Here is a 114,919-nt window from a genome sequence, read left to right as displayed (position 1 = left end):
CTTTTCGTGATACGCAATGCGATGCCTTTCTACCATCTTGATAAAATCGCGCTGCGTATAGCGACTTAAGGCAGAAATACAGAAATGCGGGTTTTGCGACAGAAAATTTTTCGGGCTCGCATGGATATTGGTGAAATTGCAGCGTCCGCCACCGGAGATGCGGATTTTGTCGCCGGGCTTTTTCGCATGATCAATAAGGAGCACCGAACGGCCCCGTTTTGCAGCCTCTATCGCGCACATCATGCCAGCAGCGCCAGCGCCTATCACCAAAACATCGACGCTTTGCAAAAAACAACTCCAATCGAAAGATAAGCGCTGTGATTCATTGAAATCGAAACGCGCCCTAAGCGCGCAACATATTGCCGGAAATCACAAGCGCAAGGCGTGTTTTTGAGTTTTTAAACAATAGAGGTTAGAAAGAAACAGAGTCGGTCGATTTGTGCCGAACGGGGGCATCATTTGAAAATTTTTATGACTTCATATACTGATAATGAAGATGGAGGCTCTCGCTTTCTCGGCGGCCCGATCTTCTGGATGCTGCTTGTCCTGCTTGTGCTGGTGGGCTTGTTAAGCATCGCACTGACAGTGCCAATCGGCGCGATGTATTGGGATACTTATCTTTATCTCGACGCGGCCCAACGTATAAATACCGGGCAGATCCCGTCCGTGGATTTTTCCACGCCTGGTGGTCCACTCGGATATTATCTTTTCACCTGGGGCATAACGCTTTTCCCGCATGCACAAACTCTGCTGCTTGCGCAATGGTCGTTGCTCGCAGTGGCAGCACCACTGATGATTATCATCATCGCCGATGTGGACAGAAAAAGCCGCATGCTGGCTTTTGCACTTCTCATTCCCTTTCTCGTTTTCGCGGTTTGTCCGGTCAATGTGCAGACCTATACGTCCTATCCGGGGCTGGATGGCTTTGGTATCTATAACCGACAGGTGTCAGTACTGCTTTATGTGCTGATCTGCGGACTGATATTCATTGCTGATGGCCGCAAGCTCGCAGCCATTTGTGCAGTGGCCATGCTGGCGCTGTTTCTGACAAAAATAACCGGGTTTCTGGTCGGCGGTCTTTTTTGCCTCACCGCACTTCTGGCGGGGCATATTTCAATCAAAAACATTCTGATTGCAGCATTTGTCACCCTCATCGCTCTGGGGGCGCTCGAATTAAACCACCACTTGATTTCAGCCTATATTGCCGACGTCGGACAGCTTCTTGCCCTGAACAAAGGGGCGCTGCTGCCGCGCTTTCTGACAGTTGTTTCCGGTAAGCTCGATGTCATTTTACCAGCAGCAATACTGGTACTGGTGCTATTCTGGGTTGAAACCACACGCGGTATAACCTCTCGCCGGTTTTTCGATCGCAGTTCCGTTTGGATTGCCATTGTCCTTCTGGGCGGCACCATTCTGGAAACACAAAACACCGGCAGTCAGGAATTCATTTTCATATGGCCCGTTTTGCTGATGATCTATCAGCGTCTCAGACCTATTCAAAGCAAAGCAAAAATCGCGTTCATCGCGCTTTCTGCCTTTTGCGTCATACCGGCTTTCAGCACGGTAACGTATAGAACTTTGCGCACGATTGCCGTGGCACCAACTTATATTCAGCCACCGGTAACTGAGCTTAAAAACATGCGTCAGGTGTCAACCAAACCCGACATCATGGAGCGTGCAAGATTACTTCCAGAACATTATGCCGCGTATTTCGCACCCTATGAAGCACTGGGAAAACAGGGACAATTGCCAAGCTGGCGGCTGTATTCTGAGCTTGATTATCAAATGTACTGGCTCATTTCGGTTGATGAAGCCGTCAAGGCCTTCAAACAATTTGAAGCCGAAACAGGCCTGCATCTGAACACGCTGATGGCACTTGATTTCACCGATCCGTTTCCATGGCTGCTGAACCGCAAGGCAACGCGCAAAATCCAGATCGGTGCAGACCCATTTCGCACCGTCCCGGCAATGACACCGGAAACCAAAGCCGCGGTGGAAGCAACCGACGGCGTGTTGCGTCCCAAATGCCCGATGACGTCATCGCGCTGGGCTTTGCAGGAAATTTATGCGGATGCGCTTAAAGATCGCGACGTGGTGCCGCTCAACGCATGTTGGGATTTGCTGGTGCGCCCAGGCATTCTCAAAGAAAAGGCCGGGTAAAATCCCGGCCTTTTCACTTTACTTAATCTGCGCTTTCACAAAATCTTTGACAATGCGGACAATGCCGCGTCCAAGAACTTCATCAAGTGCCGCTATAAAATCATCAATATGCTGGCGCCCGCAAATCAATGGCGGCTCAAGCCGGATCACATTGCGATTATATTCGGTGAAAGCCACCAGCACCCCATGATCGCGCAAAAGATGACTGCCGATAAAGCCCGGCAACGAGCCTTTCAGCTTGTCATCCAGCATCGCCAGTACAGGGCGCAACACCATTGGCATGGCCTTTGAGAAATCGTGGAACTCAAGCCCCACCATCATGCCTTTGCCGCGCACATCCTTGATGAGCGTTGGATAGCGTTCGTGAAGCTCTTTCAGACGATCCAGCAGATAATCCCCCATTTCAGCCGCGTTGTCGATCAGATGCTCATCGTAAAGCACATTGATCGTCTCAATGGAGGTGATGCAGGATTCGCCAATGCCGCCGAAAGTTGCCATGGCATGGATCATTGCCGTCTTCGGCGTGCCATAGGCTTTCATATAGACGTCGCGTCTGGCAATCATTGCAGCCATAGCCGTCTTGCCGCCACCCAGCGACTTGGCGAGCGCTGTGACATCCGGAATGACGCCGTAATGCTCAAAGGCATAGAACTTGCCAGTACGGCCAAAACCGCACTGCACTTCGTCGGCTACCCACACCACACCATACTGATCACAGAGCTGGCGCAGCTTCTGCCAGAATGCCGCATCGGCCTGAATGATCCCGCCGCCGCCCTGAACGGTTTCAAGAACAATGACACCGATTTCCGGATCGGACCGGAAGGCATTTTCAATGGCATCAATATCGCCAAATGGCACGCGAACGGTGTTATCAACCAGCTTGAACTCACCGCGATAAAGTCCGCCATCAGTGATCGACAACACACCCTTGGTCTTGCCGTGGAAAGAATTTTCAGCATAGACGATCTTCGGCTTCTTCGGCCCTGCGGCGCGTTCTGCAACCTTGACCGCAGCTTCCATGGCTTCAGAACCGGACGAGCCTAAAAACACCATATCAAGATCGCCCGGCGAGCAAGCGGCAATGTCATAAGCGAGGGCTGCTGCATATTGCGACATGAAAGCGATCGCGATTTCGTGCCGCATTTCCTCCTGAAATTTGTGACGCGCTTCGAGAATGCGCGGGTGATTGTGTCCTAATGCCAGCGAACCGAAACCGCCGAAAAAATCGAGAATCTTGCGGCCGTCCTGATCATAATAATACATGCCTTCGGCACGCTCGATTTTCACCTTATGAAAACCCAGCAGCTTCATGAAGTGCAACTGCCCCGGATTAAGGTGCGCGGTGAAAAGCTCTGTCATGCGGGGCAGATCAAGCGCCTTGGCGTCTTCAACGCTCAGCAACTTCGGCTTAGGCGTGGTATTTGTTGTTACAATATTGGTCATGGCCTGTTCTCACGCTGCCTTCGATTCGAGTTTCTTATGATATTCGCTATAGGCTGCGATCAGCATGTCCTCATCGCGATATTGCGGCACCCAGCCGAGTTCGCGCTCGCCCTTTGAAACGTCAAGAATACACATTTCATCAGCAATCAAATATTGCTCCGGGTCCATCAAAGGCTTGTTGAGCCAATCAAGGAAATCCAGCGTACGCTTGACCGCCCATGCCGGTGTCGGCACCAGAATGGATTTCGAGCCGGCGTGCTTGACCAGATCGCCGAGCAATTTGCGCACCGGTGGCGGATTAAGCGATCCAAGGTTATAAACCTCGTTCGGTACACCTGCTTTGAAGGCCGCGTAACAAGCGGACGCACAGTCAAACACAGAAATGAACTGATAAGGATTTTTGCCTGAGCCAATCATCGGCACCGGCAGGTTATTATCAATCAGCTTAAACAGCTTTTCCAGAATACCAAGGCGTCCCGGTCCGATGATCAGGCGCGGACGGAACAGCGAAATATTCATGCCGCGCTTGCGCCATTCCGCAGCCAGTTCCTCGGTTTTCAGCTTCGACAAGCCATATTCGCCCAGCGGATTGCATGGGTGATCTTCTTTCTGCGGCCAGACATAAGTGTGGCCATAAACCATGTCGGTGGTAAAATGAACGAGACGCTTTGCGCCAGCCTCGTCCATCGCCTTGATGATGTTTTCCGTGCCGTAATAATTAACCGGGAAGAAAAAATCGTGACGCTTGGCCCGTACCTGAAGCGGCGAGAGCATTTTGGCCGAAAGATTATAAACCATATCGTCGGCGCGAAGCCCAAGCTTGCGGATGGCTTCCGGGTCGGTCACATCCGTATGCACAAAGGTTGCTTGGCCATAATGCGCGAGATCGCTTTTCACGATATCTGCGACGATCACTTCATGGCCATCAGCGAGAAGCATAGGAGCGAGATAACGCCCCACAAAACCATCCCCACCGAAAATAATATGTCTCATAATCCTGCCCCGACTTTTAAATTTAGACTGACGAACGGTCATAAACCGCCGCGTTCTGTTCGACCTTCGGCGTCTTACCGCTCTGTGCGATCAATACTGTTCCAATGCAGATGAAAGCGATGCCTGCAATTTTGTAGGCACCCAGTTCTTCCTTGAACAAAAGCCACGCGAAAACTGCGACCGCAACATAAGCAAGGCTCAGAAAAGGATATGCGAAAGACAAATCGACTTTTGAGAGCACATACATATGGGATGCCATCGAAATCACGAACATGGTCAAGCCAGCGAAAACCCACGGATTAAAGACAATCTGAAAAATCCGATAAATCAGCGTATCCGCTGTATAGCTGGCATTGCTAAATGTCATCATGCCATATTTGAGCAGAAGTTGTGCTGCCGCATTGGTCATGACCGTAAAAAGAATGAATGGGATATATTTCATTGTCTGTCCCGTGGTTTAATTTTTCAATGCGGTACGCCGCCAGAAATTGGAGCAGAAACGCGCGTCACGCATCTCTTCAAGCTGCTGCCACTCTGGAAAGCCTGCCTTGAATGTCTCCGCACTCATGCGCTGATCTTTGTATGGATTGACACGACCACCGGCTTCTATCGTCATACGGTCAAGAAGGGTGAGCAATTCAAGCGTCTTTTGCCCGCGATTTGGAAAGTCCATTGTCAGGGTATAACCCGGCTTTGGAAATGACATCAGCCCCGGAGAATGCGCATCGCCAAACCGCTTCAACACCGTAAGAAATGATGCCTGCCCTGCTGCCCTGCTTGCATGAAGCATTGCAGGAATGGCGCGCTCCGCCTCTTGAAGAGGGATCACACTTTGATGCTGATAAAGTCCTGCCGGACCGTAAAGCCGGTTCCAGTTGCGCAGGCTATCAAGCGGATAAAAGAACCCCTCGAACCCTGTAAGATGTGGCGCCTGCCTGCGGCGTTTTGCATGAAAATAGAGTGTGTTGAACGCAGTGAGACTCAGTTTGTTGAGCATCGAAAATGGCATCTCGAACGGAACGCCAAGCCGCGCTGCTCTATGATTGACCACGCGCTTGCCATTGACTGCATGATTTCCGGTAATCAGAATCCCGCGCCCTTCTGAACGGCCGCTTGCCAGTTGATCCACCCAGGCAACCGCATATTCATTTTGCTGGTCGGATTCTTCGGCCATCGCGAAATATTCGGGCAGGCTTTTAAAAGGTGTCAGGCGCTCTTCTACATCCAGCGAACCAACCGGCATCAACCGGATGCGGGCATTGAGGATCAACCCTGTCAGGCCCATGCCGCCAATCGTTGCTGAAAAAAGCTCTGCATTTTCTGCGCTTGAGCAGATGTAATGCACACCGTCAGAACGCAACAATTCAAAGCTCTCAACATGGCTCCCGAATGTTCCGCGCAGATGATGGTTTTTCCCATGCACATCATTGGCGATTGCCCCGCCAAGCGTTACAAAGCGCGTGCCGGGCGTCACGGGTAGAAAATAACCATGCTTGGCAACAGCGGCGATAATCTCACTCAACAAAACACCGGATTCCGCTTCAAGAACACCGGTATGCGGATCAAAGCTTACAATCCGCGCACGCGTGCGCATCGGCACAAGCAGCCCTGTGTCATTATGGCAGCTGTCGCCATAAGACCGTCCATTGCCGAATGCGAGCAGACTTTGCGGGCCTTCCAGCCTGGAAAACACATCGTCGAATGCAATTGCGCTTCGCCTATGACGATGAATGCGTCCAAAGCTGTCGAAAGACTGGTCCATCAGCGCATCCCGGCCACAAACAGCAGGCCCGCGCCAATCGCGATCACCAGCTGACTACGCCAGTCATTGGCAAGAAAGACGACCGGATCGTCATCCATTTCCTTGCGGTGCGCCAATATCCAAACACGAATGATGATATAAAGCACGATTGGGACCAGCGGCCAGATCAGCCACGGATAGTTGTAAAGCTGCTGAACGGCGGCACTGTTGACATAAAGTGCTAAAACCACTGCTGCGGTAAAACCAGAAGCAACCCCGCTTTGGCCGACAATATCCAAATCTTCCGGGCGATAGCCGCGACCAGCGATACGGTCTTTTTCAGTTACCGTGGAATTCTGCAGCTCGACATAGCGTTTGACCAGCGCGAGCGACAGGAAGAAGAACATAGCGAATGCCATCAGCCAGAATGACGGAGGAATTTCTGTAACCGTTGCGCCGCCAAGAAGACGCAACGTATAAAGCCCCCCCAAACAGATCACGTCTATCAGCAACATACGTTTGAGCGCCACCGAATAGGCTGTTGTGGCAAGCAGATAAAGACCGATAACCAAGCTGAAAGGCAATGGCAGAAACAAGCATAGTCCGGCCGTGATCATTAACAGCAACAATGAAACTTTCAGCCCGAATGGAATACTGATCGCTCCACTGGCGAAAGGACGTGAGCGCTTTCTGGTATGCTGGCGGTCAAGCGGCAGGTCTACAATATCATTGAGAATATAGATCGCAGAGGCTGCCGCTGAGAACGCAACGAAAGCGAGTACAGAGGACAGAATTATCTCTGGATAGAATATGGTATGGCTGAGAAATGCGGGCACAAAAACCAACAGATTCTTGAGCCATTGGTGAACACGCAGCATTTTAAGATAGGGCTTTATGCCTGTCTTATCGGCCTTGAAAAGGCGGCCGCCATTTTGTTTGTGAAAGCGTGCGGCAGCACGGTCGGGCGCAACGACAATCACCTTGCGCGCAGCCGCAAAGACGGCAATATCAGCGCGATCATTACCGGCATAATCAAAACCGTTCTGGCCAAATTTTTCGCTTAGAAGCTGTGCCTTACGGTGTGAGGACAGATTTGTTTTCCCACTTGTCGCGTAAACACTTTCAAAAATCCCAAGCTCAGTCGCCACAACCTTCGCGAGCGGTTGCGCTGCGGCAGTTGCCAACACCAGCCTGCGACCCAGCGAATGTTCATGACGCAGATATGCGAGAAAATCCTGCCGGTAAGGCAAAAGCGCTGCGTCAATAGAAATACGACTGGCTATCTGCTGCTTGAGATTGGCCTTGCCTGACAACAGCCAGACTGGCAGCAGAAATACAAAAAGCGGGTTTTTCTTAAGAAGAACAAAGACACTCTCCCATAGCAAATCTGTCGCAACGAGTGTGCCATCCAGATCTACCGCTAGCGGGACATCCCGGCTTTTTAGCGGTTTATCCATATTTTGCCCCCTGAAATCATCGCATCCATACCGCTTTCAAAGGCTTCAGACGAGACTCAATCGAAAATTGTTATTGACGAACGGTCTCTACCAGATTGGACTTTAATCAATCGCTACAAAATTAGGTTAATAACACGCTTCTATAGATAAATGCTGGTTTATCTTTTAACCGCATAATATAAGGCAATCATTATCTGCCAATCTGGTCTGCGAATAATGCAACAACGCCTCAGGTTTAGAACCGAACGATGAATATTGAATCTGCCTTAAATGACGGTGCCAATGTCTTTGAACTCGCGCCAATTTCCCTGTGGCTTGAAGACTATAGCGGCCTGCGGAAGCAATTTGAGCAATGGCGCAAGCTCGGCGTGACAGATTTAAGAGCCTTCCTCAAAGAAGATCTCGGCCGCTTGCGCATCTGCACAAGCCAGATCCGTGTGCTCAAGGTCAATCGCAAAACGTTATCGCTTTATGAAGCACGCGACATCCACCATCTGAAGGAAAATCTGGAGCGTGTGTTCCGCGACGATATGGTTGATCCGCATATCGAAGAAATGGTTCAGCTCTGGAATGGTGACAACGCCTTTATGAGCGATACCATAAACTATTCTCTCGGTGGCAAGCGTCTCGATATTCAGCTTAAGGGCGTGGTTCTCCCCGGCCATGAAGAAAGCTGGGAGCGTGTTCTGTTGTCTATCGAAGACGTGACAGCACGCGAAGAAGCGCGGCGCGAGCAAAATAAGCATAAGCAGCACGCGGAAGGCCTGTTTGAGCATTCCCCTGTTTCGCTCTGGGTTGAAGATTTCAGCCGTATCAAACAGATGATGGACGATATTCGCGAGCGCGGCATTGTCGATTTTCGCATTTTTACGGATGTGCATCCTGAATTTGTGCGTCAGTGCATGAGCGAAATCCGCGTCCTTGATATCAATCGCGAAACACTCGAACTGTTTCTGGCGCCCGACAAAGCTACCTTGTTGCAGAACCTGCAAAATGTTTTCAAAGGCGATATGGAAACGAATTTCCGCGAGCAACTCATCGACCTTTGGAATGGCGTTCTGTTTCAGCGCCGCGAGGTCGTCAACTATGCACTTGATGGAAGCGAGCGGCATTTACTCTTGCAGTTTTCAGTGCTCCCCGGACACGAAAAAGACTGGTCGCTGGTTCAAGTCGCCTTGGCTGATATTACCGCGCGCAAAAAGGCAGAAGCCTATCTCGAATATCTTGGCAAACATGATGTGCTGACCAAGCTGCACAACCGCGCTTTCTATGTCGATGAACTCAATCGTCTTGAGCGCAAGGGACAGCCCCCAGTCTCAATCATCATCATTGACCTCAACGGCCTCAAGGCAGCCAATGACCAGCTGGGGCACGCCAGCGGCGATGGTTTGCTGCGCCGTATCGGTGAAGTGCTCAACGAAGCCGTAAAACTTCCCGGCCATGCTGCCCGTATCGGTGGCGATGAATTTGCGGTTGTGCTGCCATATGTTGATGAACGCGGCGCGGACGCGGTGATGGAAGATATTCGCCGGCTGGTCGATATCAACAACCAGTATTATTCGCAGCTTAAAATCGAGCTTTCGATGGGTGCCGCCACCAGTATGCCGGGTGAAAAACTGGAAACGGTTGCGAAGCGCGCTGATCTTTTGATGTATGAAGACAAACGTAAACATTATTCAGCAGAAGCGCTGCGGAAATCGCAGCTTTCCTGATCAGTCGTCAAACTTTATCACGGTTTTACCGCGAGTGATGTCGCTCACCAGACGCGCCAGATCATCTTGTGCGGCAAGCGGCATCGCACCCGTTATTTCGACGCCGGTTGCGGTGAAGTTCTCGTTCGCAATCGTCACATTCTCAACAGCCGTCAGGCGCGCTTTTATAAGCGCATGATCAGAAAAATCACACGCCAGCGCAAAACCAATTACGGGGATGACTTCGGTCTTCACAGCCTGCCGAAGACACATGGCCGCCGTGCCACCATAAGCGCGCATTAACCCGCCACTGCCCAGCAGAATACCGCCAAACCAGCGTGTGACAACCACCACAATATTATCAAGCTGCTGACCGTCTATCGCTTGCAAAATAGGCTTGCCTGCCGTGCCACTCGGCTCACCATCATCGCTGAAGCGATAATTCTGTCCCATGCGCCATGCCCAGCAATTATGCGTCGCAGACAGATCGGAATATTCAGTCAGGAAATCCTTTGCCGCCTGTTCGTTCGCCACAGGAGCGGCAATAGCCAGAAAACGGCTCTTCTTGATCTCCTGTGTCATGGTTTCAATGCGGCTGATGGTGAACATGGCTATCCTGCTAACAGTATTTTTGCGGACTAGCATTTTACGTTGCGGATGACGACCCCTTATGGCTCTGTTAGCATTGCGTGCGTGCAAAGTTGGGTATAAGTCAAAACGCAAATGAGCAGCACTTTATAGCACTCATATTTTTATAATGACCAAGAGGCCGCCCATGTTCGATCTGATTGTAAGAAACGCCAATCTCCCCGACGGACGTGAAAAGCAGGACATTCTGGTCAAAGACGGCAAGATTGCCGATATTGTGCCATCCACGGGCGATCATCAGGCAGCCAAGGAAATCGACGCTTCAAACCGGCTGGTCACACCGCCTTTCGTTGATCCGCATTTCCATATGGATGCAACTCTGTCGCTCGGCTTGCCGCGCTTAAACCGCTCCGGCACATTGCTGGAAGGCATCGCGCTTTGGGGTGAACTCAAGCCCATGCTGACCGTTGACGCCATGGTTGAGCGCGCGCTTCGCTATTGCGATCTCGCTGTCAGTCAGGGCCTGCTTGCCATTCGCAGTCATGTCGATGTCAGCGATCAGCGTCTGCTCACGGCAGAGGCGATGATCGAAGTGCGCGAAAAGGTGAAACCTTATATCGACCTTCAACTCGTGGCGTTCCCGCAGGACGGGTACTATCGTTCGCCCGGTGCTGTCGATCTCGTCAATCGTTCGCTCGATATGGGCCTTGATGTTGTCGGCGGTATTCCACATTTCGAACGCACCATGGCAGACGGTGCAGCATCGCTAGAAGAACTCTGCCGCATTGCCGCAGAACGCGGCCTGCCGGTTGATATTCATTGCGACGAAACCGATGATCCAATGTCGCGCCATGTCGAAACACTGGCCGCACAGACAATGCGGTTTGGCCTTCAGGGCCGCGTCTCCGGCTCGCACCTCACCTCCATGCACTCCATGGACAATTATTACGTTTCCAAGCTCATTCCGCTGATTGCGGAAGCGCAGATGAACGCCATTCCAAACCCGCTCATCAACATCACATTGCAGGGCCGTGCAGATACCTATCCGAAGCGTCGCGGCATGACCCGCGTGCCGGAACTGATGGCGGCTGGCATTAACGTAGCCTTTGGCCATGATTGCGTGATGGACCCATGGTATTCTATGGGTTCGGGTGACATGCTGGAAGTCGGCCATATGGCTGTTCACGTCGCGCAGATGACATCGATTGAAGGCAAGAAACAGGTCTTCAACGCGCTCACCGTCAATTCGGCTAAAGCGCTGGGCCTTGAAGGTTACGGCCTTGAAAAAGGCTGCAATGCAGATTTCGTGGTGCTTCAGGCACGCGACGCGCTGGAAGCACTTCGCCTGAAAGCCAACCGCCTGATAGTCGTCAAACGCGGAAAAATCATCGCCGAAACACCACAACGCATCAGCGCACTCAACCTTGAAGGCCGTCCGTCTTCGGTTGACGGCGCAGATTATGCGCCACAGGAATAATATTCCCACAAAAATACGACGAAAAAGCAGTGCCTCTTTTTCAATCGTCTGATAAAAGCGCTTGAATTAACGGCAGATTCGTCTGAAATACGTGACGTTGCTCATAAGCCTCGCAAAAAGAGGCGGAGCAATCAGTCGCGCATAATTGCACGTCTACACATCACCCAAGAGGGGTTTCCATGACCACACCGTCCAAACTCACACGCCGCAGCGTTCTCGCAATGTCTGCGGCTCTCAGTGTAACAGCACTCTCCACCAGCGTTTTCGCGGCAGAAGAAAAGTTAAAAGTCGCAGGCATTCATGCATCACCTGTTGAAAATGCATGGAACTCGCGCCTTCATGAAGCGCTCAAGCAGGCCAATGACGACGGCGTTATCGAATATGTCTTTTCGGAAGGCGTTTCGGCCAGCGACTATCCGCGCGCCATGCGCGAATATGCAGAACAGGGCATCAAACTGATCGTCGGCGAATCCTATGCTGTCGAGCGTGAAGCGCGTCAGGTTGCAGCCGATTACCCACAGACCACTTTTATCATGGGCTCGTCCGGCAAGGAACAGGGCGACAATTTCGGCGTGTTCGGCACATGGAATTTTGAAGCGGCCTATCTCGCAGGAATGCTTGCGGGTGGCATGAGCAAGACCGGCACTTTCGGCTCGGTCGGTGCTATCCCAATTCCTGAAGTCAACATGCTTATCAATGCATTTCAGGACGGTGTGAAAGAAACCCGCCCGGATGCGAAGTTCAACGCTTCGTTCATCGGCACATTCTTCGATCCGCCAAAGGCACGCGAAGCTGGTCTCGCCCAGATCGACGCTGGCGCTGACATCCTGTTTGGCGAGCGTATCGGTACGGCAGATGCTGCCAAAGAACGCGGCATCAAAGCAATTGGTTCGCTGATTGATTACACGCCACGCTACCCGGATACCGTCTTTGCCAATGCGATGTGGAACTTCCGCCCGATCCTTGATGCAGCCGTTGCAGACGTCAAGGCTGGCAATCCAACCGGCAAGGATTACACGCCATTCAGCCTGATGAAGGAAGGCGGCAACGACATCGTTTACGTCAAGGGCGTTGCTCCGGCAGACGTCGAAGCCAAAATGGAAGCCCGTCGCGCCGAGATCAAGGCTGGCACTTTCAAGGTCGAGCCAAATCCGGCAGAGCCTAAGTAAGAAATTTCAGGACAGCAACGTGGCACTCGATATGAAGCAACAGGATGCAACAGCGCTCGCACTCGCGATTGCGAAAGGCGTTTTGACCGCACGAGAGGCCATGGATGCCGCGATTGAAGCCGCAGAAAAATGGCGCCCTCTGGGCGCCATTGCATATCTCGATGAAGAATTGGGGCGCAAAAATGCGAGTGCTTTTGATCACAAAGCGCCATTCGCCGGAGTGCCATCGCTGTTCAAGGACTTAGGCGGACCCTGCGCTGGACTTCCAATCCGGCTTGGTTCGCGCGCCTGTGCGAATGCACCGCGAGACCTTGATTCAGAACTCGCTGCGCGTTTGCGCAAAGCGGGCCTTAACTTTTTCGGCACGACAACCGTTCCAGAATTCGGCATGGCGCTTGCGAGCGAGCCGATAGACGGCCCCGTCGCTCGTCATCCGTTCGACGACACACTCTCGCCTGCCGGATCGTCGGGCGGTGCAGCCGCAGCCGTGGCAGCCGGTATTGTTTCAATAGCGCACGCAACCGATGCTGGTGGTTCGATCCGCGTTCCAGCGGCAACTTGTGGGCTGATCGGCCTCAAGCCAAGCCGTGGCGCTATGCCAGCCGGTCCGCATTTCGGCAATTATCTCGCAGGCATCGCAAGCGAATTTGCGCTTTGCCGTTCAATTCGCGATGCAAAGACTTTATTCCCGCTCGTTGCTGGCAACGCCGAAAGCTTCCTGCCTGATTTGGCATTCGTACCGGACACGAACCTCTCAAAATTGCGCATCGGTATTGTTTCGGGAGATTTGACCAAATATCCGGTAACGGAAGAGCGTCAACAAGTGGTTGAAGATGCAGCCCGCTTTCTCGAAGCGCAAGGCCACACAATTCGGGCGATCGATGCGGATGCTCTTTCCCCGCTCGTTGACACGAGTGCCACAGCTTTTGACCGGATCATCTCGGCCAATCTGGCATCGGCGATTGATGCATTCTCAATTGACGAAGATAAGCTTGAAAGACTGACGCAAGCCGTGGCATTGCGCGGACGCAGAATGAGCGCAGTCGAACTCTACGACGCCATGAATGGCGGCGTTATGACCGCCTATCAACTCTGGCAGATTTTCCATGACATTGATGTGTTAATAACGCCGATGCTGGCGCTTGGTCCGCAGCCGGTCGGCTCATATCCTATGGATCATGACGATGTGGACGCACATTGGCATAAGATGAATGCATTCGCGCCTTATGCGGCCTTGGCCAATATTTCCGGCTTTCCGGCGCTTTCCATGCCTTTTGGCACGGACGCAAACGGTATGCCGCTTGCAATTCAGTTGATTGCTCGTATGGGAGAGGACAATCTTCTCTTAAACCTGGGCGAGTTGATGGAAGAGGACTGTCGCTTTCAGCATAAATTTGGCGTTGCGGGGTTGAACGCATGACCACCACAGTTCTCGAACTGCAAAATATAACCAAACGCTTTGGCACGCTGACCGCCAATGACGCTATTTCGTTAAAGCTTGAGCGCGGCGAAATCCTCGCTTTCTTAGGCGAAAATGGCGCTGGCAAAACCACGCTAATGAACATTCTGTTCGGCCATTACGTGCCTGATGAAGGGCGCGTTTTCGTCAAGGGCACCGAAATCCCGCAGGGTAAGCCACGCGCCGCAATCGATGCGGGCGTTGGTATGGTGCATCAGCATTTTACACTGGCTCCCAATCTCACGGTTCTGGAAAACATCATCACGGGCACCGAAAGCCTCTGGAAACTAAAATCAGCGCATGGTGCAGCGCGAACGAAGATTTCGGAAATTGCCAAACGCTTTGGCTTGCAGGTCGATCCCGATGCACGGCTTGGCGATCTATCGGTCGGCGAGCAGCAACGCGTGGAAATTCTAAAAGCGCTCTACAACGATGCCGATATTCTGATCCTCGACGAGCCGACTGCCGTTCTGACCACACAGGAAGCCGAAAATCTGTTTGCGACATTGAAAGAAATGGCGCGTCAGGGCCTGTCACTCATCTTCATTTCGCACAAGCTGCATGAAGTCATGTCTGCCGCTGACCGTGTTGTGGTCTTGCGTGGCGGCAAGCTTGTCGCAGAACGCAAAGCGTCCGAAACCTCCAAGGAAGAGCTGGCTGAACTGATGGTTGGCCGCCGTGTTTCGCGCCCTTCGCGCGCAGCCGCCACCCCCGGCGAGACTTTGCTTGAAGCAAAGAATGTCACTGTGGTGGAAGATGGTGTGGCGCGCTTGACCGATCTTGATTTTCATCTGCGCGCTGGCGAAACCCTCGGCATCATCGGCGTTTCCGGCAATGGTCAGGCGGCGCTCGGCCGTCTTGTTTCCGGCCTCAGCCAGCCTGCCAGTGGCTCACTCGTTATGTTCGGCGAGGCGGTTAAGAAGTTTGATCCGCGTCAGTTTGTGGGAATGGGTGTTGGCCGTATCCCGGAAGATCGCAATGCGGAAGGCGCAATCGGCGATCTCACACTTTGGGAAAACGCTATACTTGAGCGCGTCCGCGATCGGCAATTTTCCAGTGGCATTCTGGTCAATCGAACGGCTGCGCGTGAATTTACCAACCGCATCATTAAAGATTTCGATGTGCGTGGCGGCACGCCCGACAGCCGCATTCGTCTGCTTTCAGGCGGCAACATGCAGAAACTCATTCTGGGCCGCAACCTTGAAACAGCCCCGCGCATTTTAATTGCTGCCCAGCCAACGCGCGGCCTTGATGAAGGTGCAGTCGCTGCCATTCATGCCCGCATTCTGGAAGCGCGGGCCAAAGGTGCTGCCGTGCTGCTTATCTCGGAAGACCTTGACGAAATTATCGGCCTTGCCGACCGCGTGCAGGCTATCGTCAAAGGAAAGCTGTCTCCACCCATTGATGCAGCCGAGGCCAATGCGCAAAGACTGGGCCTGATGATGGCCGGCGAATGGCAGAATAATACTACGAAGGGGCTCAACTGATGCGTATTGAAAGACGCGAAACAAGGCCCATGGCTCTGGTGGCAACGGCTCCGGTTCTTGCGGTTCTCGCTGCCTTTGTGCTGGCTGGCCTGCTGATCGCAGCCGCGGGCGCCCCTGTACTTGAATCCTTTCGCCAGATTGCAATCGGCGCATTCGGTACAAAGCTTTCGATTACCGAAACACTGACCCGCGCGACCCCGCTGATGCTGACCGGCCTTGCTGCGGCTGTCGCTTTCCGCTCAAAGCTCTGGAATATCGGTGCCGAAGGCCAGTTCTATATGGGTGCACTGGCAGTTGTGGCACTTGGCACGCAATTAGCCCTGCCAGCGCCCTTACTCATTCCGCTGCTGCTGATCGTGGGTGCGATTGCTGGCATGATCTTTCTGCTGATCCCGCTCGGCCTTCGCCTGCGCTTTGGCGTTGATGAAGTCGTGACCACGCTGCTGCTCAATTTCGTGGCTGTTCTATTCGTTTCGATGATGATCGAAGGCCCGATGAAAGACCCGCTGGCTTTCGGCTGGCCGCAGTCGGAACCTGTACCGGATGCAGCCGTGCTGCCAAAAATCATGCCGGGCATGCGGCTCCATATCGGCATTCTGATTGCCATCGCGCTTGCGCTGATCATCGCCTATGTCCAAAAGCGCACCGTGTTTGGTCTTGAAACCAAAGCTGCGGGACTTAACCCGAAAGCCGCGCGTTTTGCAGGTGTACCCCTTGGCAAAACGCTGGTGAAAGTCGCCTGCATTTCCGGCGGCCTTGCGGGTCTTGCCGGTGCGATACAGGTCATGGGTGTCAAAGGTTATGTCACAACCGATCTGTCGCCGGGCTTTGGCTATTCCGGCATCATCGTTGCCATGCTTGCCAATCTGAACCCCATTGGTGCGATTTTTTCGGCCCTTTTTGCAGCAGCCATGTTCGTTGGCGCAGACGGCATGAGCCGCGCCATTGGCATTCCGAGCTTCATCGCCGATGTGACGGTTGCACTGTCGCTGCTCACCATGCTGGTCGCCCTCTTCTTCACCCAATACAGGATCGCCCGATGAACGAGTTGATGGATATCCTGCTTTCCGCTGGCCTCTGGGTATCGGTTCTGCGCATCGCAACACCGCTGATTTTCGGCACGCTCGGCGCACTTTATTGCGAACGTGCAGGCGTTCTGAATCTCGGCATCGAAGGCATCATGACCTTTGGCGCAATGATCGGCTGGCTGACCGTCTTCAACGGGGCAGATCTTTGGGTCGGCGTGCTGGCTGCTGCCGCATCGGGTGCTGTTTTTGGCCTGCTGCACGCAGCGCTGACCGTTCCACTCGGCCTGTCGCAGCATGTGGTCGGCCTTGGCATCACGCTGTTTGCGTCGAGTCTGAGCTATTTCCTGTTTCGTCTGCTGGTGCCATTGTCTTCCACACCACCGACAATCACACCGTTCCAGCCAGTCAATCCGTCTTGGCTTGCGGATATTCCGTTTATTGGACCGGTGCTCGGCACCCAGACAGCACTCACATGGATCGCCATTCCACTGGCACTGCTGCTTGGTTATGTGCTTTTCCGTACGCCGTTGGGCCTTGCCATACGCATGACCGGTGAAAATCCACATGCAGCCGAAGCGCAAGGCATCAACCCGATCCGGGTGCGTATTTTCACCATCATGTTCGGCAGTGCATTGATGGCTGTTGGCGGCTCGTTTCTCACGCTCTCCGCGTTCAACTCGTTCTTCCCGACCATGATGCAGGGACGCGGCTGGGTGTGTATCGCGCTCGTCGTATTTGCCTCATGGAAGCCTGCGCGCGCACTTTTAGGCGCCTTGCTGTTTGCGCTCTTTGACGCGTTCCAGCTGCGTCTACAAACCGTTTACGGCAAGCTCGTGCCTTATCAGCTCTTCCTGATGATCCCATATATCATGTCGATTGTGGCGCTGATTGTTATGGCGCGCCGAGCACGCGTTCCACAGGCGCTGATGCAGCCCTATCGCCGCGGCGAGCGATAAAGAATAAATCTTGTTACCCCAAACAAAAACGGCGCCCGAAGGCGCCGTTTTTTTATAGCATCAGAAAGATCAGGCAGCGCTTGACTTGCTGCTCTTTTCAAAACGCTTACGCTCATTTGGATCGAGATAGAGCTTGCGCAGACGGATCGACTTTGGCGTGACTTCAACCAGTTCGTCGTCCTGAATCCATGACAGAGCGCGTTCCAGTGTCATGCGGATCGGCGGCGTCAGCTTCACAGCTTCATCCTTGCCTGCCGCGCGAACGTTGGTGAGCTTCTTGCCCTTCAGCACGTTTACTTCAAGGTCGTTATCGCGTGAGTGGATGCCGATCAGCATGCCCTGGTAAACCTTGACGCCTGCGTCAATGATCATTGGACCACGATCTTCAAGGTTAAAGAGCGCATAGGCAACAGCTTCACCCTGATCGTTGGAGATCAGAACGCCATTGTTACGGCCAGCGATTTCACCCTTATATGGCTGATAATCGTGGAACAGGCGGTTCATGATCGCCGTGCCGCGTGTATCGGTCAAAAGTTCCGACTGATAGCCGATCAGACCACGGGTCGGTGCGTAGAACACCATACGAACGCGGTTGCCGCCCGAAGGACGCAGTTCGACCATTTCGGCTTTGCGTTCAGACATCTTCTGAACAACGGTGCCCGAATATTCTTCATCAACGTCGATGACGACTTCTTCGACAGGCTCCAGCTTCTCGCCGTTTTCGCCGTCCTTCATGACAACACGTGGACGCGAAACGCCAAGCTCAAAACCTTCACGGCGCATGTTTTCGATCAGAACAGCAAGCTGCAATTCGCCACGACCGGAAACGAAGAACGAATCCTTTTCGCCGGATTCTTCAATCTTGAGAGCAACACTGCCTTCAGCTTCTTTCATCAGGCGATCGCGGATCACGCGGCTGGTAACCTTATCACCTTCCGTGCCAGCCAGCGGACTGTCATTGACGATGAAGGACATGGTTACGGTCGGTGGATCAATCGGCTGCGCTTCAAGTGGTGTGGTCACGGAAGGATCGCAGAACGTGTCTGCAACCGTGCCCTTGGAAAGACCGGCAATAGCAACGATGTCGCCTGCCTGTGCTTCTTCAATCGGCTGACGATCGATACCGCGGAAAGCGAGGATCTTCGAAATACGGCCGTTTTCAAGAAGCTTACCTTCCTGATCAAGAACCTTAACGCTCTGGTTCGGCTTGATCGAACCGGAATGGATGCGACCGGTGATGATGCGGCCAAGGAACGGATCAGCTTCGAGGATCGTGCCGATCATACGGAACGGACCTTCCGCAACCTTTGGCGCAGGAACGTGCTTGAGAACCAGATCGAACAGCGGCGCAAGACCTTCGTCCTTTGGGCCGTCTGGGTTCAATGCCATCCAGCCATTGCGGCCTGAACCGTAAAGCACCGGAAAGTCGAGCTGCTCGTCAGTTGCGTCGAGGTTGGCAAAAAGGTCAAACACTTCGTTGATGACTTCTTCATGACGGCCATCCGGGCGATCGATCTTGTTGATCGCAACGATTGGCTTCAGACCAACCTTAAGCGCCTTGCCAACCACGAACTTCGTCTGTGGCATTGGGCCTTCAGCAGCATCAACGAGAACGATAGCGCCGTCCACCATCGAGAGAATACGCTCAACTTCACCACCAAAATCGGCGTGGCCGGGCGTGTCGACGATGTTGATGCGGGTGTTCTTCCAGACAACCGAAGTGGCCTTGGCGAGAATGGTGATGCCGCGCTCGCGCTCGATATCGTTGGAGTCCATCATGCGTTCTGCAACGCGCTGATTGTCGCGGAAAGAGCCGGACTGCTTCAGCAGTTCGTCGACCAGCGTTGTTTTGCCATGGTCGACGTGTGCGATAATAGCGATATTACGCAATTCCATATAGAGATCACTTCTGTATGAGTTGGGAGCCGCGCCAAGATGGATGCACGGAAAATCAATGGGGCGCTCTTACAGGTTTTTTTACGTTTTAGAAAGGGGCAGCGCGAAACTGCCCCTCATTTAACCCGAAAAGACCGGATTTAGATGTTTGTTTACAGGCTGATTGTGACAGTTTTGCCGGTGTTTCTATAACAAGGTACCCGACAAAATGACCAGCGCAACGCTGAAATAGATCACGAGACCCGTCACATCAACCAGTGTGGCGACAAAAGGCGCCGAGGCACTTGCCGGATCAAAGCCCAGTCTGCGCAGAATGAACGGCAGCATCGAACCTGTCAGCGAGCCGAAGGTCACGATACAGACAAGCGCCATCCCCACCGTGACCGCAACCAGCATCCAGTGCTCTCCATAGTCATAGATGCCGAGATTCTGCCAGATAGCAATACGGACAACACCGATAAACCCAAGGAATGCACCAAGTGCCAGACCGGTTGGTATTTCGCGAATTGCGACCCGCCACCAATCCTTAAGCGTCAGTTCCTGTAGAGCCAGCGCGCGAATGATCAGCGAGGTTGCCTGCGAACCGGAATTACCGCCGGACGACATGATCAACGGAATAAACAAGGTCAGAACCAGTGCTTTTTCCAGCTCCAGCTCAAAATGCTGCATCGCACTTGCGGTCAGCATTTCGCCAAGGAACAGGATACCCAGCCAGCCACCGCGTTTTTTAAGCATTTCGCCAAAGCCGATGCGCATATAAGGCTTATCAAGTGCCTCCATGCCGCCAAAACGATAAGCATCTTCGCTGGCATCCTCGGTCATGGCATCCAGCACATCATCGACAGTAACAATGCCGATGATGTGGCGGCTGTCATCAACGACAGGCACCGCCAGAAGGTCGTGCTTGCGGAAAAGCCGCGCAACATCTTCACGGTTGGCAAGGGGCGAAATGGTGATCGGATCATCATCGCGGGCAAGCGAGAGGATCGGCTCATCAAGCTCACGAACAATCAGACGACGCAGGCTGACCACGCCCAGCAGAACGCGGGTCTGTGGCTCAACCACATAGATTGCATAAACCGTCTCCCGTGTGCGCTCGACCTTACGAATATGATCAAGCGTTTGCCCGACATTCCAGTCCGAAGGAACCGTGATGAATTCAATGGTCATCAGACTACCAGCCGTGTTCGGCGGATAGCCCATAAGCTTTTTCAACGCAGCCTTTGTCTCAGGCGCGAGAATGGGAAAAAGCCGTGCCCGATCCGCATCTTCCATGTCCTGGAAAACGTCCGTGGCACGGTCAGCGGACATGCCATCAAGCAGCGAGCTTGCGATATTGGGCTGTAAATTTGCAAGAATTTCGGTCGCACGTTCCAGTTCCGGCTGGTCAAGCAGGCGGATGGCATCATCGTGCGATAGCTGTGCAAGAACCGCGATTGCATCATCTGCATCCAGTTCATTGACGATCTCGACCGCGTCACCTGTACGAATATCGGCGATGCGGCTGGCAATTGCCGCTGCAGGGAGGTCGGCAACATTAAGCACTTCAGAGAAGAAGTTGTTGTCGGTCATAGGCTTGCCTTTCTGTCGATCCGCCGTCAGAGGCAGATCGTGCAAGCCGACCGCAAGCGATCAGATCACGAACTGCCTTGACGGCTGAAACAATCGACTGTGACTGTCGCTTGGCATAAGAGAATAAAACTCCGGTTGAAATGCAGCCAAAGAAAATGCGGCTGCAAGGCTCATGTGCGCCGGGTCGGCATCAAAGTCAACCCCTGCGCGACTTTCATGACGGCTTTTTCATATTCTGCTTATACTGCCAATTGCCCTTGTCCTCAACGCATTCAAATCCTAAGTCTTACTCATATCGAGTTCATTTAAGTGAGAGTTTCGCGATGTCCGACACGCCCGTCTATAATCATGCACTGACCGAATGGAATGGACCTCTCGGCCTGCCGGATTTCACCGCGTTCAAGGATGACGATTTCGCTCCCGCCTTTGATGCTGCTTTGGCTTACGACCTTGCAGACGTGGAAACCATTGCAAACAGTGCCTCCGAGGCAACGATTGAGAATACGCTCAAAGCCTTACAGCTTTCAGGCAAGGCGCTCGACCGTGTTTCGTCAGTTTTCTGGTTGCGCGCAGGTGCACATACCAATGATACGATTCAGGCGCTTGAGCGCGAAATCGCGCCGAAAATGTCGCGCCATTACTCGCGTATCATGATGGACCCGGCTCTCTTTGCGCGTATCAACGCACTGTATGAAAAGCGCGATCATCTGGATCTCGACATGGAGACAAAGCGTGTGCTGGAAAAGACCTGGAAGGGCTTTGTGCGCTCTGGTGCGAAGCTTGATGAGGCAGGCAAAAGCGAACTCGCAGGCATCAATGAAAAACTCGCCGGGCTTGGCGCACGCTTTGGTCAGAATGTGCTGAAGGATGAAGCAGGCTGGGCGCTTTTCATCACCGACGAAGCCGATCTTGCGGGACTTCCCGATTTTCTTAAAAACGCCATGCAAAGTGCGGCTGGCGAACATGGCCGACCTGACGTTTGGGCGGTGACGCTCTCACGCTCGATTGTCGAACCATTTTTGAGCTTTTCAGAAAACCGGGAACTTCGAGAGCAAGCTTTCAATGCCTGGGCCAAGCGTGGCGAAAATGGAGGCGACAACGACAATCGCGAGATTGTGCGCGAAATGGTGGAACTGCGCGAGCGCAAGGCGCATCTGCTCGGTTATGCCAATTTTGCCGCCTATAAGCTTGATGACACCATGGCCAAGACGCCAGAGGCTGTCATGAACCTGCTGGAACCCGTGTGGGATAAGGCGCGAGCCAAGGCGCGCGAAGAAGAAGCAGAACTGGAACGTCTGATCGCCGCCGATGGTGGCAATCACAAGGTCGCGCCATGGGACTGGCGTTTTTATGCCGAGAAGCTGCGTGCCGAGCGTTTTGCTTTCGATGAGGCTGAACTGAAACCCTATCTGCAACTCGAAAAGATCATCGAAGCCAGCTTTGATGTGGCAACGCGCCTTTTCGGTATTCGCTTTGAAGAAAAGAAGGGCATTACCACTTGGCATCCAGATGTACGGGTGTTTCAGGTGCTCAATGCGGACGGCAGCGAACGCGGCCTGTTTCTCGGCGATTATTTTGCCCGTAAATCGAAACGTTCCGGCGCGTGGATGAGTTCGCTACAATCAAGCCATAAGCTCGATGCGGGGCAAAAGCCTTTCATCTACAATGTGATGAATTTTGCAAAGCCCAAGGCAGGTGAGCCAGCGCTTCTTTCGCTTGATGATGCCCGCACACTGTTCCACGAATTTGGTCATGCGCTGCACGGACTTTTGTCGGATGTAACATGGCCAGCCGTTTCCGGCACCGCCGTTTCGCGTGACTTTGTTGAATTGCCGTCGCAGCTTTACGAGCATTGGCTGACCGTGCCGCAGGTGCTTGAAAAATACGCCGTGCATTATCGCACGGGAGAAGCCATGCCAAAGGCACTTCTTGATAAGGTGCTTGCTGCGCGCTCGTTCAATGCAGGCTTCAACACGGTTGAATTCACCGCATCTGCGCTCGTCGATATGGCGTTCCATACCGGCAAGGAAAAGATCACCGATCCACTGGCATTTGAAACAGCAGCGCTGAAAAAGCTATCGATGCCAGATGCAATTATCATGCGTCACCGCACACCACATTTCACCCATGTCTTCTCCGGTGATGGCTATTCAGCCGGTTACTATTCTTACATGTGGTCGGAAGTTCTCGATGCCGATGCATTTGCGGCTTTTGAAGAAACCGGCGACGCGTTTAACCCGGAACTGGCAGCAAAACTCAGGCAATATATCTATTCAGCCGGTGGCAGCCGCGATCCGGAAGAGCTTTACAAAGCCTTCCGCGGCAAGATGCCAACGCCCGATGCAATGATTGAAAAGCGTGGACTGAACTGAAAAAAAAGGCCGGGAAACCGGCCTTTTTCTTGTCTTATCAATAATCGCCGAGCTTGATGTCCGGCGTATAGTCTACACCTTCGACTTCCTTGATAACCGGCTGGCCGCAATGGAGCAGGCCCGTTGCTGCATTGAACGCATAGGTTGGCGAGCCATGAAGCTGCCAGCCCTTGTTCAAAGCGGCGGTCACGCGATGACAAAATGCGGAGTCATCCGGGCCAGTGATGAAACGATAAAGCTTCATAGTCTTTCTTCCTTTGTCATGATGATGAATTTGATTTTGCAAGCAGACGCTCAGCCATTGCGAGATGCAGGCGCTCGACCATCTGGCCGTCCAGCGACACAACGCCTTTATCCGCATTTTCTGCTTTCGAAAACACCTCTATCACAGCGCGGGCATGGGCTAGCTGGTCATCCGATGGCGAAAAAGCACGGTTTGCAGCGCCAATTTGCGACGGATGAATGAGCGTCTTGCCGTCAAAGCCCATTAGAGCCGCTTGCAAGCATTCAGCCTCGAAGCCAGCGCTATCGCGAAAATCATTATAAACGCCATCCAGCACATCGATACCGCCTGCGCGCGCCGCGAGAACAATCTGCATGAGCCATAGGATCAAATAAGGCCGCCCGGCTTGCGGACGAACGCCCGTGGCGAGCGCAATATCATTGGGTCCAACCACAAAACAGCCAAGCCTTGCCGCCGAACGATGGCCAAGCATGGCAATTTCATCCGCATTGAGAATGCCGCGTGGCGTTTCAATCATTGCCCAGATGCGCAAGGACAACGCGGCATCGCTGCCATCCAGCAGATTAGCGGCATCAATCACATCCTGCGGTCGCTCGACCTTTGGCAGAAGAACGGCATCCGCGCCGATTTTCGCGCCCGCCAGAATATCCGCCTCTCCCCATTGCGTGTCCGCAGCATTCACCCGCACGATGCGCTCAAACTGAACCTTGGGATAAAGGGAAAAATGCGCAATCAACGCATCGCGGGCAGCGATTTTTGCTTCTGGCGCAACAGAATCTTCAAGATCGTAAATCACGCAATCGGCTGAAAGCGCCAGCGTTTTCTCCAGCGCACGGCTGTTGGAGGCAGGAACAAACAAAACGGAACGACGTGGGCGAGCAAGTGTTTTCATGCGCAATTTGTGCACTGAACAGCGCCAGGGTGCAAGCACCCCATTCCCATATTGAGGGGCTTGTAATCCTCCTCACATATGCCTATTTTCCGCCCTTGGGTTGGAATGCACCCGCCGCTCGCAGCCTCATGGCCATGGTAAAGCATTCTGAATTCACGTTCCTGTTCCGGTGACGGCAGAAACGGCAATGCGGGTACCCGTTCACGAAAACGCTGCTCACATTCAGGAGCAAAACCATGACCACAGCTACCCTTGCTGGGCATAATACGACGCATTTTAAACATCAGGCTCGCCGTTTGCGGCAGGCTCTGGGGGAAGAGGGCATCCAAATCAGCCACGGAAAAGCGCTTGACCTCGTTGCTCGCCAGTCCGGTACACGTGATTGGAACACGCTGGCAGCCTATGGCGCGAAGACCGATGCCGCGCATATCGAAGACGGTGCGGCCCCTTACCGTGTCAGTCAACGCGTTTCAGGCACCTTTCACTCAACTGTTTTTAAAGCACGCATTATCGCTGTTGAAGAAACGATCAAGCCTGATCTCTGGCGGATCACCCTGCAATTCGACCCTGCGATTGATGTCGCAGTTTCGCCAAACCTCACCATGCTGCGCAGACGCTATACCGTTGTCGTCGGAGCAGATGGAAAAGCACGCAGGCTGACTGGCAGTGAAGCCGGCGGCATCGCACTTGATATGCAATAATTTCGCCCAAACCAACTCCGGCGCATGATTCTGAATTTTAGATACTAATTTCAGACATATTCATGCGCAAAACACGATAACCACTTCCGGCCTCTTCAAAACAGGCCGGAAGCGCTGCTAATCTGCTTCAAGGTTGCGACCTATTGGGCACTCGCCTCCTGAAAGATTGACTCTGTGCTGGGCTGATGTAAATCAGACTGCAAATTTAAAATACCCAACCGACAGGTCAGGAAGATGGATAAGTTCACCAAGCTCACGGGCGTTGCAGCCCCCCTGCCGATCGTCAATATCGATACGGACATGATTATCCCGAAGGATTATCTCAAGACGATCAAGCGCACAGGTCTGAGCAAGGGGCTTTTTGCCGAAATGCGTTTTAACGAAGACGGAACCGAAAATCCGGATTTCGTGCTCAACAAGCCCGGCTATCGCAATGCGCAGATTCTTGTCGCAGGCGATAATTTTGGCTGTGGCTCTTCGCGTGAACATGCGCCTTGGGCATTGCTTGATTTTGGTATCCGCTGTGTGATCTCAACCTCGTTTGCCGACATCTTTTACAACAATTGCTTCAAGAATGGCATTCTGCCGATCAAGGTCAGCCAGGAAGATCTCGACAAGCTGATGGACGACGCGTCGCGTGGCGCCAATGCAACGCTGACTGTTGATCTCGAAACCAAGGAAATCCATGGCCCCGATGGCGGTTCGATTTCCTTTGACCTCGACGACTTCAAGCGCCACTGCCTGCTCAATGGTCTTGATGACATCGGCCTGACCATGGAAAAGGCTAAAAGCATTGATACGTTCGAGGCGAAAAACGCTGAATTGCGTCCTTGGGCATAATGATCAAATCACTATCTACCTCTGGTCTAAGCATGGTGGCCTGAACGAGTGAATAGGACACGATTGGCTGAAATGGCCCGAGAAGATCAAAGCGGTGACTGGGCGGCACGTTTGTCGCCGTCACTTGATGAAGTCGAATCTATCGCGATTGAAGCTCTTGCGCATCTGCCTCAAGAGTTCAGGACGCTGTGCGGCGATATTATTATCCAGATATCTGACTTCCCCGAAGAACAGATTGTCGAAGATATGGGACTGGAAACGCCTTTCGACCTGTTAGGACTGTTCGAGGGCGCGGGCATTGGTGAACGCTTCAGCCTGCAAACGGGCGACACCCCAAACCGCATCACACTTTTCCGCCGCGCTATTCTCGACTACTGGTCCGAGCATGAAGAGACGCTCGGCGACATCATTACCCATGTGCTTATCCATGAAATTGGCCATCATTTCGGCCTTTCGGATGACGATATGGAAAATCTTGAAGCACAGGCGGAATAGAATGACAGATTTGCGATGAATGGCGCAGCTTGGCCATTTCTGACCAAAACAGTGACAATTTCGTGAGATTTCGATACAATCGCAATACAGATATTGCATGCGGAGAATGCTATTGATTGCCTCAGTTCAAACTGAGTGACGATCATGAACCTTTCTCCGGCTGCCTACCAGCTTCTGCTCGTTTACACGACCTATGTTATTGCTGCCGGAAGCCCGGGCCCCAGCAATATGCGCATTATGGGCGTAGCCATGAATCAGGGTCGAAAAGCGGGGCTGATATTCGCCACAGGGGTTGTGACTGGCTCCATATTCTGGGGCGTAATGGCCGCGACCGGAGTTTCGGCAATCCTCACCCGCTACGCCGAGGCACTGATTATTCTAAAAATTTTCGGCGGACTCTATCTGCTTTATCTTGCTTTCAAAGCAGCACGCGCGGCCATGGCATCAGACGAGAAGATTGCAGCACGTACGATAAATGGCGATGCTCTTCTTTCGGATGGAGAGCTTTATCGGCGCGGACTGCTGATGCATCTTTCCAATCCCAAGTCGATCCTGTCATGGATCGCGCTGGTAACGCTTGGCCTTGGACCAAATTCATCATGGCCACAGGTTGCAGCCTTCCTCAGCGGCTGCATTGTCCTAAGCATCACCATCTTCTGTGGCTATGCCATCATCTTTTCAACCGCGCCCATGGTGCGTTTATACCGGCGCGCTCGCCGGTGGATCGAAGGCATTCTGTCAGCCGTCTTTGCCTTTGCTGGTATTCGCCTGCTTTTGTCACGCTAGACCAGCTTGAAGTATGAGTATCGCAATGAAGATTTTCAAAGGTCTCTCCGCTTTCCCTCTCACCCCAATCGATACAGCAGGCAATCTCATAGAGGATATGCTCAGCGCTTTTCTCACCCGCATCCATGACACAGGCGCGGACTCAATCGGCCTGCTGGGAAGCACCGGTGGCTATGCGTTCCTCACACGAGAACAACGCCGACATACAGTCAGAACCGCCGTGAAATGCATCGGTGGTAAGACACCGCTCATTGTGGGCGTTGGCGCATTGCGGACCGATGAAGCGCAAGCGCTTGCCCGCGATGCGGCAGATGCCGGTGCTGATGCACTGTTGCTCGCGCCCGTGTCTTATACACCGCTCACGCAGGAGGAAGGCTTTCAGCACTTCAAAGCTGTTGCACAAGCGACTGATCTGCCTTTGTGCATCTACAACAATCCCGGCACCACCCGTTTCATTTTCACGGATGAGCTGATTGCGCGCCTGGCAGAACTCAAAAACATCAGGGCAATCAAAATGCCCCTGCCTGCCGATGATAAATACGCGGCTGAGATCGCGAAACTGCGCGCTGTAACGCCCGATGATTTCGCCATCGGTTATAGCGGCGATTGGGGCGCAAAGAATGCGCTGCTTGCAGGCGCTGATGCTTTCTACAGTGTGGCAGCGGGCCTTCTGCCAAAGCAGTTTGCAGCCTTGGTGCGCGCTGCACAAAGCGGCAAACAGGAAGAAGCCGAGCGCATCAATAGGACATTTGAACCGCTCTGGAGCCTGTTCAAAACCCATGGCAGTTTCCGTGTGATGTATGTTATTGCCGATCTGCTTGATCTTGCAAAGATCGAGCCGCCGCGGCCAATTCTGCCATTGAGCGAAGAAACGCGAGCACAGGTTGAGGCAGCCCTAAAAGCGTTGAATGATCTGCCTCAATGAATAAAACAAAGGCGCCCGTCTGGGCGCCTTGTGCAAATTTTGTTCGCCGCACATCTTTTTCCGAAAACCGGTTCCCACTTTTCGGGATGCGCTTTATGCCACGCTCAGGTGGACATCGATGTTGCCGCGCGTTGCATGTGAATAAGGGCAAACAATGTGCGCGGCATTGACCAGCTCTTCTGCCCTGGCCTTATCAACGCCCGGCAGAGCGACTTCCAGAGCCACATCCAGTCCAAAACCAGTACCATCTTCACGCGGACCAATACCAACCGTTGCGGTCACTGTGCTATCAGCGGAAACAGAAACCTTTTCTTTGGCTGCGACAAATTTCAATGCCCCGAGAAAGCATGCTGCATAACCAGATGCAAACAGTTGCTCAGGATTAGTGCCCTCGCCGCCCGAACCGCCAAGCTCCTTTGGTGTGTCAAGAACAACGCTGAGACGTCCATCAGCGGTCTTGGCGCTGCCTGTGCGTCCACCGGTTGCCGTAGACTGGGTGGTGTAAAGAATAGCCATTTGAAAATCTCCGTTGGTGCGTATTCATGTATCTCCGCAACCAAAATTGCAAATTATTAAATTGTTCACAATCTAATTTTGCAAAATACATTATCACAAATATGTGATGCGCAATTCAATTCCACCTCCTATAAAGTTCTGCCATGGAGCTTGCGCTATGAAAGAAGACCCAAAGGAATCTCATCTCAATTTGTCGGACATGGTCTGTTTTGCGATCTATTCGACGGCGAATGCGCTGACGCGCGCCTATCAGCCGATCCTCAGCAAGCTGGAACTCACCTACCCGCAGTTTCTGGTCATGATTGTTTTGTGGGAACAGGATAACCGCACGGTTTCTGAAATCGGCGCGAAACTCAATCTCGATTCCGGCACCCTCACCCCGCTTTTAAAAAGGCTGGAAGCAGCAGGGCATATTGCGCGCCGCCGTGACAGCCAAGATGAACGGCAGGTTCGCATCACGCTGACCGATGAAGGCCGCGCGTTGCGCAAACAAGCTGAAAGCATCCCGGAACAGGTGCTTTGCGCACTCGGTCAACCCATCGGGGATTTACAGCATCTTCGAGCACAGCTGCTTGATGTCCGCAACAATCTCAAAGACAGTCTCTCAAATTGAAAAAGCGCCGGAAAACCGGCGCCTTTATTTTGCGATCTGCAATCTTGATTAAGCAGCCAGTGCCTTTGGCGTAATGAGGCCACGAGCGACAAGCAGTTCGGCGATCTGGATCGTGTTGAGAGCAGCGCCCTTGCGCAGGTTGTCGGAAACAACCCACAGTGCCAGACCGTTTTCAACCGTGATGTCTTCACGGATACGGCTGATATAGGTTGCATCTTCGCCAGCCGATTCATACGGCGTGATGTAACCGCCGTCTTCATGCTTATCGACAACCTGACAGCCTGGCGCTTCGCGCAGAATATCGCGTGCTTCTTCCGCCGAAATCGGGTTTTCAAACTCGATGTTGACGGCTTCCGAGTGGCCGATGAACACAGGCACACGAACGGCCGTTGCCGTGAGCTTGATCTTTGGATCAAGCATCTTCTTGGTTTCGGCCACCATCTTCCATTCTTCCTTGGTGTAACCGTCTTCCATAAAGACATCGATATGCGGGATCACGTTGAACGCGATCCGCTTGGTGAACTTCTGAGCAGTGACCGGATCAGCAACAAACACCGCGCGCGACTGCTGGAACAGCTCATCCATGCCTTCCTTGCCAGCACCCGAAACGGACTGATAGGTCGAAACAACGACGCGCTTGATCTTGGCTGCATCGTGCAAAGGCTTCAGCGCCACGACGAGCTGCGCAGTCGAGCAATTCGGGTTGGCAATAATGTTCTTCTTGCGAAAACCTTCGATCGCGTCCGGGTTCACTTCAGGCACAATGAGCGGCACATTGGCGTCATAGCGCCATGCGGACGAATTATCGATAACGACACAGCCCTGCGCACCGATCTTAGGCGACCATTCCTTGGAAATATTTCCACCAGCGGACATGAGGCAAATGTCGGTATCGGAAAAGTCATACTGGTCGAGCGCTTTTACCTTCAGCGTCTTGTCGCCATAGGATACTTCCGTTCCCTGGCTACGACGCGAAGCAAGCGCTACGACTTCATCAGCCGGAAAACCGCGTTCTTCAAGGATATTGAGCATTTCGCGACCGACATTTCCGGTGGCGCCGACGACTGCAACTTTAAAACCCATTTACCTTCTCCTGTCCTCTCCGCTTCCATAAAAACCCGCGACCAGCGGGCCTTTTCCCTGGGCCGGACCCGGGGAGAGAGGGCGAGCAGGCCAAGGGGTCAGACCGTTTTGGTGGTCGTTTTAATGCAAGTGGCCATGGTAGTTTTGGAAACGGATGCCATAGGGCTCAAAATGGCGATGAGGCCATTTCGTCCGCACAGGCTATGTGATGCGCGAGAAGCATTCACGGGATTGTCTCCTTTTCCGATTGCGCTTTTAAGCCCTTTGAAAAAAGAGTCAATGTGTTTGCAGCAATGAGCGCAACAAAACTGCTCTAAAATACAGGAAGGATCGCGCTTATTTCGTTATATCCCAAATGCAAAAACGCAGCACGGCGCATAGGGCATCGCCCCTTTCCTAACCGCAAAACTTGCACCGGCCAAAACGGCTGACCTTAACAGACCGGCTACACGATCACTGTCTTCGGCCTTTGAAGCTGTGCAATGGCGTTTTTGTCTGTGACGCCATATTGCCATACTTTACGATTATGCAACTGCGCAAATTATACCCGTTCGAGAGGCGGTCAACGCTAGCTTATGACAGACATCGATGCCACATGGCTGTAAGAGCTGCTTGAATCCTCCCCCTCAATTGCAGGAGTTGGACTAATTTATCTTTTGCGCTCTAACTGATGTCAATTTTGAAAGTCCGTGCCTTTTCTCAATAAGGATTTAAGAATGAAGAAATTTCATACCACCCGCTGACTGCAGCGCTATTGCGCAGCATTTAAAACAGCGATGAAAGGGTCAGAGAAAAACCGGCGGATAATTACGGCCGGCCGGAAAACTGACCAAACCCGCTTAAAGTACAACTAAAACTCATATCCTATACTCCGCCCCGCACAAGGCGCGCACAATTTACAACAAATAAAATTGCATTCAATACTAAATACAAGTTAAATAAAAATTGCTATAACCACCATTATTTATAAATTATACTTATAAATAAAACAACGAAATACGCATCCGACAAATTTCCAGCGACAGGGCGCAATTACGCGCACCGTCAATGCAGATCTTATTTTATTTCAGCACCAAAGTTATTGAAATTTAAAACAATAGCGTGAAGGAGGAAGCATGGCTCATCGTGAACAGACCGAGCATAAAACTTGTAGCGCAGATTGGCGTGAAAGCTTCTGGCTTGCACAGCGCATTCGCATAGGCATCGTTCCGCTTCCTGTTTATCTGCTTATCGCGCTTCTGGTCGTTGGCTTCGTATCAATCGGTAAGGTGCCCTCTGATTTGACGATGTCGATCGGCATTCTGGCGATTGGCGGCTTCTTCTTTATGGAATTGGGCAAGCGTGTGCGAATCCTCGGGCTGATGGGCGGTGCCGCAATCATGGCATTTGTTGTCCCTTCGGCTGCAGTGTTCTATGGTTGGATACCGGCGTCGGTTGCAGAATCCGTGACGACATTCAGCAAACAGTCGAATTTTCTCTATCTATATATTTCAGCAATTATCGTCGGCAGCATCATCAGCATGGACCGTCAGGTCCTGTTGGCAGGTTTCATCAAGGTATTCATTCCCCTTGCCGCCGGGTCGATCGTTGCTATGATCGTCGGCACCTTGACGGGCATGACGATGGGATTCACCGCCACGCACAGTCTGTTTTTCATCGTCGTTCCAATTATGGCGGGAGGCTTGGGAGAAGGCGCAATCCCCTTGTCTCTCGGATACTCACTCATCCTTCATCAATCACAAGATGTGCTTTTTGCTCAGATCATACCCATTGTCATGCTTGGGAGCTTCACAGCCGTCCTGCTATGCGGACTTCTCAATCTGTTGGGCAAGCGATTGCCCCACCTGACCGGCGAAGGACAGCTTCAACCGGGCAAGGCAAATGTGGCTTCCCAAAACACTGAAAATTCAAAATCAGCCGACATAACCGAAATCGCAGCGGCGGGCGTCACGATTGTCAGCTTATACCTTCTCGGCGTCTTCATTCAAAAATTGACGGAATTTCCCGCACCCATCTGCATGCTGTTTCTGGTTGTTGCCGCCAAGATCGGCCGCGTGTTTGAGCCGAGCATCGAAAGCGGAAGCCGCGATGTCTACAAGTTCTTCTCAACCATTGTCACCTGGCCACTGCTGTTTGCTATGGGCGTCGCCTTTACGCCGTGGGCAGAATTTGTTGCTGTGTTTACCCTCCCAACCGTCATAACGGTATTCGCTACGGTGTTTTCCCTTATCGCGACCGGCTTTTTCACCGCCCGATTGGTTAAAATGTATCCGATCGACACCGCGATCGTGGTCGGCTGTCATAGCGGTCAAGGCGGCACAGGGGACATCGCCATCCTTACTGCTGCAAACCGTATGACGCTCATGCCTTTCGCGCAGATTGCGACGCGTATCGGCGGTGCAATCACTGTCTCGCTGGCGATTATTATAATCAAATATATTGTTTAAACATTGAGGCTCAAATTCAGATAACAAAGGGCAAAGCACCTTGCTGCGTCGAAAGTTTTACCCCCAAAAGAAATCCGAAACTGCTTTGACGCACCGGGCCACCTCTGAGGGCTCCTATGGGCAACTAATTGTCCGCCTTTAAGTGACCTCAATTGTTTCCTTGCTATTTGGCCCATAAAAGCTGACCCTCAAGCTGCGGGCCCATTCATTTTTATCAAGGCTTGCTGACAGGGACCAGCTTGTCCTTACCCACAATCTGAAAGGAGGGCTGCATGCCTTCCAATATTCACCACGTTGATTTCCATATGAGCAATCGCATCCTCAGACAGATGATGTCCAAAGCCAGTTATGTGACCTTCAAAATGAAGCCGCTATCCGGCCCGCTCTTTCAACAGTCGCAACTTGTTCTGCAGAATTTTATGTCAGGTGTCATTCCAAATCATGGCATGAACGTCGCACCATTGCCGAACAATACCGCTGCATATGGCACGCCATAAATGAACAACTTATCTTTTGGGTGGGCTCTCCGATAAGGAGAGAGCTCGCCTGACTTAACTTCATAAATATTATCGACGATAGATTATAAAATAAAATTCAAAAATAGCGCCCAAACAGAATATTATTAAAATATAATTTGACAATTAATCAAAAAAATATTATTAAAAATACATCGATATTTTCTTGATGAGTTTTGCTTATTGCACGTTTAGCACCGTGCCCTGAACGAACCCCCTTTTAAAAATCGTTATCACTTTGCGCACGCAACAGCGTGCCATCCTCTATACTGCTATGAAAGGGTTCATTATGACCACTGGCACAGTTAAATGGTTCAATTCCACAAAAGGCTTCGGCTTCATTCAGCCTGACAACGGCGGCGCTGATGCCTTCGTTCATATCTCTGCCGTCGAGCGCGCCGGAATGCGCGAAATCGTCGAAGGCCAGAAGATTGGCTACGATATGGAGCGGGACATGAAGTCCGGCAAAATGTCGGCTTGCAACCTGCAGGCTGCTTAAATATTTTTTCTTCTTTCCTTTGACCACGGATGTACTGGCACTGTTGAAAGAAGTTAAAACTTGAGGGGTCGGGTGGACACTCTACCCTTTTTTATTTGATCTTTTTCAGACGAGGAAATATTTCACCTGGGAGGCATCATGAAAACTCAAATTGATCATGCGTATAACTTCATTCCCACTATACGAAAACTTGATGTTACGCCTGTAAAACAGGCATCGACATCAAATGTCAGCGCAGAGCGCCCCGTTTTGTCGGGAGAGTGGGCAAAACTTTCAAATGTTTTGAGAAGAAGTGCGGGCGGTTGCTCTAAAAGCCGAACGCGGTCGCTATAGATATTCACGCAAATCGGAAGAAAAAAAATGATAACAGAACTTACAAAAGATACGCTGTTCAAGCCAATGCCTTCACGCCTTGAAGCACAGAAATCGCGAACGGATCTGGCAGCTCAAGCTATTCTCAACGAGGAGAGATCCGCTATCGCCGCCAAGACCGATCGTTTGAGGGCTGCAAGAATAGCCCGTGATCATTCTGTATAAAAAACAATAGAGAGGAGATACTTTGCAAGTTCTAGTCAGAGATAATAACGTCGATCAAGCCCTACGTGTTTTGAAAAAGAAATTGCAGCGCGAAGGTGTGTTTCGCGAAATGAAGGCCCGTCGCGCTTATGAGAAGCCGTCCGAAAGACGAATTCGCGAAAAAGAAGCTGCAATAGGTCGAGCGAAAAAAGAAGCAAAGAAAAAGGCTCAGCGTGAAGGTTTGTTGCCTAAACCAAAGAAGAAGCCATTTGCCCGGCCGATGACATCGTCGATACGAAGCGCTGAAACGCAGAGCGCAACTTAAAGCTCGAATCAAATCGAAACCCGCAATAGTAAGCTGCTGAAAAATAGCAGTTTTTGCTGTTTTGATTTGAACATTGGAAATGCTCCCAAATAAATTGGTCTGAGCTACACATCATAATTGGATGGTTCCAAATTGCGGACAGAGTGATACCAAACGTGACTCAATCGGCTGAAAAGCCTCCGATATTTCCTGATAAACTCGGAAAGAGCACGTCTTGAAAAAATTGTTTTATGTGGCACTGATTGGCATTTTCTGTTCATCGGCACCTGCTGCAGCACTTGCTGAGAACCTGGGGCTCGCTGAGCGCCGCGCCATTGCTACTTATGCAACCGATATCTGGCCAAAATACCAACTGGAAATTCAGGACTTAGCTGGCTTTCCGGTCACCATCAATCTGGATACCAAAAGTCTAGCCCTACCAGGCCTTGCAGATTCATACGCAAGCGATGACTATTTGCGTAAACCAATCATTGATCCGATACTCCAAGCGATTGGAACAATCACTGCAACAGATATCGGCAGAACGGCTCTCAAAGACGGGTTGAAATCCATCACCATCCGCTATGATGAGACAAGCGCACCTTCAAGCAATTATAAAGATGGTGTGAAGATGGAAGATGGCGTACTGACGATTAATTGGAAGCCTTATACGAATGTCGAAGATATCGAACCTCGCGCGCTCGCAATATTAAGTGTAATTGAGCCCGCAATATAAATATAAAATATCAAGGCGGTCTGAATAGATGCGTAAAACTGTATATCTTGCATTTCCTGTATTAACAATCATGATGCTATCTTCTGTAACGGCCTTGGCGCAGGCCAATGCCGACCCGGCCTATTTGGAAAGGCGAAATGATCAGGGAATTGTCGCATATTGCAGCAACCTAGGGTTTCTCGAACCCGATTCCGAAGAATTTTTTCATGTTGGCACTGAAGAAATTTTTGGTGAGGTTGAAAGCTCGGCTGAAGCTGACGTGCACGAGCAGAAGGGGCGTGAGGGCATTTCTTATCTACAAGGTGACGAACAATCCTTGAGTGATCTGGCAGCAGCCAATGACGTCGATGTGAAGACGGTTTGCGCACAGTATAAATCACAGGTAACGCTCGGTCGGATGATGAAAAAAAACAAAGAGAGCCAGTAGTTCTTCCCGTTCCTAGAAATCAATATCAATTTATTTAAGGTCCCATTTCCATGCGTAACCGATCATTCTCAATCTTGCTTTCCATGCCGCTCATTATCGCTTCATCGTCGGCATTTGCCGATGACACCCAACTCTTATTTAATTCATCGCGTAACCAACTTGGCTTGATCAAATATTGCGCCACAGAAGGTCACATCTCCAATGATGTTGTTACAGCTTATGAAAAAATGATCACGATGCTCCCCGCCCCCGCAGATGCGGCACAAGGTGATCAATATGAAAGCGCAGGCGAACAGGGCTACAGCTTCGACGGGGAAAATCGCACCTCAATGCAGGACATAGCCGATGGTACAGGAACTTCAATTGCCGATCATTGTGCTCAGTTCGCAGCACTGACAAATCAATAAGCTGAGAGAAAGTTTTTTCGGAGCTTTCTCGGTAGGCTAAAGACTGACTTGTTATCTTTTGATGCACCTATGCTGCGCGTTTCGCAAAGATCTGCGATGACGAGCGGTTGTCATTGACGAACTGGCTTCTGCGGATAATATAAGACACTTCAATGCCGACGCTCGCCCCCTTTACGCGAAGCATAATCTTATCGACCCTTGTTTTACTCCAACAGCATTTACGCTTTAAAGAACCGGCGCGCTGCGCCGAGTTTCCAGCGTTCTGAGAGCAGGAAAACAAGGGATTTTACGAACCGCAAATTCTTCCCATCCTGAGCCAAGCAGTAGGTTGTGTTCCAGTGCCCGATTTATGCCGCGAACATGGGATGAACAATCCTTCATTCTACAAGCGGCGAACAAAATACGACGGCCTGGATGCGTCGAAGATCACCCAAATGAAAGCTTTGGCCGGCGGCTGCAAAAATCCCTCTTCATTGTACTGAGATTGTGTTTCACACTTGGCACTAATGTGGAGTTGTAAACAGATGCGCTGGCGGTGATTATAAACATTAGGGCCTAATTTCCCTCCGATGCGACCATAATTATTCAGCTTTTTGTCACCATACCACGCGCACAACGCCAGAATTGATTCGCTCGTGAAGCGGCCCCGGCAAAACGTAAAACGTAAATCTCCTGACCACCTCCTGATCGCTTGTTCTGTTGCTGGCAAAGCAACGCTCCGTTCGCGCATGTCAGTCTGGTGCTTGCTTTTAAACTGATCATACTGTTAGGCAGCGGTAAGACAAAAACAAGGAGGCCCGCGTGAAGGGGAATAACGTATTTGCGATGCGCCATATCTGGCTGCACGTATTCGTCCTGCTTATCATCTGTATTTCAGAGCTGATTGGCATTCGTAAAATATCCATCGGCATTGGCGCGGTTATCTTTCTGCCAATGCTTTACGCGTTTGCGCTCGGTGTGATTCTCAATCCACATATCCTGAAAGCGACTGGAAAAGTCCTCAAATCTGATTCTATCAAGCTATCAGGCACGATGATTACCATCGCCATTATGCCATTCATTGCAAAATTTGGCACAACAGTCGGTCCACAGATTGATAATATTATTGCAACCGGACCGGCACTGATTTTGCAAGAAATAGGCAATCTGGGAACAATCGCCATCGCCTTTCCGATTGCCGTCTTCGTGCTGCGCATGGGACGTGAGACGATTGGGGCGACCTACTCGATTGATCGTGAACCCAATCTGGCACTGATCGCGGATAAATATGGCCTCGACAGCCCTGAAGGGGCAGGTGTCATGGGTGTTTACGCGACAGGAACTCTTATCGGTACATTCGTATTCGCAATTATGCCGCCATTGGTGCACAGTCTGGGCGTGTTCGATGTCCGTGCTTTGGCCATGTCGTGTGGCGTGGGCTCTGGCAGTATGCTTGCTGCCTGTACGGGCGGTTTGGTGAGTGTTATCCCCGAACAACAGGATCTCATTCTTGCGCTCGCTGCGGCCAGTAACATTCTCACTTATGCAACGGGACTTTATGTCGGTCTGTTTGTGGCTCTGCCGCTGACTGAATGGCTTTATAAAAAGTGCCGTCCCGAAGAATACCGTAACGCTGCATAAGGGGAGAGATCGATGACTTCACAATCAGTAAAAAACAAAGTCGATACATTGACCTTGTCTGTCGAGAGCACAGACGAACGCAAAATCGATATTCTTGAGAATGCGCTGCTTCTCATCATTGCTTGCTTTCTGGGTCTGATTGCCAACTGGGTTGGCACAGGTGTCACGCCTGTGCAGGCTTTGCCGGGTATGGCAGTGCTTTATGCGGCATCTCTTGGTGGCCTGATTATGGCGCGCTACATGCCGTTTTATCTGCCAAGTGTGGCTTGGGTTTCGCTTATCGCTATTATCATTACGATCCCCGGCGTTCCCGGATCAGAATTCGTTTTGGCCAAGGTGGGTGAGCTTAACTTTCTGGCGCTCGCAACACCGGCGCTGGCCTATGGTGGTCTGGCACTGACGCGGAATGAATTTGAAATTGCCCGTCGCTCCGGTTGGAAAATCGTCATCGTCGCTATATGCGTGATGATCGGTACCTATCTTGGTTCGGTTGTTGTGGCCGATCTGATGTTGCGTATCATGGGCTAAATTGTTCTCCGGCGGGTCCGGTCACAGGACCCGTCAGCAATCTATTGGGAGCGTTCAAATATGGCTGCTGTTTTGAGTGAAGCCGATATTTCGGAAGCCACAGCATGGCGGCACGATCTGCATCGACATCCGGAACTCGCATTTGAGGAAAAACGGACATCAACATTCATTGCCGAGAAACTTCGGCTGTGGGGTTATGATGTTCGAACCGGTTATGCGAAAACGGGTGTCATCGGCAGCCTTAAACGCGGTTCATCACCACGTGCGATTGGCATTCGGGCCGATATGGATGCTTTGCCAATCGTCGAAAAGAGTGGCGTTGCCTATGTGTCAGAGACTTCCGGCAAAATGCATGCCTGCGGCCATGACGGACACGTCACCATGGCTCTTGCGGCGGCGAAAGCGGTTAGTAAGCTCGACTTTGACGGAACGGTTCACTTCATATTCCAGCCGGCGGAAGAAAATGAAGGTGGCGGTCGGGAAATGGTGCAGGAAGGTCTGTTCAGAGATTTTCCGGTCGATGCAGTTTATGGCATGCATAACTGGCCAGCACTCGATGTGGGCACATGTGTAGCCCGCGACGATGCAATGATGGCGGCTTTCGGTACTTTCGAGATTGAACTGAAGGGCAAAGGCGCTCACGGGGCAATGCCGCATGAAGGAGCCGATCCGGTGGTGGCGGCGGCGCAATTGGTCACCGCTCTACAGACTATCGCCAGCCGCAATGTGTCGCCACTGGAATCGGCAGTTGTATCCGTTACACAGATGCATGGCGGCGATGCCTGGAATGTCATCCCTGAGACGATGATCATACGCGGAACAACACGCTGGTTTCTGCCTGAAGTCGGCCAGATCATCGCACGTCGTATGCAGAATTTGTCTGCTTCGGTTGCAGAAGCTTTTGGCTGCACAGCACGTGTGGATTATGAGGAGCGCTATCCTTCAACGATCAATACGGCAGAAAATGCACGCAAGATTCGTGCGCTGGCCGCTGCACCCGACCTCGGTCTGAATGTTTTGGATGTGGCGCCAAGCATGGCCGCGGAAGATTTTGCGTTTATGTTGCAGGAAAAGCCCGGTTGCTATTTCTGGCTGGGCAGCCGACGCGATGGCTCCAATCCGGGGCTGCACTCACCTTATTATGACTTCAACGACGCCCTTTTGCCCATTGGTGCCAATTTCTGGATCAAACTTGTTGCAAGCGAGCTGGCACCAGCTTGAGTTTTGCGTTGCAATATACGCAATACATATTGATTAGCGGTGCCTTCTCAGCAACAAACGATCATGGAAACACTGGACGCTAAAGAGTTACGCATGTTCATGGCTGTTGTGCGGTTCGGGTCTATCCGTGCCGCAGCCGAGCATGTGCGCGTTGCGCCATCGGTTGTCAGCCGCCAGATTGCTGAAACAGAGCGCAATATCGGTTTGCCTCTGTTTGAACGCACGGCGCGTGGCATGACTTTGACAGAGGCAGGTGAACTTGTTCTGGAACACAGCAGGCGCGTTCTTGAAGAGCACAGTTTGCTGACTGAGCAACTCGGCTTTCTCAAGGGCGTGCAGCAAAGGCGTGTCCGTATCTTATGCGGTGAGGGCTTTCTTGCCGATGTTCTTCAATATGGCCTCGGTTCCTTCGTCAAAATCTACCCCGATGTGCAATACGACCTACAACTGGGCGGGACACAAACAGTGTTGGACGGCATTGCCAATGGAGATGCCGATATCGGGATTGCTTACAACCCTCTGATGGACGCACGCGTTCGCTCGCTGGCGATTTCAAAACAATCGCTGTGCGTGGTGACGCCCCCGCACCATGCTTTATTGACGAAAGCCAAGCTGGAACTGGCGGACTGTGCGGGCATAGCCAACGCGCTGCTGGCGCCGGGGCATGGCATTACACAGCTTGTTACGCGTGTTGCTGCAGACCGGGGTTTCGTTATTTCGCCACTCGTCGAGACGACATCGATCGATGTCTTGCGGCGTTTTGTAATTGCTGGCCTTGGCATATCGTTTCTGCCTCGTTTCGCTGTCTCCACAGAATTGGCGCGCAACGCAGTCGCCGTAAGAGAGCTGTCCGATCCGCTACTTGCGGAAGCAAGTGCGCATCTGCTGGTGAGAGCACGCCGCCGCTTGCCGCTTTCTGTCGAAAGACTGAGTGGCTTTCTTGCCAATAATATGGCTGCGTTCAGGTAATACCGAGGATCGGAAAGCATGGCTCATAGAGCCCTGGTTAAAACCGTGTGACGATTGAGCATTTTCAAGGCGTGATACACCAGCGTCTTAGCACCTTTGTATAAGTTCTTTAAGGGACTGTTGCACCACGTGGGACACAACGTTGTTGCCGGGCCGACTATGCGTTTGCACGCTTTGATGCGAGCTTTTCTTCATTCAAAATGCGGTGGACGCGGGTCTGTTCGCAAAACAATGGAGATGTGGAATGTCGCAACAGGAAAAACCAATTGTCGGTGTTGTTGGCCTCGGCAGCATGGGGCTGGGTATGGCGCAAACACTGGCGGCAAAAGGCTTTCCTACCCTCGGCTTCGATTTGTCAAATGAGCGCAAAGCATTGGCGCAAAAGGCAGATGTAACGCCCGCAGACACACTCGATATTTTGTTTGAAAAAGCAGATTTTCTGGTTTTCTCTCTGCCAACTGCCCGTGATGTTGAAGCGGTTGTTAATGCACAACTCCATCAATTGTCTCAAGATCGCAAACGGGTCGTTATTATCGACACATCGACGTCTGAGCCGGATGTCAGCCGCGCTTTAGCGCAAAAACTTGATGCCCTCGGCCATGGCTTCCTTGATGCGCCTGTCAGTGGCGGACCGGCTGGTGCGGCTTCCGGAAAACTGACGATGATGATCGGTGGCAGTGATGCCGATCTGGCGCTTGCGCAGCCGGTTATTGAATCGATGGCGGCCAAAGCGCTGCATGTTGGACCAAGTGGTGCTGGCAATGTTGCGAAACTTGTCAATAATCTGCTTGCTGCCGCTCACATGGTCACGACCAGCGAAGGCCTGAAACTGGCTCTTGCTGCCGGAATTAGCCCAGAGGCTGCATTGCGCGTTTTGAACGCGGCGTCCGGTAAGTCCATGATCAGCGAGGTCCATTTTCCGACATGGGTTATGAATGATCGTTTCGACAGCGGCTTTTCGATGGGGTTGATGCGCAAAGACGTTCGCCTCGCTCAGGAAATGGCCGAGCGCACCGGCGCGGATACGCCTCTCACGTCAGTGGTCGCAAAACTCTGGGCCAATGCAGAACATCTCCAAGACAGCGATGATTTCACCCGCATGGGTGCTTTTCAACCCGATTCATCCAAAGAGTGAGCGAAACAATGACGCAAAGTGTAGATAAAAACGCACAGTCCGAACGCATAGCGGAACTTTTTAAAAGCTTCTTTCCCGCAGGTGAGATCGGTAGCTTTGTGAATGGTGAGATTATCACTGGAAATGGCGCTGAGCAGAACCTGACTGATCCGGCGACGGGCAAAGTCTTTGCATCTTACAGAGATGCAGATCAATCGGTTATTGATGCCGCAATGGAGAGTGCTGCGCGCGCGCAAAAGGAATGGATGGCTCTGACGGCTTCCGGTCGCGGTCGCGTGATGAACGAGATTGCCCGGCATATCCGCGAACATGCGCAGCGCATTGCGGAAATCGAAAGCCGCTCTGCCGGACGCCCCATTCGCGATATTCGCGGTGAGGCTGTTCGCGTTGCCGAAATGTTCGAATATTATGCAGGCTGGTGCGATAAGCTTTACGGCGATGTTATTCCTGTGCCGAGCAGCCACCTTAACTATACACGACACGAACCAATCGGCGTTGTGACGCAAATCACCCCATGGAATGCGCCATTGTTTACCGGTGGCTGGCAGATCGCGCCTGCTATCTGCGCAGGAAATGCCGTCGTCATTAAACCATCAGAACTCACACCGCTGTCCACGCTTATCCTTGGCCTGATGTGTGAACAGGGCGGTGCACCGCGCGGTTTGGTCAATGTAATCGCGGGCAATGGGCCAACAGCGGGGCAAGCTGCGATTTCGCATCCGCGAACCGGACTTGTGGTCTTTGTCGGTTCGGCTCAGGCCGGTTCGGCCATTGCTGCTTCTGCTGCAAAGAACGTGGTTCCCTGTATTCTTGAGCTTGGCGGCAAATCCGGGAACATCGTGTTTCCAGATGCAAATATCGAGCGTGCGATTATCGGTGCACAATCGGCTATCTTCAGTGGTGCAGGACAAAGCTGCGTCTCTGGTTCGCGCTTGCTCGTGCATCGTTCGATCCATCAGGAATTTGTTGAGCGCTATGCCAATGCAGCAAACCGCATCGTTGTCGGCGATCCTTATGATGATAATTCACATATCGGTCCGATCAACAATGCAAAGCAATGGTCAAAGATCGACCAGATGGTTCGCGACGGTGTTGCAGATGGGGCCGTATTGGCAGCGGGCGGCAAGAAGCCGGAAGCACTTGAAGAAACCGGCGGATATTATTATGCGCCGACAATTCTCGATCAGGTTGATCCTGCAATGAATATCGCAAAGGAAGAAGTCTTCGGCCCTGTCGTGGCTGTTATGCCATTTGATGACGAAGCCGAAGCCGTCGCGCTTGCCAATGATAATCCGTATGGTCTTGCGGGCGCGGTATGGACCGAAAATGTTGCACGCGCGCATCGCGTTGCTGCAAATGTGCGTGCCGGTACGTTCTGGATCAACGGCTATAAGACCATTTCTGTTATGTCCCCGTTCGGCGGCTTTGGGCGCAGCGGTTATGGCCGCTCCAGTGGCAAGGATGCGTTGATGGCTTACACGCAAGCAAAGAGCATCTGGGTTGAAACGGCGGAAAACCCTGCCGTGACATTCGGATACTCTCCAGAAGCCTGACCGGCGAAAGCAGGGAAGAAAAACTCTGTGTTTAACGCTGAGAGCGCCGATCCGATCAGATCGGCGCTCTCAGGTCTTTGATTGGAAGCAGAACTTATCAATTCCAGCTTCCATGCGCCGCTTACCCCCGCTCCGTCAGGCGCGACGCGTGCCTGACGATACAATGTCAAGATAGACGGCCAGCACCAGAATGCTGCCTTTGATGATCTGCTGCCAGAATGTATCAACGCCGAGCATCGACATGCCGTTGTCGAGGCTCGACATGATGAGCGCACCGACCAGCGCACCAATGACTGATCCCACGCCACCACGCATGGATGTACCGCCGATAAAGCACGATGCAATCGCATCAAGTTCGCCACCGAAACCCGCCGATGGCGTACCGGCTGCAAGACGCGCTGTTGTGGTCAGCCCTGCGACAGCCGCCATCAGCCCCATCAGCGCAAACACAGCCATTTTGACAAAATTCACATTAACGCCGGAGAAGCGCGTTGCTTCGAGATTTGAGCCAACCGCATAAATATGCCGGCCAAAAACCGTCTGTCGCGAAATGATTGTGAAAACACCCAGAATGACCAGCAACACCAGAACCGGAAATGGAACGCCCTGATAGCTGTTGAGCACCAGAATGAAACCAAGGATCAGGATACCTGTACCGATCAGGCGTGCAATCTCCATTGCCGGTGACAGCGTTTGCAGATTGTGCTTTCGCTTGCTGGCGCGCGTCCGCAGCGTGATCAATATAAGCACGGCGAACAAAGCCATCGCACAGACATTCCCAAACCATTCCGGCAGATAACCCTGCCCCAGATATTTGAAATCTGATGAGATCGGCGCAATCGTTACACCGCCCATAATGCCGAGCACGATGCCGCGGAAAACCAATTGTCCGCCGAGCGTAACGATAAAGGACGGAATGCCGAGATAAGCCGTCAGCCATCCATTAAAGCCGCCCAAAATCACGCCCAGAACCAGCACGGTGCTGATTGTTGCCCATAATGGCCAGCCATAAACCACATCGAGCACGGCTGCGATACCGCCCAGCAAGCCTAGCATAGCCCCGACAGAGAGGTCGATTTCACCCGCTACAATGACAAACACCATGGCGGAGGCCAGCATCCCGGTAATCGCCATCTGCCGTAGAAGATTGGAGAAATTACGCGCCGTCAGAAACTGCGACCGCCCCATTTCCGGGTCGTAAGTCATGATAGCAAAGAATGCCCAAATCAGCGCAACAACGATAAGAAGCGCCACGATCTTGTATTCTGCGAGAAATTTTCTGAGGCTTTTGCCTGTCAACGTCATGTCATGCACCGGTTAGATTGACTGCGGAATTAGACTTATAAAAACTAGGCCGCATTGGTTGCAGGCTTGCCAATTGCAGCGGCAAGAACCTTCTCCTGGGTGAGATTTTCATTCGGGAAATCGCCGCGCAATTTGCCCTCGCCAATCACGAGAACACGATCACTGATGCCAAGCACCTCCGGCATTTCGGATGAAACCATCAAAATGGATACGCCCTGTTTGGCGAGCTCGAATATAAGTTTATAAATTTCGTATTTTGCACCAACATCAACGCCGCGTGTTGGCTCATCAAGAATGAGAACCTTAGGATCAGGCAACATCATTTTTGAAAGCACTGCTTTCTGCTGATTGCCACCCGACAGCGAAGCAATTTCCAGCATCGGATCAGCCGTCTTCACTTTAAGGCGCAGAATTTCGCGCTGAATTGTTGCAAGCTCCGCCTCCTTGTCTATCAAAGCGCGCAGCGAAAACCGCTCAAGCACGGAAATCGTCATATTATGACCGACAGGCATGATCGGAAGAATTCCGTCGCGTTTGCGGTCTTCCGGCACCATGCAAATGCCCTGGCGCACCGCATCCCGCGGAGTTTTGATTTTGATTTCCCTCCCTTCGAGGAAAACCTTTCCTTCATGCGCACCCGGCCAGACGCCGAACAGACTTGAGACCAGCTCGGTGCGCCCTGCCCCGACAAGGCCCGCAATACCCAAAATCTCGCCTCGTCTCAGAGCGAAGGAAACATTATCAACCACCTTGCGCTCGGGATTGGTCACGTCCCAGCAACTGATATTCTGTGCTTCAAACACCACCTCACCAATGTCATGGGGCTCACGCGGAAAGAGGTTTTTCATCTCGCGTCCCACCATCATGGTGATAATGTCTGGCGTTGTAAGCTCGGCCATGGGGCGTGTCGCAATATGTGCGCCATCGCGAATAACTGTAACGGTGTCCGAAATTTCCGCCACTTCATCAAGCTTGTGAGAAATGTAAACACAAGCCATGCCCTGTTGTTTGAAGTCTTTGATCAGATCAAGCAGCACGCGCGTTTCAGAAGCAGTCAGCGCCGATGTCGGTTCGTCCAGGATCAGAAGTTTTGCGTTTTTGTTGATCGCTTTCGCAATCTCAATCAATTGCTGCTTGCCACCGGAATAATGATAAACGGGCAAAGCAACATTGATGTCGTTAATCTTGAGCCGTGCAAGCAGCTCTGCCGCACGCGCATTCATCTGGTCATAATCAATGAAGCCGCCAGTGGTGGGCTCAGACCCCAGAAAAATGTTTTCAGCCACCGAAAGATGGGGAACCATCATCAGTTCCTGATGGATAATGACGATGCCAGCAGCTTCCGTATCACGAATGCCAGTGGCTTTGAGTTCCTTGCCTTCCCAGAAAATCTGGCCGGTCCACGTGCCATAGGGATAGACCCCTGAAAGCACTTTCATCAGTGTGGACTTGCCTGCACCGTTCTCGCCGCACAGCCCGACACATTCTCCCGCGCGCACTTTCAGGTAAATGCCATCGAGCGCCTTCACGCCGTTGAACTCTTTACCGATATTTCGCATTTCCAGAAGGTATTCGGACATCAACAATGACCTTGCAGTAAATTTCAAAAACCTTGCTTTGCGCAAGCCAGTACCGACAACGCTGTCAAAGACAGGAGACCAGGAATGATCTTAAACTGGGTACCGCATATCTTTAATGCCGCACCCAGTCCGATAGTCTGCAATCAAACAGGCAGAAGAAAAGGCTTACTTTCCTTCGATCTGTTCCTTCGTGTAAAAGCCATCGGTTACATAAATATCGACATTATCTTTAGTGACAGCCGTTGGCGTCAGCAGAAGTGTGTCGACTTCCTTGGAACCATTATCGATTTTGCCATTGAATTCAGGCTTTTCATCACGAACGAGCTGAACCGTGAGCTTTGCTGCTTCTTCAGCAATCAGCTTGAGCGGCTTATAAACAGTCACGGTCTGTGTACCGTCAACCAGACGCTTTACAGCGGCCAGATCGCTGTCCTGACCCGACACAGCTGTCTTGCCTGCAAGGCCCTGTGCTGCGAGTGCCTGAATTGCACCACCAGCAGTACCGTCATTGGAAGCAACAACAGCGTCGATCTTGTTCTGGTTCGCAGTCAGCGCATTTTCCATGATGGAGAGCGCTTCTGTCGGGCTCCATTCTTTAACCCACTGCGAGCCGACAATCTTGACTTTGCCGGAATCGACTGCTTCCTTCAGCGCCTTTTCCTGGCCTGCACGCAGCAGCTTCGCATTGTTATCCGTTGGAGAACCGCCGAGCAGATAATAATTGCCTTCCGGCTTTTCCTTCAGCACAGCTTCCGCCTGCATGTAACCAACACGTTCATTGTCGAAGGAAATATAAGCGTCGATATCGGCGTTGAGGATCAGGCGATCATAAGAAAGAACCTTGATGCCCGAAGCCTTTGCATCCGCCACGACCGCATCGAAAACCTTTGAGTTCATTGGTACGATCACGATGGCATCAACGCCCTGCGAAATCAGGTTTTCAACCTGCTTAACCTGCTTTTCTTCATTGCCATCAGCCGACTGAACATTGACCTTGGCACCCAGCTTTTCCGCTGCCGCGATGAAATAATCACGGTCACGCGCCCAGCGCTCTACGCGCAGATCGTCAATAGAAAAACCGATAACCGGATTTTCAGGCGATGCAAAGGCGCTCGTGGTACTCATGGCACCGATACCGAGCGCTGCTGCGACAAGCGCGCCTGTCAAAAAATTACGACGTTTCATGCACGTTTCCTCCAATCACCGCCGGCTTGATGCCGGTTGATAAAAGACCTCGCCCCGAACGAACCCGCCCCCGGAGTCTGGCACGACAAGCGACCTCCGAAGAGGCCCTTCATTCTTTATCTGGCTGATCCTCCCACGGTGCAATGCACCAAGATCACCAAAGCAGGACCGCGCGCAAGCACACGACCCCATCCTCAGGTGCAATTGATACGGAAACAAAAATGAATAGCAAGCATTTTTTGATTTACGTACCTCATTTTTGCTCATATGTTGCGCTCCGAGGAGTGAAAATGAAACCTACCGTGCATGATATAGCCAGAACTGCGGGCGTCAGTCTCGCCACGGTTGACCGTGTGCTGAACGACCGCCCCGGCGTAAGAGCGAAAACCCGCGAGCGTGTAACGGACGCGATGAACACGCTTGGCTACGTGCGTGATGTCAGCGCTGCCAATCTCGCACGCGGCAGGCTTTATCAGTTCGATTTCATTTTACCGGATAACGAAAACACCTTCATGCAAAGCCTGCGCAGCGAGCTTGAAGCGGCCACCGAGCGTGGATATTCCGAGCGGGTTCTGATCAATCTGGTGCTTATTCCGGCATTTGATGAAGTAGCTCTTGTGAAAGCGCTGGATGAAAGTGCTGAACGCAAACCCGATGGGGTGGCTTTTGTAGCCGTCGATACTGATCCGGTGCGTCAAGCATGTAAGAGACTGGCCGAATCAGGCATCCATGCCGTCACGTTGGTGTCTGATCTTGGCGGTTCTTCGCGCGCGCATTATGTCGGCATCGATAATGTTGCAGCCGGACGCACGGCGGCGCGTTTGCTGGGTCTCTTTGCGAGCGGCACCGATGGTGCCATTGCGGTTATCGCTGGCTCGCTGAAAGTGCACGATCATCTGGCGCGTTTTGAGGGATTCAAAAGCGCGATGGCGACCGATTTTTCCGGGCGTACGATCCTGCCGGTTCTCGAAGGTTTTGACGAAAGCGCGCGCGTTGAAAAACTTGCGCTTGATCTTCTCGCAAAACGCAAAGATCTGGCTGGAATTTATAGTTTGGGAGCCGGGAACAGCGGACTTGTCCGTGCGCTTGCAGCGTCACGCAATGACAATCGGCCTCTGGTCATCGCCCACGAGCGCGACGGCGTTACATCGCAGGCACTCAAAGACGGCCTCGTTCATGCCGTGCTTGCGCAGGACGCCGGTCATGAAATTCGCAGCGCCATTCGCATTCTTAAAGCCACTGCGGACCGCCTCGCCATTGTGCAGGGGCAGGAACATATCCGCATCGAAATTTTTCTCAAAGACAACCTGCCGCAGCTCGACTGAGGCGCAGACCAAACGGCAATTCAACTGGAGCAAATATGTATCTCGGGCTTGATCTTGGAACATCTGGCGTAAAGGCGCTTCTGATCGATGGCGAGCAGAAGCTTATCGGCTCCGCGCATGGTGAACTTGATGTTTCGCGTCCGCATCCGGGCTGGAGCGAGCAGGATCCAGCACAATGGATCAAGGCTTGCGAAACGGCAATTGATGGCCTGCGCACAGCCCATCCAAAGGAATTTGCAGCCATTGCAGGCATTGGCCTTTCCGGCCAGATGCATGGCGCAACGCTGCTTGATGAAAACGATCAGGTGCTTCGCCCCTGCATTCTTTGGAATGACACCCGAAGCTATAAGGAAGCGTCAGAATTAGATGCTGATCCAGCCTTCCGTGCGATCACCGGCAACATCGTTTTTCCGGGTTTCACAGCGCCGAAACTCGTCTGGGTTGCGCGCAATGAGCCGGATATTTTTGCCCGTACCCGCATGGTTCTTTTGCCAAAAGATTATCTGCGCCTCTGGCTGACCGGCGAATATGTGTCCGACATGTCCGATTCCGCAGGCACAAGCTGGCTGGATACCGGCGCACGAAAATGGTCGGCTGAACTTCTCTCGAAGACGGGACTGACTGAAAGCCAGATGCCCAAGCTTGCCGAAGGCAGCGACGCGACTGGCATTTTGCGCGCGGAGCTGACTGCGCGCTGGGGAATTTCAAAGGCGCCTGTCGTTGCAGGCGGCGCAGGTGACAACGCGGCATCCGCATGTGGCATGGGGACTGTTCAACCCGGCAATGCTTTTGTTTCACTCGGCACATCAGGCGTGTTGTTTGCAGCCAATGGCGCTTATCAGCCGAAGCCTGAAAGTGCTGTTCACGCCTTCTGTCATGCGCTTCCCCACACTTGGCACCAGATGGGCGTTATCCTGTCAGCAGCCAGCGCGCTTGAGTGGTTTTCCCGCATCGCAGGCGCAACACCGCATGCGCTCGACACTGAGCTTGGCGACGCACTCAAAGCTCCTGGCAGCGTGACATTCCTGCCTTATCTTTCCGGCGAGCGCACGCCTTATAATGATGCAAAAATCCGTGGCGTTTTCAGCGGCCTTGAGCATGAGACTGATCGCAAGGCTATGACGCAGGCAGTTCTTGAAGGCGTGGCCTTTGCCATCCGTGACAATCTTGTCGCCTTGCAATCGACGGGCACGCAGATCAAATCACTCATCGCTGTGGGCGGCGGTTCACGGTCCACCTATTGGCTTAAATCAATCGCAACGGCCTTGAATGTCCCCATTTCGCTGCCGGAAGAAGGCGACTTTGGCGCGGCATTTGGTGCGGCGCGCCTCGGGCTGATCGCTGCCAGTGGTGCTGATCCTTTCGCGATCTGCACGCCACCGCGCACAGCCCGCACCATCGAGCCCGAACAGGCGCTGCTTTCGTCCTATGACGAAGCCTATCAGCGCTATCACGCACTTTACCCCGCATTGCGTCCACTCGCTTAACAAGCAAGAGCACAGCACACTCACATCAACATTGGAGGAGCATGATGAGCACCGGATTTTTCGGCGACATCCAGAAAATACGTTACGAAGGACCAGACAGCGATAATCCGCTGGCGTTCCGCCACTACAACCCGGACGAAATCGTCCTTGGCAAGCGCCTTGAAGATCACCTGCGTTTTGCGGTCGCCTATTGGCACACATTCGCATGGGAAGGCGGCGATCCGTTCGGTGGGCGTACATTCGATCGCCCGTGGTATAAGGATGGTCTTGAAGCTGCAAAGCTAAAAGCGGATGTGGCATTCGAATTCTTTTCGCTTCTCGGCGCGCCTTTCTATTGCTTCCACGATGCCGATGTGCGCCCGGAAGGCAATAACTTTGCCGAAAATACCCGCAACCTCGAAGCAATCGTCGATATCTTTGAAAAGAAGCAGGCGGAAACCGGCATCAAGCTTCTGTGGGGCACCGCCAATCTCTTCTCGCACCGCCGCTATATGTCAGGTGCGGCAACAAATCCCGACCCTGAAGTGTTCGCCTTCGCCGCTGCTACCGTCAAAACGTGTATGGATGCAACCAAGCGCCTTGGCGGTGATAATTATGTGCTTTGGGGCGGTCGCGAGGGTTATGAAACCCTGCTCAATACAGATCTCGGTCGCGAGCTCGACAATATGGGCCGTTTCCTCAATCTGGTGGTTGAGTACAAGCACAAGATCGGCTTCAAGGGCACGATCCTGATTGAGCCAAAGCCGCAGGAGCCAACCAAGCATCAATATGATTATGATGTGGCAACGGTTTACGGCTTCCTCAAGCGCTATGGCCTTGAAAATGAAGTGAAGGTCAATATCGAACAGGGCCATGCCATCCTTGCAGGCCATTCGTTCGAGCATGAACTGGCACTGGCCCGCAGCCTCGGTATTCTCGGGTCTATCGATATGAACCGCAACGACTATCAGTCGGGCTGGGACACGGATCAGTTCCCGAACAATGTGCCGGAAATGGCGCTGGCCTATTATCAGGTTCTGCTCGACGGCGGCTTCAAGAATGGTGGCACCAATTTCGACGCCAAACTGCGCCGTCAGTCGCTTGATCCACAGGATCTTCTGATTGGCCACATCGGCGGCATGGATTGCTGCGCCCGCGGCCTCAAGGCTGCCGCTCGTATGCTGGAAGACGGCGCGCTGTCCAAGCCTCTCGATGAGCGTTATGCAGGATGGTCGAGCGATTTTGGCAAAAAGCTTGCAACGGGCCTATCGCTGGAGCAAATCACGTCAGAAGTCGAAGCAAAGGATATCAATCCGCAGCCAAAATCTGGCCGTCAGGAATATCTGGAAAACGTGGTCAACCGCTACGTTTAATCATACGCAAAACAGAAAACCCCGCTCAATGAGCGGGGTTTTCTTTTAAACTTCGAAAGACTTTCAGACACGCAAAGCTCTCTTTAGCTCTTTGATCCCTGCGGCTCTTGCAACACGACATTATGCGGTGTCCGGCAGGCCGCAAATCGATCAAGTTTCTGATCATAAGCCGACGTCTTTACCGCCATCATGCCGAGCACAGTATGAAACAGATTATCATGCGATGATGGCTCGCCCGCTGTCTTGCGCAGACAAACAAGATTGAGTCCCATATCCGCGACATAATCAGGCGCAAACCATGTAATGAAGGGAACATGCGTCTGCTGCGATGGCGCGATGAAATAGGGCGCGGCGTGAAGGTAAAGACCGTCTTCGCCAAGCGACTCGCCATGATCAGACATATAAATCATCGCGGGTGCAAGCTTGTCCTCATGCGCTTTGAGAAGATCGATGATCTCCGAGAGAATATGATCCGTATAGAGGATCGAATTGTCATAGGCGTTGACAATTTCTTCCCGCGAGCATTTTGCGAAATCATTCGAGCGGCAATCCGGCGTAAAACCTGCATATTCCGCCGGATAGCGGCGATAATAAGCCGGACCGTGACTGCCCGTCATATGCAGAACGATCGTCGTATTTTGCGATATGTCATCCAGTGCCTTTGACAAATTATCGACCAGAATCTGATCAATGCATTCGCCGCCGTCGCAGTAACGCTTGTCTTGTGCACCCTGCAAATCAATGAGTTTGATCCGCTCGGCAACGCCCTTGCTGCCGGTATTATTCTCATACCAGCTCACGTCGACACCTGCATGTTTAAGCACATCCATCAGGTTTTCCGAACCGCGAAATTTCGTATTGGAATAATCCTTGCGGGTGAAAGGCGAAAACATGCAAGGCACAGACACAGAGGTTTCCGTGCCACAACTCGTCGTATCGGTGAAGGCAATAACGTCGCGCTGCTTCAATTCAGGATTGGTTTCCCGCGCATAGCCATTGAGGCTGAAATTCTGCGCACGTGCTGTTTCGCCCACGACGACAACGGTGACAAGCTTTTTGCCTCCCGGCAATTGCGTCAGCGCCTGCCGCGCATCCAACCCAAGCGGCTCCATCACAATAGAGCGGTTTTTATAAACATGCGATACATATTGGATCGTGCTGGCAATCGGTGTGCTTGGCATAAGCTTTTGCATGATATCAGCACCATGCTCACGAAACATCGATGAATAAGCCGCGTAATTCGTACCAATGATGACAAGCGATGCTATGACGCAACTTAGGATAACGCCTGTATTGACCAGCAATTTACCCAGAATGGGTCGATGTTTAACGCGAACCCATACGATGAATAAAGAAGGCACAACACCGTAAAGAAACATGTGCCACATAAAGCTTGGCGTAAGCAGTGCGCCGGATTCAGCCTGCGTTGTCGTCAGCGCCGCTTCAATGACATATTTATCGATAATTGTGCCAAAGGTATCTGTGAAGTAAGAACCGCCAGCCGCGACCAATATGAAAAATATCAGCATCGGCTTGATGACATATTTCGCGGAAAACAAAACAAAAAGTGCCACATAAAGCAGCAAAACAACGACGACTATGCCTGCAAGCCTGAGCGGTGAATCGGCATAAAAATTTCCGGCCGCGCGCCAGAACGATGTGTTTGTAAAAATGAGCACATAAAGTGCCGTTAAAAGGCACAGCGGTCCGCTGGCAATCACAGGACGGAATTTCTGCATGGTACACGCTTTCGAACGGTATTGAATTCGCGCACCCTACAGCGACGACCGAAAACTGGTTGGCTTTATCAGGCACATTTCGGACAAACATGAAATCAAGATGGCTTTTCTACGGCAGATGAGCTGTGTCATCCAACAAGCTTTGACGACATAGCAAAAACGCCGCCCAAAAGGACGGCGTTTTTTCGGTTTTATTTCATGTCAAAGACTGACCCATCCGCCATTTTTATTAGACGATCGCACGCAAGCGTCAATGAAGGCAACGCCCTTCACGCCATCATCGACAGTCGGATAGATCACCGCACTCTCAGGTTTTGTATTGTCGCGTCGCGCCTGAATAGCATTGGCAGCTTCACTGTAGATCGTCGCAAAAGCTTCAAGATAGCCTTCCGGATGACCGCTCGGAATACGCGTGACACGTGTTGCGGCATCCCCGACACCCGCACCACCACGGGTGATTAGGCGCTTCTGTTCACCAAACGGTGTAAACCACAGCCGGTTTGGATCTTCCTGCGCCCATTCAATGCCGCCTTTGGTGCCATAAACACGCAGCCGCAGCGCATTTTCATTGCCCGGTGCCACCTGACTGCACCAGAGCATACCCTTAGCACCACCTGCAAAACGCAGCATCACATGGGCATTATCGTCAAGACGACGCCCCGCAACAAAGCTATCGAGATCAGCCGCCAGGCTGTCCAGCGTCAGGCCGGTGACAAAGGATGCAAGGTTGAACGCATGGGTACCGATATCACCCGTTGCGCCACCAAGACCGGATTGCGCCGGATCGGTGCGCCAGACAGCCCCCTTGGCACCTGTTTCCTCAACCGCTTCGGTGAGCCAGTCCTGCGCATATTCCACCTGCACAACGCGCAGATCGCCAAGCTCACCATTAGCGATCATCTCACGCGCCTGACGAACCATCGGATAGCCGGTGTAATTATGCGTAAGCACAAACAATGCGCCGCTCTCATCGGCCACTTTCTTGAGCTTCTTTGCATCAGCCAAAGTCGAGGTCAGCGGCTTGTCGCAAATCACATGAATGCCGCGGCGCAGAAACTCCTTTGCCGCATCGTAATGCACGTGGTTTGGCGTCACGATCGCCACCGCTTCAATGCCATTCTTAAGGCGTGCTTCGCGGATCGCCATTTCCTTATAGCTTGAGTAAATACGATCTTCCGCAAGCCCAAGTTCGCGTCCCGAAACTTGTGCCTTTTCAGGCGAGGAGGACAATGCGCCGGCCACCAGTTCAAAGCGGTTATCGAGACGGGATGCCATACGATGCACACCGCCGATAAACGCACCGGCACCACCGCCAACCATACCCAAACGAATGCGTGGATTGGCGGTTTCTTTGGTTTTTGCTTCAATGGTCATCGTGTTTCCTCAAAGTCCGAGCATACGCCGGTTGGCTGCATCATCGGTTCCGCCAGCGGCAAAATCATCAAAGGCTTTTTCCGTCACGCGAATGATATGGTGTTTCACAAACTCCGCACCTTCACGCGCACCATCTTCAGGATGCTTGAGCGCACATTCCCACTCAACAACCGCCCAGCCATCGAAATCATTGGCAGCCATTTTCGAGAACACTGCGCCAAAATCAACCTGTCCGTCACCCAGCGAACGGAAACGGCCAGCGCGATTAACCCAGCCCTGATAACCGCCATAGACACCCTGCCGACCTGTCGGATTAAACTCGGCATCCTTGACGTGGAACATCTTGATACGGTCTTTGTAAATGTCGATATTGTCGAGATAATCCAGACATTGCAGCACATAATGCGACGGATCATAAAGCATGTTCGCACGCGGGTGGTTCTTCACCCGCTCAAGGAACATTTCAAACGTCACACCGTCATGCAGGTCTTCGCCCGGATGGATTTCGTAGCAGATGTCTACCCCATGCTCATCTGCATGATCAAGGATCGGTAACCAGCGGCGTGCCAATTCGTCAAAAGCAGTCTCAACCAGACCAGCGGGACGCTGCGGCCATGGGTAGATAAACGGCCACGCCAAAGCACCTGAGAATGTTGCATGAGCGCCAATGCCCAAATTGCGCGAGGCGCGGATGGCCATCTTCACCTGCTCAACCGCCCATGCCTGACGGGCTTTGGGATTACCGCGCACTTCCGGCACAGCAAAACCATCAAATGCTTCATCATAGGCCGGATGAACAGCAACAAGTTGACCTTGCAGATGGGTGGAAAGCTCTGTCACTTCCACGCCGTTTTCACGCGCGACACCGGCAAATTCGTCACAGTAATCTTTGGATTCGGAAGCCTTTTTAAGATCGATCAACTGGCTTGCCCAGGTCGGCACCTGCACACCCGCATAGCCCTTTTCCGCAGCCCATTTGGTAATGCCATCCCATGTATTAAATGGCGCTTCATCGCCAGCAAACTGCCCGAGAAAAATCCCCGGCCCCTTGATCGTTTTCATCAAAAGTCCTCCAAATCGAACGCAACTTTATTGAATTTGTGCAACCGCGCGCCCGTGAACCGGGCGCGCATTTGAATATTAGAACGGTGAATCCGGGAAGTAGAACTGCTCGGCATTGTCCTTGGTGATCAGTGTTGCATCGAGAATATACTCGCCGCTGACCGGAATCTGATCGTAGAAGTGACCGGCTACCAGCTGCATGGCTGTTGAAACCATCGCAGGCGGATAAAGCACATCAACCGGCATGAGCTTGTCGCCGTCCATGACTTTCTTGATCATGTCCTTGGAACCCGCGCCACCGATAACATACTGAATATCATCACGATTGGCCTGTTTGATGGCCTCAAGCACACCAACTGCCATGTCGTCATCTTGACACCAGACGACATCGATCTTCGGATATTTGGTCAGGAAGTCCTGCATCACGCGGAAAGCATCATCGCGATTCCAGTTGCCATACTGGCGATCAAGGACCTTGACGTTGGAGCCTTCAATACCCTTGTCAAAGCCGTCCTGACGCTGCTGATCGATCGGGATCGGCATACCGCGAATGACCACAACCTGAGCATCGGGCATATTTTTAGCGATATATTCGCCTGCAACCTGTCCGAGCGCCGGATTGTTGCCCGCGACGTAAAGATCGCGGATCGAATTGTCGTTATTGCTTGGCGCACGGTCAACAAGCGCAACAAAAGTACCCTTGTCCTTGATTTCCTTGATTGCATTGACCAGTGGATCAGGATCGGTCGGCAAGACGACAAGCCCATCAAGCCCCTGAACGGCAAGATCCTGCAACGCATTTGCCTGACTGGCAGCATCGGGCGATGTCTTGACGATCACGTTAAGCCCCGGATGCTCTTGCATCAAAAGCTTGGCCACACGATCCGCATGATAGACGACACCAGCGGTCCAGCCATGATCCGCAGCAGGAATCGAGACGCCGATCGTTACCTTCTTGTCCTGAGCGCTTGCCATGCCGGTGACGGCCACAGCTCCGGCTGTCAAAGCAGCAAAAGCCAGACTTAAAAACTTTCCTCGCATTTTTTCCTCCCAAGTGGTCGGGGGCTTTACCCTTTGTGACCGGACCGCCCCTTCAATCCTGTCAAACTTGTCATTCGGGGTGTGACATACCTGACATCGCACCCCGGCATTTCATCGTCGCGAGAGCGAGCGTTGCACCAACATAGCGATAATGATGATCGCACCTTGAATGGCGCCGATCAGATATTCGCTGATGAAGTTGGAAAGCAGCATGATATTACCGACGATTTCGAGAATGAAGGCGCCGCAGATCGTGCCCCAGACGCGCCCCACGCCACCGCGCAAAGCCGTACCGCCAACCACAACGGCTGTAATTGCCTGAAGCTCCCACAACATGCCGGTCGTGGCGGAAGTCGAACCCAGTCGTGGAACATAAAGCAAGACGGCGACAGCCACGCAAAGGCCCTGCACAACATAAGCAATGGTGCGAACGCGCCTGACAGAAATACCCGAATAGCGCGCGACATCTTCGCTGGAGCCGACCGCAATGACATGCCGTCCATAGCGCGTGCGATAGAGCACAAAGGCCGCAATTGCTGCCGTTACGAAAATCGCAATGACCGGAATTGGCACACCAAACACATCACCGAAATAAACAGGACGGTAAAGCGACTGGATCTCTGGATTGCGCAGCGTAATAGCCCCGCCCTGCGACAGCCATGTCGTCAGACCGCGATAGATGCCCATCGTGCCAAGTGTTGCGATAAAGGGCTCAATTCCGCCTAGAGTGGTGATCAATCCGTTGGTCAGCCCGCACAGCGCACCCACAACCACGGCCAAAAGCACGGCCGCGATCAACATCATCACCGGATCGGCAATAACGCCGCTATTCATGAACAAAATCATGATGCTGCCGACAAAGGCAGCCATGGCACCAACCGAGAGGTCAAGCCCTCCCGATGAGATGACATAAGTCGCGCCCAGCGCAATGATTGCGATGAAAGCACTGCGCGTTGCAACATTCAGCAAATTGTCGATGCTGATGAAATTCGGATTGGCAAGCGTTCCGAGAACAAGCAGCAAAAGCAGCGCAATAAAAGGCGCGATCGCCCTTAAATCCCAGTCTTTTGACGTCTTCGGCGCTTTGCTCTTGTCATTCACTACGTCAGTCATTCACTCCCCTTTTTATCTATGCTGCTTGCGTGCTGACGCCTGTTGCAAGGACAACAATATCATGCTCGTTCATGCGCTCACCGGTCACCTCACCGGCAATACGGCCCTCACGCATGACGACGATACGATCACATATACCGATCAATTCTGGCATTTCAGACGAAACAACGATGATCGATTTTCCTTCATCGGCCAGATTGGCGATGAATTGATAAATCTGCTCTTTCGTGCCCACGTCGATGCCACGTGTTGGTTCATCAATGATGACAATAGAGGGATTGAGCATCATCATCTTGGCCAGCAGCAACTTTTGCTGATTTCCGCCGGAAAGTTGACCGGCCAGAATATCCTTGCGGCCTGTGCGAATATCAAATTCCTTGATCGCATCATCGAGCGCCACACGCTCCTTTTGCCGGTCGATCTGCAAACCGCGGACAAACTTGCGGATCGATGCCAATGTCAGATTGATGCCAAGGTCTTTGCCAAGCAACAAGCCTTTGCCTTTTCGGTCCTCACTCAGATAAGCGATCCCCGCAGACAAACTTTCATGCGCATTATGGAAATTGACTGCCCTGCCATTGTGGCGAACCTGCCCCTTACCGGGCCGAAGGCCGACAACCGCCTCCATAAGCTCGGTACGCCCCGCACCAACGAGACCTGCAAAGCCCAGAATTTCGCCGCGGCTCAGGGTGAAACTTGCTGTTTTGACATAACCCGGAACGCTGAAATCTTCGACCTCAAGCAACTTTTCCTGCCCATGCTGGGTGGATCTGTCCGGATAAAGCTTGGCAACGTCACGGCCAACCATCAGGCGCGCCATATCATTTGGCTGAAGCTCGGACGTCATGTGAGCAGCAACGAGCGTTCCATCGCGCAGAACCGTGACCCGATCAGAAATTTCTTTCACTTCCGGCAGGCGGTGGGAGATGTAAAGAACGGCAACGCCCTTGGCGCGAATATCGCAAATAACCTTCAGCAGTGCTTCGGTTTCAACCGGCGTCAGCGATGCTGTTGGCTCGTCGAAAATCACAACGCGATGGGGGACAAGCAGCACGCGGGCAATCTGCACCAGTTGACGTTGCGCTATCGACAAACGGCCCACGATGATATCAGGATCAATATCAGCACCAAGATCACGAATGGCTTTGCGCGCGCCCTCGCGCATCGATTTATCATCGACAACAAGCCCGTTAGAAAGCTCACGACCTAAATAGATGTTTTGCGCTACGGTGAGATCAGGCGCCAGCAGAATTTCCTGATGCACGAGCACGATACCCTGCGCCTCGGCCTCCACCGGGTTCGAAAAAGCTATCGGCTTGCCATCAACGCGAATTTCGCCACTGGTCGGACGCTCATTACCGGCAAGAAGCTTCATCAATGTCGATTTGCCAGCGCCGTTTTCGCCGATAATCGCGTGAACTTCGCCGCCGTAAATTTTCAGGTTGATATTCTTGAGAACCTGAACCGGCCCGAAAGACTTCGACAGCGATACCGCTTCGAGAAGCGGAACAGCGTTCTCTTTCTCAGTCGCACTCATGCGCGCACGCCAAAGACAGCGTTGTCTGAACAAGGCGCATTACGGCTTATCAGTGATCCCATATTTGATCGCATGTGAACTCCTCCCAAAGCGTCACGTGAACGATCTTAGCGTCGAGTTTGAGGTACGTAAAGCAAATTGTTCTGATCTTATGGCAGAGGAAATCGGCATTCTGTTTAAGCCATCACGAATTTGAGCTGTTTAGCTTTCGCATTCATTCGACGATGGGAGTAAAATATAAGTATTTCAATTTTATAAGACAGATACGCCGACTCAGGCGCGAGCAAAAGACAGGCGAAGTACATCTCAAAACAACCCTCGCGTGCCCGAAAGAAGGATACTTGTCGGCCTGGTATCTGCGACCCACAAGTATCCGCTGTTGTCGAACGAAAATCGCGCGGATGTCCAACCTCATTGAGGTATCATCGGCTCAACAAGTCGGTGATGGCACGCTCAATGACCGCAGTATCATCATCGTTCATTCCTTCGCCAGCCACATGCCCCCAGACAGATTCCAGGACCCGCAGTTCCGCCTTCGAAATTTGCGACGCTTCCCGGACAGCATCGTCAACTGGAAAATACAGATCACTGGATGCAGGCATAATGATCGTGTCGGCTTGGATTGCGGCCAGCGCCTTGCTGAGATCGCCGAGGTATTTTTCGTTTGCGCTGATGTCGGCATGCTGCCCGGTCCACAGATGGGACAGGATGTCGTTTGCATCCCGTTTTAAAAACCACCCCTCCCAGAAGTCGATGAGGAAGTCATCAAGCGATGCATAGCCCAACGCCTTTTCGTCCAACCGCTGCCGGAAGAATGCCTGCGAAAAGCCCCATGCCGCATAGATACGGGCGGCGACACGCAGCCCACGGTGGGGTGGTTTTGTATAAAAGCCTTTCTTAAAACTGGCATCCAACTCGATTGCAGCGCGCACACTCTCAAAGAACAGATAAAAATGTCGCGATGTGCGGGCAGCACTTTGAAAAGCAAAGAGGCGTTTTACCATATCGGGGAAAGCCGCCGCCCATTCGAACGCCTGCGCACCGCCCAAAGACCAGCCTATGGCGAGATGTATCGTCTCAATGCCAAACCTTTCGGTCAAAAGGCGGTGTTGTTGTTTGACATTGTCGTGGATCGTCACCGTCGGAAAGCGGCTTGCGCCCGCTGGCGCTGGCGTATTGCTGGGAGAACTGGATAGGCTGTTCCCAAACATATCGGGCACAATGATAAAATATTTATCACAATCAAGCGCCCTTCCCGGACCGATTAGCCATGCTGCATCATCATGTGTGGCGGCAAAGGACGTCGGATAAAGGATAACGTTGTCCTTGGCAGGAGCCAGAGTGCCATAGGTTTTATAAGCCAGCTTCGCATCGCGGATGCAGCGTTTTGATTGTAACTGGATGTCGCCAAGTTCAAAAATATCATAGGTCAATTCAGTCTCTCCGTTGAAGAACGAACATGAGAAGCAGCGCAAAAGCGGGTAAAATGGCAGCAAAAAGAAGGTTTGCATGCAGATCGAAGTGGTCGACAGTTAGCCCACCAAGAAACGATCCGGCTGCAATGCCAATGTTGAAGATAGAGACGAAAAGCGCGGTCACGATCTCAATGGCAGATGGTGCGGCTTTCATCATCCATATCTGTAAAGTGACGGAAACACCGCCATAGGCCAGCCCCCATAAAACGAGGAGTCCGAGAGTTGTAGCGGGTGTCTCGCCCAGAACGGCAAACCCCAGGATTGCCGCTGAAAGACCAATAATAATTGACCCGAGAGTTAATCCGAGCCTCTTTGCGGCCATCGTGCCTGCCAGAAAATTTCCCACAATTCCCGCCGCCCCATAAATGAATAACAGCGCAGCGATCCATTCGGGCGCAACCCCGGAGACTGTTCGTAAAAGCGGCCCTATGAACGTGTAGGCCATAAAATGTCCTGCGACGAGCAGCAGCGTAAGGATCAACCCAAGCTGAACCAGCCTGTGCTTTAACACAGCTGTAAATTTGCTGAACCCGATAGACTGATTAACCGGCAAAGCAGGTAAAACCAACAGACTAAGACCGAGCACGGTCGCACTGAACCCTGCCATTGTGCCAAATGCCCATCGCCACCCGGCGGCATCCCCAATCATGGCGCCAAGCGGCACACCCATCACCGACGCGGCGGCGACGCCACCAAAAATGATTGCCGTCGCCACTCCAACGGATTGGGCTGGCGCCAGTCGCGGTGCAAGTCCTCCGGCAACAGCCCATATACCGCCCATACAAAACCCAACGGCGACCCGCGCGACAAGGAGCCATTGGAAGGATGGGGCAATGGCCGAGGCAATATTGGCGACAGTCAACACAGTGAGAAGACCAGCAAGAATTTTCCGTCTGTCAATGTCGCCCGCTATGGCAACGACAACAGGGGCAAAGAATGCTGCAAGGATTGCAGGGGCCGAGATTATAAATCCGGCGGTTCCGACTGAAACATCCATTGCCCTTGCAATTGCGGTCATGAGGCCGACAGGCAGCATTTCTGTTGTCACGACCGCGAAAGTCGTGAGGCCCACCACATAGACCGATGCCCATCCTCCATATTTCGTCGTCTGTTCTGATTCAGTCATCATATCCATATCGGCTACCTCTTATCGAAGGCGAAAGAACTGCGCCCCAGCGTGAGTGCAGTCTTTACTGGGTCTGATAAATTGATAAAGTGATTGAAATCGGCAACAGATGGGACAATTTGGATACAATGCTTGATCATTTTGGTGATGTGCTGGCCTTTGTTCGTGTTGCAGACACAGCAAGCTTTACCCAGGCTGCCGAGAAGCTAGGCGTCACGCGATCAGCCGTCGGAAAGAGCATTGCCCGGCTTGAAGAAAACCTCGCCACCCGTTTGGTCCACCGTACAACGCGCAGTGTCAGCCTGACCGAGGAAGGCCGACTGTTTTATGACCACGCGCTGCGCATCCTGTGCGAGGTCGATGATGCGGAGGCGATACTGGCTGAGCGCAATCAAGTCCCCAAGGGCCGACTTCGCCTTGATGTGCCAACGGCTTTTGGTCGATTGCACGTGCTGCCCGTGCTTCACCGATTTTTGGCTGACTGGCCAGAGTTGGAAGCAGACATCACATTCTCAGACGATTATTGCGATCTCGTCAGCGATGGAATTGATGTCGCCGTTCGCATTGGTGGACCGACTGACAGTGGATTGATCCGACAGGTTCTCGCCCCCCACCATCTTATCACCTGCGCCTCACCGGCCTATCTGCAACAGCACGGAACCCCGCAAGGTCTAGACGATCTCCAGCATCACAAGAAGATTGTATTCACCTATGCAAACGCGCCAGTGCCATGGCGTTACCAGATCGGTGACGAGCTACGTGACGTTGCCGTTCAGGGGAACTTAAGGCTCAATAACACCGAAGCCATTCGCGATGCAGCGCTCAACAGTCTTGGCATTGCCCAGCTTGGGGCTTTCCTCGTCGGCGAAGATATAAAGCGGGGTCGCCTTGTGCCTGTCCTGCAGGCGCAACACCGCCAAGAACTGCCAATCACCGCAGTTTACCCCACCCGCCGTCACGTCTCGCCCAAGGTGCGCCGTTTTATAGAAGCACTGCGCCGAGAATGGGCGGCAGGTCCGCCATGGGCATAAGTTGACCGCCAGCGCGTCTGTCAGCACACGTTTGACCAGACACGCTTTGATAAGGCGCATAAATCAGGGTCGATGGCACGTCCTCAATCGCGTTTGAGGTCTCCAATGCCCTGATTTTGAAGCATGTGAGCCGTGTTAAATCAACCAAGAGGCTTTCATGCTGAAGTTTTCCTTTTTGACTGCCGCAATGTGGCTGTCCATCGCAACGCTCGCTCATTCTGCCGAAACTGTCGGTTTTAGGCAGATTGAACTTGATAAAGGCGCTGCGCGATCCCTGCCTATTGCGATCTGGTATCCAACGGATGATCCGTCCAAAACCTCAACTGTAGGCGAGAATAGCGTATTTTATGGCACGCCCGCAGTGAAAGAAGCAGCCCCCACGCCCGGTTCGCATCCGCTGGTGGTTCTTTCGCATGGGTATGGCGGTAACTGGCGCAATTTAAACTGGCTTGCGAGCGATCTTGCTCAGCAAGGCTATATTGTCGCTGCACCGGATCACCCTGGGACAACGACCTTCAATAAAAATGCGGATCAGGCTGGCAAATTATGGGAACGGCCACATGATCTGAGCCGTGTTATCGATGCCCTGATGGCCGATCCTCAACTTGGCGGACAAATTGATGCACAGCGGATTGCCGCTATCGGCCATTCGTTAGGCGGATGGACCGTAACCGCGCTTGCAGGTGCGCGCTTTGATACTGCCCGCTTCGAACAGGATTGCAAGATCCATACTAGCCCCCGTGCGTGCAGCCTTTCGGCAGAACTCGGGCTTGGAAACCGCGAACTTGAGAAGGAAATGGGTGATCCGCGTCTTGGAGCTTTCATTTCCCTTGATTTGGGGCTGGCGCGCGGGTTTTCGCCGGAAAGTCTGGCAAGCATCGACATCCCGTCACTTGTTATCAGTGCTGGCACTGATATTGGCGATATGCCTGCCGTGCTTGAAAGCGGCTATCTTGCGCAGCATTTGCGCAAAGCCTCTTCGACCTATGTCGACATTCCCGATGCACTTCATTTCAGTTTCATGCAGCTTTGCAAACCCGGCGCTGCCGCACTGATTGAAGAAGAAACGCCAGGTGACGGGATTGTTTGCAAGGAGGCGGGAACACGCGAGCGCGAAGAAATCCACCGGGAGATTTCCTTTCTGGTAATCGGGTTTCTAGCCACGGCCCTCCCGATCAAACCATAGGACCACGCTCGGTATTCGTGCGCTGTGCGCCCAGGCGACGATAGTCGCTTGGGGTCGCGCCGGTCACTCTGGTAAATTCCCGATTGAAGTTTGACTTCGTTTGAAAGCCGCATTCGAACATCACGGCTGTGATCGGCAGATCCGTCTCTTCCAGCAGGCGCCGGGCGTCCCGGATCCGGTATTCGTTGACGACTTGAGACACATTGCGCCCAAGCGCACGGTTGATTGCCATTGATATTTGCCGGGAAGGAATACCAAGTTGGCGTGATAGCCGGCTCAGTGTCAGATCAGGATCGCGATAAAGCTTCTTCGAAAGCATCATCACATCGACCATATCAACGATCTGCCGATCTTGCTCTGTGATAAACGGAACCTCCGGCTCAGCCTCGCGGTTCTCATCATCAGGTATGCTTCGACCGATAACAGCAATTGCATAAGCAATGATCGGAAGCATGATCATATTGGCGATCCCAACGATCAAAGCCGCGTGGTGTCCACGATAAAAACCGAAATCTCCGGCAATTATGAGATCAATAATCCCCGAAAAAAGCAGAAGACCACCAACCGTGGAAACGGCCTTGAGCGCGCCGTCCGTATCGCTCAGTCGGACGCGTTCAAAACAATCAGCCCCCGCAGACCCACTGCGAAGAAGAGCAGCCCCGTACCCGAAGTAAACAACGGCGAGAATAAGATCAATCGGCGGATGCCATTGAACCCAAAAGGCCGAAAGGAACACCACCGCTGCGGGAAGAAGAAAATGCGGCCATGCCCGCATTGCAGATGACTGCCGCAGTCTTGAAAAGCAAAGCCAGGCGACCGGTGGCAAGAGCGAAGCAATGGCCGGCTGGATGAAACGAATCCATGGAAGATCGATACTCCAGCGCAATCCAACCGTGATCATCAAAAGAATACAAGCGCTGATGAAGACGGGGGCCGGTCTGAAAAATGCCCTCTTCTCAACAAACACGCGAATAAGCAGAATGCTCAAGAGCAGGGCGACAACAAAGGGCAATGGTATCGCCGGCATAAAAATGTTCTCTGCTTTCGTTACATTCGCGTGCCCAAACGGGCTAGAGCATTTCCTGTTTTGATTAAATCATCGGAAATGCCCTATCTATTTGTTTTCAAGCGTTATCCCACGCAAACCGCTGCGCAGTTTTGCTGAAAAGACCCTAACCAACTATCATTCCGAAGCCAATGGCCGCAAGAAAAGGTCAGCTTACGCGCGTCTGCTCCAAAATGCGTCATGAAAAGCCATGCCGACCAGCATCGCAACAACGAACAGAATGCTCTGCGGCAACCCGAGCGACAATGATGCGATGGCAGGACCGGGACAGAAGCCACCGATCCCCCAGCCCAGACCAAACAGCGCAGAGCCTAGAATCAGTGGCGTATCAATTCGCCGGTTGGTGGGCATATGAAACGTCTCGGCAAAAACAGGATGCTGCATCCGCTTCGCTATCTGTACGCCAATAAAGGCCACCATCACGGCGCCGCCCAGAACAAAGGCAAGACGTGGATCCCATGCGCCAAAAATATCGAGAAAGCCTTGCACGTTGACCGGATTCAGCATTCCAGACAAAGACAGGCCGAAGCCAAAAATGCCCCCAGCGGCAAGAGCAACGCAGAACTCATAGATCTTCCGGTTCATAGGCCCAGCCCCCTCAGCACAGTCACGGCAATCACTCCAGTTGTCAGGAAAGTGGCAACTGCGGCCATAGATCGTGGTGACAGACGCGCGAGTCCCAGCACGCCATGGCCGCTGGTGCAACCCGATCCCATGCGCGATCCAAAGCCAACCAGCAAACCGGCGACGATGATCAGTGGCCAGCCAACCGTGATCTGAACAGCTGGCCAATTGCCAAAAATGATCAGATAGGCGACCGGGCCAAGTATGAGCCCCAGAACGAAGGCAAAGTTGAGCAGCACACCGTTCCCCTGTATCAGGCGTCCGACAATGCCACTGATCCCTGCAATCCTGCCGTTAAGGACCAGCAGCATCGCGGCGGAAGTGCCGATTAGCATCCCACCAACCAGCGATGAGAGGTAAATGTTCATTTTTGTGTCTCCACGCAGAAAATGGCATAAAGGGCATTGATCAATTGTGCCGCCTTGTCTTCCGTCAGGCTGTAAAAGATTTGTTTCCCCTCGCGCCTGGTTTCGACAATCCCCGAACCGCGCAAAACGGTCAGGTGCTGCGACAGATGCGGTTGGTGAACATCAACTTTTTCTTCGAGTTCGCCGACGGAATATTCGCCTTCCACCAAACTGCAGACAAGCATCAACCGCGCCGGATGCGACAGCGTTTTGAGCAGGTTTGCAACCTCACCTGCTCGCGAAGAAAGCTCTGTTGGGGACAAACCACCCTTCATCATCATATTCATGTCATTGGTCATTCCCATGCAGCTCCCTCCAATGCGTCCAGTGGAAACTTAAGGTAGCGCTTTCCGTTGGCTTCCGGCTCAGGAAGACGCCCGCCGCGTATGTTCACCTGCAAGGCATGCAGGATCAGTTTAGGCATCGGCAATGTCTTGTCCCGTTTGTTGCGCAGTGCAACAAACGCATCTTCCGTCATGCTGGCAATATGGGCATTAAACTTCTTCTGATCCCCAACCGTGCTTTCCCAGCGTGGTGCCCGACCGCACGGCTGATAGTCGTGGCCGGTGAATATTCTGGTTTCATCCGGAAGCCTCAGGATCGCCTGGATCGAATGCCACAAGACATCTGCATCTCCGCCGGGAAAATCGGCGCGCGCCGTGCCGCTGTCGGGCATAAAGAGCGTGTCATGAACGAAGGCAGCGTCACCGATCACGTAAGTGATCGAAGCAAGCGTGTGTCCGGGAGAAAACATCACCGTGGCATTGATCGAGCCAATACTGAATGTATCGCCATCAACAAACAGCCGATCCCATTGCGAGCCATCAGCAGCCAGCTCAGGCCAGTTGTAGATTTGCTTCCAAAGCGCCTGAACATCGACAACATGCTCGCCTATCGCAGTTTTTGCGCCGGTTTTCTCTTTCAGGTACTGCGCTGCGGAAAAGTGGTCGGCATGCGGATGCGTGTCGAGTATCCATTCGACCGTCAAATCATTCTCGCGAACGTAATCAAGGATCGCGTCTGCATTGGCCGTCGCGGTTGAGCCTGACTTTTCATCAAAGTCGAGAACCGGATCAATTATGGCGCACATACGGGTTTCTGGATCTGACACCACATACTGCACGCTCCAGGTCCTTTTGTCGAAGAAGCCCTTTACCTGCGGTCGACGTTGCTTAAACTGCTTGAACCAAGCAATGGCAGCACTCATATCAAAACCATGAAGACGCCCCAATGCCGTGACCTCATCGGCAGACATTCGCCCATCAAGCATCTCGCCAATCAGGTGAAGGCTAAGCGCGCGAGTCCCTGTCCTGCAGTGAGCGAGCACCGGCCCTTCAGACTCTCTGACCACCTTTTGAAAAGCCCGCACATCGGCCTCAGTGATCGAATTCATTGTAACCGGAATGAAACTATAGGAGAGACCGCTTTGACGGGCCAGATCGTATTCAGTTTGGTTTCCGGGCTGATCAGCATCTTCGCCATCGGGTCGGTTATTGATAAGCGCCCCAAAGCCACGGCCACGCAGTGAATGCAACTCATCCAAGCTTGGCTGAGACGATACCGACAGCTTTTCTGATATCCTGGTGATAGGCATTTTTGCCTCCTATTGGTTCAATATAAAAAATAATATAATATATATTGAATTGCTGTGCAATCCCTCATCTTAATAGTTTTATCAACCACTCTGCCTGCACAACTCCCTTTAGGCTCAAGTGTGTGCAGGCCATTAATGACAAAAAAGTAGCCCACTGGTAAAAGGTCCCATTAAAGCTAAGATAGCAGCGGACATTGATTGGCGGGAGACGAATATATGACCCGATCACATACAGAGAAACATCTCGTATCCCGGATCGGCTGGCTGCGCGCTGCAGTCCTTGGGGCAAATGATGGTATTGTCTCAACGGCCAGTCTGATTATGGGTGTCGCATCCGCCTCACCTGGCACAACACAGATCATGGTTGCTGGCGTTGCAGGCCTTGTCGCCGGCGCAATGTCCATGGCAGCAGGTGAATATGTTTCGGTCAGCTCTCAGTCTGACACGGAAACAGCCGACCTCGCCCGTGAGCGAAAAGAACTGGAAACGCAGCCCGAAGCCGAGCTTGACGAGTTAACGCAAACCTATATTGAACGGGGCCTGACCCATGATCTGGCGCGGCAGGTGGCAGTTCAACTAACGGCACACAACGCTCTCGAAACGCACGCCCGCGAAGAACTCGGCATCGTCGAGCACATGGAAGCGCGCCCTGTGCAGGCAGCACTGACGTCCGCCGCCACTTTCTCAGTTGGTGCAGCTCTACCGCTCTTCATGGTCATCATCGCGCCGCCTTCGATCCTGCTGTACGCAGTCGCCATCGCTTCCTTGCTGTTTCTGGCTTTACTTGGCGCAATCGGGGCCAAAACAGGAGGGGCAGATGTGATGAAAGCCACCGCGCGGGTTACTTTCTGGGGCGCATTGGCAATGGCACTGACCGCAGGCATAGGCGCCCTGGTCGGCACGGCCGTCTGATCATCTCCATGCTGTTTTGGCTGCGCACCTTAAGACAAGTTGGCAAGCGCCAGCACCCTTCGAAAAAGCACGCAATAACCCATGGCTTATATGACGGCAGAAGCATCGAAGATGTCTTTATTCTCACCTCTCTCGTTGCCATAAGCGCGCGTTTCGAACGCCGGTTCCCTCTTCCAAAACGCTTATGCGGAGACGTGAAAAATGCAACGCTCGGCTAAAGACACGTTTAAAGCCAGTCTTCTGATATTTGCCCTTTGCGGGCTAATTATCGGGCTCGTCCTGCATTTTTTCAATTATACGCAAAGCGCACGGCTCACTTGGACCATTGCCACTTTGCCGGTACTTGCTTCGTTATTCGTCGATATCATCCGCAGCCTATGGCGACGAGAATTTGGGCTGGATATCGTTGCTGCGATGTCAATGTCGGCGGCTCTTGCATTTGGGGAAACACTGGCGGCCACAATTGTGGCGCTCATGTACACAGGCGGAGCGTTCCTTGAAAATTTTGCCGAAGGGCAAGCACGGCGCGAAATGCATGATCTGCTGTCTCGTGTTCCACGAACGGCAATGCGGTATGAGAATGACCACCTGCAGGAAGTTGCCGTTGATATCGTTCGGCAGGATGATCGGCTGCTGATCCGGCAGGGCGAAATCATCCCCGTCGATGGAAGCATCGCGTCCGAAAATGCCTTCATAAACATGTCGGCACTGACGGGAGAGTCACTTCCCGTTTCACTTTCTCGCGGCGCGGATGTGCTCAGTGGCTCGATGAATGCTGGTGATGCTTTTGATATCGTTACCAAGCACGAAGCCAAGGACAGCACCTACGCTGGCATTGTTCGCCTTGTCGAAAAGGCTCAGCACTCAAAGGCTCCAATGTCGAGGCTGGCAGATCGCTGGTCTGTCGGCTTTCTGATTGTGACCATCGTGATCGCGTTTTGCGCATGGTGGCTCACGGGAGACCCGATCAGGGCGGTGGCGGTTCTTGTTGTGGCAACACCCTGCCCTCTCATTCTTGCAGTCCCCGTCGCTCTTGTTGCGGGTGTCTCACGCTGCGCTCACTTCGGCGTTTTGGTCAAAGGTGCCCGTCCATTGGAGAATATGGCCCGCATCAATACGCTGGTGCTGGACAAGACAGGAACTCTGACCGATGGCCGCCCGCAGATTGTTTCTATCCATGTTGAGCAGGGATTCACCGAAAATGAGGTGCTGCGGTTCGCTGCCTCTCTTGATCAAATGTCCAAACATCCAATGGCGCAGGCACTGGTATTGGCAGCGCAAAGACGTGGCATCAATCTTGCGCTACCATCAGAGGTTTCGGAAATTGCCGGAGATGGCGTGGCAGGGCGTGTCGATAGCAGAAACATTGCTGTCGGCGGCAATAGCTTCGTTGGAAAACAGACACAGTCAGAGCAGATTGAAGTCCCTGAAACAGAAGCCGGGTCTGCCGTGGTTGCAGTGGCAATAGACGGCAAGATGGCGGGCTTCATCATTATGGCCGACCGCGTGCGCAGCGATGTCATGCAGACGCTCAACGGGCTACGCAAGGATGGCATCAAGCGCATCATTCTGGCAACCGGCGATCGCGATGCAGTTGCCCAACGCATTGCAAGCGGACTGGGGATGGATGCAATCCGCTCCGAACTGACACCCGATCAAAAGGTGCACACAGTCATCAGCGAGCGAAAATACGGCCCGGTGATGATGGTCGGCGACGGGGTGAACGACGCGCCGGCGCTTGCCGTTGCAGACGTCGGGGTTGCGATGGGAGCCAGAGGTGCCGCAGCGTCTGCAGAAGCAGCTGACGTCGTGCTTCTCGTCGACAGGATAGATCGGCTCCGCACGGGTATAGAGATCGCTCAACGGTCGCGCGGTATCGCTTTAGAGAGTGTTGTCTTAGGCATAGGCCTATCCATTATAGCAATGATCGTGGCAGCGCTTGGTTATCTGCCTCCAGTTCAAGGCGCGATCCTTCAGGAAGCCATTGATGTCGCAGTGATCCTGAATGCGCTGCGGGTGCTGAGGACCTCTCCTGCATCAGGCTGATCCGCCAGAAAATTCCCAAGATTATTGCGTTTTCCTGTTTCATGAAAACATTTCCAATGTTCCAATCAAAACAGGAAATGCTCTAAGCGGTGCTTCCTTCAAAGCCCCGACTACCCCTTGCTTTAAGCCCTCAATCACGGAAACTGAAAGACCATCGGACAGGTCATTGTCTTTGACGAAGCAACCTTGGACTGACCATCGTTTACAAAACCCACCTAAGGACCAGCGCAGATTTCTGCCCGGCTTGTGGGAACCTGTCCAACCTCAAAATTATAGGCGCGCACCCCATGCGCATCAAGTTTGATCACGCGGTAGCATGGTAGCCCGCCCGTCCACCAGGGGGTTGGAATATCCAGTTCCGTAATGAAGCGATGAGAGCACGCCTGCCCCGAACTATAAGCAATGCCTTGCGCACTCGTGCCTGCCAGTGGCACATGAATATGACCAAAGACAATGTGACGGACACCGGCAGGGTGCGCATGAAGACGATGCATAAGCGCGCCATTGTCATGCATGCCGATCGCATCAAAATGAGCGATGCCAGCATCAAATGGTGGATGATGGATGAAAACCGTGACAGGCAGATCGCCTGCGCCTGAAAGCGCTGCGTCCAACCACGCAAGCCTGTCTTCCTTAAAGATACCGCCAATCAAGCCGGCTTCATGGCTGTCAAGAAACAGCAAGCGACCAAAATCGGTATCCATATAAGACTGGATATAGCCATTTTCATCGCGCGGATGATCGGGAAAGGCAGTAATGAATTCCGGTCTGCGATCGTGATTGCCTAACAACAGACGCGTTTGAAATGGCACAGGAGCGAGAATTTCACGCAGCAATTCATAGGCTTCGGGATCGCCATAATTGCAAAGATCACCAGTGATCACCAAAAGATCGGCGTTGCTGTGTTTTTCGATAATGTCTGTGACCGCGATCCGCAGTTGCTTTTCAGGGTCCACACCATTGACCACAATGCCCGATGGCATCAGATGGGTATCGGTGATCTGGATGATTTTCATAATCTGTCTTTCGGGGAATGAATAAGGCTGCGAAGGCCGACTATCGCTGGTTTCGCAGCCCCAATGATCGGATGCCGCTCTTATTTCATCAGTGCGTTTGTTTGTTCAACGAGCTGCTTGAGGCCGTCTTCAGGCGAAATTTCGCCACGCATGACCGTGCCAATAATGTCACGCTGCGTGCGCCAGATACGAACGGAATCGCCACCCGGATAACCGGCCCAAGGCAACGAGCGGTCAGCCTGTCGCGATGCGGTTTCGACATTGGGATGCTCGGCATAATATGGAGCCAGATATTCCGGTCCGGTCGCAAGCTTGTTTGTCGGCAAATAACCGGTAATGCGCACAATCACGTTCTGTGCTTGGGGGCCGGTTATCCACTTCAGATATTTCCAGGCCGCATCCTGCTTTTCTTTTTCCTGTGTCAGGATAACAGCCGAGTTGCCACCTGTTGGAACGCCGCCATTTTCAGCATTATCAAGCGGGAAAGTCGCAGTCACAAGCTTGAAGCGATCACCCACAAGGCCTTCAATGGTCTGGACATGGGCTGGGGTCGAGAAAATAAACCCTGTGAGGCCCGCACCAAACTGCTGGCGCGACTGATCCCAATCGAGCAGATTCTGGCCACCTTCCGTCACAAACTGGCGTGTAAGCTTAAGTGCATTCAGGCCAATTTCATTATCAAAAGCAACTTTTTTGGTCTTTTCATCGACCAGCTTGCCACCCTGCTGAAAGACCAGCGACTGCCATAACCAGTCATCCGGCCAACCATTGATGTCATAGCCCATCCCCGCAATCTTTGGATCAAGGGCGTGAATCTTCTTTGCCAGTTCAATAAGACCGGCAAAGGTCTTCGGCATGTTTTCAGGATCGCCGCCAGCCTTCTTCACCAGATCAGAATTGATATAGATGATGGGCGATGATGCGTTGACCGGCAAACCGTATTGCTTGCCGTCAACCTGACCAAGTGCAGCCATCTTGGGACTATAATTCTTATCGAGGAACGCCTGACCGCCTTCAGCCTCGATGAAGGGTCCCAGATCGGTAATCTGATTGCGTGGCGCAAGCGTATGCACCAACTCACCCGTCAGATTATAACCAGAGAAATAAACATCCGGGAGATTGCCCGTGACCGCTGCACGCAGCACCTGCTGCTGGCCTTCATTGTAACCGACTGCCGGCGCAAGAAAGTTAATCTTGATATCAGGATTGTTCTTCATGAATTCATCGGCCAGCGGCTGATGGAATTTCGTGAAACCTGGCAGATTGTAAAGCACGTTGAGCGTGACATCGCCCGCGGCAGCAATGCCGGGCTTGGCAAGGCCCGCAACGGCAAGGCCCAGAAGCATGCCGTTAATGACACGGCGTCGATTGATGGTCATAAAAGTCTCCAGTGGACAGTGGGAGGAAAGTAAGTGGTGAACGGGATTATTTGACGCCGGTCATCGTGATGCCCGCGATGAAATGCCTGCGTGCAAGCAGGAAACAGACGACCATGGGCGCGGTAATGATCGTGGCCCCTGCCATGAGCGCGCCGTAATTCGCACCAGACTCGATATCGGCGAAAAACAGCATGCCGAGTGGTGGTGGCGCGAGATTGGTGTCAGAGACAACGACCATCGGCCAATACAGATCGTTCCAATGTGCGACGAGTGAAAAGACAGCGAAGGCTGCAAGCGAAGGCAGAGAACCACGCAGGACGATACCCCAGCAGATTTCCATCTCAGAAAAGCCGTCCATACGGGCCGCTTCGATGATTTCATCGGGATAGCTGCGAAACGACTGATGAAACAGAAAGATCGCAAAAACCGACAGAAAGAACGGAGCCATCATCGCGAAATAGGTGTTGAGCAATTGCATCTTTGCCAAACCGACAAACAGCGGCAGAGCGAGTGCCTGAATAGGCACGCATAGAGCTGCAATCACCAAGGCAAGCATGAGTTTGCGGCCCGGAAAACGCAATTTCGCCAGTGCGTAGGCAGCGGGAACGGCAGTTAGAACCTGCACGATCAGAATACCGAAACAGACAATGACACCATTGAGCATGAAGCGCGCCATGGGCACTTGAGCAGCCGCCCGTGTATAATTCTCGACAGCATCAAATTTTTCCGGAATTGGCCAAAGCGATACGTTGAAGACTTCTGCCGGAGAGCGAATTGAGGTCAGTACCATCCAGTAGAATGGCAGCAGCATAACGAACGCACCCAGCGCCAAAACGAGATGCGGCATATATTTTCGAAGTGCGGCCATCAGTAGTGCACTTTCTTGTCGAGATGGAGGGTTTGTCCAATGGAAAGCACCAGCACAATCGCCAGAAAAATCAGCGTAAGGGCTGCTGCGTAACCGGTGTTCGAATATTCGAAACCTTCAAGGTAAAGATTGAAAAGCAGTGTTTCTGAACCGAAGCGCCCTTTGGTCAACACCGCAACCGTCTCAAACACTTTGAATGCGGAAATGGAGGTCGTAACGACAACGAACATGGTTGTGGGGCCGAGCATAGGCCACGTCACCGTCAAAAAACGATCAATCGGGTTTTTCGCCCCATCAAGACGCGCCGCTTCATGCAGATCTTTGGAGATTGCCGTCAGTCCCGCCAGAAACAGCACCATGTTGAAGCCGAGCACCTGCCAGATTCCAATCAGAGCCATGGTCGGAATAAGCAATGCGGGATTGGATAAAAATGATACCGGCTCAAACCCAAACCATTTGATGACGGCATTCACCGGGCCGATGGAAGGATGCAGCAGGAACTGCCAGACGGTTGCCATAGCAACCAAAGTTGCAGTCACCGGCAGAAAATAAGCAACTTCCCAGAACCCACGGCTCCGCTTGCGATTGTAAACAAGCAGTGCAATGCCAAGCGCGAGAAACACGCCGAACGGTATGACAATCAGCGCATAGAGAACCGTGTTTCTCAGCGACCGTATGAAAACGGGATCGCTAATAGCTTTGATAAAATTCCCCAGCCCCACAAAACGGGACGAGAGGGCTCCAAGCTGATAATCAGTCACCGAAAATCCCGCCAGAACGATCATCGGGATGATGTAGGTTGCAAGCAAAAGCAGACCTGCCGGTGCTGCAAACATCAATCCACGCATGACAAGATGTCTTGCTGTGCGTGACTGACGTGCCCGATAGCCGAGAGCACTAACGTCTTTAAAATCGGTGCTCGTCATGCCAGCACCCGCTCGCGCATGGCTTCAATACGCAAACCATTATTGCCAAACAAATGAATGCGATCCGGGGAAAAGCCAATATGAAGCACGCCATCGGAGGCTTCATTGAAGCTATCGCCCGCACGCTGGCGCAATGTGATTTCGATGTTGTTATCATCGAGAAGACGACAGGTAACAAAGCGATCAGCACCATGGGTTTCGCTGCGCTCAACACGTGCAGCCAATCCTTTTTCCACCACACGCAAATCTTCAGCACGCAGACCCAGCATCGCCGGTCCGCTTTGTCCCGGTGCCACCGCTATTCCGAGTGCTTTCCCGATGAAGGTTACATGCCCCTGATCGTCTATTTCAACGGGAAGCAGATTGATCGACGGTGTGCCGATAAAGCGCGCAACCGTCAGCGTTGCCGGGCGGCTGTAAAGTTCATCCGGCGTTCCCAATTGTTCGATACGACCTTCTGACATGAGCGCAATGCGGTCTGACATGGTCATCGCTTCGATCTGATCGTGTGTCACATAGACAAAGGTCGCACCAAGGCGGCGATGAAGCTGCGCAAGCTCGTTGCGCATATGGGCGCGCAGTTTGGCATCAAGATTGGAAAGCGGCTCATCCATGAGAAAGGCTGACGGAGAGCGTACCAGGGCGCGTGCAAGGGCAACGCGCTGTCTTTGTCCACCTGAAAGCTGCGCAGGCTTACGATCAAGCAGATGCTCGATATGCAAAGTCTCGGCAGCCTGTAAAACGGCATCGTCGATTTCTGCCATCACCTTAGCGGATGAAAACAGACGCCCTATCAGCGGCAGTCGTGCCGATAGCTTCAGCTTGCGCATTTTAAGCGGTGTCGCAATGTTCTGGCGAACATTCATATGCGGATAAAGCGCATAGGATTGAAAAACCATCGCGAGATTGCGATCGCTGGGGTCGATGTCGGTTACGTCCTGATTGCCAATGGCGACAGAGCCGCTATCGGGCGCTTCAAGCCCTGCGATAATCCGCAACAGGGTTGATTTACCACATCCGGACATACCGACGAGTGAAATGAACTCGCCCGGACGAATGGAAAGATCAATGCCTTTGAGGACGTCATTTCCGCCAAAGGTTTTTCCGATGTTCGTGAGTTCAATTGATTGAGGCATTGCTACGCGCTCCTTTACTGAGGCGCGAATGCCTATGCTGCTTCAACTTGACAGCCGGAAGACGGATTTACGAAACTTCAATGACAACAGGTGTGGAAAAGCGATCACCGTTATCGTTTGAAGGCCTTGTCATTCCGACATCAGAGCGCATCTCAATGTAAAAAGGATCAACATTTACAGCGCGTTATATCAATACGATAAAATGCAACACGCTTTAACTCTTTGTTTGTCCGCATGTCTTCAAACCAAAACCGGATCCCACTTTTGGGCCACCTGCTTTAGAGGCCACCTTTCCCGATCGCTGCGCTTTCAAGAACCGGACCACCCGAAAAACGAAGTTCCCCGCTTCACCTTATATGCGGGCGGACATCTAACCAAGAAAGAAAAGCTCTCTCGACAGCCTGAAGCACTGATCCTGGCCGAAGGTTTCTGCGCATGGTCCGACTGTTTGTTTACCAGTAAGCTGCTTTGATATCCTCGATTGTCCACGCACCCTTTATCGATCCAGGATTGCGCAGTCACGCAGGCGGACATTGTCTGAACGAACGACTTTTGTGATGGTTTCACAAAATATTGCTCTTGTTGCTTTGCTATGCCAATGGCTGATCGTGCCGAAAAAGGGCCGGATTGTCGAACAAGGTGATACGCAACAACTCTTGACCGACCCTCAACATGCCTACACGCGTAAACTATTAAACAACCTACCCCGCATGCCAGACGTGGATTTTCTTTGAAAAAACTCTCACTGCGCCATATGAATTTTGTATTTCCATTCAGTCCCCACTGGAAACAACCTACGATAATTCCTATGATAGAAATCCAATAGTTAAATTCCGGGGACAGTTTTGTTATTTGAAATCGTGACGGTGATATTGCTGACGGTCCTCAATGGCGTCCTTGCAATGTCGGAGCTCGCAGTTGTTTCTTCACGCCCCGCCCGATTGCGTGTGCTGGCGGATAAAGGCAGCCTCGGTGCGCGCATGGCAATCGAGCTTTCTGAAAACCCAGGCAGATTTCTGTCAACAGTCCAGATCGGCATTACACTGGTCGGTATTCTTTCCGGTGCATTTTCAGGCGCAACCCTTGGTGCACGGCTAAGTGGATGGCTGCTCAGTCAGGGTATATCGCCCTCATTCGCCGATGCTCTTGGTGTGGGTTCCGTCGTTGTTCTCATCACCTATCTGTCCCTCATCGTCGGTGAACTGGTACCAAAACAGATTGCACTGCGCGAACCGGAAGTCATTGCTAGCCGTGTCGCACCAACAATGAAGATGCTCTCAAAAATGGCAGCCCCCCTCGTGTGGCTGCTGGATAATTCTGGGCGTCTCGTGCTTAACCTTCTTGGTCAATCGGGTAAGTCCGGCGATGGTGTGACTGATGAGGAAATCAAATCCGTATTGGCGGAAGCGCAGAGTGCGGGTGTGATTGAAACCGAAGAATCGCGCATGATTGCAGGCGTGATGCGTCTGGCTGATCGCACCGCACGCGGTATGATGACACCGCGTCTTGATGTCGAAATGATCGATATTGGCGACAGTTTCGAAGAAATTTGCGATCAATTGCAGCATAGCAGCCGCTCGCGCCTGCCGGTGCGTGGTGACAATTCCGATGAAATCATCGGTGTTTTACAGGTGCGGGATTTCTTCAACCAGCTTTCCTTAAAGGGCAGCGTCAATATCCGCGACATCGTGAAGGATGTTCCGGTCGTATCTGATTTTTCGGATGCACTGGACGTTGTGGAAGCGATACGCGGCACGCCAACGCATATGGTTCTTGTCTATGATGAATATGGCCATTTCGAAGGGCTTATAACCGCTGGCGATGTGATGGAAGCCATCATCGGCGCCATGCAGGAAGACCATGTCGAGGAACTGGCCATCGTACGCCGGAATGACGGCTCCTATCTGGTATCTGGATGGATGCCGATTGACGAATTTTCAGCGTTTTTGCACTTTGAAATCGATGAAGGCACAGAATACAGCACGGTTGCCGGACTTGCTCTTGAAGAGTTCAAGCATCTGCCGGAAGTGGGCGAAACTTTCGTTAAAAATGGCTGGATTTTCGAAGTGGTTGACCTTGACGGACGACGCATCGACAAACTGCTCGTATCTGCCGAACACCCGATCAGCGAGTAATTTGAGCCTGTCTTAAGTCATCCAAAGATTGCCAATCAGGATGATCAAAGCAAACGCCCCGCCATATGCAACCCAGAACATGTCACTTTCCACGAAGCGACTGAAAGGCATTTTCTGACAATTTTTAATGAACATCGCTATACCCGCCATACGGGAAGTTTTCCTGCCGCGCATCCATTATTTAATATGATGTTAATAGTCAAGTTTATTTGACTTAATATTGGGATTGTCTTGTGAGTTCTCTAAAATGCGAGCAGCATGCAACAGGTGTGATGTTGCTGCTAAACTTTGAAAATTAAGTGTTCCGCACGATCAAAAGTCATTGCAGCATGGCCCCAATTCATGGAAAGAGTTGAGACATGATATGCTTCCTGCAACAACTCGCAGACGCCTATGTGACCTGCCAGAGCATTTCCAGCAAAAGTGCGAAGCGGTTTTGCGTTGGATAATGCGTGAAAATAAATAGATAGGGCATTTCCGATGATTAAATCAAAAAAGGAAATGCTCTAGGGACCAGTGAATGAACGAAAATTTGGTGTCTGTAGATGAGGATCAGGAGCGCGCACGCGTGGCCTGGCTCTATTTCGTCGGTGGTCAGACCCAACAGGAAATCGCGCAGCGTCTGAATATAACGCGTCTCAAGGTCAATAAGATTATCGGGCAGGTGCGCGAGTCCGGCCAGATACAAATCAGGGTCAGTCTGCCGCTTGTGGATTGTATTGAGCTCGCAGAGAAAGTTGCGGTCCGCTATGGCCTTGCGGAGGCTGTCGTTGTTCCTGATCTTGATGATTATCTGGAGCAGAAGCGTGTGATCGGCGAAGCCGCCGGCGCAATGGCCAGCGAGTTGATTGCAAACCGCGATATGGGTGTAGGGATAGCATCCGGCCGCACACTCAGCTTTGCAGTGCGCAGTCTGCGTGCGCGCCCAAAACCTGAAAGCTGGGTGGTTGGTTTGACCGGCGGTGTAACCAGCGGCTCCTCCACCAACACGTTTGAAGTCGCAACAGCCTTCGCGCGCGCGCTGGGTGTTGAATGCCACTATCTCACCGCCCCCATCTATTGTGCGAACAGAGAAAGCCGCGATGCAATTCTGCTGAGCGATGAATTGACTGACGTCCTGGCACGAACGGAAATTGCCGATATTGGTCTTGTATCCTGTGGGTCACTTACGTCCGAGACATCACTCACACACATAAGGGTCGTTAAAGATAATCTCGATGCTGTGCTGAAACTTGGCGCAGTCGGCGAGTTTCTTGGATATTTTCTGGATGCACAGGGCAAGCCGATCGACCATTTTCTCAACGATTCAATTATCGCCCTGCCGCCTGATAAGCTCAAGCTCAAGCCGGCATCCATTCTCGTCTCCGGCGGACTGAACAAAATACCCATCATTCGGGCTATTCTGCGCGGAGGCTATGTCAATCGTCTCGTTACGAATGAAGGCGTGGCCAGTGCTTTGCTGCAAGGTCCACGTTAAAGCGCAAATCGCATTCAATCAGATCGAAAACCGTCTCACATTTTTCGGGATGCGCCCCCACATCGTCCACTCCGGCTTGTCGCCCCCTACCAATCACGCGTATTTACGCTAATTAGCCATATTCAGAAAGAAACCGGTGTGTCACCGGCGAGCGTAACCCTTGCAGAAAACAATGCTGTTATAAATCCGTTTAAAGGGAACAAGAGGCAGGTTGTCATGGTGCGCAAAAAGCCGCCAAATGAAAGGCGAAGCGAAGAACGCCAGCGCACGCGCTTGCGATCCGGTAAAATCGTCGGGCTTGACGGGCGTTTCATCATCGAATGTCAGTTCAGCGATATCGCGCCCCACGGCGCGCGATTAAGAATATGTGATGTTCCCAACTTGCCAGAACGTTTCTGGCTGTTCGACGATTTCTATGGCCGTGCTTTGCTGGCGCAGATTGTCTGGCGTGAAAATCGCGAAATCGGCTTACAGTTTCAATTCAACAGCGAAATCGCCCCGTTGGATGAAGAGCGTTTAAACCAGCTTGCTGGCAAATATTATTCGCTGTGAGCGCTCGCCTGCTGCCCGGAAGGTTTAGCACTGCCACGCGTGTTCATCGCTCGGATTTCGGCTGCGGAAATATAATTGAACTGCTCAACTAGAATATCCTTGATTACCGGCTCGGGAAACCGTGAATTAATGTCTCCAATGATTGACGCGCGCACATCTTCAAAGCTGACTTTCTCAACTTCCTTCGTGTCCGAATAACTGCCGTAAAATTTACGGAATATCTCATCGGTAATGAAATATTCAAGTGGCACAGTCAACTTCTTACGGGTGTTGGAATCGACCGTATAAACCAGCTGCGTCACGACATAGCCAGCAACCGATCCCTTGGTAATGATCGGCACACTCATGACGTCGGTCTTCACATAATCAAGCCCGCCAAAGCCACCCGGCGATGCGGCCTCATCAGAGGGATCGGCACTGTTCTGCACAGCAAAATACAGTGAGCCGAAAGCAACGACGCAGATCCAGAGACCGATGACAATAATGCGGATCATCGAACATGACCAAGTCTTGCACTTTGTCGACTATAGGTGCCATCAGCGTCCTGGGTTTCAAGCGCACCGCGAATAAGATCAGCAAGCTCGCCAACGGCACGCAGATGCATTTGCAGCGCCTCGCAGTTCTTTTCAAGCTTCTGCTTGAAGCCATCAAGCAGTGGCTGAAGGCTTTTCATCATGCTGGGTCCAGCAAGGTTTGACGCCTTGGTCATCGCCTTGTTGAAATCATAAAGGCCACGGCTTTTACGTGCATTGATTTCAACGAGATCAGGAGTGCCGCCTTCAAGAAGAAGGCGCGTTTCAGCTTCAATCACGTCCTCAAGGTGTCGGATCGCCCGTACAACCGGCTTCAATGCTGCTTCCTGTTCAAGACTTTGAGCCTGGCCAGCAACAATCTGGCGCTGTTCTGGCAGACTAATTTCGGAGCTATCGGTCATTATCGGGTTCCTCAGTCATTATCTAAAGCAGAATGATATGCGCGCAAACTTAGCTGCTCGCGCTATCCTTCCTGTCGTTGTTATTTAATTGCCACTGAATGAGTTGGCGTTCAAATCCATGAACCAAATCATTCGCTACAGAGTTCCCGGCTATTGCCAGCGCAGATGCAGGTTCAAGCTGCGCCTTGCGTGTGGCCTGCTCTTCAAGCAAGCGCGCAATGCCAACACCCCCGCTATCAGCCATTTTGTTTGCCATGGCCTCCGACATCATCGACTTCCAATATTCTCCGGCGATCCCCTTACCAAAGGTGGTAGAAGCATCGCTTGTAAACATCGACTGTACAAAAGATTGCAGCATGAAAGCTTCAAACTTCCGGTAAGCGGAATTTGCCGGGTCCTGCGTTGGCGGTTCTGCCTTGGCCCCAGCGTTGAAACGATCAGCATAGCTTGAGAACCCGACCTTCGTATCTGCAACCGCGCTCAGGGATTTTAGGCGCTCTGATGCCGCGCGATAGGCTTGCGGATCAGCAGCACGCGCTACGTCCATCACCAAATCTGACACCGGATTGATCGCCATGCAATTTTTCCCTCTTCATCTCTTGATTGCACAATATCTTTTTAATCTTGACTGAAGCTTGCGGTGCAAAATGGAAATTAAAAGCGAATTACTCCGTTTTCGCCGCGGTTTTCCGGCTCAGAAATTCGTCAAGCAGCACGGCAAAATCCTTGCGCTCATTTTCTGTGCGAACGGCTTCAAGCCTTGAGGTCAAATGTTCTACCCGGCGTTGTTGTTTGAGAAGAGCACTGCGCTGGGTTTCCAGCTCCTGCTCAATGCGGTCCTGCGCCAGTGCGTTGATTCCCATCCGCTTTATCAAAAGCGCTGGATCCACGGCAAAGACGTCGCTTTCATAGCGCCTCTCCTGCATGGCGATTAGTGCATCGCGCTCTTCAATGAGCTTCACACGTCGCGCATCCGTGGCTCCAAGTGAAGCCTCCAACCGGTTAGCTGCAAGCTTTTGCAGCGCCACCAATTTGCTCAAGCTTTTTGCTTTTGTCTGCACCATATGAGCCTCAGAACAAATCACGCAAATGCGTTGCGTTTTCTTGGGTAAAAAAGTGCAGCAATTCAGGGAGGATTAAATAGACAACCAACAAACCGCCTCCCAAAACAAAGGGCATCGATACAAAATAGATCGGAATGGTCGGTGTAAGCTTGTTGATGAGGCCAATTGCAAAATTAACTAAGACGGCAAACACAATAAAAGGTGCGGCAATCCGCAAGGTTACAAGAAATGCATCGGACAATGCGTCGGTGAAATCAATCATAGCAGCATCGGGACGGAAACGCCCAGCGACCGGGATTGCCGTATAAGAATTGAGAAGCGCGCGTAAAATCTCAAGATGCATATCGGTTGCAAAAAACAAAAACAGCGCACTGAAAGTGACGATCGTTGCTAGTGCCGCCTGCGGCTCAGGCTCGGTTATCGCATCGCCAGGCGAGCCGGAATAGCCAACCGCCATGGCCATAGTATTAGCCATGAACTGCAAAGCCCAAAAATAAATATGCGCCAGAATGCCGATAATTCCGCCAATACACATTTCGCTCAGCATGAGACGAAATATGATCCAGGGCCGATCCACGTCAAAGCCCGTACCGATATTGCCAATCACAAAGGGCAACACTGAAAAGGAGCAAGCCAATGCAATAAACAAACGAATTTGCAAAGGTATGCGCGCGCTTGAAATGCCCGGCATGAGCATGATGCAGGCACCAACACGGCAAAATGCAAGCATAGCTGCAAGAACAATCTCGTTGAGCGGCAATTGTGCGATGGGCACGAGTTCTCTCCCGTCAGGAAATCGCGCCGAGCGATTTCACTTCCACACCGCGAGCAATTTCAACATGCGAAAGCACTGGCAAGGTTGCAAAGAGCCGCTCGATGATCATGCGGATATAGGGACGGGCTTCTGGTGACGACACAAGCACGAACCGCTCACCGCTCTCAAAATGCTTGCGAATAACAGCCGATGCTTCGTTGCCAAATTGCTCAAGCTGACGCGGATCAATGTCGAACTCAACGATTTCGCCTTTGTTATCACGCTTAAGGCTTTGATGGAAAACGAGATCCCAACGATTGCCAAGCCGCAGCACGTTCAGCACACCATTGTCTGAAAGATCGCCGCATATCTGCTGCGCCATTCGCATGCGCACATGCTCGACTATCATTTCAGGGCGGCGCACCAGCGGTGCAATCTCGGCAATCGATTCAAGGATGAGATGCAGGTTACGGATCGAAACTCGCTCTGCCAAAAGAAGTTTGAGAACCGCCTGAAGACCCGAATATGAGATATTTGCCGGACAAATATCTTCGAGAAGCTTGCGATATTCCGAGCCAAGACGGTCCAAAAGAATACGCATATCTTTGTAGGACAAAAGCTGAGACAAATTGTTGCGAATAATCTCGCTCAAATGGGTGAGCAAAACAGAAAGATTATCGACAGTCATATAGCGATCGCGACGTAAATCAGCTGCAAATGTTTCAGGTACCGAATAGGCCCGCATACCAAATGCCGGTTCGCGCACTTCCTCACCCGGAACGGCCGGGATCGGGCGCTCGCCCAGAACCACCAGAATTTCACCAACGCGCAATTCATGGTTCGCAACTGACGTACCATGGATCTTGATCCGGTAGCTTTTGGGCGGCAGCGAAAGATCGTCCGTGACCTTGATTTCAGGTATGACAAATCCGTATTCCTGCGCAAATTTCTTGCGCATTTTGGCGACGCGATGCGCGAGTTCCTGCTGCGATGCTATCAAGCGTGCTGAGAGTTGCTTACCCAGACAAAGTTCAATCTGGCTGGTTTCAAGCGATGCCTTAACGGAATTACGTTCCTGCTCATCAGCATCACGCTGCTTGAGCTCTGCTTGCGCAGTTTGTGCATTGCGCAATTTCGCCTGTTTGCGTGGAACCGCGATGCCCACAAAAGCCATCGCGCTGCCAAGCAGGAAGAATGGAAATGCAGGAAGTCCCGGCAGAATGCCCAGAACAAACATAAGGAAGGATGCGATGAGAAGCGCTTTAGGATAAGCGCCAAGCTGTCCGAAAATAGCCTGATCGGCAGAGCCACGCGTGCCACCTTTGGAAACCAGAAGACCGGCGGCCAGCGACACAATCAGCGCAGGAATCTGCGTTACAAGACCATCACCCACCGACAGTTTTGTAAACACGTCAGCCGCTTCCGAGATATTCATACCATGGCGGGTGGCGCCGATGATAATACCACCAAAAACATTGACTGCTGTGATGATCAGTCCGGCAATTGCATCGCCGCGCACGAATTTCGATGCGCCATCCATCGAACCGAAAAACGAGCTTTCCTCTTCGAGTTCACGACGGCGATGCTGTGCTTCCTTTTCATCGATTAGACCCGATGAAAGGTCAGCATCAATTGCCATCTGCTTGCCGGGTATAGCATCAAGTGTAAAGCGCGCACCAACTTCTGCGATGCGCGTAGCGCCCTTGGTAATAACGAGAAAATTAACGATGATAAGGATCGTGAAAACCACAAGACCAATAACGAAATCGCCACCCATCACGAATTGCGAGAAGCCATCAATAACGTGGCCTGCCGCTAGGTACCCCTCGTTACCATGTGTAAGAATAACACGGGTTGTCGCAATATTAAGCGACAAACGCATCATGGTGGCAATAAGCAGAACGGTGGGGAATACAGAAAAATCAAGCGGACGCTGAATCCACAAAGAGACCATGAGGATAAGCACTGAAAAGGCAATAGAAAAAGCCAGCCCAATATCCAGAAACACCGCCGGAACCGGCAGGAAAAGCACCGTCAGAATAATGATAATACCGGCAGCCAGGCCCAAGTCGCTGCCGGTCAAAATTCCGCGTTTTGTGAAGGGCTTAGCGACTGCCTGCTGCACATCCATCTCCTGTTGTCAGATGGACTATAGAATGCGAAGCTTGCGCGAGGGCTTCGTCGCGAATTGAAAACGCGTTCGATCTGATTGAACAGCTTGATTTAAAAACCGTTTTCAATCCGCGAATAGACAAGCAATGTGAAGGCGTTGATCTGTGCACCGACAAAAGGCGCGGTCAGTGCCAGCACAACGAAGATTACGATAATCTTCGGCACGAAGGTCAGCGTCATTTCTTGAATCTGGGTCAGAGCCTGAAACAAGGCAATGCCTATGCCAACAAGCATAGCGGCAAGCACGGCAGGCCCGCTCGCCATGAGCACGGTCCAAACCGCCGAGTTAACGATGTCGAGCGCATCAGCTTCGTTCAAAGCTCTTATCCTCAGCTGATCTTGGTGCCCTGCTCAATCAGCATGGTTTTGCCGTCTTCAAGCTCTACAAGCATACCAGTCGACTGGATCGTCACGGTTTTTACGATGCCCGACACCGTACCGTTGGCACTTGTCACCGTTCTTCCAATCAATCCCTCCGCCTGTGACAGCGATGAATTGGCGATGAGCGTTTCCAGCTTGGCATTCATCTGCACAGACTGCTCGACACTTGAGAAAGTCGCCAGCTGCGAGACATATTGTGTCGCATCCATTGGTGCCGTCGGGTCCTGATTCTGCATCTGAGTAACAAGAAGTTTGAGGAATGAGTTATAATCAACGCTTGCTTTGGCAGCCGCTGAACTGCTGTCCGATTTGTTGTTCGTATTCGTATTTGCCGTGTTGTTGCCGACAGCGGATGTTGTGGTCATAGGCTTATCTCCGCAGAATTATTCGACTTGCCAACAACAGAATTCACGCTCTCAGTCCCCATCAATTCAGTCTCACGCGGATAATGCGCCCGAATGGTTTTAAGCGCTTCAAAGATACGTCCGTTGTGAACCAGCTCATCAATTTCTTTTAGAGCCTTGAGAATTGTTGCATCGGCGAAAGTCGAAAACATTCCTTTCAACATGCGCGCAAAAGCATCATGCGCCTGTTCGCGCATAGTCGGCTCGATCAATATCATCTGTGCTGCGAAATAAAGCTGACGAAGCGGGGTCGTCGTGTCTTCCGGTTGAAGCACATGATTTTCAAGCAGAAATGTCGCATCGTTGAGGAGCTCCAGCGAGACCTTTCGGTCCGTCTTCAAAACAGCGCCATTGATATAAATCTTCTCGCCAGCCCGAAGCGAAAGACGCATGGCCGACTTGGGGGTTATAGCCATTTCACAAACCATCCCGGATGGAGCGCGTGATCTCAATCAACGTGTCGTAATCATCGCTTTCACCCTGTCGAATCCGCTCGATTTCCTTGAGAATAAATATTCCCACCGAAATGATCGCAGCTTTCAATTCCTTGGGCAGCGCGTTTTCAGCCGAAGCAAGGTCGTCGATAACAGTTGTCCAGAGCCGGTTGATGAAATAGGCAGCATCAATCGCTTCATGCGAGCCTGAGCCATTCGCCTTGGCGGCCGCGAGCATGGCGATCGAGCGGTCAAACAGCATCTGCTCGCGCTCTTTGGCGCTGGCCATATCGTCATTCATGACATCTTCGTAGCGCAACTGATACATGGTTTCTCCGCTTATCATCACCCTTTTTCGGATCCCCTCATGAGACCGCAAAATGGTGTTTAGTTCTGAACGCTCTCGCGCTGCCGACCCATTACTTGAGATAATTGAGCAGGCTCATATTTTGCAGCTGAACGGTCAGTGCATAAGATGTTTCCATCTGTGTCATCAGCGCATTGACACGCACAGAAGCCTCATAAGGATCGACTTCTTCAAGATTGTTAACTGAATGGTTCAAAATCTTCTGTTGCGCCGCAATACGGGTCGTGGCTGCTGTGGTGCGCGACTGTGCCAGTCCGAGTGTTGTCTGCTCCGATGTGGTTTCGGTGACTGCCTGTGTCGTCGTGCTCAGGGCTTTAGACGTCAGAGCCTCAAAAGCCGCACTATTGAGACCGATCGTTGCGAATTCTGCAATCATAACCGCCGACATCATCGCCTTGCGAAAACCATCCGCATTTGCAGAAATCGATGTTTCAGTCGTCTCTGTTGGAGAAATGCGGCTTTTGATGACGGTGTCAGAGGCATCGGACCAATTCAGCCCCCAATTGGTATCGTTGAACTGGTCAGCAAAGTCACCATCCAGGAAGGCCTTCATTTCATCACCGGTGATGCCCACGACCTGAGCATCATCCAATGCGAAACCGAAATGATTTTTGAAAGCGTGATGAATGGCCTCTTGTGCCAAGCCACCTGCGGTATAATTAGAAACCGGCTTTACATCTGTATTCACGCCGGAAAAAATATACTCGCCATTATAGCTTGTGTTCAAAAGACCGGTGATTGAATCCAGCATCGCGCGGGCAGATTTTGCAGCGGTCGCAACACTTTCTGGCGAATTGCTGGCACCTGTCAGATCACCCAGAAAATTCTGCGCTTTCTCGATGATGGCTGTGGTGGCGGTCTGCGTGGTGGCCATGCGCTGCTGAACAAGCTTGTTCATATCGGTGAGCACATCCAGACGATCATATTCCTTACGCAAGGAAATTGTCTGGCCGGATTTTGCACCCAAGGCAAGCCCCACATCAAACACAGTTCCGGTCGTCGCCTCTTGCCGTGCTTTGACGAGCTGCGCCTTATTCTGGCTCACCAGAGCTTTAAGAGCAGCAGACGCGCCGTAAGTCGAGATAGATTGCGCTTTCATGAACTTCACACCGCTTTAATGAGGTCATCAAGCATGGCATTGATCGTCGTCAACACCCGGCTTGATGCCTGATAGGAATGTTCCAGATCGAGAAGCAGAGCCATTTCAGTGTCGATATTAACACCATTGGCATTGGACAGCGCCTGATCCGCCTGCTTTGCTACAGTCTGATTATACGAAAAGCTTGTATTCGCGGCCTGACGTTTGCTTTCCAGCCAGCTGATCGAAGACGCGCTGTAATCAATCAGACTTGATTCCGAGTTCAGCCCGGTCGAACCACTAAAACTCGTTCGCTCGCTGAACGCTTCATTCAAAGCGCGAAGCCTGTCGCTAAAACCAGCCGCACTATCAAGATTGTAATTGTAGTTAGCGCCATCACGCAGCAACAGTGCGTTGCCACCTGCAGATGCTATAAATGCTGAAGACACTTTGATCGTACCAGCCAGGCCCGATAACAAGCCTGCGCCCGGGACCGCCGGCGACCCTGACCAGCTGAACAAGCCCGTCTTCGCTGCGCCACCGCCACCACTCTGATCGCTCTCAGCAAATATACTGATCAGACTACGCGCAATTTCATCGAGCTGCATCTGATATTGCGGTGCGATCTGGTCACGTAGCTGAAGAAGACCGCTCAAGCGGCCCGTGCCAAAAGGCTGGTCGAACGTGTCATGTGTCAATGGCACGCCATCGACCAGAACCGTATTCCCAGCGGCACCGGCAGAAAGACCTTGAGAGGTTTCAAAGCTCACTTTTCGTGCTGTGGTCTCAAACAAAGTCACGCCGTTTTCAGCAAAAATGACCATGTCATTATCGCCGCGCATCATCGTCGTGATGCCAACCTCGCCCGAAAGTTGCTTGAGCAAGGAATCACGCTGATCAAGGAAATCAGAAATGTCGTTACCAGCACGCGTGCCGCTCAAGATCTGCTGATTGACCTTTTCAAACTTAGCCAGCACATCATTAATGCTTGCCACTGAGTCCGTAATCTCTGCATCAGCATCATTGCGTAGGGTCTGGATCTGCTTCGTCCCATCGTTGAGTGCATTGGCAAGCTGCTCTGCGGTGGAGACAACGCTGTTACCGAGTGCGGCGTTTGCGGGCGTAGCTGCAAAAGTCTGCAGGGCATCACGGAGATCACCAATGAGAGCCGATGGTGAGGCGGAATAATTATCCGCCGAATAAAGCGATGAGAGGCGGTCGAGGCCTCCGGCAAGAATGGATGAAGACGACGACGCACTGTTAGACTGCATGAAGCGGTTGAGAAGCGCAGTATCTGCAGAACGATTTATATTCACATAAAGCGACCCATAAGGGCCAGAGACGAGAGAAGCGGTGCGGCGCGAATAATCCGTATCGTTTACCCCTGCAACATTGCGAGAGATAACCGAGGTCTGCTTGGACGTGGCCGCAAGCGAACTTTTGGCTGTCAGTAGAGCAGAACTAAGTGACATTTTATCCCCATTTACTACCCCCGTAGCGCCTCGCGTCCATAAGGACAGAAAACAGCCACGACCAATTAATAAATTCTCGAACCCGACCTTCGGTCATGCTTCAGCCGCTTGTTGCGGAGCGGCTATTTTTCCCAGGTTTATTCTTCGGGAAATCATTTCGTTTAGCGTTTCAGATTAACCAGAACATCCATAAGTTCGGAACCGGTCTGGAAGACTTTCGAATTGGCAGTATAGCTTCGTTGCGCTTCGATCATATCCGTGAGTTCCTGTGCAATATCAGCCTTGGACTCTTCAAGTGAACCCGACATAACCTTGCCAATTCCGCTGCTTTGCGGAAAGCCAAGAGAAATTTCGCCGGATTCAGCACTGGCAAGAAAAACGTTGCCGCTCACAACAGTCATACGGTCGGGGCTTGGAACTTTGGCCAGTGGAATCCGCCCAAGAATGACTTGCGAACCATTCTCATAGATACCGACAATAGAGCCATCACTGGCCACATCGACACTCTTCATTGAGGACTTGGCCTGACCATTGATAACAGCCTCAGAAATTGTGTACTCACCTGAAGCCTCCTTGGAAGCCCCAAGATTAAGGCTGAGCGCTGAACCGTTGTAACCTGTAAGATCAACGCTCACCACACCGCCAGCAACCAGATCTCCGTTGGCAGGATCAAATTCAAGGCTCGTTGTTCCGACTTCCACCCCATCGGCGGCATTCTTGACCGAAACATCCCAGTTGTTATCCGCAGACTTTGTAAAATAAACGTCCAGCGTAATCTTTTTACCCTGAGAATCATAAGAGATCAGAGACGTTTTATGATTAAATTCGCCTGCCGCAGGAACCTGTCCATTCAACGGTAAACTAACCGTAAATGTGCCAGATGTGCTGGCCTGAGCCTCCAGATCCGCAGCATTGGCATTAATCCTTTCAAGGCCCGCGATGGTCAAGCCACCGGCGCTTTCATCGGGACCTGCGCCCAGAAGATAATATCCAGCTGTATTGACAAGATAGCCGTCTTTGTCGGGTACAAACGAGCCAGCACGCGTGAGGTAACTGGTTCCATCCGCGCCCTGCACAACAAAAAAGCCGTTTCCATCAATTGCAAGGTCGGTTCTTGAAGCGGTCGACCTTATTCCACCCTGATCGGATATGCCGTAACGAACGTTGGTCAGAACGCTACCGGAATTATACTGACCGGCAGTGCTTGGCAGCACAAGTGAGGAAAACTGTGTTTCAGCGCGCTTATAGCCAACGGTGCTGGCGTTTGCGATGTTTTCCGCAACCGCCGAAAGGCGGTTAGCCTGCGCATTCATGCCTGAAACGCCGGTGCGCATCATACCGTAGAGGCTCATTGGCAGCTCCTGAGAAATTATCAACTCGCAACGAGGCTAACGGGCGACGCTTGCGTGAAACTGTCGTCTTGGCATTTAGAACATTTCTTTTTTAAGTTGGACCGTTAGAAATGCTCTATCTCTTTGTTTTCACGCGCATCTCGTTCCGAAAACCGGTTCCCACTTTTCGGGATGCGCTAGGGAGGATATGCTTATTCGATGTTGATGCAGTAGCCTAAGAAGCGCTTGGAATCGATCGGATCGAAACCAAGCTTCTCGCGCAGTTTTTTGCGCAGCTTACTGATATGGCTTTCAACGACATTCTCTTCGACTTCACTGTCGAAAATGCCATAGATTGCGTTGAAAATCTGGGTCTTGTTAAGACGACGGCCTTGATTGGCAACCAGATATTCCAGAATGCGGCGCTCACGACGTGGCAAAATAAAATCGATGCCATTGACCTGTGGGTCACGGCCATCAGAGAACACTTTGATTGGTCCAAGCTCTGTGCCATCGTCGTCACTTGAACCTGCGATGCCTATTCTGCGGCGGATCGCATTGATGCGCGCGAGAATTTCTCGCACATGAACCGGCTTGCGGACAACATCATCAACCCCAGATTGAAAAAGTTCTAACGTATGCTCAAGAGATGGGCGATCATTAACCGCTATCACCGGGGCTTTGCACCGTTCACGAATAAGGGAGGGAAGACCGCTTTGACCAGCGCATTCACCAATCAAGAATGCCTCGACAGCCATAATGTCATGCTGTGGTACAGTTTCAACCCAATCGTTGAAATCACATGGACGAAACCCCGTCGTCGTGATGCCCTCTCGGCCGAACCAGGAGGAGTACCCCTCGGTCACAAGTTCGCGCTCATCTACGACTACGATCATCGGCCCACCTTCCGAATCAATATGTTACCCCATCTAAGGCAGACCTAACTGGCAGGAGGACTCAGCGACAATTACAAATAGTTGCCCCCAATAAATAGGGATCCGCAATAGATTAACCTAATGCGTCAGGAATCGCTTTAATTGCAATGATGCCCGATTAGTGGTGCAAAAAAGTTAACAAATCGTTAACGCCTCACGATATTTAACGATTCATTACAAGGACTTAAAAACTTGATCCCTAAATTAAGCCCTTCAGTTAAAGCAACCTCAGAGTGTGCACCTAAAATTGAGGTGTATCTGCCATTCGGATACAACCACTGAATTTTAAGCACTTACTTATAAAACCGAGCAAAAGTTTTTTGCCTGCTCCGTCCATTTTCCGAAGCCTGTTACGACCATATTTGTCATCACGCGACAAACATACCGTTTCTGCGCAGGGTCATTATTCGGGCCTGCATGATAGCGTGCAACTGCCATGGTCCAATTGCCTTCGCGATCCCGAAGGCGCCTTAGAAAACGTGCGGCGTAATCAACATTCAGGGATGGTTGCAGCATGGCCGCAACCGATGGAAATTCGCCGCTGTGATAATAATGATTGATCTGCATACAACCCAGATCAATCAACTTTACGCCTTCGGCATGGGCCTCTTCAAACCGTCGCAGGGCTGCTGCTTGCGACGAAAAGAACTCAGCGCGCCCCTCAATATTCATAGCGTAGGGCTGCAGAGAGTTTTTTCGCCCTGTCTCCGTCAGACCGACCGCGTAAAGTATCCCAAGCGGGACGCCATAACGCGAGGATGCGCGGTGCATTTCACGTTCGCAAATATTCGCGGCATTGGCGAAAATCGCATTAGACAACCAGGCCGCGATGACGACCGTTATTGTGAGCGGTAGCATCCAATATCGCCTCCGCATTCGGACTGCGTGCGTCGGAAGGGCCACGTCTTGTATGTGCGGATTCACCATTCTGCCTGCTTTCTCCACCCATGAAATGCGACTGCGACTGCCCCTGTGAGCCGTTACGGCCATCGGCGTCACTTTGCATACCGGAGCCCTGTTGCTGGCCAGACAGCTGATTGCCTGCCTGCTGATGCCCGGCACTTTGACTGGATGTGGTTTGCTGGAGAGTGAGAGCACCACGCTCAGCGACCGTCACCGTAATTTTTGCATCTTCAGTAACGCCCGCAGCTTTCAGCGCTTTTTCTATCATCGCGCGATCCGCAACCAGGGCTTCCGCGCCATGTGCCTTGTCGGCGATAAGATGCACTTCAATCGTGTCGGCCTCCATCCGAATACGTGCTGTCACCGTCCCAAGCTCAACAGGATCAAGCTTGATATGCAATGTCTTGACCGCGCCAAAACTGCGTTCAGAAATAAGCTGAATGTCGTCGATGCGCGCAGATGCTTGTTGGGCAACAATTTCGACCTTTGCTTCAATAGGCCCATTGCCGCGAGATATCTGCGGCGGCGGCTGAATGACAATACGATCCTGCACATCCCCCCCCTCGGCTGGTCGTTTCACGATAGCGGCCTCTTCCGCCATATTTTCCCGTTCTGGAGGTGCATTGTCTTGTTTCAGAACACGGTTCTCTAGGACCACTTCCGTTCCATTGCCCGTTTTAGTATTGATGGGAGCAGCTTGCCGCTTATCGACCGTGGTAAGTCCGAGAGGTTTGTTTTCAATATCAGTCGAGAGAGCAAAGAGTGCAGCGTCTGGTGCTAATGAAGTGGGATCGGCTTCATTGGCATCGGGTACAACAGCAGGTTGGCTGTCAGCCCCGACCGGCAATGGAGAATTTGTTTCATGGGCCACCGAGAGGTTTGCAGCAAGGCTGAAAAGGCGCTGTGGCACAGTGCAAACATATGATTGAAGCAGAGGATCAGCGGATACGGCGTCCGCCTCCTGCGGATCACGATCGTCTTTCTGTGCGGACGTTCCGGCCTCTTTGCTCTGTGGTTTTTCCAGCAATGCGCCAAAAAGCTTTGCTGTATCCGACATCTGCTGATCTTCGCGCGCCTGTCCACCACTTTGGCTCTGCTGGGCCGGAGCGCTTTTTGCCAAAGATATAAGCCGCCGATCTGCTCTTGCCAAAATATCCATGCTCATTGAACGTTCTTTCCTAGCAAAGCATCGATTTCTGCTATCTTGCGCCGCGCCTCTTCCAAGGTTTTTTGCAAGTCGTCTTCCGGCTGCTTAGGTGCTGGCGCCCAGCCTGTACCTGGTGATGACGGCGGTTCAGCAACCGCCACAGTTTCGGGTGGCGACGTGCCAGCAGCCACCGGCATGGTGGGAATATCGGTTTCCAGAACAGGTTTGCGTGTAACATCTATTGCGATAGCCTCCGCAGCCTTTAAAAGCTTGCGATCACGCTCCTGCAGATGATCGGGTGAAATCTGCGAAAGCTCGCGCAAGGCGTCACGCGCGCCATCAGAAGCCACGCCGCTTGCTGCAGCATAAAGATTGGCGCGACTTGGATCAGTTTTTAGTCTATCAGCAAGTTTGCGCGCTTCTCCAGACATGAAGCGTGCCCGTTCCGTCTGGCCATTCACCAGCGATCCACGTGCAATTTGCAGATAAAATGAATATTGCAAGGCCGGATCGGCTGTGCCGATAAGCTTGGCCAATTCGGCATTGTCAATCCGGTCGTTTAGTTTCAGCGCAGCATCGACAAACTGCTGCATGAAATCGCGCATATAGGGCGAGCGCGCAAAGCGTTGGAGATAATTGCGTGACAAGAGCCTGATCTTGTCTGCATCACCAAGCCGGGCAGCAATGGGCATAGAACGGCGAATAGCCGCTTCTTCAAACAACGTGCCCGGCCCACTAAGTCGCACCTGATCAAGGCGCCGCAAGGCCGTCGCCGCATCCAATGCCGCCATCTGATTGGCTGTTACCAGAACAATCGACGACCGCAATTCCACTGGAACATCTGCTGCAAGCGGCACAGAAAACAGTTTCACCACTTCAATGTTCTGGCCAGATGCGTAGGCAAGCGCACCATTAACAAGCTCAGATGAAACCACTTCGCCTTTTAAACCGGTAAGAACCTCACGCACCGCACCCGGATTACCGCCATTGAAAAGATAGATAATCGCAGCATAAACATTCTCGGGTTTGTCCCAGAAAGCATCTGGCGCGCGCTGCATATCAGCACTGATGAGGCTCAAAAGCCGATTCAGCATTATCACGGCTTCCGGTTTTCCCGTGACCAACTGATCCTGAAGCATGCGCAACGAGCGCACAAGCTTATAAGGCTCCAGTACCGGCAAGTCCTGACCTTCAGCAAGAGACGCATGAGTATCAGGGGCGCTCCATGCATACACTGCCATTGGCCCCAGCATCAACAGGAGGCACGCAAATGACGCCAGCAAAGGGCGGGCGAACAGCGTCTTCATGGATTGGATTTCAAGAAAATATCGATACGACGATTTTCGGCGGCATTTGGATTATTGGGGTTTTTGGGCTGCCGGTCAGCATAGCCTTCGACACGCAGAACCCGCTTCTCATCAAGCCCACCATGTATCAGCATATAATAGGCCATCTGCGCACGTGCGGAAGACAGCCGCCAATTATCGTAATTGGCATTCTTAAAGGGGCGTGAATCGGTATGGCCACTGATAATAACCTCGCCGGGCTGGCGCGAAATGACCTGAGCGATACGTCGCAGTATTTCAACAACGCGCGCATCCGGCTTGGCCGATCCAATCGTAAACATACCAAAATCGATCTTGTCGGTGAGCTGTATCATCACGCCGCCCTCGACAGGCACAACCGTGACCTCCGGCATAGATTCCACTTTTTGCGCGTTATTTGCTGCCTTGGCTGTGTCGCCCTCAGCCGCCTTTTTCAATTCCGAAATAAGCGCTTCCTGGCTCTCGGCGCGCTCTTCTTCAGGCTTCGCATCTATTAACGGTGTGGGTGGTGTCGAAGGTGCAGTTTCAGGCTGTGTCAATGCCTCAGCAGCCTTGCTTGACCAGTAATCAGGACTGAAAGGATCACGATAGGCATCGCCGCCATCCGATCCGGTCTGCGGACCGGATTGGGAAACGCCGCCATCGCCTTTCGCGGACTGGTTCTGCAAAATACCTGTTTCATGTGCCAGTTCTGCAAGCACCGCATAGGGTTCGCGGAACATCCGGCTTTCTTCCTGATCACTTGCAGCATCCACGCTGCCGGTATTGTTAACCTTGGTGCTGTTTTCAACCTTCTGATCGCTGTCAAAGCGGACACGGCCATCCTGTTGATCGACATCCTGCACGCCCTTGGGGCTGGAATGCCGGTCCATCAACTTAACCGGATTGAAATAGCTCGCAACTGCGGCTTTGCTTTCTTCATTTGCAGCGTTAATAAGCCACATAACCAGAAAAAATGCCATCATAGCCGTCATAAAATCAGCATATGCGATCTTCCAAACGCCACCATGATGCCCGTCATGATCGTCGCGGTTACCTCGGCGCACAATGATGATTTCGCGTTTGGTTTCCGGATCAATACTCATCTGACGGTTTCCGCTATCTCTTCAAGAAGTGGCGCGAGGCGTGTTTCAAGCACCCGCTCGCCAAAGGAAAATGATACTTCGCCGGATTCATTTTCGATGAACTGACATCCAGACGGCAAAAGATCCATGTGTTGACGCAATGACCCCAGCAGGTACGCGGGTCCGTAAATTTCCGGTGCCTCGCCTTCAAGGGCCAGCGTGCTGATCCGTTCGGCAAAGCTTTCCACGGCATCCTGCTGCAATTTTCGGGCATAAAGCGGCATCAAAATCTCTGCCAGCTGCTGCGAGAGATTTTGCTCAAGCAAAACCAGTGCCTGCGTGAGAGAAACGGCAAAAAGATTTGCCTGCTCCCGCGAAAAGGCTGCGCGCAGTGCCTCGATTTCGTCGTCATGCGCGCGCAACAGCCGGGCTTTTTCCGCTGCATAAAGCGCTTCAGCTTCTTTGTGGCCATCTTCACGTCCCGCTTCAAATGCCAACCGCTTTTCTTCCTCGAAGGCTAAGATCTGTGAGACCTCAGCCCGTTCAGCGTTAAATGACATCTCGACATCCAGTTTTTCAACGGCAAGCGGCGCCTGTGAAACTGGAGCCTCAATAATTTCAATCGCATCGTCAGCAATGCGATACGTTGAAAAATCAGGCAGATAGCGACTTAAAGCGAGCGAGGTCATCGTCAGGCTGCCTCAAGCTCCGGCATGGACGTTGATATTTTGCTAGTTTCTTTTGGCGCTGCACTTTCATGAATCCACTGCTTGAGAACGGCTGCAACACGTTCTTCATCCATCTCGATCATTTGTTCGAGGCGCAGCTTTGCGGGCATTTTCATGCGCTGGCGAAGATCGCTCAGGCTGCTTTTCATTTGATCTGCATAGGCTCCGGGCCCACCAAGGACAGCTTTTGTGGCATCAGAGTCCGAGAGCTGATCCGCTCCTGCGACGAGATTTGGAACAGCCACCGCCCCCGGCTCACGCACGGCAACCTGCGTGCCAGTTGGCGTGGCGCCCGTATCACGCAGAAGCGGACGAAGGCCAAACCAGATCAGAAGAGCTACAGCGCCAAGAATTGCGAGCGCATTCACATAGGAACCGCTTTGGCGCAGCAAAGTATCGGTCCACGGTGTCGAAACCGGCTCCATATCTGCGCCTGAAGCATTCATGAAATTGACCGCCGTGACATTGATGACATCACCGCGATCAGAGTTGAGCCCCGCGGCAGTCGCGACAAGATCGCGAATTTTGGTAATCTGCTGATCCACAAAATCGGCCGGCGCAGGTGTCGTGCCTGCCGTTTCCAGCAAACGCGCCTGATCAATCACCACAGCAATCGAAAGCCGCTTGATGGAATAACCATCGCTGACGGTGGACACTGTCTTCGTGTTCATCTCATAATTGGTGAGTTCCTCACGGCGGTCTGTCTTTTCAGACGAGTTTTCGCCGTTCTGGCTTCCAATTTCTTCTTGCGGAATATTTTGTTCAACGCCGGTGGCATTGTCACTGCGCGAATTGCGACTGTCGCCGCTTTCACGCACAACTCGAACGGAGCGCTCGACGCGCGATTCAGGATCGAAGCTTGTTTCATTGGTCTGACGGCGGTCCGTATCGAGTGACGCCTGAACACTGGTCTGAAAATGCCCCATACCCAGATAGGGCGCGAGCGCCTTGCGAATGCTCTCGTCAACATTGTCGACAACCTGCTGCTCAAGCGAAGCCGTCATCAACGCCGCGCCATTGGCCGCTTCACCGGCGGACGCAAGAAGACGCCCATTGGTATCCAGAACAGTAACCGCAGACGCTTCAAGTGCCGGAACCGCAGCCGCCACGAGCTGGCGGATTGATTGCGCGGACTCCGCTGCAAAGCCACCTTCCGCCCGAATAACAACCGATGCCGATGGCTTCTGGTCGCCGCGACGGAAAGAACCCTTTTCGGCCAGCACGATGTGAACCCGCGCAGCTTTTATGCCGCGAATAGCCTGAATGGTTCGTGCAATCTCGCCTTCAAGTGCGCGCACATGGGTAATTTCCTGCATGAAGGACGTAAGGCCCAGCGACCCCATATTGTCGAAAAGTTCATAGCCGGCATTGTTGGAGGTCGGCAGACCTTTTTCTGCCAAATACATACGTGCCTGTTCGGCTTTGCCAATAGGCACCAGAATGGATGAGCCATCTGATTTCACATCAAATGTAATACCCGCCTCACCCAATGCCAGTCCCATGCGGTTCACATCATCGCGCGAAAGTCCGACATAAAGCGTCTCATAAGACGGGCGGCTGAGATAAATACTTGTATAAAGGATAGCGCCCATCAGGGCAGTGCCGACAAGTCCGAGCGCAATGAGTTTTCGCAGGCCAAGCTTGCCAAACGTCCCCTTGAGTTGCTCGATCAATTGTTGGAAATTCTGCTGCATCAATACCACCGCCATCCTGATGGATGCAAACTAGATCGCGAAGCTTGTGCGAAAGTGGCGGCAGAAAAAACTGATAATTAAAAATGAAGGCGCGGAATAAATCCGCGCCTTCATTTTTAGACCGAAACCCGTGCAGCACCGTTTATTAACGGAACAGCGACAGGATGTTTTGGTTCGATGAATTGGCAATCGACAGGGCCTGAACGCCGAGCTGCTGCTGAACCTGGAGAGCTGACAAACGAGCCGATTCCTTGTTCATGTCAGCATCGACCAGCGTACCAACGCCCTTTTCGATCGAATCCTGAAGACCCGAAAGGAAGCTCTTCTGGCTGTCGATCTGTGACTTTGCTGCACCAAGCGTTGCAGCACCAGTGGTTAATTCGGACAAAGCAGTTTCAACTGTGCCCAGAGCCGTTTCGATTTCTGTATCCGTTGAAGCGGCAGTGAACAGAGTAGCGGCTACAACGTCTGCAACCATCGTCTTGGCGTCTGTCGCCGTCGATGCAACAGTGATCTTGTCAATCGTCACGGTCGAACCGGTGCGGTTGTAAGATGCAACGATGTCGAGATCTTCAGTAGGACCATTGAGCAGGTTGGACCCTGCATAGTTGGCGTTGCTGAGAGCCGAATTGATGTTTGAAACGAGCGATGTGATTTCAGTGGCAATTTTGCCCTTGTCTTCAGCGCTCGCACCCATCGCCGAAACCAGCTTGGTCTTGATTTCGTCAACCGATTCCTTGATCTTGTTGATCGCGGAATAAGCAGTATCAACCTTGCCAGCGCCGAGGCCGAGAGCGTCCTGAACAGCCGAATTGGCCTTGTTGTCGGACTTCATCGAGGTTGCGATCGACCAGTAAGAAGCGTTGTCTGAAGCTTCGCCGATGCGAAGGCCGGTCGAAATGCGGTTCTGCGTTGTTTCCAGCGACTTGTTGGTCGAAGAAAGAGTCTGAAGCGCGGTCAAAGCCGAAGAGTTTGTAAGAATGCTAGCCATTGTAGTGCCCCTTGGGAAAACAAACTGAGGGACAGGCCGGATTTGAAAACAACCGGCATGGTGGAGCGGCATCATGCCTGTCACCGCGAAACGCGCGGGACCCATCATGCCACCATCCCTATGCGTGAATTGTTAATAAAATATTAATACATACTCTTCGTTTTTAACGGACGGCACATTTTTTAAAAATAGTGGCTAAGAAAATGACCTTATCAAGCTTCCAACAAGAATATTCCAGCCATCAATCAGCACAAAAAAGAGAATTTTGAACGGCAATGATATGACCGTCGGCGGCAGCATCATCATGCCCATCGACATGGTGAGTGTCGCGACAACAAGATCGATAACCAGAAACGGCAACACGATGAGAAAGCCTATTTCAAAACCGCGACGCAATTCGGAAATCATGAATGCCGGAACAAGCACGCGGAAATCGACAACACCATCCTCGCCGGTTCGGAATGAGGGATCGGCAAGGTCTTCGAACAGCCGCAAATCCTTGTCACGCACCTGACTCATCATGAAATCACGAAATGGCGAGGAAATTTCATTGAAAGCCACTTGCTGCGTAATCTCATTGCGCATCAGTGGTTCCACACCGTTGTTCCACGCGCGATCAAACACCGGCGCCATGACATAAAAGGTCATGAACATAGCCAACGAAATCATCACCATGCTCGCAGGTGCTGTCTGCAAGCCCAGCCCGGAACGCAGAAGCGAAAAGGCAATGGCAAAACGAGTAAAACTCGTCACCATGATCAAGAGACCCGGCGCAATCGAAAGCACGGTCAGAAGACCAAATATCTGCACGATCTGGCCGCTTGCCGCCCCACTGCCTGCAGGCAGCAGAGTATCAAGCGACAAGCCTTGTTGCGCCGGTGCGTTGGCAGTGAAAGCAAGCGTCAAAAAAACGCCAAAACCAAAAACTTTTTTCATTCCACTACCAGTGTCGAAATAAAGACGCGTTCGACAACGCCTTCCGAGCGCAGACGTGCGCGTTCTTCAAGATCGGCGCGCAGATAGGCAAGCCCTGCCGCACCCTGCAATTGCATCAGATTGACACTGCGCAAAAAGCTCACGAAATCATCCCCGACGTTGGCGGCAACAGCGGGCGGAATTTCATGGCCCGGTTTTGCCACAAGCGATGCTTCCAGCCGCACCCATGTCGTCTGGGGAATACCGAGATTGGTAACAATGGGTTGCAACGGCACAACGGTTCCAATCGTACGGGATTCAAATTCGCCCTGTTTGGGCTTGTCTTCCTTGCCAGTTGCTGGTGCATTGGCTTGCTGTGTGGCGGAAATCATGCCGCCAAGATACCACCCGCCACCGCCGGCGATTCCCGTCAAAACGGCGACGGCAACCAGCAGGCCCATCATGGAGCCTTTTTTGTTGCCAGTTTTATCGGAAGACATATCGCTCATACTGATGGACTCTAAAACGGCGAAATCTGATCGAGAATCTGCTGGCCATAAGGTGGCTGCTGAACTTCGCTCAAACGCCCGCGCCCGCCATAAGAGATGCGCGCTTCGGCGATCTTGTCGTAAGAAATCGTGTTATAGCCGGAAATATCACGCGGTCGCACGACGCCAACGACATTCAGCACCCGCAATTCATTATTCACGCGCACTTCCTGAGAACCCCGGATAACGAGATTGCCGTTGGGCAGCGTATCTGTAACGATTGCTGCGATCTGAAGACGAATATCTTCGCTGCGCTCAATTGTGCCCTTGCCTTTGGACGAGCTGTTAGAGCGAGTATTGACCGAGGCATCCAAGTCACCACCGGCAAACGAACCGGACAGGCTGCGCGTATCAAAAGATGCACCGGCGCCATAAAGTCCCTTTGAAATACGCTCGCGATCCGTCTTGTTGTCGATGTTGGCACGATCATTGATCGAGATGATCACGGTCAGCACATCACCTGGTTCCTGTGCACGCGGGTCCTTAAAAAAATTCGTCGATCGCTGGTCCCACAACGAATATGCAGCCTTGCTTGGTCGAACCGGATAGCCGCTATATTGCGGATTGTTCTGCACGCCAAGATTGGCTGCAACAGGCGAAAGATCAGGCGCACGACCTATTTCTTCAGGCTTGACAGCGCAACCCGCCATCAAAGCCATCAACAAAATCACAAGTGGTGCTTTGTTCATGTTTTTTGTCATTGCACGCTCTTCCCGGTTTCCACTTGCGTTCGCTGCTCCTTGGTGGGTTGCAGCGTTGCAGTCGTGCGCTGTGCTCCGACAATGACGCGGGCAAGCTTTGCCGCCTTTTCCGTTGGCATCTCATTCAGGATGATGCTGGAAACACGCGGGTTTAGTTTAAGGATAAGCGCTGCTGCGGCTTCATCACCGATGAGTGCCATTTGCGCTGCTGCCGCATCAGGCTTCATTTTTGAAATAATATCGACAAGTGAATCCTGCGCTGTATTGACGAAATCATCACGGCGTTTGAGCCAGATTTCATATTCCTTGCGCTTTTCCTCAAGCGCCTGCATACGCTTTTCAACATCAGCCTTCAGCTCTGTAAGCTGTTTGAGCTGAAGTGAATACCGGGCATCCGATGCCTGATTATCGAGATTACCGCAGTACTTGCGGATTTCATCAAGATTACCAAGCGGCGCTTGAGCCGTCGGGGGATTAAGCGAAACAGACGTTTCGAGCTGCTGCGCGAATGATAGCTGAGCGGCGCCAAGAAAAAACACCAAAGCGGAACCCAGGCGGATCATCGTGCTGGTCACAGTCATTGCACCACCAGTTCTGCATGAAGGGCACCGGATGTCTTGATCGCCTGAAGGATTGCGATGATCCCGTTTGGCTTCACACCCATCTGGTTCAAACCCTTCACAAGATTTTCGAGATTGGCCCCCGTCAGAATACCGATTTTGGCGTCAGGCTGGTTCACGGCTATTTCCGTATTCGGCTCCATCGCCGTTTCGCCATGACTGAATGGCTCAGGTTGCACAACCATCGGTGTTTCAGTCACACGAACCGTCAGACTGCCATGGCTGATCGCGACTTTGGAAATGCGCACCTTGTCCCCGATGACCACCGTTCCCGTGCGCTCATCCACAACGACACGTGCAACCTCGTCGGTTGTAATAGGCAAACCTTCAAGCTCGGCAAGAAAGCGCGCAGGCGGCACATTTTTCGGGCGTGTAATGCGAATGGTCTTTGCATCGCGCGCAAGCGCAACACCCCGTCCATATCGTCGCTTGGCAAAAACATTGATTGTATCAGCAGCGCGAACGGCGGTGGTAAAATCAGGGTCGCGCAGCTCGACAATCATCTCAGCATCCCTGCCGAAACTCCCTGCAACTTCGCGCTCAACCAATGCGCCATTGGGAATGCGTCCCGATGTGGGGACTCCTTGCGTGATGCTTGCGGCCTCACCTTGCGCAGAAAAGCCAGATACAATCATATTGCCCTGTGCAACCGCATAGACCTGATTATCCGCACCCTGAAGCGGCGTCATGATCAATGTACCGCCCTGAAGGGAAGTCGCATCGCCAAGCGAAGACACTGTGACATCAATGCGCGACCCCGCACCAGAAAAAGGTGGAAGATTGGCTGTAACGATAACAGCAGCCGTGTTCTTCGCACGGGTCGAATTGCGTGGCGCATTGATGCCGAGATTTTCCAGCATTGCGCGCATGGACTGTTCTGTGAAGGGCGAATTCCGCAGACTGTCGCCTGAACCATTCAAACCGATAACCAGACCATAACCGACAAGCTGATTTTCACGCACGCCTTGAATTGTAGCAATGTCTTTGAGACGCGCAACCGCACTGCCACGACCAAGCTCGGCATAGGCCATTTTGGACGGATCACCTCCCGCACCAAGCCAGTCCGCATCGGCTTCAACAGCCGAGCGAAACTCGGTTGCGTTCTTTGATGATTCATCCGCAAGGCCTGCCATTGGCGTGAGCACCAAAGCAAGACAGGCGATAAGGGCGGCGCATGTTTTGATCACTGCATCCCCACCTGAATACGGCCGTCTGCCAACACAGTACCGGAAACGATAAGCCCGCTATCGACATTGCGAATTCGGATGAAATCACCAACAGCACCTGATTCAAGTGGCGTACCAGCCGCCGTGATCGTCAACGGGCCGGAAGTAAAAATCATAAGTGCAGGCTCACCACGCGTGACCATTGAGGGTTCCGAAAGGGCCGTCACCAAGATCGGCTTTCCTGAAATCAGGGTTCGGCGTGCAACCTTGCCCGTGACCTGTGCTGGTGAAAGCACATATTGCTTTGCGGCTGGTGGACTGATGTAGAATTGTTTTTCAACCAGCGAAATGTTGTTCAAGATCTGGCCGGGATAAACAGTGACGGAGGGCACGACAAAAGTCATGCGCTCTGCGGCCTGTGCAGCCGGTACACTCAATACCAGAAAACTCGTGGCGATTAGTGCACTTGATTTCAGAAAAGCCCGTTTGAGGCACTTCATCATAGCCCTCACCGTCAGCGCATGTTCTTGGAAACAGTTGCTGCCATTTCGTCCGCAGCCTGAATGACCTTTGAATTCATCTCATAAGCGCGCTGTGCGGAAATGAGATCGGTAATTTCCTTCACCGGGTCGACATTGGATGCTTCAAGATAGCCCTGTTTGACCGTACCAAAACCCGGATCGCCGGGACTTCCCGCAATCGGGCCACCAGATGCTTCTGTCTCCCGGTAAAGATTGCCACCAAGTGGCTCAAGGCCTGCATCGTTGGTAAAGGTCGCAAGCGCGATACGTCCAAGTGCTGGGCCCACTTCGATGCCGGCATTTCCTTGAACCTTGGCAAAAACTTCGCCGGAATCATTCACCACCACTTCGATCGTGTTGGCCGGAATAGAAATGTTTGGCTGAACCAGATTTCCATCCAAGGTCACAAGCTGGCCATCCGCATTGGTGTTGAATGCACCGGCGCGAGTATAAAGCGTCTCCCCGGTCGGGCTTTGTATCTGAAACCAACCTTTGCCGGTTAACGCCAGATCAAGATCATTGCCTGTCTGATTGAAGCCGCCCTGAACATGCAGATTGCGCACTGCTGCTGTCTGAACACCCAAACCGACCAGTGCACCTTCCGGCACGACAGACTGATTGGCCTGATTGGGAACACCTGCGGTACGCTCTGCCTGATAGAGCAGATCGGAAAACTCTGCGCGCGCACGCTTAAAGCCCGTCGTATTGATATTGGCGATATTGTTCGCAATCACTTCAAGATTAAGCTGCTGGGCATTCATACCAGTTGCGGCGATCGTCAGGGCTTTCATAGCGCGTCCTTAGAGCATTACCAGCAAAAGTGCGTAGCGGCTTTGCGGTGGGCAATGCGAAAAACAAAGAGGTATCTTCGAGTTGAATTCAAACCGGCATACGGCTGATTTCGAGATAGGCCTGCACGATCTTGTCACGGATGGCGATGGCGGTTTGCAGCGACTGTTCCGCTTCCATAACGGAACTCACCACATCACGTATCGGTGCATCACCCTTGATACCCTGAATTGATGTTGCTTCTGCGGCCTGCAATTTCTGGCCGACAGAACCCGTCATCTGAGAAAGTATTTCGCCAAAAGAGGTCACGGACGCACTTGGAACCGCCTGCGGCGCCCTTGTGGCACCCACATTGGTCTCAGCAACCGTCTCGGAGAGGCGCGAAAGAGCATTGCGCGCCGAAATACTCATGATGGAGTCATACATTATGTGTTCCTCATCAGATCAATGGTCATCGAGATCAACTCACGTGCCTGCTTGACCACTTGGAGATTGGCTTCATACGAACGGTTTGCTTCGCGCATATCCGCCATTTCAACGACCATGTTGACGTTTGGATATTGAACATAGCCCCGTGCATCCGCTGCCGGATGGCTCGGATCATATTGTTCGATAAAGGGCGATATATCATTTCCGATTTCCGCAACACGCACCTGCGCAGCACCCGTTGCCTGTTCGACTTCAGTGCGAAAGGAAACGGTTTTGCGGCGATACGGGTCGGCATCGGCAGTCTTGGCCGTGGACTGCGCATTGGCGATGTTTTCCGAAACAATGCGCAGGCGTGTGGACTGTGCCGAGAGGCCAGAAGCCGCGATTTTCAATGTGTTCTGCAAAGCATCGGAAGACATCAATTACCCTTTCGCAACCGAGAGCATCATGCGGTGAAACGCTTTGACGATGCTTGTATTGAGCGAATAATCGCGCGCAATTTCACCAGCCTTCATCATTTCCTGCTCAACATCAACAGTGTTTCCCGAATGGGTTTGCTCGGTAATGTCTTCAGGACGCAGACGCGCACCGGCAATGCCACTGGCATCCACTTCCAGATGCTGCGCATCGGTGGCGGCCATGGTGAGCTGCGTTTTGCTCAACACATCTGCGAAGGGCTGAACATCCCGTGCCCTGAAATCCGGTGTGTTTGCATTCGCGACATTGCCTGCAACAGTCGCCTGTCTTACTGACAACCACTGTGCCTGCCTCGTCGCCAGATCAAACAGATGAATGGAGCTCATGGAGTTTCCCGCCTTTACCTTTGATTAACTTAAAGGTCGGAACTTGCGTCAAGCTTGCGCGGGGTAAGGTTGAAGAACTATTCCCTTATTTACGCAACTCAATCACGCCGCCACTAGATGTCGAAAGCTGCCAGAGACCGGATCCCTGCTGACGCCGGATCGAGACAAGATGGCTGCCATCGGGCAAAAGCGAGCCTTTTTCCACAAACCAATAACCAGATGCGTCTTCAATCATGGCCATGCCGCCAACGACTTCGCGTAGGGCAAAAACAGGCTTTGGAAGCTTTTGTCCCTCGCTGCCACCGTCCCCGCCCTGGCCATTGCTGGTTCCGGGCAAGCCTTTGCCATTGGACATGACAGACCCGGTCATGGTGTTATCCACACCTGCATTCGGTGCCACTTCTTCACTGGGCCGAAACGACGGAAAGCGACGCACGGTCTTCTGGTCCGTGCGATCAAGCGGATCAAGGATCTTGCTTTCCGACTTTTTTTCAAGCCCAAGATCAACACGCTGCAAGTAAGTCACAAAGGGAAGCATCGCGCAGATCGCAGCAAGCGTGATCGCACCGAACTTAAGATAGCGATCCACAGGGCTTTGCGACTTCTTTCCGCTTTGCTGAACAACAGCAGCCTCCACCTCTGCTGCGAGATCGGCCAGCACTGCTTCTTCCTTGCTTTTACGAGATCCTATCATGATACATTATGCCTGTTTATCTGCGCGCAAAGCTGCGGCAAGGTCTGAATAAGGATCGTCAGAGACGCTTGTTTCGGGCGATTGCTGCAGCGCTTCATAGACACGGGGCACCAGATCAACAGCCTGATCAAGCAATCCATCATGCCCCTTCTGATAGGCTCCGATTGCGCGCAAATCGCGCGTTTCCTCAAATCGTGCGATCATTGCGCGCAATTGTCCGGCCAGTTTGCGCTGGTCGGCAGACCAGTTATGCTTTGCAAGACGCGATACGGAGCCTGGAATATCAACCGCTGGAAAACGCCCCTGCGCGGCAATCGCGCGATCCAGAACAATATGGCCGTCAAGCGTGCCTCTAATCGTATCTGACACCGGATCATTATGATCGTCGCCGTCAACCAGCACTGAATAAATTCCGGTAATACTGCCGCCTGCGTCGCTCAACCCCGGACCAGCGCGTTCGAGCAAGCGTGGCAACTGGCTGAACACACTCGGCGGATAGCCGCGCGAAACCGGCGGTTCTTCGGCAGCGATTGCCACTTCGCGCGCTGCATGGGCAAAGCGTGTAACGGAATCAACGATCAGCAGAACATTCTGACCGAGATCGCGAAAATATTCGGCGATTGCCGTCGCCGTGTTGGGCGCCAAACGGCGCATCATCGGACTTTCATCGCCCGTTGAGACAACCGTTACCGTTTTGTTGAGATAACCTGCCATAGTTTCTTCAAGCATCTCGCGCACTTCACGACCGCGCTCACCAGTCAATGCGAGAACCACTGTGTCGAAATCGGCCGCCCGTGTCATCATGGCAAGCAGCGTAGATTTTCCAACGCCTGACCCTGCAAAAATACCGATGCGCTGACCAAAACAAAGCGGGGTGAAAATATCGATGACATTCACGCCCGTCCGTAAACCACGATCCACGCGTGTGCGTCGCAAAGCCGCCGGAGCCAGGTTTTCACACGCCATCGGGCGTGTTCCGGGCTGAACAACACCTTTTCCATCGACCGCATTGCCAAGCGCATTGATCACACGACCACGCCACTCAGCCGCAGGAGAGATTTCCAGAGGCCCTTCCTCAAAAACCGCAGCCCCCAGCGCGGGTATCATCCTGTCATCAAAAGGCTTTACCAGTACCTGCCGGTCAGCGACACGAATAATCTCTCCAAGACTTTGACCACCTCCCGCGCGGATCGCTACCACATCGCCCAAGCGCGCATTGCGTGATAATCCACGAACCGCAATCGCTGAACGCGACACATCACTGACCGTACCGCCGAGGCCTGTAAGCGGTCTGGGTGCAACTGCCTGCTGGCGAACAAAAGCGGCAAGTCGTGCGAGCGGAAGATCGGCTATCATCCGTTTTTAGAGCCCAGCGTTCGAATAGCCTCAGCGACCGTGCTTTCCTGCTGGGTCAGCAGATTATTGACCTGCTCAAAGGCCCGGCTGACGCTGATAAGCCGCGTCATCTCCGTCATGGCGTCGACATTGGAGCCTTCTATCATGCCCTGCACGAGGCCCACATTGTTATTGTCTACAATGGGAACAGCGGGCTTATTTGAAACCACACCGGAATTACCAGCATATTTCAGCTCAGCATCTTCTGGAATGGAATAAAGACCGATAGCGCCAATTTGCGCACCATTTTGATAGATAGCCCCATCACTTGAAATCTTCGGTGCCCCACCATTCGGATCAAGCACGATGGGTGCCCCACCTGCATCAAGAACAGCGTTACCCATGACCGAAACAAGGTCGCCCGTCATCATCATCTTCATACGGCCGTCGCGTGTATAGACCTGTCCCTGCGGCGTAGAAACAGCCATCCACACATCACCTTTGACCGCGACATCAAGCGGATTATCGGTCTTGATCAGCGGGCCGGCTTCGGTGCGGATATAGCTTTTGCCGGCACTTGCAAAACTAACCCCATTGCTGGCCTTGTCAGAAACAATGGACTCAAACTTTGTGCCTTCACCCCGAAAGCCAACAGTTGAAACATTGGCAACATTATGCGCAATCGCATCCATCCGCCGTTCAAGTGTGACAAGGGAAGAAAGACCAACATAGATCGAATTGTTCTGCATCTTCTAGCGTCCGCCCAGCTTAAAACTTTGCAGGGTACTTAGAATATTCATCGAAATGCCAACCGATGAGGTGCCACCCAACAGCAGCGATGCAATAGATGCAGGCGAACTCGCTGTAGGATTGTTCATCTCATACATGGCCGTAAAACGGGAAATGAACTTCGAGACATAATCAGGATCAGACATTTTATCGAAATCGATGCGGTCGGCGATCATCTTTGCCTGTTTGTCGATGTCGGCATTGGACATGGTTGACGGCCAGCCAAAAGTCGCCTGAACCATTGACAACAAGGCTTTGTCGCCAAGGATTTCATAAGCATTGGAAATATTGGGGGCCTTACGCTGGAAATAAAGCGCCAGACGGACGCCCTCATTTTGGCTGCCTGCTTCGGTCTCCAACGTCTGGCGCATATATTTATCAATCACGCCCTGCTGTGCTGCACGCGTGTCGGTCGCCTTATCGCCTTTGGCCGCAAAATCGAAGGTGGTCGCGAATTCTTTATAACGTTTGTCTGTCAGCTTGTTCGCCATAGCATCATCACTGACAACGCCTTCAGTGAGAATCTTGCGAACGAAAGCCTTGGCATAAGCCATGTCTTCAAGGCCATAAGCTTTCATCGCATAATTGAAAAGCCGGGTATCGGCCATGAAATCATCAATGGATTTCACGGTGCCTATATTTTCTTTGTAATAAGCGGTTTCCCGCTCCACCAAAGGTTCCTTCGACACACGCTGCAATGATCGTGTCATATCCGACGCGATCAGGCGATAGCTTGTCATCGTATCGACCATTTCCGCAATGACCCTCTGCTAGCATTTGCCTCTTTATGAAAGGTCAAGCTTGTCCGAAGCTGATTGCGCTCAGAACCCAACGGCAAGCTTCGCGCAAGGCGAACCTCTTAAGGTGCAATCAAAGAAATTGTATCTGTGGGGTTTTCAGCTTTGGGTATTCTCATCGGCCTTGCCATCACACTGGGTTGCATGCTTGGTGGCTTCATCGCTATGGGCGGTCATGTCGGCGTGCTCATTCAGCCATGGGAATTCGTCATCATCCTCGGCTCGGCACTAGGTACATTTTTCATTGCCAACCCATTTTCGCTGGTGAAGGATACCGGACGTGCCTGTATGGAAGCCTTCACCAACAAGGTGCCGAAACAGCGCGACTATCTTGATGTTCTCGGTGTGCTTTACAGCCTGATGCGCGAGTTGCGCGCAAAATCGCGCAATGAAGTGGAAATCCATATCGACAATCCGAAGGAATCTCCAATTTTTCAAGCTTTCCCAAGCATTATGAAAAATGAGGACCTTATGCACTTCATCTGCGATTATTGCCGCCTGATCATTGTAGGCAATGTTCGGTCCCATGAAATTGAAGCGCTGATGGATGAAGAAATCCATACGATCTCGCGCGACAAGCTCAAGCCTTATCAAGCAATGGTCAGCATCTCCGAAGCCTTACCCGCACTTGGCATCGTTGCGGCGGTTCTCGGTGTCATCAAGGCCATGGGGGCGCTTAATCAGTCACCAGAAGTTCTCGGCCACCTTATCGGTGCAGCGCTTGTGGGCACATTTGCCGGTATCTTTTTTTCTTACGGCGTTTTTGGACCGATTGCCACAAAGATCAAATCAACCCGTGAAAAGAACAACCGCCTTTATACAGTCGTCAAGCAAACGCTGCTGGCCTACATGAATGGTTCGCTGCCGCAGATTGCGCTGGAATATGGTCGTAAGACGATTTCCGCATATGAGCGCCCAAGCATCGACATTGTTGAGCAGGAAACCATGTCGAACGCACCGCTCCAACAGGCGGCATGACATGAGCGTCTCAGATCAGAACCGCAAAAATGACGTCCTTGCTGAAAATTTGCTGCGAGCAGCAGGTCTTTCAAGCGACGATCTCAAATCACTTGCGCATGTCTTCAAGGATGCCTCCCTGCATCTTTGTACGCGTCTTGCAGACGGCTCAGCAGCTGCCTTTGATGCAGAGGTGGGGCCTGTAATCGCCACAGATGAAGACAACCTGAGCAGGATTCTTAACCAGGCTGCAATCATAGCGCCGCTGAAAGCCGACAGCTGGGGCTGTTCGCTTTACGTGACCGCTGACGCCACTTTTGTGTTTGCCGTCATCGAATCCATGTTTGGCGCGCAAGGCAATCTCGGAAGCGCGGATCTGGAACGCCCCTTTGGCATGATGGAGCGCAAAGTGTCCAGCCTTGCCATTGCGCATCTTGCGGCTTCGCTGAGCCAGGTTTTCACGCACAATGCAAACGCGCTTTTCGTGGCCAGAGAAAGTCAGGATACGGTAGATTTCAACCGCGAGGACTTCGAGCAATCCCGCCTTTTTAGCTGCCGCATCAACGTTGCTGCTGCAGGCAAAACCGGCACTTTACACCTTCTGCTGCCGCGCAACAGCCATAAGCCTATGCAGGATGCGGTTGCAGCATTTTTGCGGCGTCCGGTCAATCAGGCTGATCCTGCATGGACAAAGAAGCTGCGCAATGAAGTCAGCCGAGCGCGCATTGAGCTTGAAGCCTTCATTCAGCAAGGCAGCATGACGCTGGATGCGCTTTCAAAGCTCGAAGTCGGTGAGATACTGCAACTTCCCGCTGATGCCATGGAGCAGGTTCGTCTGCGTGCCGAAGACCAACAGCTGTTCAAGTGCAGCCTCGGCAAGTCCGGAATTCATTTTACAGTCAAGGTTGGCGATCCGGTCAATCAAGAAGAGGATCTCATTGATGAGCTTGTTGCTGGCTAATATTCTTTCCACGCTGATGGCTCTCGCTTCGCTTGTCACTCTGATTGTCGTTGGCCGCAAGGCAAACGAGACGATCAAGCTCGGAAAGATGCTTACCCTTCGTGTTGCTGCGGCATCCAATGGATTGGAACGTGTGGCAAAATCGCTTCAAGCCCAGCGAACCGATCTTTCCGATGACACAATGCGGCTTGAAGCGCGGCTTGCTGAAACGACACGTGTACGCCGTGAAATGGATGAGGCTATTGAAGAACTCAACCGCCTGCGCAAGGCCCTGACCCGCGATATGCGACAGGCGCGCAATGTGGCTGAGATTTCCAGTCGCACAGAGAATAAAGCGCTCAAGCATACCTTCGAACCTACGCCTAAGGAAAAGAAGGCCTTACCCGTCTTTGTGCGCCGTGCCGTCAAAAAAGCCACAGTAGAAATTGCAGGCCAAGCATGAGCAGTCAGAACAAGGATCAAAAAATGCAGCAGGAATTGGATGACGCCATTGAAGAGCTGCGTGAAGAGAGGCCACGTGTTGCCAAATCGGGTAACGCAAAACCAAACCTTGAACTTATCATGGGTATTCCGGTTGATGTTCAAGTGGTTTTGGGAGGCACGACCATGCCGGTTGCCAACCTTATGAAATTGGGACGCGGCGCAGTCATTACACTTGATAAACAGATCGGGGATCCGGTCGACATCGTCGTCAACGGGCGCATAATCGCGCGCGGTGAAGTGATTGTTCTTGAAGACGATTCCTCACGCTTCGGTGTCAGCCTGACCGAAATCATCGGTAAGTAACGGATCGACCATGGCCGACAATGCACAGCAAAAGCTTTCCGACGGTAGCGCGAGCGAAGTACTCAAAACACTTTCCGGTCCACAGAAGGCTGCCGCGATCCTTGTCGCCATTGGCCGGCCATCTGCATCACGCCTTCTCAAGCATTTCAACGCGGACGACTTGCGCAAACTGGCCGGTCACGCGCGAACGCTCGAACCGATTGCACCGGCAGATTTTGAGCTTCTGGTAAAGCAATTCGAAGATTCCTTCGCCGAAGGCGCACCTGTTTCAGAAGCAGCGCAACGCTTTGAAGGATTGCTGCGTGAAACGCTGCCACAGGATGAGGCAGATGCTGTTTTTGAAGAGCGCGTGCAGCCGCAGCTCGTGCAGGAATCTGTCTGGGTACAGCTTGCCCGCCTGCCCGTCGAGAGCTTGCAGGAATATCTCGCAGATCAGCATCCGCAGATCATCGCCTATATTGTTTCCAAGCTGCCATCCGATATGGCTGCCCGCATTTTTGTAGGTTTGCCCCCACAATTGCGCGGTGCAGTGGTGCAGCGCTCACTTCACATCGGTAATGTTGCTCCGGCCGCTTCCGAGCTTCTGGAAGATGTGCTCATGCGCGATCTACTTGGGCGCAATGAAGCAGGCCCGGTCAAGGCCCATCACAGCCAGATCGCCAATATCTTCAACCAGCTCGACCGTCAGGAGATGGAAGAGCTTATGGCGAGCCTGAAAGACCTGAGCCACGACGATATTTCCCGAATCAAGGCAAAGCTCTTCAATTTTGATAATATCGAGCGGCTCTCGCAGCGGGCGCGTCTGCTTCTGTTCGATGAGGTCCAGACTGAACAAATCGCAACGGCGCTTCGCGGCGCAGATGCAGCTCTACAGGAAACCATCCTATCCTCGCTGTCGGCACGCGGTCGCCGAATGGTCGAAAGCGAACTCACCGCAGAACAGGGCAATATCACAAGCCAGAACATTGCAGATGCGCGCCGCGCAATTGCACGTATTGCAATTGACCTGTCTGAGCGGGGAATCATCACGCTCGATCCCGATGAAACGACAGTTTAGGCCCAGAGCCTAAGGTTTGTGACGCATGTCAGACGATACCGACAAAGAGAGCAAAACCGAAGAAGCCACCGAGAAGAAGATCCGCGACGCACTCGATAAGGGCAATATGCCTTTTTCACGCGAAATGCCGGCTCTTGCCGGTGTCGCATCTTTTCTGATCATCGCAGTCTTTATCGCAGCCCCCGCCACAACCAAACTCACCATGTTTTTACGCGAACTGATCGACCGTCCTGAAGACTGGCTGCTGAACAGCGCGGAAGATGCGAGCCAGCTTTTTAGCGTTCTTGCGTTGGCGATCGGCCTGGCGTTGGTTCCGATTTTTATCATCATTCCGCTGTCCGGCATTGCAGCGTCAGCCTTTCAAAATGCGCCGCGCATCGTTGGCGAACGCATTCGCCCACAATCCTCGCGCATATCTGTGATCAAGGGCTGGCAGCGCATTTTCGGGCGTTCGGGTCAGGTCGAGTTTCTAAAATCTTTGGCAAAGTTCAGTGCTGCGAGCATCATCGTCTTTTTTGTGTTTTTCAAAGGAAATGATCTTTTCACGCAAGCTGTTGCAGCAGACCCCAGCAGTCTCCCCGAGTTCCTGCGCGAAAATCTGGTACGATTGCTGGTTGCAAATGTTGTGGCAATTACAGCCATTGCCGCATTTGATCTGGCATGGTCACGGATTCACTGGAAACAGGAATTGCGTATGACCAAGCAGGAAATCAAAGACGAGCTCAAGCAGTCCGAAGGCGATCCGCTGGTCAAAGCACGCCTTCGCTCGCTGGGCCGCGACCGTGCCCGTCGTCGTATGATCAGTGCGGTTCCAACAGCAACACTGATTGTCGCAAATCCAACCCATTTTTCTGTCGCATTGCGTTATCGTGCCAATGAAGATGCAGCACCGATTGTTGTGGCAAAAGGGCAAGACTTGATCGCGTTGAAAATTAGAGAAATTGCGGCGACAAATTCAGTTCCAGTTTTTGAAGATGTACAATTGGCTCGCGCCCTTTACAAGCAAGTCAACGTCGATCAAATGATTGCACCGGAATTTTACAAAGCTGTTGCGGAACTTATCCGTGTTATCAATACGCGTCATTCAATACATTAACCGGTTTTCCAATGAATTTATTATGCGCTAATATAATACATCTTTGTCCATGCGGACTGGTGGTGTCACGATGAAAAGCATGCAGTTTTCCAATGAACGCGAAGCCATCATTGCGCGCAGTATTCGGGAAGTCGTGGCTGATTTACGTCTGGTAGATCCGGCGGATTTTATCGCCTTCATCCGTTGCGAACTTTTCGCCAACATTGCCGATGTGGTGAATTCAGCAACCGAACTTTACTTCTATCCTGGAACACTTGGTC

116 protein-coding genes and 1 pseudogene (2 of these 117 only partly in view) are annotated in these 114,919 nt (G+C 52.3%); 48 read left to right on the top strand and 69 right to left on the bottom strand.

The annotated features are described in order from the left end of the window. A protein-coding gene (locus tag OPR82_RS12565; protein ID WP_265985143.1) for a BaiN/RdsA family NAD(P)/FAD-dependent oxidoreductase crosses the window boundary here: on the bottom strand, positions 1-288 show its beginning. Its footprint begins 888 nt before the window's first position; 288 of the gene's 1,176 nt are visible here — the first part of the coding sequence; its start codon is at positions 286-288; its stop codon lies beyond the left edge, outside the window. A gap of 183 nt (positions 289-471) precedes the next feature. On the opposite strand from OPR82_RS12565, the gene OPR82_RS12560 reads away from it, so the two are divergent. After that, a complete protein-coding gene (locus OPR82_RS12560; RefSeq protein WP_407673258.1) occupies positions 472-2,160 on the top strand; it encodes a hypothetical protein in 1,689 nt (562 codons plus the stop codon). An 18-nt stretch (positions 2,161-2,178) separates the two neighbouring features. Here the strand turns inward: OPR82_RS12560 and OPR82_RS12555 are convergent, their stop codons facing one another. Genes OPR82_RS12555 through OPR82_RS12535 form a run of 5 tightly spaced genes read right to left on the bottom strand, consistent with a single transcriptional unit; the run spans position 2,179 to position 7,794 of the window. Further along, positions 2,179-3,603, bottom strand: a complete 1,425-nt coding sequence (locus tag OPR82_RS12555; RefSeq protein WP_265985142.1) for an aspartate aminotransferase family protein — start codon at positions 3,601-3,603, stop codon at positions 2,179-2,181. Between the two features lie 9 nt (positions 3,604-3,612). Beyond that, on the bottom strand, positions 3,613-4,596 hold the full coding sequence (locus OPR82_RS12550; protein WP_265985141.1) for an NAD-dependent epimerase/dehydratase family protein: 984 nt from the start codon (positions 4,594-4,596) through the stop codon (positions 3,613-3,615). Positions 4,597-4,618: 22 nt separating this feature from the next. After that, entirely contained in the window at positions 4,619-5,038 is a 420-nt protein-coding gene (locus OPR82_RS12545; RefSeq protein WP_265985140.1) for an EamA family transporter, read from the bottom strand. Positions 5,039-5,053: 15 nt separating this feature from the next. Beyond that, complete coding sequence (locus tag OPR82_RS12540; protein ID WP_265985139.1) at positions 5,054-6,358, bottom strand: FAD-binding oxidoreductase; 1,305 nt, start codon at positions 6,356-6,358, stop codon at positions 5,054-5,056. Then, positions 6,358-7,794 carry a UbiA family prenyltransferase gene (locus tag OPR82_RS12535; protein ID WP_265985138.1) on the bottom strand — a complete coding sequence of 479 codons (1,437 nt, stop codon included), beginning with the start codon at positions 7,792-7,794 and terminating at the stop codon, positions 6,358-6,360. The genes OPR82_RS12540 and OPR82_RS12535 overlap by 1 nt, the downstream gene beginning before the upstream one ends. 248 nt (positions 7,795-8,042) lie before the next feature. Here OPR82_RS12535 and OPR82_RS12530 point away from each other — a divergent pair, with 248 nt between their 5' ends. Next, positions 8,043-9,506 (top strand): sensor domain-containing diguanylate cyclase, encoded by a 1,464-nt coding sequence (locus OPR82_RS12530; RefSeq protein WP_265985137.1) that lies wholly within the window; start codon positions 8,043-8,045, stop codon positions 9,504-9,506. Here OPR82_RS12530 and OPR82_RS12525 read toward each other — a convergent pair whose 3' ends face one another. Further along, on the bottom strand, positions 9,507-10,094 hold the full coding sequence (locus OPR82_RS12525; RefSeq protein WP_265985136.1) for an IMPACT family protein: 588 nt from the start codon (positions 10,092-10,094) through the stop codon (positions 9,507-9,509). It lies immediately after the preceding gene. A 166-nt stretch (positions 10,095-10,260) separates the two neighbouring features. Between OPR82_RS12525 and OPR82_RS12520 the strand changes: the two genes are divergently transcribed. The 6 genes from OPR82_RS12520 to OPR82_RS12495 all read left to right on the top strand — a co-directional run bounded on the left by OPR82_RS12520 (position 10,261) and on the right by OPR82_RS12495 (position 17,649). Next, on the top strand, positions 10,261-11,550 hold the full coding sequence (locus tag OPR82_RS12520) for an amidohydrolase family protein (RefSeq protein ID WP_265985135.1): 1,290 nt from the start codon (positions 10,261-10,263) through the stop codon (positions 11,548-11,550). Positions 11,551-11,729: 179 nt separating this feature from the next. Continuing rightward, positions 11,730-12,719 carry a BMP family protein gene (locus tag OPR82_RS12515; RefSeq protein ID WP_265985134.1) on the top strand — a complete coding sequence of 330 codons (990 nt, stop codon included), beginning with the start codon at positions 11,730-11,732 and terminating at the stop codon, positions 12,717-12,719. 31 nt (positions 12,720-12,750) lie between these two features. After that, positions 12,751-14,139, top strand: a complete 1,389-nt coding sequence (locus tag OPR82_RS12510) for an amidase (protein ID WP_265985218.1) — start codon at positions 12,751-12,753, stop codon at positions 14,137-14,139. Further along, positions 14,136-15,665, top strand: a complete 1,530-nt coding sequence (locus OPR82_RS12505; protein WP_265985133.1) for an ABC transporter ATP-binding protein — start codon at positions 14,136-14,138, stop codon at positions 15,663-15,665. The genes OPR82_RS12510 and OPR82_RS12505 overlap by 4 nt, the downstream gene beginning before the upstream one ends. Next, positions 15,665-16,708, top strand: a complete 1,044-nt coding sequence (locus OPR82_RS12500; protein ID WP_265985132.1) for an ABC transporter permease — start codon at positions 15,665-15,667, stop codon at positions 16,706-16,708. The genes OPR82_RS12505 and OPR82_RS12500 overlap by 1 nt, the downstream gene beginning before the upstream one ends. Continuing rightward, positions 16,705-17,649, top strand: coding sequence for an ABC transporter permease (locus OPR82_RS12495; protein WP_265985130.1), 945 nt, complete (start codon positions 16,705-16,707; stop codon positions 17,647-17,649). Before OPR82_RS12500 ends, OPR82_RS12495 begins: the two co-directional genes overlap by 4 nt. A 69-nt stretch (positions 17,650-17,718) precedes the next feature. Here the strand turns inward: OPR82_RS12495 and typA are convergent, their stop codons facing one another. Together typA and mgtE are read right to left on the bottom strand one after the other, a co-directional pair. Beyond that, the gene (gene typA, locus OPR82_RS12490; protein WP_265985129.1) at positions 17,719-19,545 is read right to left on the bottom strand and encodes a translational GTPase TypA; all 1,827 of its coding nucleotides are present in this window, start codon (positions 19,543-19,545) and stop codon (positions 17,719-17,721) included. A 186-nt stretch (positions 19,546-19,731) separates the two neighbouring features. Then, a complete protein-coding gene (gene mgtE / locus OPR82_RS12485) occupies positions 19,732-21,117 on the bottom strand; it encodes a magnesium transporter (protein ID WP_265985128.1) in 1,386 nt (461 codons plus the stop codon). Between the two features lie 323 nt (positions 21,118-21,440). On the opposite strand from mgtE, the gene OPR82_RS12480 reads away from it, so the two are divergent. After that, a complete protein-coding gene (locus OPR82_RS12480; protein ID WP_265985127.1) occupies positions 21,441-23,489 on the top strand; it encodes a M3 family metallopeptidase in 2,049 nt (682 codons plus the stop codon). Positions 23,490-23,526: 37 nt separating this feature from the next. Here OPR82_RS12480 and OPR82_RS12475 read toward each other — a convergent pair whose 3' ends face one another. Both OPR82_RS12475 and OPR82_RS12470 read right to left on the bottom strand, forming a co-directional pair. After that, positions 23,527-23,733 carry a DUF1737 domain-containing protein gene (locus tag OPR82_RS12475; RefSeq protein ID WP_265985125.1) on the bottom strand — a complete coding sequence of 69 codons (207 nt, stop codon included), beginning with the start codon at positions 23,731-23,733 and terminating at the stop codon, positions 23,527-23,529. Positions 23,734-23,749: 16 nt separating this feature from the next. Next, positions 23,750-24,625 (bottom strand): HpcH/HpaI aldolase/citrate lyase family protein, encoded by an 876-nt coding sequence (locus tag OPR82_RS12470; protein WP_265985124.1) that lies wholly within the window; start codon positions 24,623-24,625, stop codon positions 23,750-23,752. 236 nt (positions 24,626-24,861) lie between these two features. Between OPR82_RS12470 and OPR82_RS12465 the strand changes: the two genes are divergently transcribed. From OPR82_RS12465 to OPR82_RS12445, 5 genes are all read left to right on the top strand, one after another. After that, a complete protein-coding gene (locus OPR82_RS12465) occupies positions 24,862-25,326 on the top strand; it encodes a glyoxalase superfamily protein (protein ID WP_265985123.1) in 465 nt (154 codons plus the stop codon). A gap of 234 nt (positions 25,327-25,560) precedes the next feature. Beyond that, entirely contained in the window at positions 25,561-26,166 is a 606-nt protein-coding gene (leuD, locus tag OPR82_RS12460; RefSeq protein ID WP_265985122.1) for a 3-isopropylmalate dehydratase small subunit, read from the top strand. Between the two features lie 72 nt (positions 26,167-26,238). Then, positions 26,239-26,661, top strand: a complete 423-nt coding sequence (locus OPR82_RS12455) for a metallopeptidase family protein (protein WP_265985121.1) — start codon at positions 26,239-26,241, stop codon at positions 26,659-26,661. Between the two features lie 144 nt (positions 26,662-26,805). After that, positions 26,806-27,447: a LysE family translocator gene (locus OPR82_RS12450; protein ID WP_265985120.1), complete on the top strand. Its 642-nt coding sequence runs from the start codon at positions 26,806-26,808 to the stop codon at positions 27,445-27,447. A gap of 25 nt (positions 27,448-27,472) precedes the next feature. Further along, complete coding sequence (locus OPR82_RS12445; RefSeq protein ID WP_396996831.1) at positions 27,473-28,372, top strand: dihydrodipicolinate synthase family protein; 900 nt, start codon at positions 27,473-27,475, stop codon at positions 28,370-28,372. A gap of 93 nt (positions 28,373-28,465) precedes the next feature. On the opposite strand, the gene OPR82_RS12440 is transcribed toward OPR82_RS12445, so the two are convergent. After that, positions 28,466-28,888, bottom strand: a complete 423-nt coding sequence (locus tag OPR82_RS12440) for an organic hydroperoxide resistance protein (RefSeq protein WP_265985118.1) — start codon at positions 28,886-28,888, stop codon at positions 28,466-28,468. A 157-nt stretch (positions 28,889-29,045) separates the two neighbouring features. Here OPR82_RS12440 and OPR82_RS12435 point away from each other — a divergent pair, with 157 nt between their 5' ends. Beyond that, a complete protein-coding gene (locus tag OPR82_RS12435; RefSeq protein WP_265985117.1) occupies positions 29,046-29,501 on the top strand; it encodes a MarR family winged helix-turn-helix transcriptional regulator in 456 nt (151 codons plus the stop codon). A gap of 48 nt (positions 29,502-29,549) precedes the next feature. Here OPR82_RS12435 and OPR82_RS12430 read toward each other — a convergent pair whose 3' ends face one another. After that, positions 29,550-30,584, bottom strand: a complete 1,035-nt coding sequence (locus OPR82_RS12430) for an aspartate-semialdehyde dehydrogenase (protein WP_265985116.1) — start codon at positions 30,582-30,584, stop codon at positions 29,550-29,552. 1,115 nt (positions 30,585-31,699) lie between these two features. On the opposite strand from OPR82_RS12430, the gene OPR82_RS12425 reads away from it, so the two are divergent. The 15 genes and pseudogenes from OPR82_RS12425 (at position 31,700) to OPR82_RS12355 (ending at position 43,461) form a co-directional block, all read left to right on the top strand. Further along, on the top strand, positions 31,700-33,031 hold the full coding sequence (locus tag OPR82_RS12425) for a 2-hydroxycarboxylate transporter family protein (protein ID WP_396996828.1): 1,332 nt from the start codon (positions 31,700-31,702) through the stop codon (positions 33,029-33,031). A 272-nt stretch (positions 33,032-33,303) separates the two neighbouring features. Further along, entirely contained in the window at positions 33,304-33,528 is a 225-nt protein-coding gene (locus tag OPR82_RS12420) for a hypothetical protein (protein WP_265985115.1), read from the top strand. A gap of 307 nt (positions 33,529-33,835) precedes the next feature. Further along, positions 33,836-34,045, top strand: coding sequence for a cold-shock protein (locus OPR82_RS12415; protein ID WP_094507679.1), 210 nt, complete (start codon positions 33,836-33,838; stop codon positions 34,043-34,045). A 360-nt stretch (positions 34,046-34,405) separates the two neighbouring features. Next, positions 34,406-34,582 carry a hypothetical protein gene (locus OPR82_RS12410; protein ID WP_265985110.1) on the top strand — a complete coding sequence of 59 codons (177 nt, stop codon included), beginning with the start codon at positions 34,406-34,408 and terminating at the stop codon, positions 34,580-34,582. A 22-nt stretch (positions 34,583-34,604) separates the two neighbouring features. Beyond that, positions 34,605-34,886, top strand: a complete 282-nt coding sequence (rpsU, locus tag OPR82_RS12405) for a 30S ribosomal protein S21 (RefSeq protein WP_265985109.1) — start codon at positions 34,605-34,607, stop codon at positions 34,884-34,886. 214 nt (positions 34,887-35,100) lie between these two features. Next, positions 35,101-35,601, top strand: coding sequence for a hypothetical protein (locus OPR82_RS12400; RefSeq protein ID WP_265985108.1), 501 nt, complete (start codon positions 35,101-35,103; stop codon positions 35,599-35,601). Positions 35,602-35,629: 28 nt separating this feature from the next. Continuing rightward, positions 35,630-36,028, top strand: a complete 399-nt coding sequence (locus OPR82_RS12395) for a hypothetical protein (protein ID WP_265985106.1) — start codon at positions 35,630-35,632, stop codon at positions 36,026-36,028. A gap of 50 nt (positions 36,029-36,078) precedes the next feature. Then, positions 36,079-36,435 (top strand): hypothetical protein, encoded by a 357-nt coding sequence (locus OPR82_RS12390; protein ID WP_265985104.1) that lies wholly within the window; start codon positions 36,079-36,081, stop codon positions 36,433-36,435. A 299-nt stretch (positions 36,436-36,734) separates the two neighbouring features. Next, a pseudogene (locus OPR82_RS12385) lies at positions 36,735-36,881 on the top strand (IS3 family transposase); the annotation flags it as partial. A 379-nt stretch (positions 36,882-37,260) separates the two neighbouring features. After that, the gene (locus OPR82_RS12380) at positions 37,261-38,055 is read left to right on the top strand and encodes a DUF3100 domain-containing protein (protein ID WP_323054552.1); all 795 of its coding nucleotides are present in this window, start codon (positions 37,261-37,263) and stop codon (positions 38,053-38,055) included. 12 nt (positions 38,056-38,067) lie between these two features. Further along, positions 38,068-38,583, top strand: a complete 516-nt coding sequence (locus OPR82_RS12375) for a hypothetical protein (RefSeq protein ID WP_265985101.1) — start codon at positions 38,068-38,070, stop codon at positions 38,581-38,583. A gap of 60 nt (positions 38,584-38,643) precedes the next feature. Beyond that, positions 38,644-39,804: a M20 aminoacylase family protein gene (locus OPR82_RS12370; protein WP_265985100.1), complete on the top strand. Its 1,161-nt coding sequence runs from the start codon at positions 38,644-38,646 to the stop codon at positions 39,802-39,804. A gap of 63 nt (positions 39,805-39,867) precedes the next feature. Then, positions 39,868-40,773 (top strand): LysR family transcriptional regulator, encoded by a 906-nt coding sequence (locus OPR82_RS12365; protein ID WP_265985099.1) that lies wholly within the window; start codon positions 39,868-39,870, stop codon positions 40,771-40,773. Between the two features lie 244 nt (positions 40,774-41,017). Beyond that, positions 41,018-41,908, top strand: coding sequence for an NAD(P)-dependent oxidoreductase (locus OPR82_RS12360; RefSeq protein WP_407673257.1), 891 nt, complete (start codon positions 41,018-41,020; stop codon positions 41,906-41,908). 8 nt (positions 41,909-41,916) lie between these two features. Further along, the gene (locus OPR82_RS12355; protein WP_265985098.1) at positions 41,917-43,461 is read left to right on the top strand and encodes an aldehyde dehydrogenase family protein; all 1,545 of its coding nucleotides are present in this window, start codon (positions 41,917-41,919) and stop codon (positions 43,459-43,461) included. A 135-nt stretch (positions 43,462-43,596) separates the two neighbouring features. Here OPR82_RS12355 and OPR82_RS12350 read toward each other — a convergent pair whose 3' ends face one another. From OPR82_RS12350 to xylF, 3 genes are all read right to left on the bottom strand, one after another. Further along, entirely contained in the window at positions 43,597-44,766 is a 1,170-nt protein-coding gene (locus OPR82_RS12350; protein ID WP_265985097.1) for a sugar ABC transporter permease, read from the bottom strand. Positions 44,767-44,810: 44 nt separating this feature from the next. Next, positions 44,811-46,346 carry a xylose ABC transporter ATP-binding protein gene (locus OPR82_RS12345; protein ID WP_265985096.1) on the bottom strand — a complete coding sequence of 512 codons (1,536 nt, stop codon included), beginning with the start codon at positions 46,344-46,346 and terminating at the stop codon, positions 44,811-44,813. A gap of 165 nt (positions 46,347-46,511) precedes the next feature. Next, entirely contained in the window at positions 46,512-47,531 is a 1,020-nt protein-coding gene (gene xylF, locus OPR82_RS12340; protein ID WP_265985094.1) for a D-xylose ABC transporter substrate-binding protein, read from the bottom strand. 290 nt (positions 47,532-47,821) lie between these two features. Between xylF and OPR82_RS12335 the strand changes: the two genes are divergently transcribed. From OPR82_RS12335 to xylA, 3 genes are read left to right on the top strand one after another with little or no spacing between them, the layout of a single operon-like run. Next, positions 47,822-48,856, top strand: a complete 1,035-nt coding sequence (locus tag OPR82_RS12335) for a LacI family DNA-binding transcriptional regulator (RefSeq protein WP_265985093.1) — start codon at positions 47,822-47,824, stop codon at positions 48,854-48,856. Between the two features lie 35 nt (positions 48,857-48,891). Then, positions 48,892-50,343, top strand: coding sequence for a xylulokinase (xylB, locus tag OPR82_RS12330; protein ID WP_265985092.1), 1,452 nt, complete (start codon positions 48,892-48,894; stop codon positions 50,341-50,343). 44 nt (positions 50,344-50,387) lie between these two features. Beyond that, complete coding sequence (gene xylA / locus OPR82_RS12325; protein ID WP_265985091.1) at positions 50,388-51,695, top strand: xylose isomerase; 1,308 nt, start codon at positions 50,388-50,390, stop codon at positions 51,693-51,695. Between the two features lie 83 nt (positions 51,696-51,778). On the opposite strand, the gene OPR82_RS12320 is transcribed toward xylA, so the two are convergent. The 8 genes from OPR82_RS12320 to OPR82_RS12285 all read right to left on the bottom strand — a co-directional run bounded on the left by OPR82_RS12320 (position 51,779) and on the right by OPR82_RS12285 (position 62,165). Next, positions 51,779-53,434 carry a phosphoethanolamine transferase gene (locus tag OPR82_RS12320; RefSeq protein ID WP_265985090.1) on the bottom strand — a complete coding sequence of 552 codons (1,656 nt, stop codon included), beginning with the start codon at positions 53,432-53,434 and terminating at the stop codon, positions 51,779-51,781. Between the two features lie 201 nt (positions 53,435-53,635). Beyond that, positions 53,636-54,808 (bottom strand): Gfo/Idh/MocA family protein, encoded by a 1,173-nt coding sequence (locus OPR82_RS12315; protein WP_265985089.1) that lies wholly within the window; start codon positions 54,806-54,808, stop codon positions 53,636-53,638. Between the two features lie 9 nt (positions 54,809-54,817). Further along, positions 54,818-55,870 carry a sugar phosphate isomerase/epimerase family protein gene (locus tag OPR82_RS12310; protein ID WP_265985088.1) on the bottom strand — a complete coding sequence of 351 codons (1,053 nt, stop codon included), beginning with the start codon at positions 55,868-55,870 and terminating at the stop codon, positions 54,818-54,820. A gap of 78 nt (positions 55,871-55,948) precedes the next feature. Continuing rightward, a complete protein-coding gene (locus tag OPR82_RS12305; protein WP_265985087.1) occupies positions 55,949-56,911 on the bottom strand; it encodes a substrate-binding domain-containing protein in 963 nt (320 codons plus the stop codon). 111 nt (positions 56,912-57,022) lie between these two features. After that, a complete protein-coding gene (locus OPR82_RS12300; RefSeq protein WP_265985086.1) occupies positions 57,023-58,024 on the bottom strand; it encodes an ABC transporter permease in 1,002 nt (333 codons plus the stop codon). A 16-nt stretch (positions 58,025-58,040) separates the two neighbouring features. After that, on the bottom strand, positions 58,041-59,561 hold the full coding sequence (locus tag OPR82_RS12295) for a sugar ABC transporter ATP-binding protein (RefSeq protein WP_265985085.1): 1,521 nt from the start codon (positions 59,559-59,561) through the stop codon (positions 58,041-58,043). Positions 59,562-59,983: 422 nt separating this feature from the next. Then, positions 59,984-60,994 (bottom strand): alpha/beta fold hydrolase, encoded by a 1,011-nt coding sequence (locus tag OPR82_RS12290; RefSeq protein WP_265985084.1) that lies wholly within the window; start codon positions 60,992-60,994, stop codon positions 59,984-59,986. Position 60,995: 1 nt separating this feature from the next. Continuing rightward, a complete protein-coding gene (locus OPR82_RS12285) occupies positions 60,996-62,165 on the bottom strand; it encodes an MFS transporter (protein WP_265985083.1) in 1,170 nt (389 codons plus the stop codon). Positions 62,166-62,290: 125 nt separating this feature from the next. Between OPR82_RS12285 and OPR82_RS12280 the strand changes: the two genes are divergently transcribed. Together OPR82_RS12280 and OPR82_RS12275 are read left to right on the top strand one after the other, a co-directional pair. Beyond that, positions 62,291-63,193: a LysR family transcriptional regulator gene (locus tag OPR82_RS12280; RefSeq protein WP_265985082.1), complete on the top strand. Its 903-nt coding sequence runs from the start codon at positions 62,291-62,293 to the stop codon at positions 63,191-63,193. Positions 63,194-63,350: 157 nt separating this feature from the next. Beyond that, positions 63,351-64,379 (top strand): alpha/beta hydrolase family protein, encoded by a 1,029-nt coding sequence (locus OPR82_RS12275; protein WP_265985081.1) that lies wholly within the window; start codon positions 63,351-63,353, stop codon positions 64,377-64,379. On the opposite strand, the gene OPR82_RS12270 is transcribed toward OPR82_RS12275, so the two are convergent. The 5 genes from OPR82_RS12270 to blh form a co-directional block, all read right to left on the bottom strand. Then, on the bottom strand, positions 64,369-65,406 hold the full coding sequence (locus OPR82_RS12270) for a helix-turn-helix domain-containing protein (RefSeq protein ID WP_265985080.1): 1,038 nt from the start codon (positions 65,404-65,406) through the stop codon (positions 64,369-64,371). The two genes, OPR82_RS12275 and OPR82_RS12270, sit on opposite strands and share 11 nt — an antisense overlap. 192 nt (positions 65,407-65,598) lie before the next feature. Further along, on the bottom strand, positions 65,599-66,030 hold the full coding sequence (locus OPR82_RS12265) for a YeeE/YedE family protein (protein WP_265985079.1): 432 nt from the start codon (positions 66,028-66,030) through the stop codon (positions 65,599-65,601). Then, the gene (locus OPR82_RS12260) at positions 66,027-66,437 is read right to left on the bottom strand and encodes a YeeE/YedE family protein (protein WP_265985078.1); all 411 of its coding nucleotides are present in this window, start codon (positions 66,435-66,437) and stop codon (positions 66,027-66,029) included. Before OPR82_RS12260 ends, OPR82_RS12265 begins: the two co-directional genes overlap by 4 nt. Beyond that, a complete protein-coding gene (gene bigR / locus OPR82_RS12255) occupies positions 66,434-66,781 on the bottom strand; it encodes a sulfite-sensing transcriptional repressor BigR (RefSeq protein WP_265985077.1) in 348 nt (115 codons plus the stop codon). The genes OPR82_RS12260 and bigR overlap by 4 nt, the downstream gene beginning before the upstream one ends. Then, positions 66,772-68,070: a bifunctional sulfur transferase/dioxygenase Blh gene (gene blh / locus OPR82_RS12250; protein WP_265985076.1), complete on the bottom strand. Its 1,299-nt coding sequence runs from the start codon at positions 68,068-68,070 to the stop codon at positions 66,772-66,774. Before blh ends, bigR begins: the two co-directional genes overlap by 10 nt. Positions 68,071-68,286: 216 nt before the next feature. On the opposite strand from blh, the gene OPR82_RS12245 reads away from it, so the two are divergent. Then, on the top strand, positions 68,287-68,982 hold the full coding sequence (locus OPR82_RS12245) for a VIT1/CCC1 transporter family protein (RefSeq protein WP_265985075.1): 696 nt from the start codon (positions 68,287-68,289) through the stop codon (positions 68,980-68,982). Positions 68,983-69,183: 201 nt separating this feature from the next. Continuing rightward, positions 69,184-71,028 (top strand): heavy metal translocating P-type ATPase, encoded by a 1,845-nt coding sequence (locus OPR82_RS12240; RefSeq protein ID WP_265985074.1) that lies wholly within the window; start codon positions 69,184-69,186, stop codon positions 71,026-71,028. 215 nt (positions 71,029-71,243) lie between these two features. On the opposite strand, the gene OPR82_RS12235 is transcribed toward OPR82_RS12240, so the two are convergent. The 5 genes from OPR82_RS12235 to OPR82_RS12215 all read right to left on the bottom strand — a co-directional run bounded on the left by OPR82_RS12235 (position 71,244) and on the right by OPR82_RS12215 (position 76,353). Then, complete coding sequence (locus OPR82_RS12235) at positions 71,244-72,044, bottom strand: phosphodiesterase (protein ID WP_265985073.1); 801 nt, start codon at positions 72,042-72,044, stop codon at positions 71,244-71,246. 80 nt (positions 72,045-72,124) lie between these two features. Continuing rightward, on the bottom strand, positions 72,125-73,423 hold the full coding sequence (locus tag OPR82_RS12230) for an ABC transporter substrate-binding protein (RefSeq protein WP_265985072.1): 1,299 nt from the start codon (positions 73,421-73,423) through the stop codon (positions 72,125-72,127). A gap of 46 nt (positions 73,424-73,469) precedes the next feature. After that, positions 73,470-74,291, bottom strand: coding sequence for a carbohydrate ABC transporter permease (locus OPR82_RS12225; RefSeq protein WP_265985071.1), 822 nt, complete (start codon positions 74,289-74,291; stop codon positions 73,470-73,472). After that, the gene (locus OPR82_RS12220; protein ID WP_265985070.1) at positions 74,291-75,217 is read right to left on the bottom strand and encodes a carbohydrate ABC transporter permease; all 927 of its coding nucleotides are present in this window, start codon (positions 75,215-75,217) and stop codon (positions 74,291-74,293) included. The genes OPR82_RS12225 and OPR82_RS12220 overlap by 1 nt, the downstream gene beginning before the upstream one ends. Further along, positions 75,214-76,353, bottom strand: coding sequence for an ABC transporter ATP-binding protein (locus OPR82_RS12215; RefSeq protein ID WP_265985069.1), 1,140 nt, complete (start codon positions 76,351-76,353; stop codon positions 75,214-75,216). The genes OPR82_RS12220 and OPR82_RS12215 overlap by 4 nt, the downstream gene beginning before the upstream one ends. 533 nt (positions 76,354-76,886) lie before the next feature. Between OPR82_RS12215 and OPR82_RS12210 the strand changes: the two genes are divergently transcribed. From OPR82_RS12210 to OPR82_RS12195, 4 genes are all read left to right on the top strand, one after another. Next, entirely contained in the window at positions 76,887-77,087 is a 201-nt protein-coding gene (locus OPR82_RS12210; protein ID WP_265985068.1) for an ABC transporter ATP-binding protein, read from the top strand. Positions 77,088-77,198: 111 nt separating this feature from the next. After that, positions 77,199-78,488 carry a hemolysin family protein gene (locus OPR82_RS12205; RefSeq protein ID WP_265985067.1) on the top strand — a complete coding sequence of 430 codons (1,290 nt, stop codon included), beginning with the start codon at positions 77,199-77,201 and terminating at the stop codon, positions 78,486-78,488. A 520-nt stretch (positions 78,489-79,008) separates the two neighbouring features. Continuing rightward, a complete protein-coding gene (locus tag OPR82_RS12200; RefSeq protein ID WP_265985066.1) occupies positions 79,009-79,965 on the top strand; it encodes a sugar-binding transcriptional regulator in 957 nt (318 codons plus the stop codon). A gap of 216 nt (positions 79,966-80,181) precedes the next feature. Continuing rightward, positions 80,182-80,517, top strand: a complete 336-nt coding sequence (locus OPR82_RS12195) for a PilZ domain-containing protein (protein WP_265985065.1) — start codon at positions 80,182-80,184, stop codon at positions 80,515-80,517. Here OPR82_RS12195 and OPR82_RS12190 read toward each other — a convergent pair. From OPR82_RS12190 to OPR82_RS12020, 35 genes are all read right to left on the bottom strand, one after another. Further along, positions 80,505-81,011: a hypothetical protein gene (locus OPR82_RS12190; protein WP_265985064.1), complete on the bottom strand. Its 507-nt coding sequence runs from the start codon at positions 81,009-81,011 to the stop codon at positions 80,505-80,507. The genes OPR82_RS12195 and OPR82_RS12190 overlap by 13 nt on opposite strands. Next, on the bottom strand, positions 81,008-81,451 hold the full coding sequence (locus tag OPR82_RS12185) for a flagellar protein FlgN (RefSeq protein WP_265985063.1): 444 nt from the start codon (positions 81,449-81,451) through the stop codon (positions 81,008-81,010). Before OPR82_RS12185 ends, OPR82_RS12190 begins: the two co-directional genes overlap by 4 nt. A gap of 49 nt (positions 81,452-81,500) precedes the next feature. Continuing rightward, the gene (locus OPR82_RS12180; protein WP_265985062.1) at positions 81,501-82,028 is read right to left on the bottom strand and encodes a rod-binding protein; all 528 of its coding nucleotides are present in this window, start codon (positions 82,026-82,028) and stop codon (positions 81,501-81,503) included. Positions 82,029-82,116: 88 nt separating this feature from the next. Then, the gene (locus OPR82_RS12175; RefSeq protein ID WP_265985061.1) at positions 82,117-82,515 is read right to left on the bottom strand and encodes a hypothetical protein; all 399 of its coding nucleotides are present in this window, start codon (positions 82,513-82,515) and stop codon (positions 82,117-82,119) included. A 7-nt stretch (positions 82,516-82,522) separates the two neighbouring features. Continuing rightward, positions 82,523-83,290, bottom strand: a complete 768-nt coding sequence (gene fliR, locus OPR82_RS12170; protein WP_265985060.1) for a flagellar biosynthetic protein FliR — start codon at positions 83,288-83,290, stop codon at positions 82,523-82,525. Positions 83,291-83,303: 13 nt separating this feature from the next. Continuing rightward, positions 83,304-85,400, bottom strand: coding sequence for a flagellar biosynthesis protein FlhA (flhA, locus tag OPR82_RS12165; RefSeq protein WP_265985059.1), 2,097 nt, complete (start codon positions 85,398-85,400; stop codon positions 83,304-83,306). 92 nt (positions 85,401-85,492) lie between these two features. Then, entirely contained in the window at positions 85,493-85,759 is a 267-nt protein-coding gene (fliQ, locus tag OPR82_RS12160; protein WP_265985058.1) for a flagellar biosynthesis protein FliQ, read from the bottom strand. Between the two features lie 11 nt (positions 85,760-85,770). Further along, positions 85,771-86,187 (bottom strand): flagellar hook assembly protein FlgD, encoded by a 417-nt coding sequence (gene flgD, locus OPR82_RS12155; RefSeq protein WP_265985057.1) that lies wholly within the window; start codon positions 86,185-86,187, stop codon positions 85,771-85,773. Then, entirely contained in the window at positions 86,184-86,642 is a 459-nt protein-coding gene (gene flbT, locus OPR82_RS12150; RefSeq protein WP_265985056.1) for a flagellar biosynthesis repressor FlbT, read from the bottom strand. Before flbT ends, flgD begins: the two co-directional genes overlap by 4 nt. A gap of 1 nt (position 86,643) precedes the next feature. Continuing rightward, on the bottom strand, positions 86,644-86,988 hold the full coding sequence (gene flaF, locus OPR82_RS12145) for a flagellar biosynthesis regulator FlaF (RefSeq protein WP_265985055.1): 345 nt from the start codon (positions 86,986-86,988) through the stop codon (positions 86,644-86,646). 91 nt (positions 86,989-87,079) lie between these two features. Further along, a complete protein-coding gene (locus OPR82_RS12140) occupies positions 87,080-88,126 on the bottom strand; it encodes a flagellar hook-associated family protein (RefSeq protein WP_265985054.1) in 1,047 nt (348 codons plus the stop codon). Between the two features lie 5 nt (positions 88,127-88,131). Next, complete coding sequence (gene flgK / locus OPR82_RS12135; protein ID WP_265985053.1) at positions 88,132-89,577, bottom strand: flagellar hook-associated protein FlgK; 1,446 nt, start codon at positions 89,575-89,577, stop codon at positions 88,132-88,134. A gap of 161 nt (positions 89,578-89,738) precedes the next feature. Then, positions 89,739-90,929: a flagellar hook protein FlgE gene (locus tag OPR82_RS12130; protein WP_265985052.1), complete on the bottom strand. Its 1,191-nt coding sequence runs from the start codon at positions 90,927-90,929 to the stop codon at positions 89,739-89,741. Positions 90,930-91,120: 191 nt separating this feature from the next. Next, complete coding sequence (ftcR, locus tag OPR82_RS12125; protein WP_265985051.1) at positions 91,121-91,804, bottom strand: flagellar transcriptional regulator FtcR; 684 nt, start codon at positions 91,802-91,804, stop codon at positions 91,121-91,123. Positions 91,805-92,140: 336 nt separating this feature from the next. After that, the gene (locus OPR82_RS12120; protein ID WP_265985050.1) at positions 92,141-92,701 is read right to left on the bottom strand and encodes a transglycosylase SLT domain-containing protein; all 561 of its coding nucleotides are present in this window, start codon (positions 92,699-92,701) and stop codon (positions 92,141-92,143) included. Continuing rightward, positions 92,655-93,911 (bottom strand): flagellar hook-length control protein FliK, encoded by a 1,257-nt coding sequence (gene fliK / locus OPR82_RS12115; RefSeq protein WP_265985049.1) that lies wholly within the window; start codon positions 93,909-93,911, stop codon positions 92,655-92,657. Before fliK ends, OPR82_RS12120 begins: the two co-directional genes overlap by 47 nt. Continuing rightward, on the bottom strand, positions 93,908-95,200 hold the full coding sequence (locus OPR82_RS12110) for a chemotaxis protein (RefSeq protein WP_396996774.1): 1,293 nt from the start codon (positions 95,198-95,200) through the stop codon (positions 93,908-93,910). The genes fliK and OPR82_RS12110 overlap by 4 nt, the downstream gene beginning before the upstream one ends. Continuing rightward, on the bottom strand, positions 95,197-96,303 hold the full coding sequence (locus OPR82_RS12105; RefSeq protein ID WP_265985048.1) for a flagellar motor protein MotB: 1,107 nt from the start codon (positions 96,301-96,303) through the stop codon (positions 95,197-95,199). The genes OPR82_RS12110 and OPR82_RS12105 overlap by 4 nt, the downstream gene beginning before the upstream one ends. Continuing rightward, complete coding sequence (locus tag OPR82_RS12100; protein ID WP_265985047.1) at positions 96,300-96,971, bottom strand: hypothetical protein; 672 nt, start codon at positions 96,969-96,971, stop codon at positions 96,300-96,302. The genes OPR82_RS12105 and OPR82_RS12100 overlap by 4 nt, the downstream gene beginning before the upstream one ends. 2 nt (positions 96,972-96,973) lie before the next feature. Next, on the bottom strand, positions 96,974-98,719 hold the full coding sequence (gene fliF / locus OPR82_RS12095) for a flagellar basal-body MS-ring/collar protein FliF (RefSeq protein ID WP_265985046.1): 1,746 nt from the start codon (positions 98,717-98,719) through the stop codon (positions 96,974-96,976). 130 nt (positions 98,720-98,849) lie between these two features. After that, complete coding sequence (locus OPR82_RS12090; RefSeq protein WP_265985045.1) at positions 98,850-99,695, bottom strand: flagellin N-terminal helical domain-containing protein; 846 nt, start codon at positions 99,693-99,695, stop codon at positions 98,850-98,852. 195 nt (positions 99,696-99,890) lie between these two features. Beyond that, positions 99,891-100,631, bottom strand: a complete 741-nt coding sequence (fliP, locus tag OPR82_RS12085) for a flagellar type III secretion system pore protein FliP (RefSeq protein ID WP_265985044.1) — start codon at positions 100,629-100,631, stop codon at positions 99,891-99,893. Next, on the bottom strand, positions 100,628-101,119 hold the full coding sequence (locus tag OPR82_RS12080) for a flagellar basal body-associated FliL family protein (protein WP_265985043.1): 492 nt from the start codon (positions 101,117-101,119) through the stop codon (positions 100,628-100,630). The genes fliP and OPR82_RS12080 overlap by 4 nt, the downstream gene beginning before the upstream one ends. A gap of 11 nt (positions 101,120-101,130) precedes the next feature. Then, a complete protein-coding gene (gene flgH / locus OPR82_RS12075) occupies positions 101,131-101,859 on the bottom strand; it encodes a flagellar basal body L-ring protein FlgH (RefSeq protein WP_265985042.1) in 729 nt (242 codons plus the stop codon). Beyond that, entirely contained in the window at positions 101,856-102,440 is a 585-nt protein-coding gene (locus OPR82_RS12070; protein WP_265985041.1) for a MotE family protein, read from the bottom strand. The genes flgH and OPR82_RS12070 overlap by 4 nt, the downstream gene beginning before the upstream one ends. Then, positions 102,437-103,612, bottom strand: a complete 1,176-nt coding sequence (locus OPR82_RS12065) for a flagellar basal body P-ring protein FlgI (RefSeq protein ID WP_265985212.1) — start codon at positions 103,610-103,612, stop codon at positions 102,437-102,439. The genes OPR82_RS12070 and OPR82_RS12065 overlap by 4 nt, the downstream gene beginning before the upstream one ends. 50 nt (positions 103,613-103,662) lie before the next feature. Further along, positions 103,663-104,163, bottom strand: coding sequence for a flagellar basal body P-ring formation chaperone FlgA (gene flgA, locus OPR82_RS12060; protein WP_265985211.1), 501 nt, complete (start codon positions 104,161-104,163; stop codon positions 103,663-103,665). Next, positions 104,160-104,957: a flagellar basal-body rod protein FlgG gene (gene flgG, locus OPR82_RS12055; RefSeq protein WP_265985040.1), complete on the bottom strand. Its 798-nt coding sequence runs from the start codon at positions 104,955-104,957 to the stop codon at positions 104,160-104,162. Before flgG ends, flgA begins: the two co-directional genes overlap by 4 nt. An 88-nt stretch (positions 104,958-105,045) precedes the next feature. Next, positions 105,046-105,381, bottom strand: a complete 336-nt coding sequence (locus tag OPR82_RS12050; RefSeq protein WP_265985039.1) for a flagellar hook-basal body complex protein FliE — start codon at positions 105,379-105,381, stop codon at positions 105,046-105,048. After that, entirely contained in the window at positions 105,381-105,803 is a 423-nt protein-coding gene (gene flgC, locus OPR82_RS12045; protein WP_265985038.1) for a flagellar basal body rod protein FlgC, read from the bottom strand. Before flgC ends, OPR82_RS12050 begins: the two co-directional genes overlap by 1 nt. Before the next feature lie 3 nt (positions 105,804-105,806). After that, positions 105,807-106,187 carry a flagellar basal body rod protein FlgB gene (gene flgB, locus OPR82_RS12040; RefSeq protein ID WP_265985037.1) on the bottom strand — a complete coding sequence of 127 codons (381 nt, stop codon included), beginning with the start codon at positions 106,185-106,187 and terminating at the stop codon, positions 105,807-105,809. An 85-nt stretch (positions 106,188-106,272) separates the two neighbouring features. Then, complete coding sequence (locus tag OPR82_RS12035; protein WP_265985210.1) at positions 106,273-106,884, bottom strand: hypothetical protein; 612 nt, start codon at positions 106,882-106,884, stop codon at positions 106,273-106,275. 3 nt (positions 106,885-106,887) lie between these two features. After that, on the bottom strand, positions 106,888-108,237 hold the full coding sequence (fliI, locus tag OPR82_RS12030) for a flagellar protein export ATPase FliI (protein WP_265985036.1): 1,350 nt from the start codon (positions 108,235-108,237) through the stop codon (positions 106,888-106,890). Continuing rightward, positions 108,234-108,965: a flagellar basal-body rod protein FlgF gene (flgF, locus tag OPR82_RS12025; protein ID WP_265985035.1), complete on the bottom strand. Its 732-nt coding sequence runs from the start codon at positions 108,963-108,965 to the stop codon at positions 108,234-108,236. The genes fliI and flgF overlap by 4 nt, the downstream gene beginning before the upstream one ends. 3 nt (positions 108,966-108,968) lie before the next feature. After that, positions 108,969-109,757 (bottom strand): DUF1217 domain-containing protein, encoded by a 789-nt coding sequence (locus tag OPR82_RS12020; RefSeq protein WP_265985034.1) that lies wholly within the window; start codon positions 109,755-109,757, stop codon positions 108,969-108,971. Between the two features lie 150 nt (positions 109,758-109,907). On the opposite strand from OPR82_RS12020, the gene motA reads away from it, so the two are divergent. From motA to OPR82_RS11985, 7 genes are all read left to right on the top strand, one after another. Further along, on the top strand, positions 109,908-110,780 hold the full coding sequence (gene motA, locus OPR82_RS12015; protein ID WP_265985209.1) for a flagellar motor stator protein MotA: 873 nt from the start codon (positions 109,908-109,910) through the stop codon (positions 110,778-110,780). Between the two features lies 1 nt (position 110,781). Then, the gene (locus OPR82_RS12010) at positions 110,782-111,720 is read left to right on the top strand and encodes a FliM/FliN family flagellar motor switch protein (RefSeq protein ID WP_265985033.1); all 939 of its coding nucleotides are present in this window, start codon (positions 110,782-110,784) and stop codon (positions 111,718-111,720) included. Then, on the top strand, positions 111,701-112,162 hold the full coding sequence (locus tag OPR82_RS12005) for a BAB2_0123 family type IV secretion system effector (RefSeq protein ID WP_265985032.1): 462 nt from the start codon (positions 111,701-111,703) through the stop codon (positions 112,160-112,162). The genes OPR82_RS12010 and OPR82_RS12005 overlap by 20 nt, the downstream gene beginning before the upstream one ends. Then, positions 112,159-112,506 (top strand): flagellar motor switch protein FliN, encoded by a 348-nt coding sequence (gene fliN / locus OPR82_RS12000; RefSeq protein WP_265985031.1) that lies wholly within the window; start codon positions 112,159-112,161, stop codon positions 112,504-112,506. Before OPR82_RS12005 ends, fliN begins: the two co-directional genes overlap by 4 nt. Positions 112,507-112,516: 10 nt before the next feature. Next, positions 112,517-113,563, top strand: a complete 1,047-nt coding sequence (locus OPR82_RS11995; RefSeq protein WP_265985030.1) for a flagellar motor switch protein FliG — start codon at positions 112,517-112,519, stop codon at positions 113,561-113,563. A 25-nt stretch (positions 113,564-113,588) separates the two neighbouring features. Further along, positions 113,589-114,659: a flagellar type III secretion system protein FlhB gene (flhB, locus tag OPR82_RS11990; RefSeq protein WP_265985029.1), complete on the top strand. Its 1,071-nt coding sequence runs from the start codon at positions 113,589-113,591 to the stop codon at positions 114,657-114,659. Between the two features lie 70 nt (positions 114,660-114,729). Continuing rightward, positions 114,730-114,919, top strand: partial view of a hypothetical protein gene (locus OPR82_RS11985; protein ID WP_265985028.1) — the 5' portion only. 239 nt of this gene lie beyond the right edge of the window; only the first 190 of its 429 coding nucleotides appear in the window; the start codon lies at positions 114,730-114,732; the stop codon falls past the right edge of the window.

Source organism: Ochrobactrum chromiisoli, from assembly GCF_026241335.1.
Classification (GTDB): domain Bacteria; phylum Pseudomonadota; class Alphaproteobacteria; order Rhizobiales; family Rhizobiaceae; genus Brucella; species Brucella chromiisoli.
This window is presented reverse-complemented; position numbering and strand designations above follow the sequence as displayed.

Excerpts from the sequence above, each read along its gene's own strand:
- flgH (WP_265985042.1), bottom strand. The coding sequence starts at position 101,859 with ATGACAAAAAACATGAACAAAGCACCACTTGTGATTTTGTTGATGGCT.
- OPR82_RS12550 (WP_265985141.1), bottom strand. The coding sequence starts at position 4,596 with ATGAGACATATTATTTTCGGTGGGGATGGTTTTGTGGGGCGTTATCTC.
- OPR82_RS12245 (WP_265985075.1), top strand. The coding sequence starts at position 68,287 with ATGACCCGATCACATACAGAGAAACATCTCGTATCCCGGATCGGCTGG.
- OPR82_RS12510 (WP_265985218.1), top strand. The coding sequence starts at position 12,751 with ATGAAGCAACAGGATGCAACAGCGCTCGCACTCGCGATTGCGAAAGGC.
- fliI (WP_265985036.1), bottom strand. The coding sequence starts at position 108,237 with ATGATAGCCGATCTTCCGCTCGCACGACTTGCCGCTTTTGTTCGCCAG.
- OPR82_RS12535 (WP_265985138.1), bottom strand. The coding sequence starts at position 7,794 with ATGGATAAACCGCTAAAAAGCCGGGATGTCCCGCTAGCGGTAGATCTG.
- OPR82_RS12050 (WP_265985039.1), bottom strand. The coding sequence starts at position 105,381 with ATGTATGACTCCATCATGAGTATTTCGGCGCGCAATGCTCTTTCGCGC.
- OPR82_RS12380 (WP_323054552.1), top strand. The coding sequence starts at position 37,261 with ATGCGCCATATCTGGCTGCACGTATTCGTCCTGCTTATCATCTGTATT.
- blh (WP_265985076.1), bottom strand. The coding sequence starts at position 68,070 with ATGCCTATCACCAGGATATCAGAAAAGCTGTCGGTATCGTCTCAGCCA.
- OPR82_RS12555 (WP_265985142.1), bottom strand. The coding sequence starts at position 3,603 with ATGACCAATATTGTAACAACAAATACCACGCCTAAGCCGAAGTTGCTG.
- flaF (WP_265985055.1), bottom strand. The coding sequence starts at position 86,988 with ATGTATCAGTTGCGCTACGAAGATGTCATGAATGACGATATGGCCAGC.
- OPR82_RS12315 (WP_265985089.1), bottom strand. The coding sequence starts at position 54,808 with ATGACCATTGAAGCAAAAACCAAAGAAACCGCCAATCCACGCATTCGT.
- OPR82_RS12505 (WP_265985133.1), top strand. The coding sequence starts at position 14,136 with ATGACCACCACAGTTCTCGAACTGCAAAATATAACCAAACGCTTTGGC.
- OPR82_RS12300 (WP_265985086.1), bottom strand. The coding sequence starts at position 58,024 with ATGACTGACGTAGTGAATGACAAGAGCAAAGCGCCGAAGACGTCAAAA.
- OPR82_RS12560 (WP_407673258.1), top strand. The coding sequence starts at position 472 with ATGACTTCATATACTGATAATGAAGATGGAGGCTCTCGCTTTCTCGGC.
- OPR82_RS12185 (WP_265985063.1), bottom strand. The coding sequence starts at position 81,451 with ATGACCGATAGCTCCGAAATTAGTCTGCCAGAACAGCGCCAGATTGTT.
- flgD (WP_265985057.1), bottom strand. The coding sequence starts at position 86,187 with ATGACCACAACATCCGCTGTCGGCAACAACACGGCAAATACGAATACG.
- OPR82_RS12445 (WP_396996831.1), top strand. The coding sequence starts at position 27,473 with ATGAAGATTTTCAAAGGTCTCTCCGCTTTCCCTCTCACCCCAATCGAT.
- OPR82_RS12195 (WP_265985065.1), top strand. The coding sequence starts at position 80,182 with ATGGTGCGCAAAAAGCCGCCAAATGAAAGGCGAAGCGAAGAACGCCAG.
- OPR82_RS12370 (WP_265985100.1), top strand. The coding sequence starts at position 38,644 with ATGGCTGCTGTTTTGAGTGAAGCCGATATTTCGGAAGCCACAGCATGG.
- OPR82_RS12305 (WP_265985087.1), bottom strand. The coding sequence starts at position 56,911 with ATGCGAGGAAAGTTTTTAAGTCTGGCTTTTGCTGCTTTGACAGCCGGA.
- OPR82_RS12455 (WP_265985121.1), top strand. The coding sequence starts at position 26,239 with ATGGCCCGAGAAGATCAAAGCGGTGACTGGGCGGCACGTTTGTCGCCG.
- OPR82_RS12475 (WP_265985125.1), bottom strand. The coding sequence starts at position 23,733 with ATGAAGCTTTATCGTTTCATCACTGGCCCGGATGACTCCGCATTTTGT.
- OPR82_RS12240 (WP_265985074.1), top strand. The coding sequence starts at position 69,184 with ATGCAACGCTCGGCTAAAGACACGTTTAAAGCCAGTCTTCTGATATTT.
- OPR82_RS12415 (WP_094507679.1), top strand. The coding sequence starts at position 33,836 with ATGACCACTGGCACAGTTAAATGGTTCAATTCCACAAAAGGCTTCGGC.
- ftcR (WP_265985051.1), bottom strand. The coding sequence starts at position 91,804 with ATGATCGTAGTCGTAGATGAGCGCGAACTTGTGACCGAGGGGTACTCC.
- xylA (WP_265985091.1), top strand. The coding sequence starts at position 50,388 with ATGAGCACCGGATTTTTCGGCGACATCCAGAAAATACGTTACGAAGGA.
- OPR82_RS12285 (WP_265985083.1), bottom strand. The coding sequence starts at position 62,165 with ATGATGACTGAATCAGAACAGACGACGAAATATGGAGGATGGGCATCG.
- OPR82_RS12390 (WP_265985104.1), top strand. The coding sequence starts at position 36,079 with ATGCGTAACCGATCATTCTCAATCTTGCTTTCCATGCCGCTCATTATC.
- OPR82_RS12375 (WP_265985101.1), top strand. The coding sequence starts at position 38,068 with ATGACTTCACAATCAGTAAAAAACAAAGTCGATACATTGACCTTGTCT.
- OPR82_RS12480 (WP_265985127.1), top strand. The coding sequence starts at position 21,441 with ATGTCCGACACGCCCGTCTATAATCATGCACTGACCGAATGGAATGGA.
- OPR82_RS12295 (WP_265985085.1), bottom strand. The coding sequence starts at position 59,561 with ATGAGTGCGACTGAGAAAGAGAACGCTGTTCCGCTTCTCGAAGCGGTA.
- fliF (WP_265985046.1), bottom strand. The coding sequence starts at position 98,719 with ATGGCGGTGGTATTGATGCAGCAGAATTTCCAACAATTGATCGAGCAA.
- OPR82_RS12365 (WP_265985099.1), top strand. The coding sequence starts at position 39,868 with ATGGAAACACTGGACGCTAAAGAGTTACGCATGTTCATGGCTGTTGTG.
- flhA (WP_265985059.1), bottom strand. The coding sequence starts at position 85,400 with ATGGATGTGCAGCAGGCAGTCGCTAAGCCCTTCACAAAACGCGGAATT.
- OPR82_RS12350 (WP_265985097.1), bottom strand. The coding sequence starts at position 44,766 with ATGACGTTGACAGGCAAAAGCCTCAGAAAATTTCTCGCAGAATACAAG.
- OPR82_RS12275 (WP_265985081.1), top strand. The coding sequence starts at position 63,351 with ATGCTGAAGTTTTCCTTTTTGACTGCCGCAATGTGGCTGTCCATCGCA.
- OPR82_RS12345 (WP_265985096.1), bottom strand. The coding sequence starts at position 46,346 with ATGTCCGAATACCTTCTGGAAATGCGAAATATCGGTAAAGAGTTCAAC.
- fliP (WP_265985044.1), bottom strand. The coding sequence starts at position 100,631 with ATGAAAAAAGTTTTTGGTTTTGGCGTTTTTTTGACGCTTGCTTTCACT.
- flhB (WP_265985029.1), top strand. The coding sequence starts at position 113,589 with ATGTCAGACGATACCGACAAAGAGAGCAAAACCGAAGAAGCCACCGAG.
- OPR82_RS12525 (WP_265985136.1), bottom strand. The coding sequence starts at position 10,094 with ATGTTCACCATCAGCCGCATTGAAACCATGACACAGGAGATCAAGAAG.
- flgG (WP_265985040.1), bottom strand. The coding sequence starts at position 104,957 with ATGAAAGCCCTGACGATCGCCGCAACTGGTATGAATGCCCAGCAGCTT.
- OPR82_RS12470 (WP_265985124.1), bottom strand. The coding sequence starts at position 24,625 with ATGAAAACACTTGCTCGCCCACGTCGTTCCGTTTTGTTTGTTCCTGCC.
- OPR82_RS11995 (WP_265985030.1), top strand. The coding sequence starts at position 112,517 with ATGGCCGACAATGCACAGCAAAAGCTTTCCGACGGTAGCGCGAGCGAA.
- OPR82_RS12265 (WP_265985079.1), bottom strand. The coding sequence starts at position 66,030 with ATGAACCGGAAGATCTATGAGTTCTGCGTTGCTCTTGCCGCTGGGGGC.
- OPR82_RS12320 (WP_265985090.1), bottom strand. The coding sequence starts at position 53,434 with ATGCAGAAATTCCGTCCTGTGATTGCCAGCGGACCGCTGTGCCTTTTA.
- OPR82_RS12065 (WP_265985212.1), bottom strand. The coding sequence starts at position 103,612 with ATGGCAGGCCTTGCGGATGAATCATCAAAGAACGCAACCGAGTTTCGC.
- flgC (WP_265985038.1), bottom strand. The coding sequence starts at position 105,803 with ATGTCTTCCGATGCTTTGCAGAACACATTGAAAATCGCGGCTTCTGGC.
- flbT (WP_265985056.1), bottom strand. The coding sequence starts at position 86,642 with ATGGCTATAACCCCCAAGTCGGCCATGCGTCTTTCGCTTCGGGCTGGC.
- OPR82_RS12070 (WP_265985041.1), bottom strand. The coding sequence starts at position 102,440 with ATGACTGTGACCAGCACGATGATCCGCCTGGGTTCCGCTTTGGTGTTT.
- OPR82_RS12200 (WP_265985066.1), top strand. The coding sequence starts at position 79,009 with ATGAACGAAAATTTGGTGTCTGTAGATGAGGATCAGGAGCGCGCACGC.
- flgK (WP_265985053.1), bottom strand. The coding sequence starts at position 89,577 with ATGTCACTTAGTTCTGCTCTACTGACAGCCAAAAGTTCGCTTGCGGCC.
- OPR82_RS12100 (WP_265985047.1), bottom strand. The coding sequence starts at position 96,971 with ATGACCTCGCTCGCTTTAAGTCGCTATCTGCCTGATTTTTCAACGTAT.
- typA (WP_265985129.1), bottom strand. The coding sequence starts at position 19,545 with ATGGAATTGCGTAATATCGCTATTATCGCACACGTCGACCATGGCAAA.
- OPR82_RS12130 (WP_265985052.1), bottom strand. The coding sequence starts at position 90,929 with ATGAGCCTCTACGGTATGATGCGCACCGGCGTTTCAGGCATGAATGCG.
- OPR82_RS12500 (WP_265985132.1), top strand. The coding sequence starts at position 15,665 with ATGCGTATTGAAAGACGCGAAACAAGGCCCATGGCTCTGGTGGCAACG.
- OPR82_RS12450 (WP_265985120.1), top strand. The coding sequence starts at position 26,806 with ATGAACCTTTCTCCGGCTGCCTACCAGCTTCTGCTCGTTTACACGACC.
- OPR82_RS12420 (WP_265985115.1), top strand. The coding sequence starts at position 33,304 with ATGCCTTCCAATATTCACCACGTTGATTTCCATATGAGCAATCGCATC.
- OPR82_RS12225 (WP_265985071.1), bottom strand. The coding sequence starts at position 74,291 with ATGGCCGCACTTCGAAAATATATGCCGCATCTCGTTTTGGCGCTGGGT.
- OPR82_RS12545 (WP_265985140.1), bottom strand. The coding sequence starts at position 5,038 with ATGAAATATATCCCATTCATTCTTTTTACGGTCATGACCAATGCGGCA.
- OPR82_RS12270 (WP_265985080.1), bottom strand. The coding sequence starts at position 65,406 with ATGCCGGCGATACCATTGCCCTTTGTTGTCGCCCTGCTCTTGAGCATT.
- OPR82_RS12395 (WP_265985106.1), top strand. The coding sequence starts at position 35,630 with ATGCGTAAAACTGTATATCTTGCATTTCCTGTATTAACAATCATGATG.
- mgtE (WP_265985128.1), bottom strand. The coding sequence starts at position 21,117 with ATGACCGACAACAACTTCTTCTCTGAAGTGCTTAATGTTGCCGACCTC.
- OPR82_RS12110 (WP_396996774.1), bottom strand. The coding sequence starts at position 95,200 with ATGAAGACGCTGTTCGCCCGCCCTTTGCTGGCGTCATTTGCGTGCCTC.
- OPR82_RS12515 (WP_265985134.1), top strand. The coding sequence starts at position 11,730 with ATGACCACACCGTCCAAACTCACACGCCGCAGCGTTCTCGCAATGTCT.
- OPR82_RS12005 (WP_265985032.1), top strand. The coding sequence starts at position 111,701 with ATGAGCTTGTTGCTGGCTAATATTCTTTCCACGCTGATGGCTCTCGCT.
- OPR82_RS12495 (WP_265985130.1), top strand. The coding sequence starts at position 16,705 with ATGAACGAGTTGATGGATATCCTGCTTTCCGCTGGCCTCTGGGTATCG.
- OPR82_RS12175 (WP_265985061.1), bottom strand. The coding sequence starts at position 82,515 with ATGGTGCAGACAAAAGCAAAAAGCTTGAGCAAATTGGTGGCGCTGCAA.
- OPR82_RS12230 (WP_265985072.1), bottom strand. The coding sequence starts at position 73,423 with ATGACCATCAATCGACGCCGTGTCATTAACGGCATGCTTCTGGGCCTT.
- OPR82_RS12465 (WP_265985123.1), top strand. The coding sequence starts at position 24,862 with ATGACCACAGCTACCCTTGCTGGGCATAATACGACGCATTTTAAACAT.
- OPR82_RS12335 (WP_265985093.1), top strand. The coding sequence starts at position 47,822 with ATGAAACCTACCGTGCATGATATAGCCAGAACTGCGGGCGTCAGTCTC.
- OPR82_RS12540 (WP_265985139.1), bottom strand. The coding sequence starts at position 6,358 with ATGGACCAGTCTTTCGACAGCTTTGGACGCATTCATCGTCATAGGCGA.
- OPR82_RS12360 (WP_407673257.1), top strand. The coding sequence starts at position 41,018 with ATGTCGCAACAGGAAAAACCAATTGTCGGTGTTGTTGGCCTCGGCAGC.
- OPR82_RS12215 (WP_265985069.1), bottom strand. The coding sequence starts at position 76,353 with ATGCCTCAATCAATTGAACTCACGAACATCGGAAAAACCTTTGGCGGA.
- OPR82_RS12140 (WP_265985054.1), bottom strand. The coding sequence starts at position 88,126 with ATGAAAGCGCAATCTATCTCGACTTACGGCGCGTCTGCTGCTCTTAAA.
- OPR82_RS12105 (WP_265985048.1), bottom strand. The coding sequence starts at position 96,303 with ATGAGTATTGATCCGGAAACCAAACGCGAAATCATCATTGTGCGCCGA.
- fliK (WP_265985049.1), bottom strand. The coding sequence starts at position 93,911 with ATGAGCATGGATATTTTGGCAAGAGCAGATCGGCGGCTTATATCTTTG.
- OPR82_RS12260 (WP_265985078.1), bottom strand. The coding sequence starts at position 66,437 with ATGAACATTTACCTCTCATCGCTGGTTGGTGGGATGCTAATCGGCACT.
- OPR82_RS12220 (WP_265985070.1), bottom strand. The coding sequence starts at position 75,217 with ATGACGAGCACCGATTTTAAAGACGTTAGTGCTCTCGGCTATCGGGCA.
- OPR82_RS12280 (WP_265985082.1), top strand. The coding sequence starts at position 62,291 with ATGCTTGATCATTTTGGTGATGTGCTGGCCTTTGTTCGTGTTGCAGAC.
- flgB (WP_265985037.1), bottom strand. The coding sequence starts at position 106,187 with ATGAGCTCCATTCATCTGTTTGATCTGGCGACGAGGCAGGCACAGTGG.
- OPR82_RS12310 (WP_265985088.1), bottom strand. The coding sequence starts at position 55,870 with ATGAAAACGATCAAGGGGCCGGGGATTTTTCTCGGGCAGTTTGCTGGC.
- OPR82_RS12425 (WP_396996828.1), top strand. The coding sequence starts at position 31,700 with ATGGCTCATCGTGAACAGACCGAGCATAAAACTTGTAGCGCAGATTGG.
- OPR82_RS12120 (WP_265985050.1), bottom strand. The coding sequence starts at position 92,701 with ATGCTACCGCTCACAATAACGGTCGTCATCGCGGCCTGGTTGTCTAAT.
- OPR82_RS12430 (WP_265985116.1), bottom strand. The coding sequence starts at position 30,584 with ATGGGTTTTAAAGTTGCAGTCGTCGGCGCCACCGGAAATGTCGGTCGC.
- OPR82_RS12530 (WP_265985137.1), top strand. The coding sequence starts at position 8,043 with ATGAATATTGAATCTGCCTTAAATGACGGTGCCAATGTCTTTGAACTC.
- xylF (WP_265985094.1), bottom strand. The coding sequence starts at position 47,531 with ATGAAACGTCGTAATTTTTTGACAGGCGCGCTTGTCGCAGCAGCGCTC.
- OPR82_RS12080 (WP_265985043.1), bottom strand. The coding sequence starts at position 101,119 with ATGAGCGATATGTCTTCCGATAAAACTGGCAACAAAAAAGGCTCCATG.
- fliN (WP_265985031.1), top strand. The coding sequence starts at position 112,159 with ATGAGCAGTCAGAACAAGGATCAAAAAATGCAGCAGGAATTGGATGAC.
- OPR82_RS12190 (WP_265985064.1), bottom strand. The coding sequence starts at position 81,011 with ATGATCCGCATTATTGTCATCGGTCTCTGGATCTGCGTCGTTGCTTTC.
- OPR82_RS12440 (WP_265985118.1), bottom strand. The coding sequence starts at position 28,888 with ATGGCTATTCTTTACACCACCCAGTCTACGGCAACCGGTGGACGCACA.
- OPR82_RS12355 (WP_265985098.1), top strand. The coding sequence starts at position 41,917 with ATGACGCAAAGTGTAGATAAAAACGCACAGTCCGAACGCATAGCGGAA.
- OPR82_RS12435 (WP_265985117.1), top strand. The coding sequence starts at position 29,046 with ATGAAAGAAGACCCAAAGGAATCTCATCTCAATTTGTCGGACATGGTC.
- xylB (WP_265985092.1), top strand. The coding sequence starts at position 48,892 with ATGTATCTCGGGCTTGATCTTGGAACATCTGGCGTAAAGGCGCTTCTG.
- flgF (WP_265985035.1), bottom strand. The coding sequence starts at position 108,965 with ATGCAGAACAATTCGATCTATGTTGGTCTTTCTTCCCTTGTCACACTT.
- bigR (WP_265985077.1), bottom strand. The coding sequence starts at position 66,781 with ATGGGAATGACCAATGACATGAATATGATGATGAAGGGTGGTTTGTCC.
- OPR82_RS12180 (WP_265985062.1), bottom strand. The coding sequence starts at position 82,028 with ATGGCGATCAATCCGGTGTCAGATTTGGTGATGGACGTAGCGCGTGCT.
- leuD (WP_265985122.1), top strand. The coding sequence starts at position 25,561 with ATGGATAAGTTCACCAAGCTCACGGGCGTTGCAGCCCCCCTGCCGATC.
- OPR82_RS12235 (WP_265985073.1), bottom strand. The coding sequence starts at position 72,044 with ATGAAAATCATCCAGATCACCGATACCCATCTGATGCCATCGGGCATT.
- OPR82_RS12010 (WP_265985033.1), top strand. The coding sequence starts at position 110,782 with ATGAGCGTCTCAGATCAGAACCGCAAAAATGACGTCCTTGCTGAAAAT.
- OPR82_RS12410 (WP_265985110.1), top strand. The coding sequence starts at position 34,406 with ATGATAACAGAACTTACAAAAGATACGCTGTTCAAGCCAATGCCTTCA.
- OPR82_RS12020 (WP_265985034.1), bottom strand. The coding sequence starts at position 109,757 with ATGGTCGATACGATGACAAGCTATCGCCTGATCGCGTCGGATATGACA.
- OPR82_RS12090 (WP_265985045.1), bottom strand. The coding sequence starts at position 99,695 with ATGGCTAGCATTCTTACAAACTCTTCGGCTTTGACCGCGCTTCAGACT.
- OPR82_RS12520 (WP_265985135.1), top strand. The coding sequence starts at position 10,261 with ATGTTCGATCTGATTGTAAGAAACGCCAATCTCCCCGACGGACGTGAA.